The sequence below is a fragment of the Aquabacterium sp. genome (assembly GCF_016195855.1).
Taxonomy (GTDB): domain Bacteria; phylum Pseudomonadota; class Gammaproteobacteria; order Burkholderiales; family Burkholderiaceae_C; genus Aquabacterium.
The window spans coordinates 1-115,264 of the sequence record NZ_JACPYU010000027.1 but is presented as its reverse complement, the minus strand read 5'-3'; the positions used below and the strand labels follow the sequence as shown (position 1 = coordinate 115,264).

Annotated in this window: 97 protein-coding genes, 4 tRNA genes and 1 pseudogene; 70 read left to right on the top strand and 32 right to left on the bottom strand. The window is 63.1% G+C overall.

Annotation, left to right across the window (positions count from 1 at the left end; genetic code table 11):
* Positions 1–623 precede the first annotated feature (623 nt).
* The 6 genes from HY019_RS21155 to HY019_RS21130 all read right to left on the bottom strand — a co-directional run bounded on the left by HY019_RS21155 (position 624) and on the right by HY019_RS21130 (position 10,956).
* Positions 624–1,682: a two-component system response regulator gene (locus tag HY019_RS21155; protein ID WP_290695942.1), complete on the bottom strand. Its 1,059-nt coding sequence runs from the start codon at positions 1,680–1,682 to the stop codon at positions 624–626.
* On the bottom strand, positions 1,669–5,046 hold the full coding sequence (locus tag HY019_RS21150; protein ID WP_290695940.1) for an MHYT domain-containing protein: 3,378 nt from the start codon (positions 5,044–5,046) through the stop codon (positions 1,669–1,671). Before HY019_RS21150 ends, HY019_RS21155 begins: the two co-directional genes overlap by 14 nt.
* A 98-nt stretch (positions 5,047–5,144) precedes the next feature.
* Entirely contained in the window at positions 5,145–7,721 is a 2,577-nt protein-coding gene (locus tag HY019_RS21145; protein ID WP_290695938.1) for a chemotaxis protein CheW, read from the bottom strand.
* A 180-nt stretch (positions 7,722–7,901) separates the two neighbouring features.
* The gene (locus HY019_RS21140) at positions 7,902–8,795 is read right to left on the bottom strand and encodes a hypothetical protein (protein ID WP_290695937.1); all 894 of its coding nucleotides are present in this window, start codon (positions 8,793–8,795) and stop codon (positions 7,902–7,904) included.
* A gap of 73 nt (positions 8,796–8,868) precedes the next feature.
* Positions 8,869–9,726, bottom strand: coding sequence for a hypothetical protein (locus HY019_RS21135; protein ID WP_290695935.1), 858 nt, complete (start codon positions 9,724–9,726; stop codon positions 8,869–8,871).
* Positions 9,727–9,798: 72 nt separating this feature from the next.
* A complete protein-coding gene (locus tag HY019_RS21130; protein ID WP_290695934.1) occupies positions 9,799–10,956 on the bottom strand; it encodes an MltA domain-containing protein in 1,158 nt (385 codons plus the stop codon).
* Between the two features lie 25 nt (positions 10,957–10,981).
* Between HY019_RS21130 and HY019_RS21125 the strand changes: the two genes are divergently transcribed.
* A complete protein-coding gene (locus HY019_RS21125) occupies positions 10,982–11,206 on the top strand; it encodes a hypothetical protein (protein WP_290695944.1) in 225 nt (74 codons plus the stop codon).
* Here HY019_RS21125 and HY019_RS21120 read toward each other — a convergent pair.
* Both HY019_RS21120 and apaG read right to left on the bottom strand, forming a co-directional pair.
* Entirely contained in the window at positions 11,164–13,227 is a 2,064-nt protein-coding gene (locus tag HY019_RS21120) for a site-specific recombinase (RefSeq protein WP_290695933.1), read from the bottom strand. The genes HY019_RS21125 and HY019_RS21120 overlap by 43 nt on opposite strands.
* Positions 13,228–13,301: 74 nt before the next feature.
* Positions 13,302–13,676: a Co2+/Mg2+ efflux protein ApaG gene (apaG, locus tag HY019_RS21115; protein WP_290695931.1), complete on the bottom strand. Its 375-nt coding sequence runs from the start codon at positions 13,674–13,676 to the stop codon at positions 13,302–13,304.
* Positions 13,677–13,802: 126 nt separating this feature from the next.
* Between apaG and HY019_RS21110 the strand changes: the two genes are divergently transcribed.
* The 9 genes from HY019_RS21110 (at position 13,803) to HY019_RS21070 (ending at position 23,942) form a co-directional block, all read left to right on the top strand.
* The gene (locus HY019_RS21110; protein ID WP_290695930.1) at positions 13,803–15,566 is read left to right on the top strand and encodes an alkaline phosphatase D family protein; all 1,764 of its coding nucleotides are present in this window, start codon (positions 13,803–13,805) and stop codon (positions 15,564–15,566) included.
* Between the two features lie 273 nt (positions 15,567–15,839).
* Positions 15,840–16,373 carry a hypothetical protein gene (locus HY019_RS21105; RefSeq protein WP_290695928.1) on the top strand — a complete coding sequence of 178 codons (534 nt, stop codon included), beginning with the start codon at positions 15,840–15,842 and terminating at the stop codon, positions 16,371–16,373.
* Positions 16,374–16,530: 157 nt separating this feature from the next.
* Positions 16,531–18,069 (top strand): TIR domain-containing protein, encoded by a 1,539-nt coding sequence (locus HY019_RS21100; protein WP_290695927.1) that lies wholly within the window; start codon positions 16,531–16,533, stop codon positions 18,067–18,069.
* A gap of 219 nt (positions 18,070–18,288) precedes the next feature.
* Complete coding sequence (gene drt4 / locus HY019_RS21095) at positions 18,289–19,806, top strand: antiviral reverse transcriptase Drt4 (RefSeq protein ID WP_290695926.1); 1,518 nt, start codon at positions 18,289–18,291, stop codon at positions 19,804–19,806.
* Positions 19,807–19,976: 170 nt separating this feature from the next.
* Entirely contained in the window at positions 19,977–20,471 is a 495-nt protein-coding gene (locus tag HY019_RS21090; protein WP_290695925.1) for a hypothetical protein, read from the top strand.
* Between the two features lie 11 nt (positions 20,472–20,482).
* Positions 20,483–21,076 carry a hypothetical protein gene (locus HY019_RS21085; protein WP_290695923.1) on the top strand — a complete coding sequence of 198 codons (594 nt, stop codon included), beginning with the start codon at positions 20,483–20,485 and terminating at the stop codon, positions 21,074–21,076.
* A gap of 20 nt (positions 21,077–21,096) precedes the next feature.
* Positions 21,097–21,921, top strand: coding sequence for a tetratricopeptide repeat protein (locus HY019_RS21080; RefSeq protein ID WP_290695922.1), 825 nt, complete (start codon positions 21,097–21,099; stop codon positions 21,919–21,921).
* 163 nt (positions 21,922–22,084) lie between these two features.
* On the top strand, positions 22,085–22,306 hold the full coding sequence (locus HY019_RS21075) for a hypothetical protein (RefSeq protein WP_290695921.1): 222 nt from the start codon (positions 22,085–22,087) through the stop codon (positions 22,304–22,306).
* A gap of 103 nt (positions 22,307–22,409) precedes the next feature.
* The gene (locus HY019_RS21070) at positions 22,410–23,942 is read left to right on the top strand and encodes a DUF4375 domain-containing protein (RefSeq protein ID WP_290695920.1); all 1,533 of its coding nucleotides are present in this window, start codon (positions 22,410–22,412) and stop codon (positions 23,940–23,942) included.
* A gap of 95 nt (positions 23,943–24,037) precedes the next feature.
* On the opposite strand, the gene HY019_RS21065 is transcribed toward HY019_RS21070, so the two are convergent.
* Positions 24,038–25,597 carry an ATP-binding protein gene (locus tag HY019_RS21065; protein ID WP_290695918.1) on the bottom strand — a complete coding sequence of 520 codons (1,560 nt, stop codon included), beginning with the start codon at positions 25,595–25,597 and terminating at the stop codon, positions 24,038–24,040.
* Between the two features lie 161 nt (positions 25,598–25,758).
* On the opposite strand from HY019_RS21065, the gene HY019_RS21060 reads away from it, so the two are divergent.
* From HY019_RS21060 to HY019_RS21040, 5 genes are all read left to right on the top strand, one after another.
* Positions 25,759–26,106: a hypothetical protein gene (locus tag HY019_RS21060; protein ID WP_290695916.1), complete on the top strand. Its 348-nt coding sequence runs from the start codon at positions 25,759–25,761 to the stop codon at positions 26,104–26,106.
* A 130-nt stretch (positions 26,107–26,236) separates the two neighbouring features.
* A complete protein-coding gene (locus tag HY019_RS21055; RefSeq protein ID WP_290695915.1) occupies positions 26,237–27,421 on the top strand; it encodes a DUF4034 domain-containing protein in 1,185 nt (394 codons plus the stop codon).
* 65 nt (positions 27,422–27,486) lie between these two features.
* The gene (locus HY019_RS21050; RefSeq protein ID WP_290695914.1) at positions 27,487–28,080 is read left to right on the top strand and encodes a transglutaminase-like domain-containing protein; all 594 of its coding nucleotides are present in this window, start codon (positions 27,487–27,489) and stop codon (positions 28,078–28,080) included.
* 9 nt (positions 28,081–28,089) lie between these two features.
* Positions 28,090–28,767: a dihydrodipicolinate reductase C-terminal domain-containing protein gene (locus HY019_RS21045; RefSeq protein WP_290695913.1), complete on the top strand. Its 678-nt coding sequence runs from the start codon at positions 28,090–28,092 to the stop codon at positions 28,765–28,767.
* Between the two features lie 58 nt (positions 28,768–28,825).
* A complete protein-coding gene (locus HY019_RS21040) occupies positions 28,826–29,329 on the top strand; it encodes a hypothetical protein (RefSeq protein ID WP_290695912.1) in 504 nt (167 codons plus the stop codon).
* A 26-nt stretch (positions 29,330–29,355) separates the two neighbouring features.
* Here HY019_RS21040 and HY019_RS21035 read toward each other — a convergent pair whose 3' ends face one another.
* Positions 29,356–29,637, bottom strand: a complete 282-nt coding sequence (locus HY019_RS21035; protein ID WP_290695910.1) for a DUF427 domain-containing protein — start codon at positions 29,635–29,637, stop codon at positions 29,356–29,358.
* A 104-nt stretch (positions 29,638–29,741) separates the two neighbouring features.
* Here HY019_RS21035 and HY019_RS21030 point away from each other — a divergent pair, with 104 nt between their 5' ends.
* From HY019_RS21030 to HY019_RS21015, 4 genes are all read left to right on the top strand, one after another.
* Entirely contained in the window at positions 29,742–30,158 is a 417-nt protein-coding gene (locus HY019_RS21030) for a cupin domain-containing protein (protein ID WP_290695909.1), read from the top strand.
* Between the two features lie 24 nt (positions 30,159–30,182).
* Positions 30,183–31,187 (top strand): D-2-hydroxyacid dehydrogenase, encoded by a 1,005-nt coding sequence (locus HY019_RS21025; RefSeq protein ID WP_290695908.1) that lies wholly within the window; start codon positions 30,183–30,185, stop codon positions 31,185–31,187.
* The gene (locus tag HY019_RS21020; RefSeq protein ID WP_290695906.1) at positions 31,184–32,476 is read left to right on the top strand and encodes a glycerate kinase; all 1,293 of its coding nucleotides are present in this window, start codon (positions 31,184–31,186) and stop codon (positions 32,474–32,476) included. The genes HY019_RS21025 and HY019_RS21020 overlap by 4 nt, the downstream gene beginning before the upstream one ends.
* Positions 32,477–32,598: 122 nt before the next feature.
* Positions 32,599–32,997, top strand: a complete 399-nt coding sequence (locus HY019_RS21015; RefSeq protein ID WP_290695904.1) for a hypothetical protein — start codon at positions 32,599–32,601, stop codon at positions 32,995–32,997.
* Between the two features lie 26 nt (positions 32,998–33,023).
* Here the strand turns inward: HY019_RS21015 and HY019_RS21010 are convergent, their stop codons facing one another.
* Both HY019_RS21010 and HY019_RS21005 read right to left on the bottom strand, forming a co-directional pair.
* On the bottom strand, positions 33,024–33,758 hold the full coding sequence (locus HY019_RS21010; RefSeq protein ID WP_290695902.1) for an START domain-containing protein: 735 nt from the start codon (positions 33,756–33,758) through the stop codon (positions 33,024–33,026).
* A 52-nt stretch (positions 33,759–33,810) separates the two neighbouring features.
* Positions 33,811–34,413 carry a Crp/Fnr family transcriptional regulator gene (locus HY019_RS21005; RefSeq protein ID WP_290695900.1) on the bottom strand — a complete coding sequence of 201 codons (603 nt, stop codon included), beginning with the start codon at positions 34,411–34,413 and terminating at the stop codon, positions 33,811–33,813.
* Positions 34,414–34,482: 69 nt separating this feature from the next.
* On the opposite strand from HY019_RS21005, the gene HY019_RS21000 reads away from it, so the two are divergent.
* The 5 genes from HY019_RS21000 (at position 34,483) to HY019_RS20980 (ending at position 39,299) form a co-directional block, all read left to right on the top strand.
* Entirely contained in the window at positions 34,483–34,914 is a 432-nt protein-coding gene (locus HY019_RS21000) for a hypothetical protein (RefSeq protein WP_290695898.1), read from the top strand.
* Between the two features lie 81 nt (positions 34,915–34,995).
* Complete coding sequence (gene rpe / locus HY019_RS20995; protein ID WP_290695896.1) at positions 34,996–35,685, top strand: ribulose-phosphate 3-epimerase; 690 nt, start codon at positions 34,996–34,998, stop codon at positions 35,683–35,685.
* A 73-nt stretch (positions 35,686–35,758) separates the two neighbouring features.
* A complete protein-coding gene (locus HY019_RS20990; RefSeq protein ID WP_290695894.1) occupies positions 35,759–36,916 on the top strand; it encodes a pyridoxal phosphate-dependent aminotransferase in 1,158 nt (385 codons plus the stop codon).
* 160 nt (positions 36,917–37,076) lie between these two features.
* A complete protein-coding gene (locus tag HY019_RS20985) occupies positions 37,077–38,129 on the top strand; it encodes a putative solute-binding protein (RefSeq protein WP_290695892.1) in 1,053 nt (350 codons plus the stop codon).
* Between the two features lie 123 nt (positions 38,130–38,252).
* On the top strand, positions 38,253–39,299 hold the full coding sequence (locus HY019_RS20980) for a putative solute-binding protein (RefSeq protein WP_290695890.1): 1,047 nt from the start codon (positions 38,253–38,255) through the stop codon (positions 39,297–39,299).
* Between the two features lies 1 nt (position 39,300).
* On the opposite strand, the gene HY019_RS20975 is transcribed toward HY019_RS20980, so the two are convergent.
* A complete protein-coding gene (locus HY019_RS20975) occupies positions 39,301–40,971 on the bottom strand; it encodes a hypothetical protein (protein WP_290695888.1) in 1,671 nt (556 codons plus the stop codon).
* A gap of 352 nt (positions 40,972–41,323) precedes the next feature.
* Between HY019_RS20975 and HY019_RS20970 the strand changes: the two genes are divergently transcribed.
* Positions 41,324–41,545 carry a 2TM domain-containing protein gene (locus HY019_RS20970; protein WP_290695886.1) on the top strand — a complete coding sequence of 74 codons (222 nt, stop codon included), beginning with the start codon at positions 41,324–41,326 and terminating at the stop codon, positions 41,543–41,545.
* 41 nt (positions 41,546–41,586) lie between these two features.
* On the opposite strand, the gene HY019_RS20965 is transcribed toward HY019_RS20970, so the two are convergent.
* Positions 41,587–42,927 (bottom strand): Hsp70 family protein, encoded by a 1,341-nt coding sequence (locus tag HY019_RS20965; protein WP_290695884.1) that lies wholly within the window; start codon positions 42,925–42,927, stop codon positions 41,587–41,589.
* 78 nt (positions 42,928–43,005) lie between these two features.
* Positions 43,006–44,007, bottom strand: coding sequence for an AraC family transcriptional regulator (locus HY019_RS20960; RefSeq protein ID WP_290695882.1), 1,002 nt, complete (start codon positions 44,005–44,007; stop codon positions 43,006–43,008).
* A 304-nt stretch (positions 44,008–44,311) separates the two neighbouring features.
* Between HY019_RS20960 and HY019_RS20955 the strand changes: the two genes are divergently transcribed.
* The 3 genes from HY019_RS20955 to HY019_RS20945 all read left to right on the top strand — a co-directional run bounded on the left by HY019_RS20955 (position 44,312) and on the right by HY019_RS20945 (position 49,939).
* On the top strand, positions 44,312–45,898 hold the full coding sequence (locus tag HY019_RS20955; protein ID WP_290695880.1) for an NAD(P)/FAD-dependent oxidoreductase: 1,587 nt from the start codon (positions 44,312–44,314) through the stop codon (positions 45,896–45,898).
* A 188-nt stretch (positions 45,899–46,086) separates the two neighbouring features.
* A complete protein-coding gene (locus HY019_RS20950) occupies positions 46,087–48,279 on the top strand; it encodes a hypothetical protein (RefSeq protein WP_290695878.1) in 2,193 nt (730 codons plus the stop codon).
* A gap of 217 nt (positions 48,280–48,496) precedes the next feature.
* Positions 48,497–49,939 carry a carboxypeptidase-like regulatory domain-containing protein gene (locus HY019_RS20945; RefSeq protein WP_290695876.1) on the top strand — a complete coding sequence of 481 codons (1,443 nt, stop codon included), beginning with the start codon at positions 48,497–48,499 and terminating at the stop codon, positions 49,937–49,939.
* 65 nt (positions 49,940–50,004) lie between these two features.
* On the opposite strand, the gene alaC is transcribed toward HY019_RS20945, so the two are convergent.
* The 5 genes from alaC to HY019_RS20920 all read right to left on the bottom strand — a co-directional run bounded on the left by alaC (position 50,005) and on the right by HY019_RS20920 (position 55,142).
* Positions 50,005–51,216 (bottom strand): alanine transaminase, encoded by a 1,212-nt coding sequence (gene alaC, locus HY019_RS20940; RefSeq protein ID WP_290695874.1) that lies wholly within the window; start codon positions 51,214–51,216, stop codon positions 50,005–50,007.
* A gap of 94 nt (positions 51,217–51,310) precedes the next feature.
* On the bottom strand, positions 51,311–52,159 hold the full coding sequence (locus tag HY019_RS20935; protein ID WP_290695872.1) for a PA4780 family RIO1-like protein kinase: 849 nt from the start codon (positions 52,157–52,159) through the stop codon (positions 51,311–51,313).
* A 380-nt stretch (positions 52,160–52,539) separates the two neighbouring features.
* Positions 52,540–53,253 (bottom strand): TetR/AcrR family transcriptional regulator, encoded by a 714-nt coding sequence (locus HY019_RS20930; RefSeq protein WP_290695870.1) that lies wholly within the window; start codon positions 53,251–53,253, stop codon positions 52,540–52,542.
* A gap of 186 nt (positions 53,254–53,439) precedes the next feature.
* A complete protein-coding gene (locus tag HY019_RS20925) occupies positions 53,440–53,961 on the bottom strand; it encodes a GNAT family N-acetyltransferase (RefSeq protein ID WP_290695943.1) in 522 nt (173 codons plus the stop codon).
* 2 nt (positions 53,962–53,963) lie between these two features.
* Positions 53,964–55,142: a class I SAM-dependent methyltransferase gene (locus HY019_RS20920; RefSeq protein WP_290695868.1), complete on the bottom strand. Its 1,179-nt coding sequence runs from the start codon at positions 55,140–55,142 to the stop codon at positions 53,964–53,966.
* A 212-nt stretch (positions 55,143–55,354) separates the two neighbouring features.
* Between HY019_RS20920 and HY019_RS20915 the strand changes: the two genes are divergently transcribed.
* The 4 genes and pseudogenes from HY019_RS20915 to HY019_RS20900 all read left to right on the top strand — a co-directional run bounded on the left by HY019_RS20915 (position 55,355) and on the right by HY019_RS20900 (position 58,393).
* On the top strand, positions 55,355–56,251 hold the full coding sequence (locus HY019_RS20915; protein WP_290695866.1) for an alpha/beta hydrolase: 897 nt from the start codon (positions 55,355–55,357) through the stop codon (positions 56,249–56,251).
* Between the two features lie 724 nt (positions 56,252–56,975).
* A complete protein-coding gene (locus HY019_RS20910; protein ID WP_290695865.1) occupies positions 56,976–57,197 on the top strand; it encodes a hypothetical protein in 222 nt (73 codons plus the stop codon).
* Positions 57,198–57,242: 45 nt separating this feature from the next.
* Positions 57,243–57,506 (top strand): annotated as a pseudogene (locus HY019_RS20905) (PAAR domain-containing protein); the annotation flags it as partial.
* A 311-nt stretch (positions 57,507–57,817) separates the two neighbouring features.
* Positions 57,818–58,393, top strand: coding sequence for a type VI secretion system amidase effector protein Tae4 (locus HY019_RS20900; protein WP_290695863.1), 576 nt, complete (start codon positions 57,818–57,820; stop codon positions 58,391–58,393).
* Between the two features lie 585 nt (positions 58,394–58,978).
* Here the strand turns inward: HY019_RS20900 and HY019_RS20895 are convergent.
* From HY019_RS20895 to HY019_RS20880, 4 genes are read right to left on the bottom strand one after another with little or no spacing between them, the layout of a single operon-like run.
* Positions 58,979–59,308: a hypothetical protein gene (locus tag HY019_RS20895; protein ID WP_290695861.1), complete on the bottom strand. Its 330-nt coding sequence runs from the start codon at positions 59,306–59,308 to the stop codon at positions 58,979–58,981.
* A gap of 8 nt (positions 59,309–59,316) precedes the next feature.
* Complete coding sequence (locus tag HY019_RS20890; RefSeq protein WP_290695859.1) at positions 59,317–60,801, bottom strand: hypothetical protein; 1,485 nt, start codon at positions 60,799–60,801, stop codon at positions 59,317–59,319.
* Positions 60,795–62,354 carry a hypothetical protein gene (locus HY019_RS20885; protein ID WP_290695857.1) on the bottom strand — a complete coding sequence of 520 codons (1,560 nt, stop codon included), beginning with the start codon at positions 62,352–62,354 and terminating at the stop codon, positions 60,795–60,797. Before HY019_RS20885 ends, HY019_RS20890 begins: the two co-directional genes overlap by 7 nt.
* Positions 62,351–64,249: a hypothetical protein gene (locus HY019_RS20880; RefSeq protein WP_290695855.1), complete on the bottom strand. Its 1,899-nt coding sequence runs from the start codon at positions 64,247–64,249 to the stop codon at positions 62,351–62,353. The genes HY019_RS20885 and HY019_RS20880 overlap by 4 nt, the downstream gene beginning before the upstream one ends.
* A gap of 348 nt (positions 64,250–64,597) precedes the next feature.
* Between HY019_RS20880 and gph the strand changes: the two genes are divergently transcribed.
* Positions 64,598–65,302, top strand: coding sequence for a phosphoglycolate phosphatase (gene gph, locus HY019_RS20875; protein ID WP_363302802.1), 705 nt, complete (start codon positions 64,598–64,600; stop codon positions 65,300–65,302).
* 44 nt (positions 65,303–65,346) lie between these two features.
* Here the strand turns inward: gph and HY019_RS20870 are convergent, their stop codons facing one another.
* Positions 65,347–65,991, bottom strand: a complete 645-nt coding sequence (locus HY019_RS20870) for a chalcone isomerase family protein (protein ID WP_290695853.1) — start codon at positions 65,989–65,991, stop codon at positions 65,347–65,349.
* A 471-nt stretch (positions 65,992–66,462) separates the two neighbouring features.
* Here HY019_RS20870 and trpE point away from each other — a divergent pair, with 471 nt between their 5' ends.
* Positions 66,463–67,941 (top strand): anthranilate synthase component I, encoded by a 1,479-nt coding sequence (gene trpE, locus HY019_RS20865; protein WP_290695852.1) that lies wholly within the window; start codon positions 66,463–66,465, stop codon positions 67,939–67,941.
* 11 nt (positions 67,942–67,952) lie between these two features.
* Here the strand turns inward: trpE and HY019_RS20860 are convergent, their stop codons facing one another.
* Positions 67,953–69,056: an acyltransferase gene (locus HY019_RS20860; protein ID WP_290695850.1), complete on the bottom strand. Its 1,104-nt coding sequence runs from the start codon at positions 69,054–69,056 to the stop codon at positions 67,953–67,955.
* Positions 69,057–69,327: 271 nt separating this feature from the next.
* Between HY019_RS20860 and HY019_RS20855 the strand changes: the two genes are divergently transcribed.
* Positions 69,328–69,912 carry an aminodeoxychorismate/anthranilate synthase component II gene (locus HY019_RS20855; RefSeq protein ID WP_290695848.1) on the top strand — a complete coding sequence of 195 codons (585 nt, stop codon included), beginning with the start codon at positions 69,328–69,330 and terminating at the stop codon, positions 69,910–69,912.
* A 14-nt stretch (positions 69,913–69,926) separates the two neighbouring features.
* On the top strand, positions 69,927–70,970 hold the full coding sequence (gene trpD / locus HY019_RS20850) for an anthranilate phosphoribosyltransferase (RefSeq protein WP_290695847.1): 1,044 nt from the start codon (positions 69,927–69,929) through the stop codon (positions 70,968–70,970).
* On the opposite strand, the gene HY019_RS20845 is transcribed toward trpD, so the two are convergent.
* Positions 70,930–72,852 (bottom strand): diguanylate cyclase, encoded by a 1,923-nt coding sequence (locus HY019_RS20845; RefSeq protein WP_290695846.1) that lies wholly within the window; start codon positions 72,850–72,852, stop codon positions 70,930–70,932. The two genes, trpD and HY019_RS20845, sit on opposite strands and share 41 nt — an antisense overlap.
* Positions 72,853–72,995: 143 nt before the next feature.
* Here HY019_RS20845 and trpC point away from each other — a divergent pair, with 143 nt between their 5' ends.
* The 27 genes from trpC to HY019_RS20710 all read left to right on the top strand — a co-directional run bounded on the left by trpC (position 72,996) and on the right by HY019_RS20710 (position 102,680).
* Positions 72,996–73,796, top strand: a complete 801-nt coding sequence (gene trpC, locus HY019_RS20840) for an indole-3-glycerol phosphate synthase TrpC (protein WP_290695845.1) — start codon at positions 72,996–72,998, stop codon at positions 73,794–73,796.
* Positions 73,797–73,811: 15 nt separating this feature from the next.
* Positions 73,812–74,633 (top strand): uracil-DNA glycosylase, encoded by an 822-nt coding sequence (locus tag HY019_RS20835; RefSeq protein ID WP_290695844.1) that lies wholly within the window; start codon positions 73,812–73,814, stop codon positions 74,631–74,633.
* A gap of 373 nt (positions 74,634–75,006) precedes the next feature.
* The gene (locus HY019_RS20830) at positions 75,007–75,924 is read left to right on the top strand and encodes a glycosyltransferase family 2 protein (RefSeq protein WP_290695842.1); all 918 of its coding nucleotides are present in this window, start codon (positions 75,007–75,009) and stop codon (positions 75,922–75,924) included.
* An 87-nt stretch (positions 75,925–76,011) separates the two neighbouring features.
* A complete protein-coding gene (locus HY019_RS20825; protein ID WP_290695841.1) occupies positions 76,012–76,797 on the top strand; it encodes a polysaccharide biosynthesis/export family protein in 786 nt (261 codons plus the stop codon).
* A 13-nt stretch (positions 76,798–76,810) separates the two neighbouring features.
* Positions 76,811–78,787 (top strand): hypothetical protein, encoded by a 1,977-nt coding sequence (locus tag HY019_RS20820; RefSeq protein ID WP_290695839.1) that lies wholly within the window; start codon positions 76,811–76,813, stop codon positions 78,785–78,787.
* An 8-nt stretch (positions 78,788–78,795) separates the two neighbouring features.
* Entirely contained in the window at positions 78,796–80,046 is a 1,251-nt protein-coding gene (locus HY019_RS20815; protein WP_290695837.1) for a glycosyltransferase, read from the top strand.
* Positions 80,043–81,422, top strand: a complete 1,380-nt coding sequence (locus HY019_RS20810; RefSeq protein ID WP_290695835.1) for a cellulase family glycosylhydrolase — start codon at positions 80,043–80,045, stop codon at positions 81,420–81,422. The genes HY019_RS20815 and HY019_RS20810 overlap by 4 nt, the downstream gene beginning before the upstream one ends.
* A complete protein-coding gene (locus HY019_RS20805; protein WP_290695833.1) occupies positions 81,419–82,648 on the top strand; it encodes a glycosyltransferase family 4 protein in 1,230 nt (409 codons plus the stop codon). The genes HY019_RS20810 and HY019_RS20805 overlap by 4 nt, the downstream gene beginning before the upstream one ends.
* Complete coding sequence (locus tag HY019_RS20800) at positions 82,639–83,067, top strand: hypothetical protein (protein WP_290695831.1); 429 nt, start codon at positions 82,639–82,641, stop codon at positions 83,065–83,067. The genes HY019_RS20805 and HY019_RS20800 overlap by 10 nt, the downstream gene beginning before the upstream one ends.
* Positions 83,068–83,089: 22 nt before the next feature.
* Positions 83,090–83,659, top strand: a complete 570-nt coding sequence (locus tag HY019_RS20795) for a glycosyltransferase (RefSeq protein WP_290695829.1) — start codon at positions 83,090–83,092, stop codon at positions 83,657–83,659.
* Complete coding sequence (locus HY019_RS20790; protein ID WP_290695828.1) at positions 83,656–85,062, top strand: O-antigen ligase family protein; 1,407 nt, start codon at positions 83,656–83,658, stop codon at positions 85,060–85,062. The genes HY019_RS20795 and HY019_RS20790 overlap by 4 nt, the downstream gene beginning before the upstream one ends.
* Entirely contained in the window at positions 85,059–85,883 is an 825-nt protein-coding gene (locus HY019_RS20785) for an acyltransferase (RefSeq protein ID WP_290695826.1), read from the top strand. Before HY019_RS20790 ends, HY019_RS20785 begins: the two co-directional genes overlap by 4 nt.
* Positions 85,884–85,895: 12 nt before the next feature.
* Complete coding sequence (locus HY019_RS20780) at positions 85,896–87,308, top strand: lipid II flippase MurJ (protein WP_290695824.1); 1,413 nt, start codon at positions 85,896–85,898, stop codon at positions 87,306–87,308.
* A 67-nt stretch (positions 87,309–87,375) separates the two neighbouring features.
* Positions 87,376–87,461, top strand: a tRNA-Tyr gene (locus tag HY019_RS20775).
* Positions 87,462–87,546: 85 nt separating this feature from the next.
* Positions 87,547–87,620 (top strand) — tRNA-Gly (locus HY019_RS20770).
* Positions 87,621–87,751: 131 nt separating this feature from the next.
* Positions 87,752–87,826 (top strand) — tRNA-Thr (locus HY019_RS20765).
* Positions 87,827–87,900: 74 nt separating this feature from the next.
* Complete coding sequence (gene tuf, locus HY019_RS20760) at positions 87,901–89,091, top strand: elongation factor Tu (protein WP_035037879.1); 1,191 nt, start codon at positions 87,901–87,903, stop codon at positions 89,089–89,091.
* Between the two features lie 26 nt (positions 89,092–89,117).
* Positions 89,118–89,193: transfer RNA gene (locus HY019_RS20755), tRNA-Trp, on the top strand.
* A gap of 85 nt (positions 89,194–89,278) precedes the next feature.
* Entirely contained in the window at positions 89,279–89,662 is a 384-nt protein-coding gene (gene secE, locus HY019_RS20750) for a preprotein translocase subunit SecE (RefSeq protein WP_290695821.1), read from the top strand.
* A 37-nt stretch (positions 89,663–89,699) separates the two neighbouring features.
* Entirely contained in the window at positions 89,700–90,269 is a 570-nt protein-coding gene (nusG, locus tag HY019_RS20745) for a transcription termination/antitermination protein NusG (protein WP_290695819.1), read from the top strand.
* 182 nt (positions 90,270–90,451) lie between these two features.
* Complete coding sequence (gene rplK / locus HY019_RS20740; RefSeq protein ID WP_290695817.1) at positions 90,452–90,883, top strand: 50S ribosomal protein L11; 432 nt, start codon at positions 90,452–90,454, stop codon at positions 90,881–90,883.
* A 2-nt stretch (positions 90,884–90,885) separates the two neighbouring features.
* A complete protein-coding gene (gene rplA, locus HY019_RS20735) occupies positions 90,886–91,584 on the top strand; it encodes a 50S ribosomal protein L1 (RefSeq protein ID WP_290695815.1) in 699 nt (232 codons plus the stop codon).
* A 351-nt stretch (positions 91,585–91,935) separates the two neighbouring features.
* Entirely contained in the window at positions 91,936–92,469 is a 534-nt protein-coding gene (gene rplJ / locus HY019_RS20730) for a 50S ribosomal protein L10 (protein WP_290695813.1), read from the top strand.
* Positions 92,470–92,528: 59 nt separating this feature from the next.
* Positions 92,529–92,909 carry a 50S ribosomal protein L7/L12 gene (gene rplL / locus HY019_RS20725; protein ID WP_290695811.1) on the top strand — a complete coding sequence of 127 codons (381 nt, stop codon included), beginning with the start codon at positions 92,529–92,531 and terminating at the stop codon, positions 92,907–92,909.
* Positions 92,910–93,255: 346 nt separating this feature from the next.
* Positions 93,256–97,383: a DNA-directed RNA polymerase subunit beta gene (rpoB, locus tag HY019_RS20720; RefSeq protein WP_290695809.1), complete on the top strand. Its 4,128-nt coding sequence runs from the start codon at positions 93,256–93,258 to the stop codon at positions 97,381–97,383.
* A gap of 140 nt (positions 97,384–97,523) precedes the next feature.
* Positions 97,524–101,768 carry a DNA-directed RNA polymerase subunit beta' gene (gene rpoC / locus HY019_RS20715; RefSeq protein WP_290695807.1) on the top strand — a complete coding sequence of 1,415 codons (4,245 nt, stop codon included), beginning with the start codon at positions 97,524–97,526 and terminating at the stop codon, positions 101,766–101,768.
* Positions 101,769–101,999: 231 nt separating this feature from the next.
* Positions 102,000–102,680, top strand: coding sequence for a hypothetical protein (locus HY019_RS20710; protein ID WP_290695805.1), 681 nt, complete (start codon positions 102,000–102,002; stop codon positions 102,678–102,680).
* Here the strand turns inward: HY019_RS20710 and HY019_RS20705 are convergent.
* Both HY019_RS20705 and HY019_RS20700 read right to left on the bottom strand, forming a co-directional pair.
* Positions 102,631–104,454, bottom strand: a complete 1,824-nt coding sequence (locus HY019_RS20705) for an ATP-binding protein (protein ID WP_290695803.1) — start codon at positions 104,452–104,454, stop codon at positions 102,631–102,633. The genes HY019_RS20710 and HY019_RS20705 overlap by 50 nt on opposite strands.
* Positions 104,455–104,594: 140 nt before the next feature.
* Entirely contained in the window at positions 104,595–105,122 is a 528-nt protein-coding gene (locus HY019_RS20700; RefSeq protein ID WP_290695802.1) for a DinB family protein, read from the bottom strand.
* Positions 105,123–105,267: 145 nt separating this feature from the next.
* Between HY019_RS20700 and HY019_RS20695 the strand changes: the two genes are divergently transcribed.
* Positions 105,268–106,083 carry a mechanosensitive ion channel family protein gene (locus HY019_RS20695; protein ID WP_290695800.1) on the top strand — a complete coding sequence of 272 codons (816 nt, stop codon included), beginning with the start codon at positions 105,268–105,270 and terminating at the stop codon, positions 106,081–106,083.
* Between the two features lie 12 nt (positions 106,084–106,095).
* Here HY019_RS20695 and HY019_RS20690 read toward each other — a convergent pair whose 3' ends face one another.
* Both HY019_RS20690 and HY019_RS20685 read right to left on the bottom strand, forming a co-directional pair.
* Positions 106,096–106,812 carry a DUF6748 domain-containing protein gene (locus HY019_RS20690; protein WP_290695798.1) on the bottom strand — a complete coding sequence of 239 codons (717 nt, stop codon included), beginning with the start codon at positions 106,810–106,812 and terminating at the stop codon, positions 106,096–106,098.
* 118 nt (positions 106,813–106,930) lie between these two features.
* Positions 106,931–107,281: a hypothetical protein gene (locus HY019_RS20685; protein ID WP_290695796.1), complete on the bottom strand. Its 351-nt coding sequence runs from the start codon at positions 107,279–107,281 to the stop codon at positions 106,931–106,933.
* A 30-nt stretch (positions 107,282–107,311) separates the two neighbouring features.
* On the opposite strand from HY019_RS20685, the gene HY019_RS20680 reads away from it, so the two are divergent.
* Together HY019_RS20680 and HY019_RS20675 are read left to right on the top strand one after the other, a co-directional pair.
* Entirely contained in the window at positions 107,312–109,828 is a 2,517-nt protein-coding gene (locus HY019_RS20680) for a DEAD/DEAH box helicase (RefSeq protein WP_290695794.1), read from the top strand.
* Between the two features lie 117 nt (positions 109,829–109,945).
* Positions 109,946–110,218, top strand: coding sequence for a hypothetical protein (locus HY019_RS20675; protein WP_290695792.1), 273 nt, complete (start codon positions 109,946–109,948; stop codon positions 110,216–110,218).
* A 179-nt stretch (positions 110,219–110,397) separates the two neighbouring features.
* Here the strand turns inward: HY019_RS20675 and HY019_RS20670 are convergent, their stop codons facing one another.
* Complete coding sequence (locus tag HY019_RS20670; RefSeq protein ID WP_290695790.1) at positions 110,398–111,030, bottom strand: PEP-CTERM sorting domain-containing protein; 633 nt, start codon at positions 111,028–111,030, stop codon at positions 110,398–110,400.
* A 361-nt stretch (positions 111,031–111,391) separates the two neighbouring features.
* On the opposite strand from HY019_RS20670, the gene rpsL reads away from it, so the two are divergent.
* The 4 genes from rpsL to HY019_RS20650 all read left to right on the top strand — a co-directional run.
* Entirely contained in the window at positions 111,392–111,769 is a 378-nt protein-coding gene (gene rpsL / locus HY019_RS20665; RefSeq protein WP_035037914.1) for a 30S ribosomal protein S12, read from the top strand.
* Positions 111,770–111,970: 201 nt separating this feature from the next.
* Positions 111,971–112,441 (top strand): 30S ribosomal protein S7, encoded by a 471-nt coding sequence (gene rpsG / locus HY019_RS20660; RefSeq protein ID WP_035037918.1) that lies wholly within the window; start codon positions 111,971–111,973, stop codon positions 112,439–112,441.
* Between the two features lie 84 nt (positions 112,442–112,525).
* Positions 112,526–114,628, top strand: a complete 2,103-nt coding sequence (gene fusA / locus HY019_RS20655; protein ID WP_290695788.1) for an elongation factor G — start codon at positions 112,526–112,528, stop codon at positions 114,626–114,628.
* A gap of 302 nt (positions 114,629–114,930) precedes the next feature.
* On the top strand, positions 114,931–115,264 hold a 334-nt coding region (locus HY019_RS20650), incomplete at its 3' end, for a GTP-binding protein (protein WP_290695786.1).

The following is a 115,264-nucleotide window of genomic DNA, read 5'->3' as shown; positions in this document are numbered from 1 at the left end:
AGCTTCTGAGAGTCGCATGGGCAATCTGGCGCAGTGGAAAAACCTTTGATGCAAGCCAGATGGGCGTACAAAACGCTTGCGTCAAAACATAGAACCTCGCTGCGCGGCTGCGCCGCTGCGCTCAAACAAATCGGGCCAGTCAGATGGACGACGCACGCTGCGCGTGCCCACCTCGCCACTGCGCGTCTCGGCGTCACCAAGGCGCCCCGCCGCAGGCCACCTCAGCCTTTTGTCGCCCCGCTTGAGTTCCGCCGCGGTTGTGCGTGCCGCGAAGTGACCGGCTATTGCATCGAAGCTTGAACCGTTCCCATTGCCAGGACATGGGCCTGTGCATGCCACCAGCGAGGTGGAAGAGGGTTGAGCCGGCATCTGGCCGGGCGCCTTGGTGACGCCGAGCACCGCAGCAATGGGTTTGGCGCGCGTTAGCGCGCTTCGTCATCTGGCTTGCCCGATTTGTTTGAGCGCAGCGGCGCAGCCGCGTAGCGAGTTGGAGGGCACCAACCCATTGCGAGGCGCACAGGGCAGTCTCGCGTAGCGAGACCGTCAACATGAAGCCCGGACGGATGCCGGCTCAGCCCCCGCCTCGCGCTCCCACGTAAAAAAGCCAGCAGATCAACCCAAGCTCACCCACCAGCCCGCTGCGCAGACTCATCCGAGATCGGGTCTTCCACCAGCTTGGTCTTGGTGTGCTCGGCCCAGCGTTCCTTGATCTCCAGGATCTGCGGCAGCACCTGCACGAACAACTCGACCAGCTTGGGGTCGAAGTGGCTGCCCGCGTCCTTGTGCAGCACCTCCAGCGCTGCCTCCACCGTCCAGGCCTTCTTGTAGGGCCGCTCGGTGGTGAGCGCATCGAACACATCGGCCACGGCCACGATGCGCGCCTCGATGGGGATGTCCTCGCCCATCAGCCCATTGGGGTAGCCCGTACCGTTCCACTTCTCGTGGTGGCACAGCGCAATCTGGCGCGCCAGTTTGAGCAGCGATGAGCTGTGCTCACCGATGATCTCCGCCCCGATGATGGGATGGCGCTTCATCACGCCCCACTCTTCCGGTGTCAGTGGGCCGGGCTTGAGCAGGATGTGGTCGGGGATGCCGATCTTGCCGATGTCGTGCATGGGTGCTGCGGTCAGCAACTCGTTGGCAGACGCGGCCGTCCAGCCCGCAGCCAGGGCCAGGGTCTTCGAGTAGTGGCTCATGCGGATCACATGCAGGCCCGTCTCGTTGTCCTTGTACTCGGCGGCCAGGCCCAGGCGCTGGATGATCTGCAGGCGGCTTTCGCGCAGCTCGTCGATGCGCACCAGCGAGAGGTGGTTGCGCACGCGGGCCCTGACGATGGGCGGGCTCACCGGCTTGGTGATGTAGTCCACTGCGCCCAACTCGAAGCCGCGCGTCTCGTCGTCCACATCGGACAAGGCCGTCACGAAGATCACGGGGATGTGGGTGGTGGCCGGGTTCTGCTTGATCGCCAGGCAGGTGTCGTGGCCGGTCATGCCGGGCATCATCACGTCCAGCAGGATCAGCTGCGGTTTTTCAGCGGCGGCCAGCTCCAGGGCCTTGTGGCCATCGCGGGCAAACAGCAGGCGGTAGTCGTCCTGCAGGATCTGGCGCAGCACCTGGAGGTTGGTCGGCTCGTCGTCCACCACCAGGATGGTGGGGCGCACTTCGCGGTCAGAATGGGGCATGTTGGCTCTCCATGTGCAGCAGGCCTTCAGCGATGCCGTGGGCGCGTTGGGCGGCGGCGTCGAAGTCAAAGACCTCCACGGCGTCCATCAAGGCGTTCAGCTCGGTGGCATTGGCGTAAGGGGTGCAAGCCTCATGGACTTGCGCCAGCAACTCGTCCAGGCATTCGCCTCGCAGGAAGGCGGCCCTGAGTTGATCAAGCTTGCGGTACAGCGTGGCCAGGTCCATCGTGGGCCCGGGCACGCGGGGGTTGTCTTTGTTCGGTGCGTGCGCGGCCAGGCGGGTGATCTCTTGCGTGGCCGCGTCCAGGCTGCTCAACAGGGCCTGCCATGAGGCAGACAGGTCGGTGCCAGGCTCTTGTCGCACCAGGGCTTCCACCCTGAGCGCGGCCTGCTCGATCTGGACCAGGCCCAGGTTGGCCGCCACGCCCTTGATGCGGTGGGCTTCGCTGAAGGCGGCTTCACCACTGGGCACGGGGCCGGGCCTTTGCCCTGCCAGCCAGTTGGCCTGCTCGCTGGCAAAGCGCTGCAAGGCCTGCAGATAAGGCGGCCAGTCCAGCCACAGCTTGATGCCGCGCTGCAGATCCACGATGGCCGCATTGGCCTGGACGCCCGCGGCGATCGTTGAGCTGGGCTGCACGGGCGTCAAGGCCAGGCCGGTCACGCGGGCCATCTCGGCCATCAGCTCGCCCATCTCGATGGGCTTGGTGGCAAAGCCATCCATGCCCGCTTCGATGGCCGCCTGGCGGTCTTCCTGCAACACGCTGGCAGACAGGGCCAGCACCGGTGTGCGAGGTGCACCCTGCTGTGTCTCGCGCTGTCGCAAGGCGCGGCAGGCGCTCAGGCCATCCATGACGGGCATCTGCACGTCCATCAGGATCAGGTCGAACTCGCCTTGCGCCGCACGGGCCAGCGCCTCTTCGCCATTGCTGGCGGTGACGATGGCGTGGCCCTGCTTGCTCAGCAGCAAGGCGATCAGCTCCAGGTTCTGCTCGACGTCGTCCACGGCCAGCACGCGCATCGGCGGCAGCTTCATGTTGACGGCCGGGTGCGACAGCCCTTGCGCTTGGGTGGCATCACCGTGGGCCAAGGGGATCAGCACATGGAAGATGCTGCCTTGGCCTGCTTCGCTGGTGGCCCAGATGCGGCCGTGCATCAGCTCGGTCAACTGCTTGCTGATCGTGGTGCCCAGGCCCGTGCCGCCAAAGCGTCGGCTCATGGAGGCATCGGCCTGTGTGAAGGCATCGAAGATGTGGGGCAGGCGGTCAGGCGCGATGCCGATGCCCGTGTCCTGCACCATGAAGTGCACGCCTTCGGCCTCGCGTTGTGCACGCACGGTCACGCCACCGGCTTCGGTGAACTTGATGGCATTGCCCACCAGGTTGAGCAGGATCTGGCGCAGGCGATGCGGGTCGCCCTTGACGTGCTCGCCCACGTTGGCGTCCACCTCGCAATGCAGGCTCAGGTGCTTGCGGTTGGCGTGGATGGACTGCTCGGCGCACAGCTGTTGCACCAGGTCGATCAAGGAGAAGTCGATGTGCTCCAGCTCGACCGCACCGTGCTCCAGCTTGGAGGTGTCCAGGATGTCGTTGAGCAGGTGCAGCAGGCTGCGGGCCGACTTGTGCACCGTCTCCAGGCGCTTGCGCTGCTCGGCCTGCAACTCGCCTGACAGCACCACGTCCGTGAAGCCCATGATGGCGTTCATGGGGGTGCGGATCTCGTGGCTCATATTGGCCAGGAAGGTGCTGCGTGCCTGGGCGGCGGCCTCGGCCCTTTCCTTGGCCACGCGCAGGTCTTCTTCCATGTGGCGGCGCTCGGTCATGTCCAGCAGCACGCCGTCGATCCAGTCCACGCTGCCGTCCTTGCTGCGCACCACGCTGCCATTGCCCCACATCCAGCGCTGGCTGCCGTCGCGGTGGCGCAGCTGGAACTCCAGCACGAAGTGGCGGTTCTGGCTCAAGGACTGGCGCACGACGGAGGCGATGCGGGCCACATCTTCCTTGGGCACGAGGTCGGTGAAGCGCACGCTGGCCATGGGGCCCAGGAAGTCCCCGGCCGGAAAGCCGGTGATCTTCTCCACCGCGTCGCTGATGAAGACCATGGGCCAGCCCGGCTCCATGCGACAGCGGTAGGAGATGCCGGGGATGTTGGCGATCAGCGTGCGGAACTGTTCTTCGCTGTCTTGCAGCTCACGCGCCATGCGCATGCGCTCGGTGATGTCCGACACGAAGGCCACGTACAGCTCGGCGCCGGCCATGGGCATGCGGGCCATCACCAACCGGATGGGGATCTGGTGGCCATCGCGGTGCCAGCCCTCGGTGTCGCGTTCTTCGTCGATGAAGCGGCTTGCGTCACGCAGGAAGGCCGGGAAGTCGGTTTCGGCCAGCGCCTTGCGCTTGGGGGGCATCAGCCGGGACACGCTCTGGCCGATGACCTCGCTGGGGGCCCAGCCGTATATGCGTTGGGCGCCCGGGTTGAAGTCTTCGATGATGCCCTGGCTGTCGAACACGATGATGCCGTCCAGTGCGGAGTTCGAGATGGCACGCAGGCGGGCGCCGTTCTTTTCCAGGCGCTCGATGAGCTGGCGGTAGCGCGACAGGCCCGTGGCACCGGCCACCAGCACGGTGGCGATCATGGACACCAGCGTGATCGACAAGGCAATGGCGACCGGGTCTTGCAGCGAGGTGTTGACATGGGTCTGCGGCTTGCCGATGAAGCGCGCAGCGGCCATGCCCGTGAAGTGCATGCCGGAGATGGCCAGGCCCATGACGCTGCCGCTGATGAGCGACTGCACCAGGCGGGACTGCCGGCCCAGTGCGGAATCCTGCACCCCGAAGCGCACCCACAGGGCCAGCACGGCCAGGCTCACGGCCACCACGATGGACAGCGCGAACATGAGCGGGTCGTAACGCAAGGCGACGGCCATCTCCATGGCGGCCATGCCCATGTAGTGCATGGCCCCGATGCCGGCGCCCACGAGGGTGCCGCCCAACCACAACTGGAGGCGGGACACCTGGGCGCGGCTCAACAGATCCAGCGCGACCCAGGACGCCAAGGCGCTGGGCGCGATGGACAACATGGTCAGCTGGGGGTTGTAGGTGACGGTCGTGCACAGCTTGAACGACAGCATGCCGATGAAGTGCATGGCCCAGACCCCGCAACCCAGGGCCAGGGCACCGGCCAACAGTGTCAGGTGGCGCATGCCCTTGGTGGGCATGTCGCCTGCCTGGGACGCCGCCTGCAGCCCCATGGTCGATGAGAACACCGACACGACCAGCGCCAGCGCGACCAGCCAGGGGTCGTAGCTGCCATACAGCAGCAGGCTGGGGTCGGTCTGCCAGGCGAAGAATGAGGAAAAAACAGGCATGGGTGTCCTGCATACAAATTTGGACACCCCACTTTGTCTTATTTCATGGGCTGCTTATCGCCCCATGAGCCGCGGTATTCGTGGCCAATTGCCCAAGTTCAGGCCGCCTGACGTCCGTTCAGGCAGGCCTCCAGGCGGTTGGCGTCCAGCACGATCATCATCGGGCTGTGCGGGCCATGGGCCTGCCCGCGCACGATGCCTTGGGCCGTGGGGTCAAACCGGGCCATGCCATCGGGCAAGGCGTGCTGCGCGCTCTCGGGCACCTTGATGATACCGGCGAGCTCATCGACGATGAGGGCAAAGCGGAAGCCATCCCGGCTGCTGCACACCACCAGCATGCGGTGCGCGCCCTCGGTCTGATCGGCCCCGTGGCCTCGCAATACGCGCAGGTGCACCACCGGCAGCATCTTGCCCTGGTGCAGCAGCAGGCCGGCCAGGTAAGCGGGGGCGCCCGGTATGGCGGTGAGGGGGCGAGGCGCCATGGCCTCTATCACCGAGTCGGCGTCCAGGCCAAGGTGCTGGCCACCACACATGAAGCTGGCCAGGGCGCGGTCTGCGTTGCTCTGGCGTGCGGGCGGTATCACCACGCGCGCCGCGGCGGTGTCGTTGCTGGCTTCGGCCTGTGGTTGGCGAATGGGCAGGAGCAACAAGGCCAGCACGTCGTCGGACTTGCCTGTGCAGGCGCCACGGTACTCGCGGTAGCCCGCGGCCATGCTGATGCCCACGGCGTGGGGCACCCCCTCGATGTGGACCACGTGGTCCAGCGACTGGCCCGCCTGCAAGGTGGCCCACAGCGTGGCCGGCACAGGGCTGGTGTCACCGGCCTTGAAGCACGCGGCCGTGCTGGCCACCACCATCCCGGCTCGCGTCACGAACAGCGCTTGCATGCGCTTGTCTTCGGCATGCAGGGTGTCTTGCAGCATGGCCGCAAACTGGGGCACGCCATCAAAGACGATGGCAATCGTGCCCAGGGCCTTGCCGTTGTCGCCATGCACGGCGGCCGCGTACACATAGGTGTGCCGCCCCTCATACAGCGGCGAAGGCTCGAAGCCCGATTTCACCCAGGCCTGGTGGTCGCTCAGGTGCGTGGCCGAGCGCAGCCAGGGCATGTCCAGCGTGCGGCCCAGCCACGACGGGGCGTCCGCACCAGACATCGCCACCACCTCACCTTGCGTGTCCAGCAGCACCAGCCGCGTGTACACGGTGTAGAGGCTGTTGATGTGCGTCAGCACCTCGCAGGCCTTGCGCTGCGTGGCGGCATCGCGCCTGGCCAGGGCCTCGCGCAGCGAGCCGTCCAGCGACCACCAGCGGCAATCGTTGGCGCGCTCATACAGGTTGCGGTCCATGATGTCGATGGCCAGCGAGGCCCGAAACGTCGCGTCCCGCAGCACCGAGGCCGCCACCGATTCGCCCAGCTCGGCAATGGCTTGCTCGAACACATGGCGAATGCGCTCGCCGGTCAGGCCCACCTGCTGCAGCAGCGCGGCGGCAAAGCGGTTGTTGTTGGCTTCACGGTTGTCGCTCTGGTGCCGTGTGTGCAGCTCCCAGTTCCACACCGAGCGCTCCAGGCCCTTCTGGATCTGCTGGGCCTGCCGGGGAATGGCTTGCAGCGATTCATCAAAGAACGCACTGGCGTCGATGGCCTGCGTGCCCTGGGCATCGCCTGGTTGGCCGGATGCGCACCCACCCAGCTTGGCCATGCACGACAAGGTCGCATCAAAGGCGTTCTCCAGCGGGATCAGGGCGCAGCCCAACCAGCCCGGGCCCATATAGCCCTGGTAGCCGCTGGCATGCGTGATCACGGCCAGATAGAGCCGCCCGGCAAAGCAGACGCACTGGTGGCCGGGCTTGTTCGGGTCCAGCGTCAGGCGGGTGCCCAGCGGGATGCGAAAGGCATCCGAGCTGCCGATCACATCGCCACGCGCATCACACAAGAGCAGCAGCTGAAACGGGTCGCCCTCAATGAGGTGCCCGAAGATGCCCGCCATCTCGTCATCCAGGCGAAACGACAGCGCCAGCGCACCCAGTACCCGTGCACGCTCGTCGCGAATGGGCGCCGCGTACATCAGGCCGCGCCGGCCATCGAGCACGTCCATGTGGTCAAAGGACTCGACAAAGGCTTGTTGGCCGCCCAGGGTCGTGGTCAGGAAAGCATGCTGGCAAGACGTGGCCTGCGTGGTGGTGTCCAGGCGCGCGAGCACACGGCCATCCGTGCCCAGCACGATCACGTCGTCGTACACCGAGTACTTGGCCACATAGGCCTTGAAGCGTGCTGCCAGTATGGCCTGCACCTCATGGGCAGGCAGCCCGGCGCACAAGGTCTGGCGCACGGTGGTGTCGGTGGCCAGGAAGCCGACATCGGCGGTGCGCTCAAAGAGGTTGCGCACCAGGATGTCGATGGCCACCTGCGCCTTGCCCTGCAGCTGCTGCACCACGTTGTCCAGCAGGCGGTGCGCCAGGGTGTTGAGCAACTGACCCGACAAGGACTTGAAGGCCTCACCCGTGGCGGTGATGTCGGCGGCGATGCCGCTCATCTGGCCCAGCAAGGTCAGGTGGTCCCAGTTGTCCTGCAAGCGTTGCAGCGTTTCGCGGTGCCCGTTGACGCTGTCCATCCGGGGCAGAAGGGGTGCCACTTCAGCGTCAAACAACATGCCCTTCACAGAAACCTGGCTCATGCCTTTACTCCTGCGATTAGTTCGTGGGGATGGTCCTTTCGCTATCGGGTCACGTACTTTGTGACTTGAGCTGCGACAAACGTTATTGCTGCAGCGCACCAATGTGTACGCCGTGGCTGTGCAATATCACCGTCAAGGGGTGAACTTGGTGCGCGGCTTGCCAAACTGGTGCGCCTGGCTTCAGCCCAGCATGACCTCGTTGATCCGCGCAGACAGGCGGTCGGCGATCTTGCGGTAGCCATCCAGATTGGGATGGATCTCGTTGAGCCAGTCGTTGCTGTTGCCCACCTCGCCGGGGTTGGCCATGACCAGGGTGTTGCGGGTGTCGACCACATACAGCGCAGGCAGTTGCTTGCCCGGCTTGCCACGCTGGCAGTCCAGCTCCAGCAGGCTGTCGGCCAGTGCATCCATGATGCGGTTGACGATCAACTGCTGCAGTTGCACGTCCATGGTGCTGCCCTTGAACGCCTTGTACAGCCAAGGGCCCAGCAGTTTGAAGGTGCCCACAAAGCGCGCGGGCGCATCGCGCGGCGTAGGGTAATCGTAGGTGTGCACAAAGGCCGGGCGGCCCTTGCTCTGGCTGTTGTCGGCATCGCGCAAGGCAATGATGGCCGCGTAGCCATCCTGAATGGTCTGCAGCAAGTCGGCCAGCTTGGGCTGGTTGATGTAGGTGTCGGGGTTGCGCTTGCTGGGCTTGTAGGCTGACACATCGATCAGGTCCCTGGCCGCGTCGATCACATCGTTGCCGCCACCGCTGAGCAGCAAGGCATCAAACGGGTAGTTGAAGTTGCGCTTGGCCAGAAAGGCCTTGAGGTCCTTGTTGGCGGCCAGGTCCGAGATGTGGGCAATGGTGTCGCCCGGGTAGGCCAGGCTCAGCACCCGCGTCCACTTGGCGAGCCGCAACTCGAACAGCAGGTTGGACGAAGGCACGGCCCCGATGGTGAACCACGAGTCGCCCTCGGCCAGAAAGTGCCAGGCGTAATTGGGGTCCGTGGGCGAAGGCTGCGCGTCGCCCTCCTTCAGGTTGGCCGGGTAGATGATGTCGACGCGCAGGCTGGGCTGGTCGGTGGGCATGAGGGGCTCCCTGTTGCGGATGATGAAATCATCTTAGGCAAACAGGCTGGCCGTGTCGATGGCCCGTCCGGCACTAGGCGCGCCGTGCTTGCTTTGCGTGCAGACGCAACGCAGTCAAGCCAAGCAGACCCAAACCGGTCATGGTCAGGCTGGAGGATTCGGGTACCGGGGCGGGGACACCTATGCGAACCATAGAGTCGGCGGTGTGAGCAACAAGCAAGACGTCAATCACCACGCCAAAACGCTGATTGGGATCATCGAAGTTTGTGAAGGTGCGCGACAAGGTTTGCGTGTTTGTTTGATCGTCCGTACGCGAGGTGAGGCTGGCACCCAGACTGGAAAGCGTTTGACAGCAAAAGTGGCTCCAGTCATAGCCATCTACCAGGAAGTTGATGTCTGCGCCACTGATCACTTTGTAGTTGTACCAGTCCTTGTAGCCGGGAAGTTCGCTCAGGTTGGCTGGCACCGTTACAGTCAGGTGCGCTTCGTATTGAGCGCTGAAGGTGACGGCCGTGTTGGGCGTGAGTGAGAAGTAGCCTGTATGGTAGGCATGGGCATTCACGAACGAGCCGCCCGGTATTTGTCCTCGGATGTTCAAGGTTTCACTGGAGGTGCTGACATCGATGCCCGCCCCGGAAATCGCTGTAACGCCATCAAAGCTGGAGCTTTCTTGAGTCTTGAGCGATCCGCTTCCATAGCGGGGGGTACCGTCGGTGAAATAGCTACTTTGGGTTTCAACCCAGGCCGCAGATTGTGTCGACGCTTCTAGCCAGGTCAATTGCGGTGCGATGTCATCTTCTGGGGTGAGGTCTACCAACTCATATCGGATGTTGGAAACGCTGACCTGGGCCGTGGCCGTCAGTTGGGCAAAGGCCGAAGCGCTCGCTACAAGCAAGGTTCCCAGCACCAATGTGCGCAGCGTCATGTCCATCCCCAACTTCATGATGACTGCCGGATCTTATTGACTAACCGCAGCCGTGTGTGCCTAGTTTGGCCCCGAGTTTCAGGGGTTGCCCCCCCTGGGCCACAGCACCCACAACGCCAGCTGCTGCTTGGTGCGCCCGGCCTGCGCCAGGGCTTCGTCGCCCCAGCCCCAGAAGAAGTCCGCGCGCACGGCACCCAGGATGGCGCCGCCCGTGTCCTGCGCCATCACCAGGCGCTGCAAGGGCTGCGCAGGCGGTGGCAGGGGGGCCCAGGCTTGCGGCTGGGTGCTGTCCAGCCATACTGGTGTGCCCAGGGGGATGCTGTCACGGTCCACCGCCACGGAGCGGCCCGGGGTCAGGGGCACGCCCTGCGCGCCCAGCGGGCCGGCTTCGGGGTCGGCCAGGGGCTCTTCCTTGAAGAAGACGACACGGGGGTTGGCGCGCATCATCTCGGGCACGCGGGCCGGGTTGAGCGTGGCCCAGTTGCGGATGGCGGGCCACGAGGCCTGCTCTAGCGTGAAGGCGCCCTGGTCTACCAGCCAGCGCGCCACCGATTGGTAGGGCTGGTCGTTGTGGCCGGCAAAGGCCAGGCGCACCACGCGGGGTTGGCCGCGTGCATCCAGCTCGTCTTGCAGGCGGATGCGGCCCGAGCCCTGCACCTGGATCAGCAGCACGTCCAGCGGGTCGGCCAGGTAGACCAGCTCGCGCCCGGCCACGGCGGCCTTGCCATCGGGCGAGGTCTCCAGCTCGTTGCGGCTGAAGTAGGGCTTGCGCTGGCCCAGGTCCTGCGGGGCGCGGTGCAGCGGGTACTGAAAGCGCGCATCAGGTTGGCGGCGCCCCTCCAGCAGGGGCTCGAAGTAGCCGGTCATCAAACCGGTGTTGGCGCCGTCCAGCGTGGTCACGCGCCAGGGCTTGAGCTGGCTTTGCACCCATTGGCGCACAAAGCCGTCGTCCACTTCCTGGCCCCAGTTGGCGCCCAGCTTCTTCACATCGGCGCACACCGTGGCCCAGCCCGCGGCGGGCTTGACGCAGCTCTTCCACAAGGCGGGCCACCATTCGCTGACACGGTCGTCGCTCCAGCCGGGTAGTTCGCTCCATTGCGCGGGCATCCAGTGGGCCTTGGGGCGCAGCAGGCCGCCGCTGCCATCGGGTTGGGGCGTGGTGCTGCCGGGGGCGGGCAGGCGCGCCGCGCTCACAATGGGGGCGCCGCTGCGTTGGGTCTGAACCCAGGGCAACATGCCGCAGGCACTCAGGCTGCCTACAATGAAACCGGTGATCAGGACGCGCGTGGTGCGTGCCGCCAGATCGACACGCCAATTCGGAAACGGACAAAAACTCATGTGGCTGATTGTGCTGGAAGCGGTGGGCGCCTTGGCCGTCCTCCTGTTTGTGGTGTGGTGGACGATGTTTTCAGGGCGCCGTGGCGGCGAGCTGCCGCCCGACCATCAGGATGCAGATCGGGGCGGCAACAAGAAGCTCAAGGGTTGACGGCGCACACGGCGCCAGATGGCCGCGCGCAAGCGGGCGCGGTCTTTCACACGCACGCTGCGTGAACGCAAGGCCACCAACAGGGCCAGCCCGAAGCTGACACCCACGTTGAGCAGGCCGGTTACCGGCAGGGCGGCGGCGCACCACCAGAACACCGGGTCATGCAAGGCCGTGGGCCCCAGCGTGCCCAGCGCCGCCATCAACTGGCCGGTGGACAAGGTCACGTGGCGCACATCCAGCGGCAGCGCCATGAAGCCGGCGATCACCGGCACCAGGCCCAGCAAGAAGCCCAGCGACACATTGGCCGCCAGCCCCGAGATGTTGGCGCGCCACCAGGTGGCCCAGCGCGCTGCACGCGCCACACCCAGCCAGGCGCGGATGTGCGGGTTCCAGCGCAGCGCACTGTCCAGCTTGTGCAGCACGAACCAGTTCTCCACCCAGCCCGCGATCAGGCTGGACACGAACAGCAGCACCCCCGTGAAAGCGGCGTACCAGACGGTGGGCCCCAGCAGCGTCAAGGTCTCCAGCACGTGGTGCGCCGAGTGCTCGCCAATCAAGGGCTTGCCCAAGGCGAACCAGGCCAGGCCCTGCATCAACAGCACCAGCGGCGCCACCACCGCGAGGTTGCCCACGATGCCCGCCGTCTGCGATCGGATCAGGTGGGCTACTTCGTCCACGAAAGACTCGATGGCCGCGTCATCCCGCGTGTTGGCCAGCTTGGCGGCCATGGCCGGAGCCGTCATGGCGGGTTGCTTGGTGGCCACCGTCAGGTGCAGCCATTGCACGATCACGAAGCTGATCGCGTAGTTCACGCCCGCGCCCATGCCCGCCCAGAAAGGCGACAGGCCGATGGACAACACCACGAACTTCATGAAGGTGGTGCCCGCCAGCACGGCGCCCCCGCCACCCGCGCGCTTGAGCATGTCCACATACTCGGCGGTGCTGCGGGTGATGTAGTGCTCGCCGGTTTCGGCACTGCGCTCGGCCACCTTGCGAGCCAGCAAGGCGTAATGCTGCGTGAACAGCGCCCGCACGCTGCGCCGGCGTTGGCCGGTTTGCACCAGGTCCACCACCAGCTGGCGCAGGCCCGGTGCGGGCTGCTCGGCCAGCACCACGTCCAGCAACTGCGCGATGCGCTCGCAACGCTCACACAACTGGTCGATCTGGAAGACAAGGTCTACCGAGATGCCCTGCACCTCCAGGTGGCCATGCAGGCCGCGTGCGGCCTCGGCGCAATGGTCCAGCAACACGCGCAGGTACTGGGCCTCGTGCAACAAGGCCGCGGGCCAGGGCACCCCTGTGGTCCCACCATGTGCATGCGCCAGCGCCAGCTCATGCAGGCGCTCGATCACCCGCGCCAATTGGCGGAAGGCCTGGCGTGCGCTGCCATCGGTCGAGGCGGTTTCAGCGGGCGCTTCAATGGCCATGTCGCCTGCATCAAAGTCCATGTCCACCCGCGTGCCCACGCGTGAGCGGAAGGCCGGCGAGAAGCCCGCTGCGCGCACCTGGGTGGCCAGGTACAGCATGGCGTCATAAAAGGGCTCGCGCCAGCCCAGGGCCGAGTGATCGGTGTGCGCGCCATTGCCCGGTGCCTGCAAAGCCAGGGCCTCGGCCCACAAGCCTGCCAGGCCTTCCAGCGTGGCATCATCCAGCGCCAGCAACCAGGCCGCGTCATCGGCATCGTCAAACAGCAGGTTGAACAGCGCAGCCAGATCGGCCGTGTCGGGGCTCAAAGGCAAGGCCCGGCGGCGCAGGCGCTCACCGAACTCATTCAAGAAAGACGAGCGCGGCGCAAAGCCAAAGTCAGCCAGCAGCGCGGCCACGTCCATGTCACGCCAGAAGGCGGCGAGCAAGCCCACCACCTTGGCCCGCCGTGCGGCATCTTGCTGCAACAGGCGCACCACGTTTTGCGTGCCGCTCACCGGCTCGCCGCGCCGTATCCAGTCCAGCAGGCGGATCAGCCAGATGTGCCGCTCCACCAGCGGGGCGGCCGCATCGGCCTGGTCCAACAGCTCGCTCAACTCGAAACCATTACCGGGCCGGGGCCACCAGGTCTGTCGCTTGAGCGGATGAAAGCGTCTTGAAATCAATGGCATCAATGCAGGGACTGCGACCTCGCCAGTGTGAAGGCGGGGATTGGCGCCTCAAACCAATGGGCGTCTTCAGTCATGCAGAAGTAAGTGCCTTGCATGATGCCATGCGGGGTGTCCAGCCGCGTCCAGGAGGTGTATTCAAACCTTTCACCCGGTTTCAACAAGGGCTGGTTGCCCACGGCACCCAGGCCGCGCACCTCCTCGGTTTTGCCCATGGCATCGGTGATCACCCAATGCCGGCCGATCAACTGCGCGGGCACGGTGCCCGAGTTGACGATGGTGACGGTATACGCAAACACATATTCGTGCCGCGCGGGGTTGCTCTGGTCTTCCAGGTACTGCGGCGCAACGGCGCACGTGAATTGGGCTTGGCTCATCCGGCCCATTCTAGGCAAATGGCGCCAGATAGCCCGTTACATACCCCAGCAAGTCATGGGGATGTCACCACTTGGCGGCACCATGCGCTGTCCTGTTTACTTGCTGTTGTTGTTGGGAGGCTTTGCATGATGGATCGTCGTCGTTTCTTGTCGGCACTGGGTGCCATGGGTGGTGGCTTGTTGGTGACCTGGCAAGCCCAGGCCACTGACTGGGTCAACCTGGGCAGCGCCCCGCTGGACACCTCCGGCATGCGCACCGACTCGGCCCGTGTGTTTGACCTGTCCGTGTCATCGGCCGACCCCAGCCTCACCGGCGTGATCCTGTGGACGCACATCAACCCCGATGCCATCAAACCCAACGAGCCGCTTTACCTGCAAGTGGCCCTGGATGCCAACTTCCAGACCATGCTGATGCAGGCCCAGATCGCGCCGCAAGACATCAGCCCCGAGCGTGACCACACCATCAAGATCGACCTCGATGGGCAATTACCCGCCACCAAGGCAGGGGGGCCTTACTTCTACCGCTTCATTTACGACCGCACGCTCAGCCGCACCGGCCGCTGCCGCACGCTGTCATCAGCGGGCAGTGCGCTCAAGCACCTCAAGTTCGGCCTGCTGACCTGCCAGGACTACACCAACGGCTACTACGGTGCCTTGAGCCACGTGGCCAAGGACGACAGCCTGGACTTCGTGCTGCACCTGGGTGACTTCATCTACGAATCGGCCGGCGACCCACGCTTCCAAAGCCTGCCTTTTGCCGACCGCATGCTGGTGCTGCCCTCAGGCGGCATCGTGGCCATGGACCTGGCCGACTACCGCACCATCTACCGCAAGTACCGCAGCGACCCCATGCTGCAAGCCGCGATGGAGCGCCACACCTTCATCTGCGTGCCAGACGACCACGAAACCGCCAACGACAGCTATTGGGACTACGCCCGCGACACCCTGGGCGCGCCTGACCACCCCTACACCACCGACCCGCAATACGGCAACAGCCCGGCCTTGCTCAAGCAGCTCAAGCTGGACTCGCAACGCGCCTGGACCGAATACGTGCCCGCCCGCGTGAGCTACAACCCCCTGGCCACGCACCCGCACGAGGCCTTGAAGGTGTACCGCCAGTTTGCGTTTGGCAGCTTCCTCGACATGTTCATGATCGAGAACCGCACCTACCGCAGCCCCCACCCCTGCGGCGAGAAAGACGCCCTGGGCCGCTACGTGCCCATTGGCTGCACCAAGTACAACAGCCCCGAGCAGACCTTGCTGGGCGCGACACAGCACAACTGGCTGGTGGAAGGCCTGACCCAATCGAAGGCCACCTGGAAGCTCATGGGCAACCAGACCTTCTTTGGCCGCCTGGCCGTGACCTTCCTGGGCGCCGAGCTGGCCCCGCTGGACGTGGACGCCTGGGACGGCTTCAACGCCGAACGCCGCGCCCTGACCGGCGCCCTGCGCGAGGCCAAGGTGCGCAACTACCTGGTGGTGACCGGCGACCTGCATACCTTCATGGCCAGCAACACCAAGCACGACTACGGCAACCTCAACCCGCTGGACTTTGACAATTTCGTGGGCGCCGAATTCATGACCCCCTCGGTGACCTCGGCCAACCTGGGCGAAATGATCGGCAGCAAACTCACCGCCGAACAACGCACCCTGCTGATGCAAGGCCTGGCCGCCCCGGCCGTGCGCCTCAATAACCCGCATATTCAATACTTCAACAGCAACCAGCAGGGTTACTCCACCCTGGAGCTGACGGACAGTTATGCCGAATGGGTGGCCTACGCCGTGGACAAGAGCGTGAACGACCCGGCAGTGGCGCGTAAATGCGTGGCAAGGCAGCGCAAGTACATGTCGCTGCCTTGGTTGATGGCGCAGAGTACGGGTGGGTATTGATTGAGAACAAGGAATAGAGGACGCGGCGAATAAATTCGTTGCGAGGAGGCAAAGGGCCGGGTTGATCCCCGGCCTTTTTAGTTTTTATTAAGGATTTGGTGGCGTGGTGGTGCGTATGCTTGTGCGTTTATTGGTCTGCGATTGGGCGGCGCGACAGGATGCGCGAGAAACTTTTGTGCCTAAATCGGCATTCGCGAAATTTGCGTTCTCTAAATCGCAGTTGGGCAGTTGGAAACAAGCGCCATCCACTCAACTCACCTATTCTTAGAAACCATGCAAATCATCACTGCACTCAAAGATCTGGGTTTCAATTTCTGGCAGGTGGTTGTTCTGTTTGTCGTTCTTCTATTCAGAAATGAAATAAGACAAGTGCTGGATCGCCTAAAGTCACTCAAACTTGCTGGTAGCGAGCTAGCGCTTCAAGATACGGATGTTGGCCTTGTTCGGGAACTAAAGAAAATTGAGACCGAAGCGTCCGAATCAAAAGTAACAGTCGAAGAACTGCGGGATGAACTTAGTTCAGTGTTAAGGCGTCGCTGCATTGCTGCGCTTCTACAAATCCGAACGCTGACATCAGTGCTTTGGCCACATCTTAAGAATCTTGCCGACGGACAGACTGCGCTGATTGTCGATATTCGAAATAGTACCTACAAAGAGATTGAGCAAAGCGTCCGATTGCTGAGTGCGGCAGGAATGTTTGATTTCTCACTCTTGCCTGCGAGAGAGCAAGATGGACTGCAAAAGATGCGGCTATTCGACATTCATCCGCTGTTTAAATCTCTAGTTAAAGAAGCTGAGTCTTACTAATGAGGCCTGAATTGACGAACCTGCCAAGCCCCGCTTCCACTCCGCGCCACAGCCTAACTGGTCGTTCAATACGGACGCCGATGCTCCGCGTGGCCTCTGGTTAACTAGGCGTTAGGCTTCGCAAAAGACCCGCTGCCACCAATTGAACACAATTCTTATGACATCACTTACGCCCTCCTACAGCCTCTCCGATGTATTCAACGAGAGCGATCTGCCTGTACTCACCTTTGTGCGGCCGAGTGAGTTCGATGACATGGTTGGTTCGCTTGTTACAGCGGGAAAGCACGTCACACTGAGCGGGCCATCTGGCTGCGGTAAGACAACTCTCGCCAAGAAGGCGCTGGAAGAAGCGCAGTTTGGTCCTGGAAACAGCGTTTGGATTTCGGGGAGAGACCACACTGCCGCCTTGACAGTTGGTGATCTTTTCTCCAAGGCACTCTCATGCACCAACTCTGAAGACGAAGTCGTGGCGCTCTTGGCCGCGGCCGGGATCGTAATTCTTGATGACTTTCACCACTTGCAAGAGTCGCTACGAAAGGATATTGGTTACAAGCTCAAGCGCTGGAATGAGTTGGGTCTAAGGTTCTTCATCATCGGTATCGCAAGCTCGAACAAGAAGATGTTGGACATTGACCCAGAGTTAGGGATTCGCAATGACGTCTACGAAATCAAACGGCAATCCGATAAGTTCTTGACAGACATCGTTGAATTGGGGGAGAAGCACCTTAACGTGAAATTTTCTCCGGACGCCAAATCGGACTACATCAAAGCAGCCTCAGGCATACCATCAGCAATTCAAGTCATTTCTCGTGTTGCCTGCATTCGGAGCCAGATTCTAAAAACGCACCCTGAATCAACCCCAAAAGAGATCAGCCTGGGCATGGACGCAGTCCGAGATGGAGTGCTTAGAATATATCGCGGCAAATACCATAACCGTCTTATCGGGCTCTGTAAGGGAAAGCAGCAAGCGAAGTCCGTTCACAACACATACTTCGACATAATCAAGATCATTAGCCTCATCGGAAAGAGCGAAGTCCAGTTCCAAGAGATACAGCAGCGCCTGCTGATGGGACTAGATGACGCGAAGGACCGAGCAAAAAAGACCACCTCATTTCACAACTGCCTTAAGTATCTTCCGTCAGTAATCGAGGAGCGTGGACTTGATGACGCAATCTATCTAAACAAAGACTCCGACAGCATAACTATTGAGGACCCTTCGTTTGGTCTATACCTGACACTCGCCAATCTGGAAGAAATTGGTCAATCTATTCGCTTACGCCGCTCTGGTTACCCTTGGGATGTCGCTGTGTCCTTTGCCGGCGAGGATCGTGAACTTGTGGAGAAGTTGAAGAGTATCTTAAATGAATCAGGGTACACCGTCTTTTACGACTTCGATGTCCAGCATCAACTTTGGGGCATCGACCTTCGAGCGAAACTGGCCGACGTATATGCAAACGACGCCCAGTACATGCTTATCTTCTTGTCAAAACACTATCCGGAAAAAGATTGGACGAATTTCGAGTTCGAAATTGGTAAGGATGCGCGCTCAAAGAGGACTTCTACCTATCTCTTGCCGGTTCTGATCGACGATGTGGCAGTCGTCGGACTGTCAAGCAACGTGGGGCACATAGATCTTAGACGGTGCAGTGTTGAACAACTTGCCGCGAGTCTGATCGACAAAATCGAGCAAGGCTGAATCCCACGCAGCGCAGTATTCCTTCAATCGGAAACTACAACAACGTGCCTTCGTGCAGCGGCCTAATTGGGTAGGGCAAGCCGATACCCACAAGTTTCACTTGTGGGTTCCCTTCGTGCTTCGCACTCCGGTGCGACTTACCTCGGGCGTTAGGCGCTCAATGCCAATGAGAAAAGATGCCAAAACCAACCTTGACTCTAAGGCCCTTAAGGCTTATGGGTGCAGTATGACCATCTTTCTACCAACGACCTAATGGCAATACCATCTGCATTTCTCCATTCAGCATTGCTTGGGCACAACTATTTACCTGCTCAACGTAGGCTCAGAGAAGAGCTTCCACCTATCTTCGACTCAACGTCGCTGACGCCGGCAGTCGCAGCAGCGCTTCTTCCAATGAAGCCTAGGGCGCGTGGCTTTGATATCGTGGAATACAAAGCCACCAAGTTCAATTCGGTATCCCGCTCCTACAGCATTCCCCATCCAATCGCATACGCTCAGCTAGCAAAATGCATTGTGGACAACTGGAATGTGATCGAACCTTTTCAAAACTCCCACGTGAGCATGATTCACCCGAGGCACCATAAAGATGGTCGAATCATCATCATGGACTATGAAAGATTCGCCGCGCGAGCATCTCGAGTGCGTCAACTCGCGTTCAACAAGAGATATGCGGTACGAACTGATATCACGTCTTGCTTCGGAAGCATCTACACACACGCAATTCCATGGGCTGCGGTTGGAGTGGCCGCAGCTAAGGCGAGCACGAAAGGCGGTTGGTTCAACGCGCTGGATGCTCACACCCGAAGGTGCACGCGCGACGAAACCCAAGGCATCCCGATTGGGCCCGGAACATCGAACATCATCGCCGAAATTATTCTCTCAGTCGTCGACCGAAAGCTCGCGCCGGAGTTTAAATTCATGCGTGGAAGCGCGACAAATGGAATGTCTCGATTCATTGACGACTATTCATTTTACTGCGACTCCTTTGATGAAGCTGAACGCTTCATCAGGCGTCTAGACGAAGAATTGGGCGTCTTCAAGATGCGCTTGAACGCCCGAAAGACGTCCATCATTACACCAGTCACGCCCTTTGGCGATAGATGGGCATCAGAACTCGCACTCAGACTACCAGCTGGCGTGCCATTGGATCCTTACCGATGCACCAATTACCTTGAGTTTGCATCATCTCTGGCAAGCCAATTCCCAGATGGAAGCGTTCTCAAATACGCCGCAAGCGCTTTGGTAAGAAGTCCCCTAACGTCATTTGCACAGGTCGCCACCCTGGATTATTTACTTGTACTCTCGACCACAAATCCAGTCCTCCTCCCCTTGTTGGAGAGTCTCTTCGACAACACCAAATTCGCAGGAGGCGTTCGCTTTCCTTCAAGAGTTTTGGACATACTAAGAGACAGTGCTGCACGCCATCGTTCAGATGCAATGGCATGGACACTGTACTACGCACAAAAGTACAACATTGCGATTCCTGATGACGTCGCTGATGAGGTAGTCTGCACTAATGACTGCATAGCGATTCTTTGCCTTTTTTTGACCGGGCAACATCTTCCAAAAGTAGTCGATTGGACTACGACGCTAGATAAGGGTGATGCGTACGCACTGGATAGATATTGGATCGTTTTATATCAATTGCATTTAAGCGGACATATTGGAAATGATTTCTGCTCAGTCCCCCAAGCGTTTACCGAGTTGAAGGCATCTAACGTAAGTTTTGTTGTTTAAACCACGCCATCCTTCGCAACGCCCAGTACAAGGTCCATGGCGGCGCCTTTTTCATGGGCCTTGTTGGTCCCTCTACTCGCAGTGCTCCTTCCGGTGTCGCTTATCTTGGGCGTTGGCTTTTCTCGAGTACAAGCCTTCACCATCCGCCGCCCCTTATCAAACAGTTCAAAATGAAGAAGCTTCTCATCTCTCTCGCCATCACAACCCTCGCAGGATGCGCAACCTACAAACCCATCCCCGAGAACTACGCAGGCCCAATTGCCACAGTCGTCGACAGCGGTCAATCTGAAGATTCAACCAAGGCCCAAATTTTTGCCCTCACTGAAATTGATGGCCACGGCATTCGCGACAGTTTCGGCACCAGCCATCAGGCCAGCTATGGCCAAGGGGCATCGTTGCGCTTGGAAATCACCGAACGGCAAGTTCCTGCGCATGCGATGAAGGTGAAGATTCGCGGCAGCCACGCCACCGGCGCGCCCATCCATGAGCTTGCGAGCCGCGCCGCAGGCACCTTCTTCGAAGTGGAAGGCGTGGTCGATTTCAACCCGCAAGCCGACAAGCGCTACAAGGTGGTCGGCACACTGTCCAAGCGCGATTCGGCCGTCTGGATCGAGGATGAGGCCACTCATCAACCTGTGACTCAAAAGGTCTTGAATCAGCACTGACTGGCGCACCCATGCGAACCAAACTATGGATGGCCGTTGCCCTGTCGGCCAGCTTGACTGCTTGCATGACGCCACCGACGGCGTATGTCACGCACCAATTCCAGACAATCCGGCCCGATCAAATCGCAGCAGCTCAACAGCCACTGCGCCTCCAGGTGGTGACCCGTCGGTTCCGGGGTGACAAGCTCTATGACGATGTCAGCCCATGGGTGTACTCAGGGGCGGTTCAGGCACTGGACAGCTCACGCGTGATCCAGCCTTCACCCCAAGGCGAGGACGGCAAGATTCTGGTTGTGGTCAAGGAGCTTGACGCGACGGCCGGCGACACAGCCAGTGGGGTTGGCAAAGGCATCCTGATGGGGCTGACCTTGGGCGCCATCGGCAGTACAGCAACGGGTGAGTTCGACATCTCCCTTGAGATCACCACCAATGGCAAGACCATCGCTCATGCCCCCGTGCGTGTTGATGTGAGCATTCGCATGGGCAGCGCTTCGGTTCCACCGGGGCTGCAAACCTACCGCGATGCCAACGATGCGCTTAAGCAGGCACTGTCTGACGCCATCCTTTGGGCGATCTGGGATATGCAGCAAAAGGGCGTGCTCTAGGCACCATTCGCGCGAGGCACATGTCTGTGAAACTTTCTAGACCACTCATCGCTGTGCTGCTCTTTTTGGCGGTGGCGCTTGCGCTGGCCTTCAACAGCTACGGCCTTGGTCGCATGGCCAAAGCGCAGTCTCACTATGCTTTAGCAAGAAGCCTCTTTGGCATTGCCGCGTGGATGGGAGACGGCCGTGCACAGAACAACCTGGCTGGGCTTTTCGCTGAAGGTCTTGGTGGCCCTCCTGACTACCAGGCGGCGGCCAAGTGGTTCCAAGAAGCTTCAAATGCGGGCGTGGTGGAAGCCAAGTTCAACCTCTCGAACTTCTATGAATCCGGCACGGGCGTGCCGCGGGATACGGGCAAAGCCATTGCGCTGCTGGAAGAGGCTGCCGCCATGGGCGATGTCCTGGCGGCATTCAACGCGGGCAAGCTTCTTTCTGAAGATCGGAGCGATTCCCCGAAGGATATTCCACGCGCCATTCGCTGGTATCGCCAATCAGCGGACGCCGGCTACGCCTCAGCACAATACAACCTGGGTTGCATCTATGCGCAAGGTGTTGGCGTGCCAAGAGATTGGTCAGCCGCCGGCGCGTGGTTCGCCAAGGCAGCTGCACAAGGGCATACAAAGGCCCAAATGGATCTTGGGACCATGCTTGCCTCGGGCACAGGCGATACGCATGATTTCGCCCAGGGGATATCGCTGTTGAACAAAGCAGCCGGCGATCCAAAGATTTCCACGGAAGTGAAACGGCGCTATGTGGCTGTGTGCATTGCCGCTCGTGAGGCCTCAGACATTGAATGGTGCGCGAGCCATGGCTTGAGCGCCAACTCCTCGAAACTACCCAGTTAACTGGCTTGTTACGGATGCGCTCGGCTGCCAAACCACCGATTTGAAGGGCACTTTGCATGCTATCCCGGTTGTCGTGAAATAGATCCCATCCACCAAATCTGCGAAACTGTCACCTGTGAACATTGATTTCACACCCCACCTGTCAACCAGGGTCTCCAGCTTTATGAAATCGACCCCCAGGCGCTACATCGAGCTGTCGCAGCTCGGCCCTTACCCCGCCACGCCCCAGATCGCGTACGAATGCGGCACCTGTGGTGATGTGGTGCCGTCGGCGCCGCCCGAGTCTGCCGCGTGTCAATGCGGCAACATCATCGTGGACGCAGCCTCAAGCTGTGTCACGCTGGGCGAACTGGCCGCAGTCAAGGCCTTCTACACCCAGCCCTGACGATCCATCAAGAACCGTGGGTTCAGCGCCCATCGGCGCTGGCGCGTCGAGCAGTGGCGGGGCCCTTGTCACCAGCAGGCGTGTTCACGCCACGGTCATCTTGATGAAGCACATCGAATCCAGAATTGTTGAGCTGCTGCGCTCATCCTCCGCAGCGCCCCTGCCCGGTGGCGTGATCAAGTGCGAGGCCGCAGACGGCGTCGTGGGCTTCAAAGGGCCGGCGGTGAAGGGCCCCAAGGGCGATTCCCTGTCGTCCTTGCTGGCCGAGTTGCGTGAGGCCTCTGAGGCCACGCCGCAGGGCCCCTGGTACCGCTGCAACATCGTGCAGGACGGCCCGCACATCCGCTTTGATTATTTCTGGGAAAGCACGCCCTTCACGTCCATCAAGGACGTGGAGCCAGACCTGAATGGCAAGGTGCCCAGCTTCGTGTTCGAGCGCCGCTTTGACCAGCGCCTGATCGACGAGATCTCGGACTTTGATGTCGACAACGGCCTGCTGTTCTATGTGCCGGCGCGTGCCCGGCTTGGGCAAGCCATCTCGGCGCCCTTGCTGGAGGTCTACGCCACGTTTGAATGGCAGTCTGACGTGAACAACGGGGCGCTGGGCCAGTACTTTTCGCGCAGCACAGACCCGCTCACGGGCATGGACCGCCTGCCGCTTTATGGCCACGCCTACAAGGGCCTCCAGCGCATCGGGCATGAGCAGGCAGCCAAGCTGTTTGCCGAAGCGGTGGCGCTGTTTGCGCACTTCTACCCCAAGGTGGAAGAAGCGCGGGCCTTGTTGGGTATCCCTGCTGTGCCGCGGCAGGAGGAGTCCGACATCATGGACCGCTTCTTTGCATTGGAGCCCACACTGGGCCCGGCGCGCGTGGCCTATATGCGGGCCCACATGGCCGAGCTAGAGCAGCACGATGCCGAGGCTGCGCAGCCAGTACCCCAGGCGCCTTCACCCGCACCGGCCAGCGACCCGCTTGATGCGGCCTCGCAGGCCTACCAGGCCGAGTTGGCCCGGCTCACCAGCTGTGCGGCGGTGTACGAGCCTGTGCTGGGCGCCTGGCCCGTCGCCATCGAGAGCGCAGCCCAGTTGCAGGCGCTGCGCCAGCGCTGGCAAAACGACATCAACCAGTTCATCGTGCTGTACCAGGCGCACCCCGGCAAGATTGAACCCAAGCTCTTGCTGGCAGACATGCTGCGCATGGGGCACAACATCGATGTGCCGCAAACCGCGCAGCAGGCCGATACCGTGCTCAACGAGGTCTTCCGCCTGGAGGAGTTCAATGTGCCCGCCATGTTGTGCCGCGCCCGGATGTATGTGTCCCTGCACCCCAGCGTGATGCCGGAGGCCGAGCGCCTGTTCAAGATGGTGCTGGCGCGCTCAGGCCCTGCGGTGGACGCGGGCGTGCACAAGGGGCTGGGCTTTGCCTGCCTGCACCAGCAGAAGCTGGATGAAGCCATGCGGCACTTCGAGCACTACCTCAGCCTGGTGCCCGCCGACACGAAGGCCGCCGAGTTGCTGACCAAGCTGAAGGCCGGCGAGCGTGGGCAGACGGTACAGGTGGCGGCTGGCCGGCCGGCGGTGGCACCGACCGCATCGCCCCCGCCAGGCCGCAACAAGCCTTGGTGGAAGCTCTGGTGATCAGTTGACGAATGGTGAGGGCGGCCCCGTCAGTCTGAGCTACACCTTCACCTCGTCTGGCATCACCTTGTTCACCACCAGCCTGCCCGAGCCAATCAGGCAGCGCTGCGGGGTAGCCTGAGCGTGAAGGCCGAGCCCTCGCCGGGCCGGCTTTCAACCAGCAACTCACCGCCCATCAACTCGGTCAGCACTTTGCTCAGCGCCAGGCCCACGCCGGTGCCTTCCACGCTCGTGGCCTCGGCACCCAGCCGGTCGAACGGGGTGAACAGCCTGGTCTGTTGCTCAGCCGTCAAGCCGATGCCGGTGTCTTCCACCCGGATCTCGATGTGCGTCTCGCTGCGGTGGGCCGACACAGTCACGCGCCCGTTGGGGCGGTTGTATTTGATGGCGTTGGACAGCAGGTTGTTGATGACCTGCTGGGTCCGCATCGGGTCTGCCAGAACCTGCAAGACCTCGCGCGGCCCCAGGCAGTTGACCAGCTCCACGTGCATTGCGTCGGCCATGGGCCCGAAGTGCAGCACGCTGGCCTCCACCACGGGCGTGAGGTTCATGGACATGTGCGCCACGGTGATGCGCCCCAGTTCCGCACCAGACAGGTCCAGCATGTCGTCCACCAATTCCACCATGTGCTGGCCGCATTGCAGGATGACCTCGCTGCGCTGCCGCTGGGTGGCGTCGAGGTTCGGGTCCATCAGGTTGAGCTGGGTGTAGCCCATGATGCCGTTGAGCGGGGTGCGCAACTCGTGGCTCACGCGTGAGAGCAGCATGGTCTTGTTGCGGTTGGCGGCCAGGGCCACGTCGCGCTGCACGCGTGCCTCCTGCACGTGGTGCCGTTCGGTGATCTCCATCAGGGTGCCGCACAGTTTGAAGATCTGGCCTTGCGGGTCGCGCACGGCCAGGCCGCGTGCCTCTACCCACCCCGTGCTGCCATCGGGCTTGAGGTACTCCAGCTCCAGCAGGTAGGGCTCGCCCGTCTGGAGCGTGTGCTCGATCTGCCGGGTCAGCCGGGCCCAGCTTTCAGGGGTGTATAGGCGGTCGCTTTCGGCGTAGTCCGGCAGGGGCTCCGAAGGGTCGAAGCCAAAGATGCGGTACATCTCGTCAGACCAGCGTGCGATGTTGGGCCCCAGCTCCCATTCCCAACTGCCGATCTGGCCCAGCCGTTGCGCCTCGCGCAGGGCGGTCTCGCTCTGGCGAAGGCGATCGTAGGCGCGCTCTTGCTCCGCAGCCTGGGCCCGCAGGGCCGCTTCGGCCTCCTTGAGCTTGGTGACTTCGGTGACGTGGCTCATGAAACCCACCACCTCGCCGTTGACGATGTCGGGGATGTAGGTGGCCAGGCTATGGCGCTGGATGCCGTCCTTCCCCGGTACGACGCGCTCGAATAGTTGCTCTTCGCCTCGGAGCGCTCCCCGTATATAGGGCTCGTTGAGCGCGAAGAGCTCCGGGCCGAGCAGGTTTTGAATGCGGGTGCCAATCAGGCTCTCCGGGTCCACGCCAAACCACTTTTCGTAGGCCTTGTTGGCGAAGCGGCAACGCAGGTCGGCGCCCCAGTAAGCCAGCATGGCGGGCACGTGGTCCACCAGCATGCGCATGAAGTCTGGCACCTCGCGGCGCGCGGCATCGTCTGGCTTGGGTTGGGGTGGCTCCGCAACAGGCATCTCGATACTCCCGGGGGCACGGCCATCCGGCCCATTTTGCACACCCTTGGTGCGTTGCGCCACCCCAAGAATGTGTCCTAAATACCCTCATTCCGGTCTTTGATGGCCTGTGGCCTTGAGCTGACGCAGAATGGGTGCCAGCACCCCCAAGGAGACCCGTCATGGCCATCCAGCACGCCACATCCGGCCAGCCCATTGCCCTCTTTGGCGCCCCAGGGCAATCCGCCTCGGCGCAAACCATCGCGCTGTTCAAGACGGACCACCTGGAGGTCATCCGCCTGGTGCTGCCCAAGGGCAAGGCCTTCCCGCCGCACAAGGTGGCGGGCGACATCACTGTGCAATGCCTGGCCGGCCGCATCGCGTTCACGATGGAAGAAGACGACAGCGATGAGGCGCAGCGCCAGGAGCTGTCAGCCGGCGAGATGCTGTACCTGGCCGGCGGCGTGCGCCACGGGTTGGTGGGGCTGGATGACGCCACGGTGCTGGTTACCATCGTGCTCCACACCTGATCAATCAAGAAAGACGCAGCATGGGGCTGTTCAGCCCTGTCCACGCAGTTGACCGAGATGTTCGCCGAGTAAAACACCCCAATGTATTGGGTACAGTTGAACAGACGCAGGCATAAAAAAGGGAAACAGCGTGCACCTCACCAAGGGCTTCATTTTCGTTCTGGCCATGTTGTCGGCCAGCCCCTCCATGGCCCAAGCGATGCAAGGCGCGCCAGGCCAGGCCAACGGGCGGGCTGAGCCAGGCCCAGCGCTTGACCCGCACGTCAAACTGGCCGCCGAGCAATATGCCGAGCTGGAGAAGGACTACGCGCCCTTGCTGAGCGCCTACCTGGCAGGAACGGCGTCGGAAGACGACCTCGCACCGAAGTTCGCCGCGTTGGCCAGCACGCCAGGGCTGGAGGACAGGCTTGACGTGTGGGTGAATGCCTACCCGGCCTCATACCCGGCGCGTCTGGCCAGAGGGCTGTATCGGGTCGCTGCTGCATGGCGGCTGCGCGGTGACAGGTTTGTCGACAAGACAACGGACAACCAGCTCAAGGGGTTCACCGATGGGCTGAACCAGGCTACCGCCGACCTCAATGCGTCGATCAAGTTGTATGCCCGGCCCGTATGGAGCTACACGGCGCTCATCATGGTTTACAGAGGGCAGGGGGCCAACCTGGATGACGCCAGGCGGCTGCTAGACAAGGCTTTGAAGATCGACCCGCAGGCATATGGACCACGGATGGAATATCAAATCATGCTGACCCCGAAATGGGGTGGCAGTGTTGATTTGCTGGAGAGCTTTGCCAAGGAGTGCAACCAGTCCGCCATGAGCAAGAAGAACAAGGAGCGGATCGAGGCCAGGCACCATGCCTACGTGGCCGAGGCCGCGCAGCTGGAGCGAGACTACAAGCGAGCCTCTGACGAATACTTCAAGGCGTATGAGATCGAGCGCGAGCCACGCAGGCTGTTGCAATCGGGCCAGTCAGCCCAGGATGGCAGCTTGATGGACCTGGCCTTTCAGCGCTTCGACGCGCTGGTCAAAGCGCATCCGCAATACCCGTTTGGCTACAACAAGCGCGGTGGGATGTATGAGAGCCAGTTCAAGAACGATGAGAAGGCGTTCAAGGACTATATGGCTGCCGCAGAGCTGGGCAACAGTTTTGCGCAAAATCGCGTTGGCTGGTGGTACATGACCGGCAAGCATGTGGCCAAGGACTACGAACGGGCCGAACTGTTTTTCCGGCGCGCCGCCGATCAGAGGAACGAGACCGCCATCGCCAACCTGGCGAGCTTGAAGGCCTTGCGCAAGACCGCCGCTGCCACGCCCTGAGTATGGAATGGCCCTGGCTGACCTCCTGTTGCGAGCGGGCGGCCCTGGTGGCTTAGCATGGCGCCATGCAACCCTACCTCGCCCCCAGCACCTACATCGACTTTGATCACCCCGCCGTGGCCGCCCAGGCTGCGGCCCTGGCTGAAGGGCTTGAGGGCTCGCCACTGGCTTTGGTCAAACGCTGCTTCGAGTTCGTGCGCGACGAGATCCGGCACAGCGCAGACTTCCAGCTCAACCCCGTGACCTGCAAGGCCTCGGACGTGCTGCTGCACCGCACGGGCTATTGCTACGCCAAGAGCCACCTGCTGGCCGCGCTGCTGCGGGCCCATGGCATCCCCACAGGGCTGTGCTACCAGCGCCTGTCGGTGGGCGACAAGGGCGCGCCGTATTGCCTGCACGGGCTCAATGCCGTCTACCTGCCCGATATCGGTTGGTACCGCGTGGATGCGCGGGGCAATAAGCCCGGCGTCAACGCCCAGTTCACGCCCCCGCAAGAGGCGCTGGCCTTTGCCCTGCAAGACCCGATGGAGCGCGACCTGCCCGAGATCTGGGCCGAGCCCCTGCCGGTGGTGGTGCAAGCGCTGCTGGCGTATGACGATGTGGGCCAGGTCTTGCGCCACCTGCCGGATGTGCCTTTGCTGGCCGCTTCGGCCGCTTGAGGGGCGCACATGGTGATCATCATTGTGGGCGCCGGCAAGCTGGCACAGGAGTTGTTGGGCTTCTTCGCGCACCAGGGCACGCACCAGGTGCTGCCTTGGGCCGAGCTGGGCGGGGCCTTGCACACCGGGGCGGTGCTGGTGCATGCCGGCTCGGGGCGTGAGCTGGATGCGGCCATCAGCTACTGCATGCAGACGCAGTCCACCCTGGTGGAGCTGGCCACGGGCACCGGCATCGAGCAGCGCGCGCTGGGTTTCCCGGTGGTGCTGTGCCCCAACACCAATATCCTCATGCTCAAGGTCATGGCGATGCTGGCCAGCCATGGGCCGCGGTTGGCGGGCTACACGCGCCAGCTCACCGAGTCACACCAGGCGGGCAAGTCGTCCACGCCCGGCACCGCCGTGGAGCTGGCCGAGGCCGTGGGCTTGCAGCGCGATGACATCGTCTCGGTGCGGGACCCCGCCGAGCAGCAAGACCACCTGCACATCCCCGCCGAGCACCTGAGCCGGCATGCCTTCCACCGCCTGGTGATCGAAGACGGCCTCAGCAGCATGACGCTGGAGACGCGTGTGTTCGGCCCCGCGCCGTATGCCCAGGGGCTGGCCCACATCGTGGACGCCATTGGCGCGCACCGCCTGGAGAACCGGCTCTACAAGGTCACCGAGTTCATCGAGAACGATTGGTTGTAACTAGGGATAGCCGGCGCACCTGATTTCGATTGCAATGCGGCCATCGGCAGGAGGCCCCATGTGCGAAGTCTTTGGCCCGTTGGTGATTGACAAGGACAAGCTCGAGCTGGTGAAGCTGGTGATCAGCGTCATCAGCCTGATCAGCTTGATCGGGATCTTCGCAGCCTTGCTGTCCATGCGGGTCACGGTCTGCAATCAGCTGTACGCGCGTTGGCAAGCGCTGCTGTTCAAGCTGGCCGATGTGGTGCAGGAGCATGCCACCCTGAAAACGGCCTACACCCGTGACCTGCCTGCCCGGACCAAGGCCCACTACATTGCCGTGGCCTACATCAACCTGTTCGAAGAAGCCTACCGTTACCGGCATGCGCGCTTCGCCTTTGTGTGGCGCGTTCTGCCCGAGCCGTTCTGGGACTCGATCGTCCGGTCCATGACCAAGCAGTTCTCCAGCTACCTGTACTTCAGGACCTTCTGGGCCACCGAGAAGGACAGCTTCTCGGACGACTTCAATGCCTTCGTCCAGGCTGAAATCATCCCCAAGTGCCCTCGCTCCAACGAGGGCTGAGCGCGCGGCCACTGGCGCACCCTCGCTCACTCCACGATCTGCACACCCTGCCCAAAGGCCACGCGGCCCTTGATCTCTTGCGCCGCCTCGGTGGGCTCGGGGTAGTACCAGACGGCATCTGGCTTCATGTCGCCATTGGCCAGCAGGCTCATGTAGTGGGCCTGCCCCTTCCAGATGCAGCTGGTGCGGTGGTTGCTGAAGGTGGTGTAGACCTTGTTGAGCGAATGCTCGGGGAAGTAGTGGTTGCCTTCCACGGTGACGATGTCATCGCTCTCGGCCACGGTCACGCCGTTCCAGATCGCTTTCATGCGGGGTCCTCTTTGTTGCTGGGGTCGATGCCGAATCATCGCACCACAGCGCAGGCATGGCCATGGTGAAATACGCTTCAACTTCACTCACACAGGATGACGCCATGACATCGACTGCACGCCTTTCCAGGCTCCTCAAGGTGGCCGCCGTGTTCGGCCTGGGTTTTGCCACGGCCCTGGTCGCGCAGACCTTCACGGACTCGCCCCAGCGTGTCGAGCTCAAGCGTGCAGACCTGTCTGGCGCACCAGGCATGGAGGTGATTGCCTCCACCGCCGAGTACAAGGTGGGCGACAGCATCGAGCGCCACGTCCATCACGGCGTGGAGGTGGCCTATGTGCTGCAGGGCGCCTCGATCCAGGTGCCAGGCAAGGACCCCGCCACGCTCGCGGCCGGCACGACTTTGCTCAACCTGCGCGACATCCGGCACGGGGGCTTCAAGGTGGTGGGTGAGGTGCCGCTCAAGCTGTTCACGGTGCACGTGGTCGACAAGGGCCAGCCTTTGTACGACTACACGAAGTGATCACCTGCCTGGGAGCGCCCTGACGTGCACCGTCCTCACCCTTTTGCCTGCCAGGTCGTCTTCCTGGACGCCGGTACCTTGCCTTGCGGCCTGCCGTTCGCGCAACATCTCGACGCGAGCTTGCTGGCCCACCTGGCCTACCAGGCTCATGAACGCACCGCCCCAGCCGAGGTGGCCGCGCGCATCGCCCAGGCCGAGGTGGTGGTGACCAACAAGGTGCGCCTGGGTGCCGAGTTGCTGGCGCAGGCGCCGCAGCTCCAACGCATCTGCATCGCCGCGGCAGGCATGGACAACGTGGACCTGCAGGCCGCGCGCAGCCTGGGCATCACCGTGCACAACGTGCCCGACTATGGCAGCGATTCGGTGGCCGAGCACGTGATGGCCACGCTGCTGGCGCTGCGCCGGCACCTGGCCGAGTACAGCCGCGCCGCCATTGACGGGCGCTGGTCGGCCTCGCCGCATTTTTGCTGGCACGGGCCGCGCATCCAGCCCGTGGGGGGCTCGACGCTGGGCATCGTGGGGCGCGGGCGCATCGGGCAGGCCACGGCACGGCTGGCGCAAGGCCTGGGCATGCGCGTGCTGTTTGCGCAGCGCCCGGGGCGTGAGGCAGCTGATGACGAGCGCCCGTTGGACGATCTGCTGGCGCAGTGCGATGCCGTCAGCCTGCATGTGCCGCTCATCCCGGATACGCGCGGCCTGATTGACGCCCGGCGCCTGGCCTTGATGAAGCCCGATGCCGTGCTGATCAACACCGGCCGCGGCGCCCTGGTGGACCCGCATGCCCTGGTCGCGGCGTTGCGCGCACAGCGCCTGGCCGGTGCCGCCATGGACGTGCTGGAGGTGGAGCCCCCACCGCCTGATCACCCGTTGCTGGCACCGGGCATCCCCAACCTGCTGCTGACACCGCATGTGGCCTGGGCCAGCGAGCAGGCACAGCAACGCCTGGCATCGCGCCTGGCCGAGCAGGTGGCGCAGCACCTGCGTGAGCGGGTCTCGTTGGCCCCCACCAGCCCACCGGGTGCCGCATGACGCCGCCCGAGTTGCTGCGCCATCTCTACAGCGTGGCCGTGGCCCGCGCCCACCCGGCTGTGGTGCTGCCGGCGCACCTGCCTGCGCCGCCCCAAGGCCGCACGGTGGTGATCGGTGCGGGCAAGGCCAGCGGCGCCATGGCCCGCGCGCTCGATGCCGCCTGGCCTGCAGACCGGCCCTTGAGCGGCACCGTGGTCACGCGTTATGGCCATGTGCCGCCATGGGCACCGGGGCAGGCGCCCCCGCGCATCACCGTGCTGGAGGCTGCCCACCCAGTGCCCGACGAGGCGGGCCTGCATGCCACCCATGCCATCGTGGCCGCGCTGCAAGGCCTCACGGCCGATGACCTCGTCATCGCCTTGATGTCCGGTGGTGGCTCGGCCCTGCTCACGCTGCCCTTGCCGGGCTGGGCCCTGTTCGACGAGCAGGATCTGCACCGCCAGCTCTTGCGTTGTGGCGCGTCCATCACCGAGGTCAACACGGTGCGCCGCCACCTGTCTGCCATCAAGGGTGGGCGTCTGGCCGGCCTGTGCGGGCCCGCACCCATGCTGACCCTGGCCATCTCCGACGTGCCCGGCGACCGCCTGGAAGACATCGCCAGCGGCCCCACCGTGCCCGACCCAACCACCTGTGCCGATGCCCTGGCCGTGATCGACCGCTACGGGCTGGCCTTGCCCGCTGCCCTCATCCAGCAGTTGCGGCGCGGCGAGCTGGAAACGCCCAAGCCCGGCGACCCGGTGTTTGCGCAGCACAGCGCCCGCCTGATCGCCACGCCGCAGGACATGCTGGAGGCTGCCGCACAGGCCGCCCGGGAAGCCGGCTTGCAAGCCCACATCCTGAGCGACCGCATGGAAGGCGAGGCCCGCGATGTGGGCCACCTGCACGCCGCCTTGGGCCTGCAGGTGGCCCGCCATCAACAGCCCTTCAAGCCGCCTTGCGTGTTGCTCTCGGGTGGCGAGACCACGGTCACGCTGGATGCCATCGCGCAGCAAACCGGCAGCGGCGGGCGGTGTTCAGAGCTGATGCTCAGTGCCGCCCTGGCCTTGCAAGGCGAGCCTGGCGTGTGGATGCTGGCTGCGGACACCGATGGCATCGATGGCCACAGCGAGGCCGCAGGGGCCGTCATCACACCCGACACCTTGACGCGTGCACAAGCTCGGGGCCTGGATGCCCGCGCCATGCTGCATGCCCATGATTCGGGCCGTTTTTTCGAGGCCTTGGGTGACTGCCTGATGCCCGGGCCCACGTTCACCAATGTGAACGATTTCCGCGCCGTGTTGATCAGCTGAGGCGAGCAGGTAAGGCGAGCGGCCGGCCTCCCTAGGATTCATCCGATCCTAGGGATACCGGCCGCACCGGCATCGGCACACATTGCAGTCTCCATTGACTCGTGCCCGATTGGAGGCCTGCCATGACCGCTCAACCCTATGTCCACCCGACGCTGTATCAACTGGCCGGCTCCGGCTTGCAAATCACTTATGCCACCAGTGGCATTGATGGCCGTCCGCATCTGCAGTACCACGACAGCCAGCACAACCAGAACTTCATTGGCGACCAGATCCGCAGCACGGCGTGCGACCTGGGTACGCTGGTGAGCGTCACCCTGTTGCTCACGGTGGATTCAGGCTCCACCTCGTTCAGCCTCTTGATCCCCAGGGTCAATCTGCAGTCTGGCGAGATCGGGCAGGTCAGCACCGAAGGCATCCTGACGGTGCACCGCTTCTCGGTGGTGCCCGTGTTCAACCATGGTCAGCTGGACCACTACACCGTGAACCGCCTGCACGGCACGGCGCGACACGTGCTGTTCTGAAGCTGGCCCGCGTCAGGAAGGACGCGTCAGGACGGGAACACCAGGCGCCTGCCCAACTGGCGCAGCGGCGGGCTCTGGGCGTAGAGCTTTTCAGGGTCCACGTAGTTGGACTTCATCACGTACTGGCGCATCTTGTCCATGGACTGGCGCGGTATGGTCGTCACGACCATGTTGGCCAGGCCCATGGGGATCGCGCCACCCGGGTCGCCATGGCCTTCCAGCTCGACGGCCGTGCGCGTGGCCGACAAGGGCCGCAGCGTCCACGAGGACTTCAGGTTGGGCATGCGCACGTGCTCGGCCTGAGGCGGCAAGATGCCATCCTTGCTTTCAACGTCCACATAGATGGCCAGGGTGTCGGGGTCTTGCCTGACCTTCACATGGGCCACCACATCGCGTGAGCGCACCGGCCAGATGCCGTTGATGGCCATGTACACGTAGGCATCATTGGGGCCTTGCCCCTGAAGGAAGCGTGCCTCGCGCAGCAGAAAGAACCACTCGTGCATGGTGGAGACATCGGCCAGCGTGGCCACCACCTGCTTGATGGGCGCGTTGATCTCCATCACGCCCTTGAAGTCCTTGAGCGGGTTGCCCGGCAGCTGGCGGGTGTAGATGGCAATGCCATTGCTGTCGCCGTCCAGCGTCCACACGCTCTGGTCTGCCCGCGCCGAAAAGGGCGTCAACAGGGGCGCCAGCATCAGGCAAGCCAGCAGGATGTGAAAAATCGCCTCAAAAGGACGGGTGAACCGTTGTGCGCGTGTCATGCCCTCATTAACGCCGGAGTTGCCCTGCCGGGTTGAGCGTGTTTTCCCCAGTTCAGGCGCGGGTGTCGGTCGGCGCGGCCCTTCTGCGTCGAATCCTGCTCAAAGAAACCGGGGTGATCCCCAGATACCGGGCCAGGTCCTTTTGCGGCACGCGCTGGGCCAGGTTGCCATCACGCGCAACGAAGGCGGCATAACGCTCCTCCGGGCTGAGCGTGAGCAGATCGTGCTCGCGCCATTCTTTGCGGATGGCGTAGTCCTTCCAGCCGTTGAGCAAGGCTGTGCGCCACAGGGGGTCAGCCTGGGCGGTTTGCTCGATCCAGGCGTAGTCCAGGCGTTCAAGCTCGCAGGGCTCGATGGCGGCGCAGGCATAGCTGCACACGCCGCCCGGTGACATGGCTGTCACGCTGCCAAAGAAGGCGCCCTCGGCCATGAAGTCCTGCACCCACTCATCGCCTTGCGCCGTGCGGTAGAGCAGCTTCACGCAGCCGCGCCTGATCACGTACAGATAGGGATGCGGCTGCCCCATCTCGAACAGCACCTCGTCTTTGCCCAGCGACACGATGCGCACGTGCGCCAGCGTATCGGCAGGCAGCGTCACCGCCTGACCGGCCAGTGCGCACAATACATCGGCGCAATGCAAACCCTGCTTATCCATTGTTAATGACAGCTGTTCAATCGGTGCCGATCATGCCGTCTTTCACCGATAAAACATGAGGAGATGAGCATGAGCGTGGCGATGTTGGAAACCGGGCTGGGCATGTGGGGGGCGTATGCCGGGCCCTGTCTGATGTACCTGGCCTGGGGGGCCTTGCTGCTGTTCGGTTTGCCGCTGCTGCTGTGGCCGCTGCGCTGGGCTCGCCTGTTGGGCTGGGCCTCGACGCCCCAAGACCACCTGGCCATTTACTTCGGGCGCACGCTGGGCATGGTCACCTGTGCGATGTCCATCGCCGCCTTGATGGCGGTGAATCACCCCTCGCTGTGGCCTCTGCTCTACAACCTGAACATCATGATTTTTCTGGCCAACACGGGTGTGCATGCCTGGGGGGCGATCAAGCGCATCCAGCCCATGGCCGAGACCTGGGAGATCCCATACTGGTTCGCCTTGGCGGCGGTGCAATATCTGTTCTATCCGGCCACGCACTGGACCTGGGGCTGACCCGCTCTGGGCGCTGGTGGGGCAGAGTCAATAGAATCACGGCTTGGCCCCTGCCCACCAACTGACACAAGGCACCCTTCCATGTCGCGCACCTTCCGCATCGCCCCCAGCATCCTGTCCGCCGACTTTGCCCGCCTGGGCGAGGAGGTTCGCAACGTGATCGACGCGGGTGCGGACTGGATCCACTTCGACGTGATGGACAACCACTACGTGCCCAACCTGACCTTCGGGCCCATGGTGTGCCAGGCCCTGCGCAAGCACTCGGTCAAGGCCGACGGCACCAAGGTGCCCATCGACGTGCACCTGATGGTGCAGCCCGTTGACGCCCTGGCCCAGGCCTTTGCCAAGTCCGGTGCCGACGTCATCACCTTCCACCCCGACGCCAGCGCCCATGTGGACCGCACGCTGCAGCTGATCAAGGCCGAAGGCTGCCAGGCCGGCCTGGTGTTCAACCCCGCCATGCCCATCGACGTGCTGGAGTGGGTGATCGACAAGGTGGACGTGGTGCTCTTGATGAGCGTGAACCCCGGCTTTGGTGGCCAGAGCTTCATCGACAGCGCACTGCGCAAGGCCGAGAAGGTGCGCAAGCTCATTGACGCCTCCGGCCGCGACATCCGCCTGGAAATCGACGGCGGGATCAAGGTCGACAACATCCGCCGCGTGGCCGATGCCGGTGTGGACACCTTCGTGGCGGGCAGCGCCATCTTCGGTCAGCCCAGCTACAAGGCGGTGATTGACGCAATGCGCGAGGAACTGGCCAAGGCCGCTTGATCGAGTCCGCCAGTCGCCGGGGCATCACCATTCGATACAAACCCGGCGGCATCCCCGCTATGCTTGGCTCATCATGCCCAGCTTTACCCGCCCCATCTCATCCCGCCTGCCCCAGGTCGGCACCACCATCTTCACGGTGATGTCGGCCTTGGCGCAGCAGCATGGCGCCATCAACCTGTCGCAGGGCTTCCCGGACTTTGACGCGCCCGCCGACCTGCTGGCCTTGTTGAACGACGCGACCAAGGCCGGCCACAACCAGTACGCTCCCATGACGGGCGTGCCGGTGCTGCGCGAGGCGATCGCGGCCAAGGTGAACACGCTGTACGGCGCGAGCTACGACGTGGCCGACGAGATCACGGTCACCGCCGGGGCCACGCAGGCCATCTTCACGGCCGTGGCGGCCATGGTGCACCCGGGCGACGAGGTCATCGTGTTCACGCCGGTGTACGACAGTTATGGGCCGGCCATCGAGCTGCAAGGCGGCAAGGTGGTCTACGCCGACCTGACCCTGCCCGACTACCGGCCTGACTGGGCCAAGGTCCAGGCGCTGATCACGCCGCGCACGCGCATGATCATCATCAACTCGCCGCACAACCCCACCGGCACGGTGTGGACCGCCGATGACATGGCCGCGCTCGAAGCCCTGGTCAAAGGCACCGACATCGTCATCGTCAGCGACGAGGTCTACGAGCACATGGTGTTCGACAACGCCCGCCACGAAAGCGTGCTGCGCTACCCCGGCCTGGCCGAGCGCAGCTTCGTGGTGTCGAGCTTCGGCAAGACCTATCACATCACCGGCTGGAAGGTGGCCTACTGCCTGGCCCCGCGCGAGCTGATGGCCGAGTTCCGCAAGGCGCACCAGTTCATCGTGTTCACGGTGCATGCGCCCTCGCAGTACGCGCTGGCCGAGTTCATGAAGCGCCCGGGCTGGTACGAGCAACTCAAGGCCCTGTACCAGGGCAAGCGCGACATCTTCAGGCAGGCGCTGGGCGGCTCACGTTTTGAGCTGTTGCCTTGCCAGGGCACCTACTTCCAGTGCGTCAAGTACAGCGCCATCAGTGAAGAAGGCGACCGCGCCTTTGTGGAGCGCCTCACGCGCGAGCATGGCGTGGCGGCCATCCCCGTGTCGGCCTTCTACCCCAAGGGCGACGACCACGGCGTGATCCGCTTCTGTTTTGCCAAGTCAGCGGCCACACTGGAGAAGGCGCTGGAGCGGCTGATCAAGCTGTGAGGGTCTTTGTGGCCTCAAGACGACGCCGCCGGTTGATGCACGACATGAATCGCCGAAAGGGACGCAATCCGTTACATCCCTTGCGCTGATCGGGGTGGGGCGATGTCCGCATGCCCTGAAAATGCCTGATTCCGGTCATGTCAGGGACGTCATACAAGCCATGAAAGCTGTTCTTCGTTTTGCCGCCTCGGCGGCCTGCGTGCTGGCCACCTTGGCCCAGCCTGCATACGCCGCCCAGAAGTTCTGCGTGTTCGACTTCCTGGGTGCCTCGGGGGACATGTTCAACCTGGCCAAGGACTACGCCGTGGCCATGCAGCGCTATGGCGTGGACTTCGAGTTGCGCGGCTTCAACAACGAGGCGCTGGCCGCCGAAGAGTTCCGCAAGGGCAACTGCGACGCCATGGTGGCCACGGCCTTTCGCACGCGCCAGTTCAACTCGGTGTCGGCGTCCATCGATTCGCTGGGCTCTACCACCATCTTGCGCAACGGCCGGGTGGACATGGGGGCCACGTACGAAGTGCTGCGCAAGCTGATCCAGACCTACGCGGCGCCCTCGCCCCAGGTGAGCAAGCTGATGACGCAGGGGGAGTATGAAATCGGCGGCATCGCACCTGCTGGTGCGGCCTACCCCTTCGTCAACGACCGCAAGCTCAGCTCGATCGAGGCGCTGGCCGGCAAACGCATCTCGGCCTTCGATTACGACAAGGCCCAGGCCGCGATGATCCAGCGCATCCATGCCGTGCCGGTGTCCACCGACATCTCGAACTTCCACCTCAAGTTCAACGCCGGCCAGCTCGACATGATGGCCGCGCCCACCATGGCCTACAAGCCACTGGAGTTGCAAAAGGGCATGGGCAGCAAGGGCGGGGTCACGCGTTTCCCGTTGCTGATCGTGTCCTACCAGATGGTCTTCAAGCGGGACAAGTTCCCTGAAGGCTTTGGCGAAAAATCGCGAGAGTTCTGGATGAGCCAGTTCGACCGTGTGCTGCAGATCATCCGCACGGCCGACTCCACCATCCCGCCCATGGCCTGGATCGACATCGAGCCCGAGGACGCGGTCAAGTACACGCTGCTCTTGCGCGAGTCGCGGGTGCAGCTGGCCCAGCAAGGCCTGTATGACAAGCGCGGCCTCAAGGTCATCAAGCGCATTCGCTGCCATGTGAACCCGGCTGACCCGGAGTGCGCCACCAAGTCGGAAGAAGACTGGAAATAGGCCTTGGGCCGTGGGCTCGCCGCCATCAAAGGGTTTGTGGCGAGTCTTCAGTATTTAACGAGCATCAATAATTCGGGCTTCCTTTGCTGCCTTTGGCGCAGCGTGTTTGACAGGGAGCCCGATATGCACCGACCCGCGCGTTTTCTGACCGCCTCGACATTGGCCTTGGCGGCGGCGTCCTCCATGGCCGCTCAGAAATTGTGTGTTTTTGATTTTCTGGGGACTTCGGGAGATGCCTACGGCATGTCCAAGGACTACGCCGTGGCCATGCAGCGCTCGGGTGTGGACCTCGAACTCAAGGCCTACACCAGCGAGGCCGTGGCCACTGAAGATTTCCGTGCCGGCGTGTGTGATGCCGTCATGGCCACAGCCTTTCGCACGAGGCAGTTCAACGCGGTGGCCGCCTCCAGCGATTCGCTGGGCGCCACCACGATCGTGCGCAAGGGCACCATCGACATGGCGGGCACCTACGAGGTCCTGCGCAAGCTGATCCAGACCTATTCCACGCCCTCGCCCCTGGTCACCAAGCTGATGGTGCAGGGCGATTACGAGGTGGGTGGCATCCTGCCCATCGGGCCGGCCTACCCCTTCGTCAACGACCGCAGGCTGAGCTCGGTCGAGGCCCTGGCCGGCAAGCGCATTGCGGCCTTCGACTATGACAAGGCGCAGGCGGTGATGATCCAGCGCATTGGCGCGCAGCCCGTGTCGGCCGATGTGAGCAACCTGCACACCAAGTTCAACAATGGCCTGGTGGACATGATTGCCGTGCCCACGCTGGCCTACAAGCCGCTGGAGCTGCATAAGGGCCTGGGCACCAAGGGTGGCGTGGACCGCTTCCCCATCATGGTGGTGACCTACCAGTCGATCTTCCGGCGCAGCCGCTTCCCAGAAGGCTTTGGCGACGCCTCACGCGCTTACTGGCTGGCCCAGTTCGACCGCGTGCTGCAGCTGGTCAAGACGGGAGACGCGTCCATCCCGCCTGCGCAGTGGGTGGACATCGGCCCCGAAGAGGCCGTCAAGTACACGCTGATGCTGCGCGAAGCGCGCATCGACCTGGCGCAGCAGGGCTTGTACGACAAGCGCGGCCTGCGCGTCATCAAGCGCATCCGCTGCCATGTGAACCCTTCCGACCAGGAGTGCACGACCAAGTCGGAAGAGGAGTGGAAATAACTCAGTTGGCGCCAACGGCCTTGGCGGCATTGAACAGCCACAGGCTCTCGGCGTTGGGTGTGGCGCTCTTGAGGCCACGCAGCAGGCCCACGGTGAGGTTGGACACGGTGGCGCTCAAGGTGCCGCCATTCCAGCCGGTCAGCGTGCTGTTGTTGGCGATGGTCAAGGTGTTGTTGCCGCCAAGGTTGTGGCTGCGCACGGTGCCGCTCTCGCTCCACAGCAGGTAGCTGCTGGGCACTTCACCACCGATGGTCGTGCTGGTGCCGTTGATGACCGTCACCAGGCTGGCGGCGGCACTCAGCGCAGACAGATGATCACTGTTGCCCAGGTCCAGTCGGGTCAGTGCCGAGGTGTCTACGCTCGTGTCCGATTGCTGGCTGATCACCAGCACTTCACCCAAGTGGGCCTGGATGCCCACGCGTGCCATCGAGCCGCTCAAGGCCACATCACGCTTGCTGCCGTCCTTGCCGATGACGGTCAGGGTGTCGCCGCTGTCACGACGGATCACCATGGCCAGCGAACTGGGGGTCATGGCATGGGCGGCAACTTCCGGCACCTCGTCCACCGAGGTGAGGCCCAGGCTGGCCAGCTTCTCGGCGTTCTGCCCGGGCTTGAGGCGCATCAGCACCAGTTCGGCGGCTGCCTGGGGCTCAGGGGTCACGACGGCAATGGCCGCTGCGGGCACGACCCCAGGGATCACGTCCACGTAATAGGTGGCGTCCTCGTCGGTGTGCACCAAGGGGGCTTGACTCATATTGAGCGTGGCCACGGCCGTCGCAGACAGGGTGCTGGTGGACCAGTCCAGGGTGCGAACGTCCGAGCCCACGCGCAGGTAGATCTTGTCCTTGGTGCCGGCCACCTTGCCAAAGAGGGTGACGGAATGGAAGTGGGTCGTGGTCGCGCCGCTGACATCGGTGCTCGTCCAGGTCGGGATGGCGCCGTTGACCACATTGGTCGCTGTCTGCGTGCTGGCATCGATGACCACGAGCTTGTGGTTGGCGTCGATGCCCACAAGGCGGGTGACCAGGCCGGTGCTGTCGCGCAGCACGTCGATGTAGGCCGGGCCCGTGGCCGTGCTCGCATCGCTGGAGGACAGGGCTGTCCTGACGTCGTTGTCTGCCGGCGTGTTGCACAGGCCGTCGGCGCCACCGGTCGTGTAACTCAGGTAGCTCGTCTGGGCGCTGGTATCGCGCTCGACGACCTCGCGCACTTCACATGCATTGGCCTCGTTCGATACCTGGCGCGCCGTGGGCTTGCTCAGCACATTGCCGGCATGCTCCAGCGAGATCTCATAGAGCTTGTGCTGGTAGACGTAGTAGGCCTTGGTCTGGCGGCCGGCCTGGTAGCCGTCAGCGGTGACGGTGAAGGCCTGAGCCACCTTCGCGCTGGTGAGTGGGTCCAGCGCCACGGTGGTGACTTCTGCACCTGTGGTGTCGTCGACCAGGCTCAGCACCGAGGTCACGGTGTCTTCAGCGCCACCAACGCCGGGCGTGGTGGTGCTGCGTACACCGGTGATGTAGCTGCGGGTGTCAGCGCTGTCGGGGTTCAGGCTGCTGGGCGAGGCGCTGGTGGACGCGTTGTCGTCGTCAGGGTACTGGCAACCTGTCATCAACACGCTGGAGGCCAGCAAGGTCAGCAGACTGGATGCAATCGAAAGGCGTCTCAGGGCCATGAAGGGTCTCCTCGGTATCGGTATGGGTTGCAACGACAAAGTCACCGTGACGCCGGTGAGGCGTGCCATGAGGAGCGCGCCTTCTTGTCTCGAAGCGGTGCACCGAAGAAATCGTGATGGAAGTCACAAATATGGCCAGGGCCATTCTGGCCAAGCCTGTCCGAATCGCCTCTTCGGGCTTGCCCTGATACGACGCACGATCCTGTAACCAGATGCGATGGCGGGGGCATCACATGGAATCAAACCCGACAAGCCGGTGCGTGGGGTCAAGTCGTGGCGCAAGCGGGCAAGTCTTGCCGGGTGTGGCTTGTCAAGATCGCGGCTCGTTGTTCACAGCATTTGGAGACAAGACATGGCCGCAGGCAGCAAAGGTTTGCAACTGAGTTTCGCGATCCACGCGATGGTGTACGTGATGGTGATGGCGGGCCTGTGGCGCATCAATGCGACCACCAGCAGCCAGTACGACTGGGCAGGCATCGTGGCCTGGGGTTGGGGCATGGGCCTGGCTGCCCATGGCATGGTGTGGCTGGTGTTCGGGCGCGGCGGCAAAGGCCGCACACGCACTGCACGCTGACGCGCGGGCGCCCGCCCTGTCAGCCCTTGATCACAGCTGGATCAGGCCTGGCCGCCATACAGGCGCGCGGCATGCAGGCCCAGGCCGGTGGCCACCGAGGCCAGGCGGTCGCCGCGCACGGCCTTGGCTTCGGGGAAGGCCGCTTCCAGCTGGTCGGTCAGCAGCTTCAGGCCGGTTGAACCACCGGTGAAGTACAGCGCGTTGATGTCGCTGAGCTGCACGCCGGCTTGCGCCACCGTGTCGCGTGCACAGGCCACGATGCGCCCCAGATCGGGGTTGAGCGCCTTGCCTACCTGGGCGGCGCTCAAGGGGCTGTGCAGGCCTTTTTCAATCAAGGTGAGGTCGATGTCGGTGTCGCCGCCTTGCGAGACGGCGATCTTGGCCGCTTCGGCGCGGCCCACCAGGGCATGGCCCAGGCGCTCCAGCACGACCTTGATCAGGCGCTGGTGCTGCACCGGGTCGCCATAGAAGTCCGCCATGGCGCGCAGCTCGGCCACGCGCTGCGGCTGGTACACCGTGTTGATCAGGTGCCAGGTGGTCAGGTCGAAGTAGACGCGGCTGGGCACGGGGCGCGGGTCCTGGCCCTTGATGCTGGGGCCGAAGCCGCCATAACCCATGGGCGGCATGACGCTGGCCAGCGAGATGTGGCGGTCAAAATCGGTACCGGCGATGTGCACGCCGTGGTTGGCCAGGATGTCTTCGCGACGGTCCAGGCGCTTGGCGCGCTGCGGGCCCACGCGCACCACGGAAAAGTCTGACGTGCCGCCGCCGATGTCGGCCACCAGCACCAGCTCTTCTTTGGTGACGTGCTGTTCGTAGTCGAAGGCCGCGGCAATCGGTTCGAACTGGAAGGACACGTCCTTGAAGCCCACGGCGCGCGCAGCGGCTTCCAGCGAGGCCTGCGCGGCCTTGTCGCGCTCGGGCTCGTCGTCCACGAAGAACACGGGACGGCCCATGACCACGCTGTCCAGGTTCTGGCTGCCGGCCTTTTCGGCCTGGGTGCGCAGGTGGCGCAGGTAGCCGGTGATGACGTCCAGGTACTTCACGCCAAAGCCATGGCCCACCTCGGTGGTCTGGTCAACCAGCGCCGTGCCCAGGATGCTCTTCATGGAGCGCATCAGGCGGCCTTCGTAGCCGTCGATGTAGGCCTGCACGGCGGCGCGGCCAAAGGTGCGCGGCAGGTTGTCGTCAAAGCTGGTGCCACGCCAGGTGCCCGGCGGCAGGTCGTCGGCGTCCGTGCAGTAGAAGACGGCCGTGGGCATGGTCAGGTGCTCGCCTTCCAGGGGCACCAGGCGCATGCCGGGGCCCGCGCTGTCGGTGGCGGCGCGCGCAATGGCAATGGCCGAGTTGGAGGTGCCGAAGTCGATGGCGCAGTAGCTCATGGGCAGGGGGCGATCACAGGGTAATGCAAGGCAGGGGCGCGATTGTAGGGGCTTGGCTGATGGGCTGGTTGACGGGACTCATTGGTCACGGAACTCGCCCGGCGTCGTGCCGGCCCAGCGCCGAAACGCATGGATGAAGGCGGCGGACTCGGCATAACCGATCTGCGCCGCAATGTCCTCAACCGGCAGCTTGGTGTTTTTAAGCAGGTAGCGTGCCTTGGCGTAACGCGCGTCGGCCAGCAGGTCGCGGAAGCTGCGGCCATCGTCGCTGAGCTGGCGGCGCAGGCTGCGCTCGGACATGTCAAAGGACTTGGCCACGTCTTCCGCCGATGGGAAGTGGCCGTTGAACATGCCCAGGTGGTTGAGCACGCGGTCGGCCAGCGAGTCGCTGCTGGCTTCCTGCTGCTTGAGCTGCTGGTCGCACATGGTGCGGTACATGGCGTGGGCGTTGGGGTCGGCCGTGGGCAGCTTGATCTGCAGGTACTCGTTGCGCAGCCAGAAGCGCACCTCTTGCTCGCCCCAGCGCACGGGGCAGCCGAAGTGTTCCTCATAAGCCAGGGCTTCAGGTGGCTTGGGGTAGGGCATGTCCAGCCGTTCGGGGCGCAGGTTCAGGCCCATGGTGGCCTGCATGTCGCGCAGCATCTTGTAGGTGCCCGAGGCCTCGCCATCCACCCGGAAGCGGAAGGCCTTGGCGGGCATCATCATGGGGTCGAGGATGAGGGCGCTCAGGCGCTCGCCGGGCTCCAGCCTCAGGGTGCCATAGAGGTAAGTCAGGCGCTGGTAGCGGATGCCGGTCTGGATGGCCTCATAGGCCGTGGGGCAGGTCATCAGCAGCATGACCAGGGGGCCGTAGCCCGCCAGGCCAAAGAAGACGCCCATCTTCAGGCCGATCAGCGGGTCGTGCAGGGTCTCGGCCCAGTCCGCATAGATGCGCAACTCGCGCGCCCGTTCGATGCGGGTCGTCGGGTCCAGCTTGTCCCCGGACAGGCCATGGCGCTGCAGCACGGGCTCCGGGTCTTCGCCCAGCTGTTTGAGCCCCTGGACCATGTAGATCAAACCCAGGATGGAGCGGGTGGTCATGCGGTGTGTTGGCCGAAAAAATCAATTTCATGCTGAATTTAGCATGACCAGGCTGGCGGGTGTCTCCAAGGCTTCGCCAAGCCCCTCGGGTAAACCCTTTTGACCTGAATCAAGCAGCACGCAAGGGCGGGCACTCTGACACACGAGCTGGCCGAAACGATCAATTTCTCGTCGAAGTTGAACATGGCGCAACCGGACGCCGCCCCGCAACATGGCAACACGTTCGGAGACAAACCGCCGACACGCTGGCCCCAGGCCAGCTCGGCGGTTCAACCACAGACCCACACGCCAACAGAGGGCCGCCATGACAGATCAAAACGTTTCTTCTTCTCCCGTCCGCGAGGTTGAGGTCGCCATTGCTGGTGCCGGCTTCGGTGGCATCTGCATGGCCATCCAGCTGCAAAAGAACGGCATCAACGACTTCCTGATCCTGGAGAAGAAGAGCGAAGTGGGTGGCGCCTGGCGCGACAACCACTACCCCGGTGCCGCATGCGACGTGCAATCGCACATGTACTCGTACTCGTTCGAGACCAAGTCCAACTGGACCAAGCGTTACGCCCCCTGGAACGAGATCCAGCAGTACATCCTGGATACCGTCAAGAAGTACAACCTGCGCCCGCACATCCACTTCAACCAGGAAGTGGTCAGTGCCGTGTTCAATGAAGGCATCGGCAAGTGGGTCATCAAGACGGTGGGCGGCGAGACCATCATGGCGCGCCACTGGGTGCTGGCCTCCGGCCCGCTGCACGTGCCTGCCATCCCTGACATCAAGGGCTTGAAGGACTTCAAGGGCAAGGTCATGCACTCGGCTGACTGGGACCACAGCTACAACCTGACCGGCAAGAACGTGGCCTCCATCGGCACCGGCGGCTCGGCCATCCAGTACGTGCCCGAGATCGCACCGAAGGTGGGCAAGTTGCATGTGTTCCAGCGCACACCGGCCTGGGTGATCCCTCGTGACGAGCGCAGCTACTCGGCCTTCCGCAAGTGGACCTTCAAGGCCCTGCCCTTCACCCGTACCCTGCACCGCTGGCGCCTGTACTGGACCAACGAATCACGCGTGTGGCCCATCCTCAACCCCTGGATGGCCCGCATCGGCGAAGGCCTGCTCAAGAAGTTCATTTCCTACCAGGTGAAGGACCCTGCGCTGGTCAAGAAGCTCACGCCTGACTACACCCTGGGTTGCAAGCGCATCCTGATCTCCAACAAGTGGTACCCCACCTTCAACCGCCCCAATGTGGAGCTGGTCACCGATGGCATCCGCGAGATCACGCCCGACGGCATCATCACCAGCGATGGCAAGGAGCGCAAGCTGGACTGCATCATCCTGGGCACCGGCTTCATCGTGGACCCGCGCATCTACATGAAGAGCTTCGAGATGCGTGGCCTCAATGGCCACACCGTGCAGGAAGACTGGAAGGTCAGCCCCACGTCTTATCTGGGCATCACCACGGCCAACTACCCGAACATGTACCAACTGGTCGGCCCGCACACCGGCCTGGGCCACAACTCCATCATCTTCATGATCGAAGCACAGGCCGAGTACATCATCCAGTGCATGAAGAAGGTCAAGGAAAAGGGCGTGGACTACATCGACGTCAAGCCCCAGGCCATGACCCGCTTCCTGGGCGAGATGACCCAGGCGTTGCAAGGCACCGTGTGGAGTTCGGGTTGCAAGAGCTGGTACCAGACTGCGGATGGCATCAACTTCGCCATCTGGCCCAAGTCCACCTGGCGCTACTGGATGGAGACCCGCAACGTCAACGAAGGTGACTACAACTTCGTGAAGTGCGGTGGTGCCAAGGGCGTGGGCAAGACCTCGGGCTCGGGTGCCGCCGGCATCGGTGGGCTGGCAGGTGACCAGGCCATGGCTCGGGTGGCCCAGCGCTGATCCCGGTTCTGTTGGGGGCCTGTTGAGGGCCTGTTGATGGCATATGGCGCCGCGCTTGTCGCGGCGCCTTTGTTTTTCGGACTCGGTGTCTGCCGGGCCCGCCATGCCGGGCATCCAAACAAGGGGCAACGAGAGCGAGTGGTGCGACTTGCTCGGTAAAATCTCACAGTTATTACAGGGAGAAAGAAATGACAAGGATGATCCAGCGCCTGCGGCTTGCCGCGGGCGGTTTGCTCATGGCTGGCCTGGTGGCTTGCGGTGGAGGCGGCGGTGGCAGCACCCCTGAGAGCGCCGCTCAGCCCGCACAGACTGGCCAGGCCGTGGACCTGAGCACCACCAACATCTTCCCGCTCCACCAGGGTGATGCGTGGGTTTACGACGTCACCGAGTCCGAAAGCACGACCACCAATGCCATCACGCGCACGGTGATCACCGGGCCGGATGCGGTGGGTGAGGCCACGCTGCGTGAGGTGGATCAGGACACCATCAATGACACCGTGTACCGCGTATCGGCCGGCGGTGTCAGCATCCTGGACCCCTTCGGTGGTGAAGACATGTTCCCGGGCATGAAGACGGCCCTGCCCAGCTTCATGGCCTACCCGGCCAGCAGCTACACGGTTGGCGTGCCGCGCACTGCCAACGCGGCGGGCAGCCTCGGCCGGGACTGGGATAACGATGGCCTCGATGACAATTTCAAAGGCAGCGTCACCCAGACCTTCCGCGGCATGGAAACGATCGACGTGCTTGGCACGGCTCGGCAAGTGGCCCACTTCACGGAAGTCACCGTCGTCACCCTGACGTCTTCGGCGATCAAGGATCCCAATACCGGCGCGCTGCAGACCATCACGGTCACGTTCACCGAAGAAAACTACTTTGCACCGGACATCGGTCTTGTGCGCGCACGGCGTTCCGCCGAACGGACCGATGGCTACGGCGTGTGGGCCCCGTACACACTGAACCTGCGTGCGGCGACGGTCGGTGGCGTGAGCTATGCCACAGCCACAGCGGGGCTGGACAGGGACAGCATCCAGGTTGTCGCCTCGCGCTTCAGCAAGAGCGCGGGCGCCCTGGAGACCGTCAAGGTATCTACCGTGGATGCCGCCAACAAGCCCTTGTATGTGATGGAGTCCCACACGAACAACGGCATCGATTCGGTCCAACTCTCCAGGATCTCCGCATCGGAAACGGACGTGCTGGTGCAGTACGCCGCGCCGGCAAGCAAGTACGAGGGCACGCTCAACGACACGATCACCTTGAAGGTCTGCTATGACAGCGCCTGCAAGGCCGAGGTCAAGAACAGCCCGATCAAGATCCAGTCCAGTTACCTGGTCACCAGCGACCCCGTGGAAGAGGTTGGGGTGGCGGCCTTGAGTGTGCTCCGTCGCACCGGCTTGACGCACAACGTGGTGGATGCCCGTTATAGCCAGGCGCTGAATGCGATCGTCATGGTGTCGAGTTGGCCCGCGAACGCGCTGTATGTCTATGACACGGCCACCCGAACCGAGAAAACACTGGCACTCAACAAGCTGCCCGTTGCCTTGGCCCTGTCGCCCAATGGTCAGGAGGCTGCGGTTGGTCACGATGCACTGGTCACCTGGGTCGACCTCACTACCTTGTCCGCCGATGCCAGCCCCAATGTCAAGCTGCTGAACCTGTCGACCAAGGCATTTGATCTGGTGCTGGATGGCTACCGGCATGTGCATGTCACGCCGGCCGCCGATCAGTGGGTGAGCCTGCACTCCATTGACGTGGACACGAATACCGAGAGCCTGGTTGGTTGGTTGTTGTACGCGGGTGCACATGCCAAGCTCAACACGGCAGTGAGCGCAATCTACACGGCTGACAATGGTCTGTCGCCGAGTGACATCGCACGCTGGAACCTTGACAAGGGGACCGCCAGCTATGTTGGTGATTCGCGCTACCACGGTGATTACGCCATGTGCGGCAACCTGTGGATGAGCGATGACGGCGGCACGATCTACACGGCCTGCGGCAACGCCTTCAAGGCCTCCGCGACGGCGGCCCAGGACATGCTCTACACAGGCGCATTGCCCTTGAGCACCGGTACCTATGGCTGGAAGATCATGTCGCTGAGCCAGACCAGCGCGGTCAACGAGATCGCCCTGATTGAAGCAGACAACTATCAGTGTCTGATCATTCCTACGGCAGCTTGCTACAACCACCTGAACCTGTATACGAGTGACTTCATGCAACTCAAGAACAAGTTCTCGCTTGCTCCCTTGGCCGTTGCTGGACGCTCCTACGGTCAGCGCGGCACCGCTGTCTTCCATGGGGCAGACGGCAAGGGGCTGTTCCTGATCAGCCGCCTCGAGGGCGTTCCTGATCCCGCGTCGGAGTTCTACATCAGTGTGATCCGATGACAAGAAAAGGGCTCCTGCGCAGGCGGTGTCAATAGTCTGTTCAGCGTGCCCTAATCAAACAGCCCCGTCAGGGGTTGTTTGCATTTTCTGGCGCGCGCCGGATAAAAATATGGCGGCGTCACCGGCTGCGCCACTGTGCTCCCCCCATGCCGGGGAAGTGCGGTGAGCAGGAAACGCATACACTCGCGCCCATAAACATCAACAGGAAGGATCTGCCATGAAATGGCGTGCAGCTGCATTGGTATTGTTCTCATGTGTCCTGACTGCCTGTGGCGGTGGGGGCGGCTCGAATGACGCGAAGCCCCAGTCGACCCAGGTCGAGCAGCAGGCGGTGGTGCGTGGCCTGGTTCGGGATGAAGCCGGGCAACCCGTCCAGGGGGTGACGGTCACGTCGGTCGGCGTGCAGGCGAGCACCGACGCCAAAGGCAACTATCAGCTGAGCGTGCCCCTGAGTGGCAACCGCACCGTGGTGCAGTTCGAGCGGGATGGTTACGCGGTGCAAACTGGCGTGTCGGACTTCCCTGCAGGCGGCAACGGTGTGCGTGTGAACGCCACGCTGCAAAAACTGGGCATGAAGGTGGACATCGCCAACCTGGCCTCTGCGCAGGCCTTCAGCCTGCCGACTTCGGTCAAACCCATTGTCGAGTTTGGTGGTGATGCCCTGGTTCGGGCCGATGGCGCCGCCCCCAAGGGCACCGTCACGGCGCGCCTGACGGTCATCAACCCCAAGGCCGATCTGGGCCTGATGCCTGGCAACTACCTGGCGAAAACGGCATCGGGCACGCAGCCCATCGAGTCGTATGGCGCGATCCAGTTCACCCTGCGTGACGCCGATGGCAGCCTGGTCAACCTCAAGTCGGGCCAGACGGCCGTGATCCGCATTCCCGCCGTCAAGGCCAGTGCCGCCGCTGCGCTGCCGTCTTCCGTGCCGCTCTACCATTTCAACGAGCAGACGGGCTACTGGCAAGACGAGGGCGTTGCCACCTTGATGCCGGATGGGTCTGGTGCCCCGGCTTACTACGAAGCGACGGTATCGCACTTCAGCACCTGGAACGCCGACAAGCCCTATGACACCGTGACCCTGACGGGCTGCGTGCAAGACCTCAGCGGCACCTCGGTGGGCGCGGGCCTGACTGTGGTCAGTGCAGGCGGGGATTACCTGGGCAGCAGCACGGCGATGACCAATGCGGCGGGCCAGTTCAGCATCCAGGTCAAGCGCAATGCGCTGAGCCAACTGCTTGCCGTCAGCTACGCCCCCGCAGCTGTCAGCAATGCGGTGTTGGCGCAGGCCACTTCGCTGGACGGCCCTGTGCCATCGTGCCTGCGCATTGACCTGCAGGCCGCCGCATTGGCCTCTTACCAGGGCACCTATGTGGGCACCTATACGGGGCTGGACAAGGGCAACTTCACGGTGGCAATTGGCAGCAACGGGATGATTGCCGGCTCGGGTGTGTCCACACAGGGTAATGGCTCATTCGGCGTGAGCGGCCAGGTCAGCGCAGCGGGCGCGGTGTCCTTGAATGCAGCCCAGGGCCAGGCTGGCATTGCCACCTTCAGCGGCACCGTCAATGGCGAGACCGGCGCGCTCACTGGCACCTGGACCTACCTGCCGCAAACCGGCCTCACGGGCGGCGGTACCTATCAGGGCCAGCGTCAGTAAGGGCCAGCGGCTGGCAGCAGGCATGCGTCATGCCCACTGCCAGCCTGAGCCTTTCAGTGGGCCATTCAGGCAGCAGGCGTCAGCCCGTCTGCCTTGAACATCGCCTTGATGCCCCGCACCGCCTGCCGGATGCGGGGTTCGTTTTCGATGAGGGCAAAGCGCACGTGGTCATCACCATGGTCGCCAAAGCCGATGCCCGGTGACACGCACACCTTGGCTTTCTCCAGCAACTGCCGCGCAAACTCCAGCGAGCCCAGGTCCTTGTAGTGATCGGGGATCTTCGCCCAGATGTACATCGAGGCCTTGGGGCACTCCACCATCCAGCCGGCTTCACGCAGGCCTTTGACCAGCACATCGCGGCGGCTCTGGTACTTGGCGCAGATCTCCGTCACGCATTGCTGATCGCCTTCCAGGGCCGCAATCGCCGCCACCTGCAGCGGCGTGAAGGTGCCGTAGTCGTGGTAGCTCTTGATGCGGGCCAGCGCGGCCACCAGGTCGGGGTTGCCCACCATGAAGCCCACGCGCCAGCCGGCCATGTTGTAGCTCTTGCTGAGCGTGAAGAACTCGACGGCGATGTCCTTGGCGCCCGGCACCTGCATGATGGACGGGGCCTTCCAGCCATCGAACACGATGTCGGCATAAGCCAGGTCATGCACCACGAAGATGTCGTGCTTCTTGGCCAGCGCGACCACGCGCTCGAAGAAGTCCAGCTCCACGCACTGCGCGGTGGGGTTGGAGGGGAAGCCCAGCACCATCATCTTGGGCTTGGGGTAGCTGCCGCGGATGGCCTTTTCCAGCTCGGCAAAGAAGTCCACGCCGGGCACCAGGGGCACCGAGCGGATGTCCGCGCCCGCAATCACGGCGCCATAGATGTGGATGGGGTAGCTCGGGTCGGGCACCAGCACGGTGTCGCCGCGGTCCAGCGTGGCCAGCATCAGGTGGGCCAGGCCTTCTTTCGAGCCGATGGTGACGATGGCTTCCTTGTCCGGGTCGATGTCGACCTGATAGCGGTCCTTGTACCAGTGCGAGATCGCCCGGCGCAAGCGCGGGATGCCCTTGGAGGCCGAGTAGCCGTGGGTGTCGGGGCGTTGCGCGACTTCGGTGAGCTTGGCGACGATGTGCGGCGGCGTGGCCCCGTCGGGGTTGCCCATGCTCATGTCGATGATGTCTTCCCCGCGGCGGCGGGCGGCCAGCTTGAGCTCGGCCGTGATGTTGAAGACGTAGGGGGGGAGGCGATCGATGCGCGCAAAGCGGCGCTTGCCTGCTTGAGAGGACATGCTGAAGGTCTTTCACGTGAGCGCCCGGAACCGTCCGAGCGACGTGACCGCACGATGGGGTGCGGCCCGCAGCCATCCTAACTGGTTTTGGCCCTCATGAACCTTGTTGCATCCGCAGGCGGCGGGCGTGTTCCTCATCCGCCGCATCGTCGATCTCGCGCATCACGCCTTCCAGGTCGATGGGCTTGGCCTGGCGCTTGAATTGACCCGTCAACACCGTGTCTGTGCTCAGCAGGCCTTGCTCGTACAGCGCCCAGATCTCGGGGCCATAGTGGCTGCTGAGCAAGTCGGGCGCAAAACCGCCGAAGAAGTTGCGCAGGTTCTCCACATCACGCAACAGCATGCGTTGCGCATGGTTGTTGCCGGCGGCGTCCACCGCCTGGGGCAGGTCGATGATGACCGGGCCATCGGTGGCCATCAGGATGTTGAACTCCGACAAGTCCCCATGCACGACGCCTGCGCAGAGCATGCGCACCACCTCCATCAGCAGGGTGTGGTGGTGGGTGCGCGCTTCTTCAGCGGTGAACAGGACATCGTTGAGGCGTGGGGCCGCATCGCCGTGCTCATCGGACACCAGCTCCATCAACAAGACGCCATCGAGGAAGTTGTAGGGCTTGGGCACCCGCACGCCGGCTGCGGCAAGCCGGTACAGCGCATCCACCTCGGCACTTTGCCAGGCCGCTTCTTGCGCCTGTCTGCCGAACTTGGTGCCCTTGGCCATGGCCCGGGCCTGCCGTGTGTTCTTGGTCTTGCGGTTTTCGGTGTAGTCGACAGCTTGCCTGAAGCTGCGCTGCGTGGCTTCTTTGTAGACCTTGGCGCAGCGCGTTTCGTCGCCAACGCGCACGACATAGACCATCGCCTCTTTGCCACTCATGAGCTGGCGAACGACCGAGTCGATCAGGCCTTCTTCCAGCAGGGGCTGCAGTCGTGGAGGTGTTTTCAATGGAGCACTCGGCGAAGGTCGCCCTGGATGAAAGTCATGTCACGCCTTGTTGATGCAGGTGCCCATGCTAGCCCATGGCTTGCTTTTGCTTACACAGAGCCCTCTTCAGGGGGGGCGGCCTTGGCAAGCAGAGTCCGTATAGTCCCTCTTCATCAGCGGCGAATTAACAAATCACGCCGAGGGTGAAGAACAAAAACCAAAGGGTGGATAGAACAACAAAGGTTAGAGGGAAAAACGCTGTCATCACCGCAAGCACCTAGACATGGCGGGATTGCAGGGGAGGAGAGGCTGCGGGCAACGTATCCGTGGCAATCAAACCGATCGGTTCTGCCGGTCGGTTTTTTTTTGACCAGCGCTGGATGAGCGCGTGAGCGAACGGATCACGATGCCGCTTGGCTCAAGGAGGCCAGCCGGTGCGCCTTGATCTCCGCGTGGAACCACCTGTCCAGGCCTTCCCAGGCGTACAGCAGGTGCGACACGATCAAATCGGCAGGTTGCTTGAAATCGTTTTGCGCCCAGGTCAGGCAGGCCTGCAGCGAGGCGCCAACCAGCGAGGCGCCGATGACCTCCAGGTCGATGTGCTCGGGCAGGTCCGGGTAGATGCGCTTGCAGAAATAGCGCATGGCCTGGGCGTGCCGCTTGAGTTCGAGGTTGTTGCGGCTGGTGACGTTGCGCCAGTAGCTGGAGGCGTCCACCAGCAGGATCTGTGCGCGGCGCGGGTCTTCCTGCACAAAGCCCAGAAAGGCCTGCAGGCCGGATTTGGCCAGCTCCAGGGTGTCCATGGGGGCTTGCAGCATGGCACGGCCTGTGGCCAGCAAGGCTTGCTCGCTGATCAACTTGAAGGCGGCCTCATACGCGTGCGAGATGCTGGCGAAGTGCTCGGAGAAATAACGCTCGGTGATGCGCGCCTCGTTGCAGATGTCTCGGATCGTGGCGCGGTGCAAGCCCAGCGTGCCAAAGACATGCACCGCCGCGTCCAGCAGCTTGCGGCGGCGCAGGTCACGCCGCTCCTGTGCGGACAGCCCGCCATAACGGCGCGCCGGCACGACCGGGGTCGATGCGGGGCTGGCGAGCTCGTCCTGAGGGCTGTTCATGGTGGGGGTGGGTGGCCTGGTGCGAATTGATTATCGTGATGGGCACCTGGTTGACATGCGGCGGTGTCGCGTCAAGTGCCGCGGCAGGGGGCGCAAAAGCGTCAAACCCCTTGCCCGAGGGAGCGGGGGGCCAAGGGGTTTTCGCTTGTTTGTCGGGCGCTTGACGATTGCCTGGCGCCCAGCGCGTCAGCCGTCCACCGGGTCAATCGGTGTGTCGAGGATGAGCTGGTAGAAGTCGATGTCCAGCCAGCGTCCGAACTTGAAGCCGGCCTGCCGGAGCGTGCCGCCATGCACGAAGCCCAGGTCGGCATGCAGGTGCTTGCTGCCCTCGTTGGCACTGTCAATGACGCCGACCAGCATGTGCAGGCCTTGTGCGCGTGCGGCGTCGATGAGCGCGCGCATCAGCAGGCGGCCGACGCCTTGGCCACGGTGGCCCTGGTGCACATAGACCGAGTGCTCTACGCTGTATTTGTAGGCCGGGAAGTTGCGAAAGCTGCCATAGCTCGCAAAGCCCAGCAGGCTGCCGGCTTCGTCCTCCATGCCGATGACGGGCCAGCCGTGCTGCCGCTTGGTGTCGAACCACGTGGCCATCTGGGCCATGCTGCGCGGCTGGTAGTCGTACAGCGCGGTCGAGTGCACGATGGCCTCGTTGAGGATGGCCAGGATCGCCTCGGCGTGGCGCCCGGGCGTGCAGGCGATCAGCTTCATGTTCATGCGGCAGCCAATCGCCACAAGGAAGTCACCTCGGCTGCGCGCGCCTGGTGCAAGGGGTCGGAGGCGTCTTGTGTCTTGGGGTGGCGGGGCCGGGCATCGAGTTTGCCCACCACACGCAGGCCTGCGTCCTTGATCCAGCCTTGCAAGGTGTCGGGGCCACGCAGGCCCAGGTGCTCGGCCAGGTCGGACATGATCAGCCAGCCTTCTCCACCAGGTGTCAGGTGGGCTTTCAAGCCGGCCAGGAAGCCGCGCAGCATGCGGCTGTCGGGGTCATACACGGCGTACTCGATGGGCGAGCTGGGGCGCGCAGGCAGCCACGGTGGGTTGCACACGATCAAAGGCGCCTGGCCAGGGGGGAACAGGTCAGCCTCGATGACCTTGACCTGCTTGTCCAGCTTGAGTCGATGCAGGTTCTCTTTGGCGCAAGCCAGGGCGCGGGCATCCTGATCCGTGGCGGTGATCCGGGCGATGCCGCGCGAGGCCAGCACGGCGGCCAGCACACCGGAGCCGGTGCCGACATCGACTGCGTCCTGGACGCCTGCGGGCAAGGGCGCCTGCTGGACCAGGTCGACATATTCACCACGCACGGGTGAGAACACACCGTAGTGCGCATGGATGCGGCCGGATCCCTTGCCCTTGAGGGCCTCGATCGCCACGCCCTTCTTGCGCCACTCATGCGCCCCGATCAAGCCCAGCAGTTCGCGCAGGGAGGCCACATAGGGCTCGCTGGCGGCGCCATAGGCCTCCTCGCAAGCCTGTTTCACATCGGGCGCGCGCCGTAAGGGGATGGTGTGATCGGCCTCGAAGGGGATCAGCAGCATGCCCAGGATGCGGGCGCGGTGTGCCAGGTTCTGGCGGTGTTGGTTGAAGGCCTGGCCGGCGTTGACTGACTCTGGGGGCTGCTTGCCCTTGCTGCCCTTGCCTTTGCTGGCCGCGCGGCCAGCAGGAGGCGCCAGCCGCCGGGTCAAGGCCTGCAGCAGGTGGCGTGCGTTCTGGAAGTCACCTTGCCACAGCAGGGCCGTGCCCTCGCAAGCCAGCTTGTAAGCGGTGTTGGCCGGCATCGTGTCATCGGCCAGCACGACCTTCTGGTGCGCGGGCACGCCGGCTTCGGAGCGCCACAGGGCGTGGGCGGGTTGGCCGTCCGGGCCGGTCCAGTGAAGTGAGGCTGCGCACATGGCGGGGTCCAGGTGAAACGGGCAGTGTAAGTGGGCCGGCCCGCATCGCGTAAGTCCTATGCGGACATACCCAAGGTGCTGCGCCCACCAGCAAGACAACTGCATCGAGCCGCAATCTCCATCGATCGTATATCGAAAGAATTTGCATGGTGCGCGGGCCGTGTCATGCGGTGCGCCTCCACACCATTCAACCAAGAGACAGACAGGACACCATGAAACACACTTCACTTGCCTTGAGTTTGTCGGCCGCCTTGCTGGCCGTGTCTACCCTGGCGCACGCCGATGTCGCCGAGGCCTACCAGCGCGGCCCGGACCCCACGATCGCCTCGCTGGAGGCCGCAGCCGGGCCATTCCGCACGGCCAGCACGGTGCTCGCCGCACCCCTTGGCTACAAGGCGGGCACCGTTTATTACCCCAGCAATGCAAGCGGGCCATTTGGCCTGGTGGTGGTGACCCCAGGCTTCATTGAGACCCAGAGCTGGAACGCGTGGTGGGCCGCATATCTGGCCTCGCATGGCTTTGTGGTGGTCAACATCGACACCATGTCCACACTCGCGTTCCCGTCTGCCCGCGCCAGAGAAGAGCTGGCCGCGCTCAAGGACGTGGTGCGCCGCAGCGCCTTGCCGGACAGCCCCTTCCACGGCCTGGTGGACGCCACGCGCCTGGGGGCCATGGGCCACTCCATGGGCGGCGGGGCCACGCTGGAGCTGGCCCGTGACAACCCGGCCATCAAGGCCATCGTGCCCATGGCGCCCTATGTGGTGGGGGGCACCGACTACAGCAAGCTCACCGTGCCCACCTTGATCCTGGCTTGCAAGGGCGATGTGGTGGCCACGGCATCGGCCCACTCCGAGCCGATCTACAAGAGCTTGTCGCCCACACTGGACAAGGCCTATCTGGAGCTGCAAGGCGGCGGCGGCCACCCCTGCACGACCAGCCTGGGCACCAGCGCACAGGTCAAGACCATGGCCGCCAAGTACACCGTCTCGTGGTTCAAGCGCTTCCTGGACGAGGACACCCGCTACAGCCCCTTCCTGTGCGGCGTGCCGCATCAGCTGGACCTGTTCGGCAAGGTGATCAGTGGCTACAAGGGCAACTGTCCTTACTGAGCCTGAACGAGATCGCCTACCCCGTATGGGGGCTCAGAGAAACACGCGTGGCGGCTTGAGGGCAGTGCGGTCAGAATAGGCGGCGCAATTTCGCGGTCACCTGTTCATGAACCAGCACATGCTGGTCTGACTTAATAGAGTCAGTAAACTGGAACTCTCGCATTCCCTACGCATGGTGGGAATGTGCTCTACGTGCCGCACCTCGGATAGTCCGTAAATTGACGCTGCCGTGCTTAAGGTGGATAGCTCGGCGGAGTAATAGAGTCGGTAAAGCCTTGTGTCAGTGAGGTGTCACGCCGCTACACCTAAATGTTTGCCTCTGGTGACACCAGTTCACAGCGGCTTCCGGTGTTGAATGCGCATGTTTTCTGGGACCTCAACTCCAGAGAGGAATATGTCCCTCAACGTCGGGTCGAAGGCGCCTACACCGTTGCGATGATCTTCGTCAGCCAGCCGTTCGAAGTCTGGACTACCAAACTCGCGTCCTACGGGCTGGATCTCATCCCAAAGCCGATCGTCGACGGTACTGAGTATGCTGGGGCTGAGCAGAGCTCGGCAGAGGCGAGCCTTTCGTTTCCGCATGGATGTCATTCGTTCCCTCCTGGCAGCCATGAATCGATGGACTTGAGTTAGGTGCAATCTGAAGCTCCAAGACTGCGCACGAGGCTCGGGGGTGAATCCCCCCAGGCTTTGGATAGGCTCCCACTTTTGAGACGATGGCGCGATGAAGAAATCAAGCAAGTCCGCACCTGAGGTCCACGAGCGCGATGTGAGCACGGCCCAGAGCGAGATGGTGCCCGAGGCTAGGCACCTGGCCGAGTTGCGAGCGCGGATCGATCAACAACTCGCATCGCTCAATGCCCCATCGGCATACCAGGCGATGAACGAGATCATGGACGAGCCAGTTGACTTGGGTGGCAGGTTGCGCCCGGAGGACGCTTCCTGAAGCTTTGCTAGAGTGCTGGACAATTCAAAGCACAGGGATTGTTCAATGTCCAGACCCTTCATCGTGATCGGCGATCCGACCGATCACGGCGGCGTCGTGGTCGGTGCCTCCGGCACGACCGACACCCACGGCAAACGCATCGCCCGCGTTGGCGACCAAGTAACGTGCCCGAAGAAGGGGCACGGCACGACCGTGATCGTCTCAGGCGATCCGACCATGATCATTGATGGCATGCCTGCCGCACGTCATGGTGACAAGTGTGCGTGTGGTGCGACCTTGATTGCCAGCCAGGTCGTGTCAACAACCCTGGAGGGAGGCGCCTCTAACTCGGCTGCGGCAAGCCAGGCGCAGAAGGCAGCGGCCACGGCCGCAGGCCTCTCAAGCCCGGCTGTCCGAGAAGAGGTCACCTTCGAATTTGACGAACAGACCAAGCTTGTCGTGGATTGCGATACCGCTACCCTGGTCGGCGTTCCCTGGTTCATTCGAACGCAAGACGGCCGGACCTTCTCCGGGCGGCTGGATGACCAGGGGCAGTTGCCCCGCGTCATCACCGATAGCGCGCAACAGTACGAAGCCTACTGGGGTGATGCAGCCATCGTTGAAATGGAGCTTGCGAAGGCATGACCACGGCAATCAAGCAAACCGCGAAGATCAAGACTAATCCGCAAAAGGGCTCGATCTGCAAGGTCAACGTGCAGGCTGTTCGGTTTGAGGATCTGTGGCGGAACTATCCGGGCAGTGATCCATGCGATGCCAAAGACAAGGACGGCAAGAAGCTGTTCGCCAATCAATGCGCAATCAGGGTGAGCTACGCCTTGAAGAAGTCGGGCGTAACCTTCAAGTCATACCCCGCCAAGCGCAAATGCTGGGTCCATCCGGAGGCTGATCACATCTTGTCGGCAGCGGAGCTCGCGGACTGGCTGGAGTTGCAGCCCTTCGTCGGCTGCAAGATGTCGGAGCAGGTGACGGGCGCCGACTGGTTTGACAAGGTGGCAGACCGTACAGGCATCATTTGCTTTGAGGACTACTATGCCCCGTCAGGCGGATCTGGCGGGGATCACATCGACCTGTGGAATGGCAGCAAGATGACGGCTGCGGGTTCAGGGCTTCGTGCACGCTTTGGCATCGTCATTCCGTTCGGTGTCTGGTCCGACCTGCGAAAGGCGAGGAAGATCCGGTTCTTCCCGATTGACTGATGAAGCGAGTACTCTTCACTCTTCTTGGCATCTTGGCCGGCTCTGCTCTGGCGTGGGGCTGCTTGCTGTCTTGGGCTGCATTGAACCTTGACCCGCGAGATAGCCTGTTCGACAGGGATCCGCTGGCCTTGCAGCTTTTCTTGAGTGCATGGCTGGCCTCGGCAGTGCTCGGGGCCGCGCTTGGCCTGAAGGTGTCAAGAAAGAGAAAACGGTGAATTCGGGTACCAAGAATGTGGCTGTTCCCCTGGGCGACACCGACTGACACTGAATACTGCGTATTCCGGGCCAACCCGGCCAAGCATTCCAATTCAAATCCGCTATTGCGGCCGGGTTGATCAGACGGTGAAGGTTGTAACGGGTCAATGCCGCTACCGACCAGAAGATGGCATTGACCAAAGTCCATTCAGCGGCTCATGGCGTCGCTACTAATGCCCGCCCCGCGTCGCGTTTCCCTCCCCGAAAACGAGGGCCCACATGCTATTTCCCGAGGTAGTGTCCCCATTGACATGAGTCTGCGATAGTCGCCCTTCCAAGCAGGGAGAGGCGCCACCCAGCTCTGCTGGGTCAGCCGCTCCACGCCGGGCTTCACGCCACTGGCTTTTTCAGCACGATGCGGGGCCGGCCGTTCAGAGTTGGAAGTATCGAGGTACTCTGCCCCTTCCACCTTTCCAAAAGCATCCTAACGTCCTTGACGGCCTCGCTGCCCTCATCCTCACGTGCGGGCGTAAGCGCATCAGGCTTGCCGAGCACTTTCCCCGACAACATGGCTGCAGCCGTCTGGATGTGATCTTCGCGCGTCGAGACAAACCCCATCGGGATGCCGATTGGCTGATGCGCCAGATGGAAATGAAATAACGCACACACGAGGATGTCAGGCACGATCAATAGCTCTAACGTGCCCTGCAGCAGGGACACGTCGGCGCCTAGCAGGCGCGGGAAATGATCCCAGTACACGCCCAGTCTCTCCTTCGCTGAACGCCGATCGCCCGGCAAGAGCACGCGCAAGCAGGGGGGCGCGTCGGCTGCACGGGTAGGTTGGCATTGCCAAGTCGCTCGACCTTCCAATCTGCTTTGGACCCCATGAGTTCCTTGAGCCCACGATACATGGCCGAAAAATAGCTGCCAGCGTCGTAATTGAAGCGCTCGCGCCACTCCTTGCGACCTTTGGTCACTGTGAAGCGCAGGATGCGCTCGCCTTCTGCATCGCGCAGGCCCGCATGGAGGCTGTTCACTACGCGGGCAAAGCCGTCGAAAAAGTCGTTGCACTCGATGGGCTTGCCGTAGAGTGCCTTCTCCCAGCGTGCGCATAGTTTGACGTCTTGCTCAAGCAGCCGACGATGCTTGACGAAGAACTCCTCATCTTCCTCGGTGAAGTCAGAGCGACGCTCACGGGACTTCAAGTCCTCAAGGAGCTTGCGGCCTTCAGAGTCGAGCGAATTCTCTTGATCACAGTCATGGTCGAAGAAGCGAACCGTTGCATCGGCCAACCCGAGCTGCTTCTCCTTTGGCTTATCAAAGGCCAGGTAGACGCCATCAGCCTCCCACTCAAACTGAGCCAGAGCGTGCGCCGCTTCCTGATCTCCCGCCGGTGCAGCGGCGAATGCGTCGAGCGCCAGGCGCGCTGCCTCAGCAATCTCAGCAGCGTTGGCTTCAATACGCTCGCTCAACTCCTCGGGGTCGAGAGGTTGACCGTTCTGACGAAGTTTTTTCAGCAGCGGTGCGCGCTGGGTGAAGAGCTTAGCGAAGGCCTTCTGCCAAGGCTTGCGCAGAGATCCAAAGCTCTTGGCGTTGGAGAAGAACGCGCTGTCACGAGGCAACCCCGCTCGTGGCATAGCGAAGCCCACCGCATCGCGGATGGCAAGCCCGCGAGTGGACATGGCAACGACGATCTCGGAGCAGAACTCGCCGAGCTGAACAAGTGAGAGCTCAGAAGACGCAAGGAGGCCGCCTAACGCAGCCTGGAACACCAAGCGGTCGTCAGGCACCGGAGTGAGGCCACCTGCGTGCAACGTAGCCTCGACCCACAACTCAGGGTCGGTGCGCAGCTCCTTGGCGCCAATGGCCATGACATGCCCCAGCGTGTCTGCCAAGTTGTGCTCGTTGCCGTTTGCGGTCAGGATGGCTGCCTTGGCGGTCGTCGCGTTGTTGCGTACGTAGCCTGCGTTGTGTGAAATCAGGATCTCGGATGGCAGGCCTTGGCCGTCAACCAAGGTCTCTGGGATCATGAGATCCACGCGGGAGAGAAGGTCTGGATTGGCGAGGATTGCCCGTGCCACAGCCGCTATTTGACTGGACGAGAGCTTGTCGAGCCGGAACAATGCGGCAGTGTCTCCGGGCTGTCCAGGACTAGAAATGCGCTTGGCGAGGATGTCCGCGCCGACGCGCCCGATGATGCGGTCGGTCAGCATGCGGCCTCTCCCTTGAAGGCGAACGGGTTTTCAACAAAAGAGCAGGAATCGGAAAGTCTGCGCACCAGGCCCAGCCCGACGAGCCGGGCTTCAAGGTTGTCCCGGTTCTCACTGAGTTCATCTTGGTCGACGAGCTTGGCGTCGATCATGCGCGAACCTTCGGCGTCTCCCAGGATCAGTCCATAGCGCCTCTTGGCCTCTGCCAAAAACTCGTCGAACTGCATCCGGTCGTCGACGATGGCCACCACGATCGACTTCAATAGTCGGTCATTGGGCGCGTAGCGAGTGCGGCGCGACAGACGTCGGGAACTGAGGCCAATCGCGCGCGACCAAGATGCGTGGATCTTGCCGACGTGTTGCTCGTGGCGGGCTAGAGCGAGTTCGACCAGCTTGTTGATTAACGCGTCTGGGCTTTCACCCGAATAGTCCTCGTCGTCCCCTCCGTCAATCGAGGGCCACTGGAAGCGCTCGCGCATGAGTTTGACTCGCTCGGCCTCGGGAAGGTCGCAGTCGTCTGCTTTGCTCCAGGCAGCGTCCTGCCTGATCGATTCAACATGGGCCCGCACTGCCTTGGCAGGCAAGCCTTGGTTGTGCAGGTAGCTATCGCCAGAAAGCGCTCGAACTTTCGTGCGCTCCTTAGAGACGATCTCGCAGACGATTTCAACAGGGTCGTCGTCACCAGCTACGCGTTTCGCACGTTCTAGGAAGTAGAGCAGCATGTTGAGGCCAGAGATGGCAATCAAGTGCTCTAAGGCATCATAGATTGGCATGTCCTTGGACAGAACCGCAAGCCAGTCATCACAGATTTGATCGAAGCGTGGGTTGGCAGCCTCGGGCAGATAGCCTGATAGCCGCGAGTCCTCAGCACGCTGTGGCGCGCCCTGCATCACACGTGCGAGTCGATTCATCGGCGCTTCAGGGTCGAACAGTCGCTTCGCCAACATGTCGCCGAGCTCCGCGCCGCGTTTGGCCCGCGTTAGCATCATGTAGAGCAGCTCGCCGGTACGAGCAAAGAAACGCCGGTCATTGCTCATCTTGCCCTTGGCGTCGATCTCTAAATCTTCATAGAGGGCATCGGGGCCGAAGGGAAATACGAACTTGGAGCTCCAGCGTTTGTTGCTGCGGGACTCGAAGGATGATGAGCGCAGGAGCTCCACAGCTTTGGCGAAATCGTCGAAGCTCGCAAACGCGTGGCGCAGGTAGGCGATGTCATTGACGCCGTCACCGTTGCCTGTTGCACCTTGGCTAAACCGCTCGAACCACAGTCGCCATTTCTCTTCGTCGGCGAGTTTGCTCTCCGAAATGGAGTCGACGTAGGGGTTATTGAACAGCAACCCGCGCAGGCGGATCTGGCGCTGTGGCTGGAACTTAAATGCACCGCCCAAACCTTCATGAGGGCGCAGCGGCTTGTCCAAGTTCGAGCCGAGCGCGCCTAGGAATTCGAGCACCGTCAAATGAGGCAGTTGTTCGTCGTAGAGTCGATGTCCCCAAATGTTCTCATCGACACAGAAGTTGACGCTCTTGATCTCGGGGCGTTTGAAGATCTCGCTCATTGCGGGACCCTCACGATCACTGGTCGTGTGAAGCCACGGCCTCCAGGCTCAATGTCGATGAAATTCAGCGTCAACGCGGATGCCTCTCCGCTTACCTCGTCGTCGTCCCCTGCGAAACCAGCCTTTCGAACAATCTCGGCCTTGCGCAGGAGCTTGGCCTTGAATGCCAGCAGATCTTCCAGGCACTCATTGGAGAAGCTGGCTGGCAGCGCGCCTTCGGCCACGCGGGAAAGAAATTCATACCGGATGGGGGAGAGGTCGAACGCGACCGAGTTGCCAGGCACAGGCGAGAGCGACACGTCAAGCTGCGCGCGGCCGGTCTCCTCATCAAGCTTGATGGCCATGCCAATACCGCCCTGCCTGCGCGAAGGCGTCTCGTGGTCGCAAAGCACACTCACGCGACTTTGTGTAAAGCCGCCGGAGCTCGCGATGAAGATTCGATCCACATTCTCCAAGAGCAAGCCCGTCATGACTCGGTTGAGGCCGCGGGTGATACGACCGCGTGTGATCTCGCTCACTGGCTTCTTGGCTTTAAGTGATCCGATCATGTCCAAGTAGTCTCCAGCGAAGCGGAAGGCTGTCATCGACCAGCGTGGATATCCCGGCTCGGACTCAGGCAAAGAGAAATAGAGCCTGCGCCGCTGGGCTTCGAGCATTTCCAAGAACTCGGTAGAGCCGCCCTCCAAGCGAGCTCCCTCATGGCCTTCGAGGTAGGCATCTTGGGCTGCACGGAACTCCGCTGTTGCACCGTAGATTGGATCGACTGACACCAAGCGCTCAAAGTCAGCTTGCATGCGGGAGTCGTCTTTGCCATAGACAAGTAAGCCATCAGCCGCATTGGTGGTCTCCTCACCCACACCAAAGCTGGCCATGGCCCTGAATACTGGGCGGTCTGATGCCCTGCGCTTAGGCAAATTTGCGCCAAAGGCGTTGGCGTAGATACTGGCCTTGCCGACTTGCCCGCTCTCTTGAATCTTGGGCACATCGGCACAGGTCATCAGGTTCTCTTTGGCCAGCTTGGCATCGGCGTAGCCGAGAACCATGTTGGCGCAAAGCGCCAATAGATCTCGAACCGGCAGATGGAGCCCATTGAGTCGAGCTATCTCTACCAAATCGCCAAGACGACGCGCGAGCTGCCCGTCATCGGTTTTACCAAGCAGCCGGAGACGGTTCTCGTCGATCGGGCAGACTTTCCCGTCGGCTTTCAAAGTACAGCGCGAGCAGTTGGCCCACTCGGAATGCCCAGCCACCGCCATGGCAACCTCGTCGAGTGTCTTGCGGCTAGTCGATCGGCTTAGGTCAAAGACGGCAAGACGATCTGGGGCAGGCCCGGATTGTAGAAAACTCTCCTGCAAAGGCTTGCGGAGCGGGTGGGTTCGACCTTGCCGTTTGCCAAGATCACGCAAGCGATCAAGAAGCTGGCCGTGGTTGGCGGCCAGAACCACGACTTCAGAATCGTCGTTGCCAAGAACAGACCGTTCCAGCCTTTGTAGCGGCAGGTCGCTCTCTTCGCCATTGAACTCAGAGAGATCTTTAATGAACACCGCCAGGCGCCCGTCGGCCAGCAGATGCTCCTTCACGTTACCCTTGCTCGCCCAGACCTTCGGGTCACCGCCAATGCGAGTCCACAGGGAGCGGCAATGGTATGTTTTGCCGTCACCCGCTGTTCCTGCGATCAACAGCGATCCCGGCGCCCGAGCTTCAATGTGCCGCACCATGTCGTCGAGCAAGGGTGTCGACAGCTGAATTGGCTGAACCTTGGCCCTGCCCAACGCACTTGTCACATATTCGTCGAACATGGTCAAGTTGTTCGCCGTCGGGCCATAGCTTCGAAGAAACCTGACCCAGGGACTACTGGGCATTTCGGCAATCTGTGGATCTTCTTGCGTTGTCAAGTTTTCGCTCCCGTTTGGGACGGATTGTTACCTGATTCGCAAGTGGCTTCCAAATTCGATGTGTCGGCTCGCAACGGCGAGCAGCGAGTGGTTAACCCATTGGCTGTGGTCTAGGGAGGGCTTTGTAAGCTTGAATTGCTTTCTGGCGACAGGTGTGAAGCAGGGGCTCCGGGCAACCGCATCTGAGTTCGGCCATCCCAGAAGCATGGCGGGATACAGATAGAACCCCGATGCAGATTGGCGGGGCTTCGGCCATAGTTACGGACTCTATTCTTGGGCGATGTCGGTTGAGTCGCCAGTATTTACGGACTCTATTCCATGTTTACTGACTCTATTACGTCGAACCACATGCCTTTTCAAGCCGCCATCATCGATCTTGACGGCACCATGGTCGACACCATCGGTGACTTTGTCGTTGTCCTTCAGCACACGCTGGCCGATCTGGGTTGCCACCCGGTCGAGATCGCGCGCGTCGACCGCGCCTTCATCTCGCTGACGGTGGGCAAGGGCACCGAGGACCTGCTGCGGCGCAGCCTGGCGCAAGCCTGGGGCCTGTCGCCTGATGCCGCCGAGGTGGCCGAAACCCTGCCCGCGGCGCTGCACCACTATCACGAGCATTACCCGCGCCTCAATGGCGAGGCGTCGGATGTCTTCCCCGGTGTGGCCGAGGGCCTGGCGCAGTTGCGCGAGCTGGGCGTGCCGCTGGCCTGCCTGACCAACAAGCCCACGGCCTTTGCCAAGCAGTTGCTGGAGCGCAAGGGCTTGCTGGGCTTTTTCGACCAGGTGTTTGGCGGGGACGCCTTTGCGCGCAAGAAGCCCGACCCTCTGCCCTTGATCAAGACCTGCGAGGCCCTGGGCACGAGCACCGCCACCACGCTGATGGTGGGCGACTCCAGCAACGACGCGCAGGCTGCCCGTGCGGCCGGTTGCGAGATCCTGCTGGTGACCTACGGCTACAACCACGGCCACCCGATTGAAGAGGTGCCGGCCGTGGCCCACGTGCCGCGTCTGGACCAAGTGAATTGGCCTGCCGTGTTAGGGCAGGCCAATTGAATGTGATCAGGCGGTGGCGATAAGCCGCCGCAGGGCAAGGCCGCTTACTGCAGCGCGTCCAGCACCGGCGGCGCCTTGTAGTCGAGCAAGGCATCTTTCAGGTCTTGCGTGACCGGGCGGTTGCCCAGCCAGGTGCGCAGCACGGCGGGGAAGAAGCCCACGTCTTCCAGGGGCAGGCCGGCAGGCTGGCCGTTGACGAAGAACATGGTGCCGCGCTTGGGCACGAACTCGATGGCGAAGATGTCGCCGGCGTTCAGGCGTTTGATGCGCGAGAACTCCTCGCCCATCATGCGGATGGAGGGGATCAGCTTGAAGAACTCTTCACGGCTGCTGTTGTTCTCGATGCCCTTGGTGATGACCTTGCCCAACTCGTCCACGCGCATGCCTTGCAGCATCACGAAGCGCAGTTGCTTGGGGCCGCCCGTGGCGAAGATGGCGTCGGATTTGCTGGCCTTCTGGGGCACGTACAGGCCGACTGTGTAGAGCTTGGCCACCGCGCGGTAGCTGATGCCGCTGCCATTGAGCGTCAGGTTGTTGCCTTCCACCTTGATGGCGGCGGGGTAGTGCACACCCACCACGTCGGCGCTTTGGGCGCGGGCCAACTGCGGCAACCCGGTCAGCAGCGTCAGGCCTGCAGTAAGCAGGGCGTTGCGCCCGATGCGGGCCATTCCAGCGAGAGTCAACAGCATACGAATACTTTGGATGTGTCCTGCATGGCAAACCTGCGCCTCGTCAAGGGCAGATTCACGCCAGACATGAACTGTACTGGTAAGAGATTGTTACCCGTTCAACGCGAATCACAATCTGGGTTTGCCCTTGCCGCCATGGCTCACTCAAGGGGGGTGTTTTCTGGTCATCTGGCGCGAAGCTTTGTAAAGAGCGCCCTGCTACACTGTTTTGATGTTCATCTCGCGCAAACAGACCAAAGGTTCGCACGACCGGGGGGCATGGCCCTGGCGACGCTGACTCCCTATTTATCTTGTCGCTCAGTGCGCCGCGATCATAGCGGCGTGCCCTGGCGGCAAGCATCCGTTGACGTCACAACGGTAAGCGGGCGTTAACGGTCGGGTCTGATTCGCCCCTATGGGGGGTTTCACAAGATGACATATGTGGCGCAAAGCAGACTGCTGGTTGCGCTACCGGGCTCGGAGGCCCCCACCATGATCACAGAACACGAATTCAATGCCCTGGCCGCACAAGGCCACAACCGCATCCCTTTGGTCGCGCAGGCCTTGGCCGATCTGGACACCCCGCTGTCGCTCTACCTCAAGCTGACCAAAGGCCAGCCGCTGAGCTTCCTGCTGGAGTCCGTCGTGGGTGGCGAGCGCTTTGGCCGCTACTCGTTCGTGGGTTTGCCTGCACACACGCTGGTCCGCTCGAGTGGCCGCCATGTCGAGGTCGTGACCGATGGCGCCGTGGTCGAGACCTTCGAGGGCAACCCGCTGGACTTCATCGCCAGCTACCAGCAGCGCTTCAAGGTGGCCGTGCCGCAAGGCCTGCCGCGCTTCTGCGGTGGCCTGGCGGGCTACTTCGGCTACGACACGGTGCGCCACATCGAGCACCGCCTGGCCAACACACACAAGCCCGGTGGCATCGGCACGCCCGACATCCTGCTGCTGCAGTGTGAAGAGCTGGCCGTGATCGACAACCTGGCCGATCGCCTTTTCCTGATCGTGTACGCCGACCCCGCTCAGACTGGTGCCTACGCCAAGGCCGCCACGCGCATCGCGCAACTGCAGGCCCAGCTCAACGAGGTCGTGCCGGTGCCGCCCATCACGCCGAGTGAGTCCTACCCGGTCGAGCGCCATTTCGCCAAGGCCGACTTTGAAGCCGCTGTGCTCAAGTGCAAGGACTACATCGCCGCAGGGGACTGCATGCAGGTCGTCATCGGTCAGCGTCTGCAAAAGCGCTATACCGCCTCGCCCTTGAACCTGTACCGTGCGCTGCGCTCGCTCAACCCGAGCCCCTATATGTATTACTACGACATGGGCGACCACCATGTCGTGGGCTCCTCGCCAGAGATCCTCGTGCGCCAGGAGAAGAACAAGGATGGCGGCGAGACGGTCACCATCCGCCCGATCGCCGGCACGCGCCCGCGTGGTGCCACGCCCGAGCAGGACGTGGCCAACGAGCGCGAGCTGCTGGCCGACCCGAAAGAGCGTGCCGAGCACGTCATGCTGATCGACCTGGCCCGCAACGACATCGGCCGCATCGCCAAGACGGGTTCGGTCAAGGTGACCGAGCAGTTCGGCATCGAGCGCTATTCACACGTGATGCACATCGTCAGCAATGTCGAAGGCAGCTTGAAGGACGGCATGACAGGGCTGGACGTGCTGCGCGCGAGCTTCCCCGCCGGCACGCTCAGCGGTGCGCCCAAGATCCGCGCGATGGAGATCATCGACGAGCTGGAGCCCGTGCAGCGGGGCGTCTACGGCGGCGCCGTGGGCTACCTGAGCTTTGCGGGCGACATGGACGTGGCCATTGCCATCCGCACCGGCGTCATCAAGGACCAGACCTTGTATGTGCAGGCCGGTGCCGGCGTGGTGGCCGACTCCGTGCCCGAGCTGGAATGGAAAGAGACCGAGGCCAAGGCCCGTGCCGTGGTGCGCGCGGCCGAGATGGTCGAACAGGGCTTGTAAGGCCGGGCGGCTCAGCGCTTGTCCAGGCGCTGGCGCAGCCAGGTCTGGGCGGGCATCTCCACCGCCTGGTACACCAGCGAGGCCAGGCCGAACACGGTCAGCAGATAGGCCAGCAGCCACACAGGCTCATGCAAAGGCCAGTGCCAGCTCAGCGCACTGCTCAGGCAGGCCAGCAGCAGTTGCAGCGGGAAGTGCAGCAGGTAGCTGGCATAGGTCGTGTTGCCCAGCTTGTTGATCCAGTGCACTGCGGCGGGTGACGTCGGCTGCACCCAGTCCAGCAGCACCAGCAGCGCCACCGGGGTCAACAGGGCCACATAGAACATGGGGCGCAACTTGCCGCTGGCCACCAGGGCCGTGCCCGCCGCCACCGCCAGCAGGCCCAAGGCCAGCACCGCGTGCTGTTGCCCACGCGGCCGTTTGAGCAAGGCCTCGTGCGCCAGGTGCGTCAGCGCACCGAGGTAGAAGAAGAACACGCACAGCACGATGGGGTGGGGCGTGAGCTTCAAGGCGTAGACCAGGGCGGCCAAGCCGACCAGGCCCAGCGCCTGCCACCAGCGCGTCAGGCCCAGCTTGCACAGCACGAAGAACAGCGCATAAACCAGCACCTCGATGGAGATGCTCCAGATCGGGCCGTTGAACGACCACTCGCTGCGCCCCGCCCAATCACTGGCCATGGCCAGCTGCAGCGCGAAGTGCGGCCAGTCGTTGTACTGGTAGACGTAGTCGCTGCCCTGCAGCTGGCGATACCACCAGGCCAGGCCCGCCACGGCCAGCAGCGTCAGCAGATGCAGCGGGTACAGGCGTGAAAAGCGCAGCACGGCAAAGCGCCACGCGCTGACCTGCCCTTGCGACACGGGCTGGGCGTATTTCCAGAAGAAGATGAAGCCCGACAGCGCCCAGAAGGCCTGCACCCCCAGCCAGCCGGCTTCATAAAAGGGCTTGAGCAAGGCGTACAGCGGCTGCTGCGTGACCTCAAAGCCCACATGCGCCGACCCGACCACGTAAAAGTGGTTGTAGTGCCAGACCAGTACCGAGATGGCACAGGCAAAGCGCAGCAGCTCCAGCCCAAGCAGGTTGTGCGCCGGGCTGGCTGCGGGTGAAGCGGGGCGTGTCATGCCTGCATCTTGTCATGGCGGGCCGAGGCCTAAGCCGGTGGGTGCCCCCTCAATCAGGGCGGGGCCATGTAGAATCGATGCGATGCAGCAACCCTCGGACTTCTCTCGCCTGGACGTACGCTGGTGGCGGTGACGCCAGCCAGACACTGCTCGACCCTGCATGCGCACACGCCCCGGTGCGCACCCGCTGAAAAGGGTCTCCGAGGGGGAATCTTCTGAGGGATGGTGCAAGACCATCCCATGACTCACATCCCGAATCTGGATAGTGCCCATGCTGCTCATGATCGACAACTACGACAGTTTCACCTTCAACCTGGTGCAGTACTTCTGCGAGCTGGGTGAAGAGGTGAAGGTCTACCGCAACGACGAGATCACGCTCGATCAGATCGCTGCGCTCAAGCCCGACCGCCTGGTGCTGTCGCCCGGCCCCTGTTCGCCCGCTGAGGCCGGCGTGTGTGTGCCCGCCTTGCAGCGTTTCAAAGGCCAGTTGCCGATCCTGGGCGTGTGCCTGGGTCACCAGAGCATCGGTGCGGCCCTGGGTGGCAAGGTCATCCGGGCGCGCGAGCAGATGCATGGCAAGACCAGCATCCTCACCACCGACGAAAAGGGTGTGTACGCCGGCCTGCCGCGCCAGTTCACCGTGATCCGCTACCACTCGCTGGCCATCGAGCGCGCCAGCCTGCCCGATTGCCTGGAGGTCAGCTCCTGGACGGACGACGGCGAGATCATGGGCGTGCGCCACAAGGGCCCGCAGACGGACCCGCACTTCGCACCGCTGGAAGGCGTGCAGTTCCACCCCGAATCGATCCTGACCGAGCATGGTCACGCCATGCTGGCCAATTTCCTGAAGATGTAATCGAGGTTGTTGACATGTCCCAGCTGAGCGATCAACAGGCCCTGCAGCGCGTCATCGAGCACCGCGAGATCTTCCACGACGAGATGCTGGGCCTCATGCGCCGCATCATGCGTGGCGAGATGTCGCCCGTCGTCATGGCGGCCTTCATCACGGGTTTGCGCGTCAAGAAAGAGACCGTCGGCGAGATCACGGCCGCGGCCCAGGTGATGCGCGAATTCGCCACGCCGGTGCACATCTCCAACAAGCTGCACCTGGTGGACCTGTGTGGCACCGGTGGTGATGGCCAGCACACCTTCAACATCTCGACCACGGCCATGTTCGTGGCCGCCGCCGCCGGGGCACGCGTGGCCAAGCACGGTGGGCGCAGTGTGTCGTCCAGCACGGGCAGTGCCGATGCGCTCGAAGCGCTGGGTGCGGCCATCAACCTCGTGCCCGAGCAGGTGGCGCAGTGTCTGGCGGCCAGCAATGTGGGCTTCATGTTTGCGCCCAACCACCATGGCGCCATGAAGCACGCGGCGCCGGTGCGCAAGGAGCTGGGTGTGCGCACCCTGTTCAACATCCTGGGCCCGCTGACCAACCCGGCAGGGGCCCCCAATCAGCTGATGGGCGTGTTCCACCCCGATCTGGTGGGCATCATGGCGCGCGTGCTGCAGCGCCTGGGCTCTGACCACGTGCTGGTCGTGCATGGCAGTGACGGGCTCGATGAGATCACGCTGGCGGGTGACACGCTCGTGGCCGAGCTCAAAGATGGCGACGTGCGCGAGTACCGCATCAACCCGGGCCAGTTCGGCCTGGCCGAGCACGATGGCTCCATGCTCAAGGCGCCCACCCGCGAGATGTCCGTGGCCATCATGCGCCGTGTGTTCGACAACGAGCCGGGCCCGGCGCGCGACATCGTGCTGCTCAACGCCGGTGCGGCACTTTATGCGGCCAATGTGGCTGATTCGCTGAGTGAGGGCATCGAGCGTGCCCGTGACGCCATCGCCAGCGGCAAGGCCGGCGAGGCGCTGTTCAACTTCATTCAGACGACGCAGGGCTTGGCTGCCCCGCAGGCTTGATCGGCTTGCCTGCCGGGCTTGTAGCGCCTGACGCACCAGCCTTGCGTGGCAAGGTTGCCAGGGCTTCGGGGATGAGGGCGCAGCGGTTGCGCCCTTCCTGCTTGGCCTGGTAGAGCAGGCGGTCTGCGGCATTGAGCAAGGCCTGTGGCGGCAGATCGGCGTTGGGCACCACGCTGGCCAGGCCGATGCTCACCGTCAGCGGGATGCGTTGATCGCCCCAGCGGAAGTCCAGGGCTTGCACGCCCAGGCGGATGGTTTCGGCAATGTGCGCGGCCCCCACGGTGTGGGTCTGCGGCAGGATCACCAGGAACTCCTCGCCGCCATAACGCACGGCATGGTCGCCTGGCCGCTGCACGGTATGGGCGATCACCTGGGCCACTTGCTTGAGGGCCTCGTCGCCGGCCAGGTGGCCATGCTGGTCATTGACGCCCTTGAAGTGGTCCACGTCAATCATCAACACCGACACGGGCGTGTGCCAGCGCTGGGCCTGGCGCCACATCTCGGGCATGCGCTCGGACAGGAACATGCGGTTCTTCAGGCCGGTCAGCGCATCCTGCTCGGTCAGGGCGTGCAGGCGCTCATTGACCTGGGTCAGCTCGGTCATGGCCTTGTCGAGCTCCCGCGTGCGCGACAGCACCCGGGCTTCCAGCTCGGCGGCATGCGCTTGCTGCAGGCGCTCGTTTTCTTCGCGTGCCAGCTTGACGCGGTGGGCCAGCGCAAAGGACAGCAGCGTGAACTCCAGCATCGAGCCGATCTGCATGCTGTACTCGGTCAGGAAGTTGCGCTGCACGATGCCGAACATGTGCAGCGCCGTCAACAGCACGCCCAGCAGCAGCACGGTGAAAGCGGCCAGGAAATAGCTGGCCTGGCGCACACCCTGGCGCAACAGGGCAACGGTGATGATCAGCAGCAAGATGGGCGTGACGATGGTGGCCAGGGTCACGATCTTGATCGGGATGGCATAGGGCAGCACATAGGTTTCCGGCACGGCGGCCAGGAAGAGCCACTGCAGTGCCCGCATGGCGAAGTCGGCGCGGGGCCAGTGCTTGTCCAGGCTCAGGAACTGGCGGCTGAAGAGCACCAGCGACCAGCCCGTCAGGCCCATGAACACGGGGGCCGCTTCATTGCCCCAGTTGGGGTAGTTGGGCCACAGGTGCTCGAACGCCAGGCCGCTGAGCGTGAGTTGCGCCATGCCGAACACGCCGATGTAGATCACATAGTCGACATGCGCCTTGTCGCGCAGCGAAATGCACAGCAGCAGGTTGTAGAGCAGCATGGCCAGCAGCGCACCGCTGTAGACACCCAACAGCAGTTGCTCCTGGCGTGATTGCTGCGCGTAGGCGCGTGGGGTGCTGATCTCCAGCGGGGCCTGCAGCGAGCCTTGCCCGGCAATGCGCGCATACAGCTGCACGCGTTCGCCCGGCTGCAGTTTCAGCTTGAAGTAGAAGTTGCGGTCGTCCAGGTCACGGGTGTGGAAGGGGCGCCGGTCACCGCTGGCGTGGTGTTGCACGCGCCCGTCGGGCCACACCACATAGATGTCGACATAGTCCAGCAAGGGGTAGCGCATGCCCAGCAGCCAGTCCGTCTGTTGGCTTTGGTTGAGCAGCTCGCCATGCAGCCAGAAGGCCGATTTGCTGTAGCCGAAGTTCAGGTTCTCGCTGCGGCGGTCTTCCCAGCGGCTGTCCTGGTGGGTGGCCGCGACCTCCTGCACGCTCATGCGCCCGCTGCGGTCTTCCAGCACGCGCAGGTGGCGCCCGATGGCTTCGCTGCTGAAGTGCTCGTCCAGCGCGATCGTGTTGGCGCGAACGCCAAAGGCCAGCAGGCTCAACAGCGTGAGCGCCAGCAGACGGGTCAGCAAGCGGTGAAAAGTGGCCCAGGCCAAATGCAAACTCTCAAACAGGAGGTGATCTCTTATCGGCCAGAACCGGAGGGATTACAGACATCGGGCAGGCGCCAATCGGTCGCCTTTCACGGCAAGGGCGCCAAACGCGGATAATCCGGGTCTGACCGCATCCAGGCCCACCCATGTCCGACATCCTCAACAAGATCGTTGCTGTCAAGCACGAAGAAATCGCCGCCGCCCTCCAGCTCAAATCATTGAGCACTGTGCGAGCGCAAGCCGAGGCGCGCAACCGCGATCTGGCCGATGTTCGTGACTTTGTTGGCGCTTTGCGCGCCAAGATCGCGGCGGGCCGGGCCGGGGTCATCGCCGAGGTCAAGAAGGCCAGCCCCAGCAAGGGCGTGCTGCGCGAGCATTTCGTGCCGGCCGAGATCGCCGCCAGCTACGCCAGCCACGGCGCGGCCTGCCTGAGCGTGCTGACCGATGCGCAGTTCTTCCAGGGCTGCGAGCGCTACCTGCAGGAAGCCCGCGCCGCCTGCGCCTTGCCCGTGCTGCGCAAGGACTTCATGGTGGACGCCTACCAGGTCTACGAGGCCCGTGCCATGGGCGCCGATTGCATCTTGCTGATCGCCGCTTGCCTGGACGACGCCCAGATGGCCGACCTCGAAGCCTGTGCCTTCGAGCTGGGCATGGCTGTGCTGGTCGAGGTGCATGACGGCGCCGAGCTGGACCGCGCGCTCAAGCTCAAGACACCGCTGGTGGGCATCAACAACCGCAACCTGCGCACCTTCGAGGTCACGCTCGACACCACGCTGGGCCTGCTGCCGCGCGTGCCGGCTGACCGCCTGCTGGTGACCGAGTCGGGCATCCTGGGCGCCGCCGATGTGCAGCGCATGCGCGATGCCAACGTGCACGCCTTCCTGGTGGGCGAGGCCTTCATGCGCCAGCCTGATCCGGGTGTGGCGCTGGCCACCTTGTTCGCCTGAGCCGGCGGCGCGCACATGGGCAGCCAACAGGCCCTGTTTGATGGGGACGCATCGGCCTCTGCCGAGCTGACCGAGCCGCAAGGCCACAACCTGGGCCACCAATTGAACCCCCAATTGAGCCGACCGCTCAGCCAGTTGTTCGACGAGGTGCCCGCTGACTGGCACGCGCTCACGGCTTCGTTCCGGGCCAGCGCAGCAGGCACGGCCCTGGTAGACAAGGTGGAAGCCGCGCGCCAGGCGGGTGACGCCATCTTTCCCCAGGACGTGTTCGCCGCCCTGCGCCTGACGCGTCGCGCGCAGATCAAGGTGGTCATCCTGGGGCAGGACCCGTATCACGGGCCGGGCCAGGCGCATGGCCTGGCGTTCTCGGTGCAGCCAGGGGTGCCCATTCCGCCCAGCCTGCGCAACATCCGCAAGGAAATCCAGCGTGACCTGGGCTTGACGCCGCCGGTGCACGGTTGCCTGCAGGCCTGGGCCGAGCGGGGCGTGCTCCTGCTCAACACCGTGCTGACCGTCAAATCCGGCGAGGCAGCCAGTCATGCCGGCTGGGGCTGGGAGCTGCTGACCGATGCCCTCATCTCCGCCGTGGCGGCAGACGCGGGCCCGAAGGTGTTCATGCTCTGGGGCGCCCATGCACAACGCAAGGCGCCCTTGATCGCGCAGGCGGCGCATCAGCTTGGTGGTGACGCGGCCCGGCACCTGATCCTGCAAAGCAACCACCCCTCACCCTTGTCGGCCACGCGCGGGCCGGTGCCCTTTGTGGGCAATGGCCACTTCAGCCAAGCTTGCAAATTCTGGCAAGGCCAAGGCGAGCACCTGGATTGGTCGTTGGCCTGACCCGTTGCTGCCTGCGCCATTCAAATGTGTGGCGCACGGGTGTGAGGTAAGCACAACACAAATGAAACGGAATCCGTTGATCGGATGGCAATAAGGGGTCATTTCGCGAGGAATGAAACCGATGCGCACAAGTACCACCCATTCGCGGGGCCTAGGGTTCACCCTCATTTGACCGAAAAAGTCGGAAAATCCACCTCAGCGCCCTGACGGCGGTGGCCACGACCCCAAACGGTCTTGTCGGCCCGACGCATTCGATGGTGGGGCTCGATTTTGCTCATCGCCCAAGAGGCGGCGCGCATCCATGTCCGCATGGGCTGCGTACGTCGTCCTTGGCGCTGTGCGCGCCGGCATTGCTTACAGAGGTACCCACACCATGACCGAAAACTCGTTTTCTGGCCTTCAGCCGCCCTCAAGCAGCCTGGGCGTGGTCATCGTCAACTACCAGACCTACGACCTGACCATGCAGTGTGTGGCGTCGCTGCTCGCGCACCGCATTGCCCTGCCGCAACACATCGTTGTCGTCGACAACGACTCACCGGATGGCTCGGGCCAGCGTCTGAACCAAAGTTTGCCCGATGGCGTGGTGCGCGTCTTGTCCAAAGTCAATGGGGGCTTTGGTGCAGGCGTGAACCTGGGGGCCGCGGCCCTGAAAACCGATCTGGTGCTGGTGCTCAACCCGGACACGCACTTCCTGCGCAACAACATGGACGTGGTGCGCCGCCTGTTCGACCAGCGCCCCCGGCTGGGTGTGGTGGGCCTCAAGCTCATCAACCCCGATGGCAGCCTGCAGTACTCGGCCCGTCGTTTCTATTCCCTGCCCGACATCCTGGCGCGGCGCACCCCGCTGGGCCGCCTGGCGCCCATGCGCAAGCTGGAAAGCTCGCACTTGCTGACCCGCAAATGGCGCGACGAGCCCTTCGAGGCAGACTGGGTCATGGGCACGGGCTTCATCGTGCGCCGCAGCGCCTTCGAGATGGTGGGCCGCATGGATGAGGGCTACTTCCTGTACTTCGAGGAAGTGGACCTGTGTGCCCGCATGTGGGCTTACGGCTGGCGTGTGCTGGCCGTGCCCGAGGTCGAGTTGGTGCACGACCACCAGCGCGCCAGTGGCGCCGGCCTCCTGTCGCGCTCGGGCAAGACCCATCTGCGCAGCATGGCGCGCTTTTTCGCCAAGTTCGGCGTGCCCTGGGTGCGGCGCCCCTCGCGCAACCGCATGGCCGCGGCGCTGGTGCGCTGGCAACACTCGATCGGCGCCGCCGCGCACATCACGAAGCCACAACATGGGGGGTGAGCCCCTCCATGCGGGTAGCCCGCCGGGTTTCGACCTCTTATCATCCGCGCACGGGCGTTCGCTCGTGCCCAGCCCCGTCTGTGTCTCATGAAGCTGTACCTTGTACGCCTGCTGACCTTTGTGCTTGCTGTATGCAGCCTGTGTGCCTGCACGCCCATGAGCGTGCTCGAAACACCGGACGACGCCACGCTGAACGTGGTGATGCTGTCGACAGCCCAGCTGGCCGCCATGCCCAAGGCCCCCACACGCATCCGCGCGGGCGACACCCTGCGCATCGTGCGCGACGCCCAGGACTCGGCTTCGCTGGACCTGCGCAACCTGGTGGAAGACAGCCAGACGCAGATCTATGTGGTGCGCCCTGATGGCACTTTCTCTTTCCGCTATGCGGGCACGGTCGAGGCCGCAGGCAAGACCCCCGAGGAGCTGGCAGCCCTGTTGCGAAGCAAACTCGACGCCTACTACCGTGAGCCGGGCGTGACGGTCAACATCGTGTCATCGCCGACCAGCAAGGTGGTGATCGGTGGGGCGGTGCGCAACCCCTTGACCATCGACCTCAACGCCGTGGCCAATCTGGAGCAGGCCATGTTTGCCGCAGGCGGCCTGGCCGTGTCGGCCGACCCCAGCCGCGTGGCCCTGCTGCGCCTGGACGACAAGGACCGCTACCAGGTCTACTACGTGAACTTCAGCAACGCGCTGCAACAAGTTGGGGACGGGCGCACCTCGATCGCGCTGCAGCGCGGCGACATCGTGTTCGTGCCCAAGTCCACGGCCGGAGGCAAGGCCGATGGGGTGGACCTGTACTTCAATCAGTTGCTGCCCTTCTCGCGCTCCGTGGGCGTGGGCCTCAACGGCAATGTCAATCTGAACCACTGATCGCGCTCTTTACATGATCGATATTCGTTCTTTGCGCGATCTGATTCGCCTGTTCTACATCTTCAACCGCCAGTTCCGCCTGGCCCTCGTGAGCACCGCGGTGCTGGCGGTGCTTGGCGCCTTCCTGCTGCCGCACAAATACGTGTCGGACGCGCGCCTGCTGGTCAAGCCCGGGCGCGAGAACATGACCGTGCCCATCGATGCGGGCGACCGTCAGACCATCTACCCGCAAAGCACCACGCGTGACCCGATCATCGACGAAGAGAAGATGATCACCGGCCGCCCCGTGTTGCTGGAGGTGGCGCGCCTGTACCTGAGCGAGATGAGCGCCGAGAAGCCCAAGGAAGGCGTGTTCGCCTCGATCAAGGCTGGGCTGAAGGCCGCCAAGCGGGCCGTGGGCAAGGCCGTGGCCGAAGGGCTGTCGCTCATCGGTCTGGCCGAGGTGCAAAGCGAGGAAGAGGCCCTGGCCGAGTTGCTGGCCGCGCGCTTTCAGGTCAGCCACGGGCCGGGCTCCAATGTGATGGAGCTGAGCTTCACCTGGAGCGACCCGCAGCAGGCGCAACGCGTGCTGCAGACCTGGGTGCGCGTCTACCTGGACCAGCGCACGGCTGCGTTGGGGCGCAAGGGCCTGGTCTTGTTCTACGAGGGCAAGGTGCGTGATGTCGATCAGCAGATCGAGTCGGCCAAGTCCCTGTTGCGCACGCGCCTGGAAGAGATCAACGGCACCAGCGCCCAGGAGCGCCTGGACAACCTGGGCAAGCGCCTCAATGACCTGCGTACCCGCCTGGCCGAGATCGTGGCCGAGCGCAATGCCTTGCAGAACGGCATCAGCTTTGCCGCGGGCCGCGCACGCGCCCTGCCCAAGGAGTCCGTGTCCGAGCGTGACCTGAGCCAGAGCGCCAGCTGGCAGGCCCTGAGTGCGCAACTGGCCGAACTCAAGCGCCAACGCGCCGATGCCCTGCGGGTGTTCAAGGACACGGCCCCCACCATCCTGGCGCTCAACGAGAGCATCGCCACGCTGGAGTCGCAGCTCAAGGCCGAAGACCGCGTGGTGCAGCGCTCCGAGAAGCGCACGCCCAATGAGCTCAATGTGAGCATGGAGCGCAACCAGCTGGAGAAGTCGGTGCGCCTGCAGGAGCTCAACACCCTGTACGCGGCCTTCGACAAGGAGATCGCCGACCTGCAAGCCACCCGCCGCAAGGTGCTGGAGCACGAGCCCGAGCTGGCCCGTTTGGAGCAGGTGCTGTCGGTGGCCGAGAAGAGCCGCGGCCTGTACCTGGACAGCCTGGAGAAGGCTCGCATCGACCAGGCCCTGGACGACCAGCGCATCAACAACATCGCCGAGATCCAGGAAGCCACGCTGAACCCCACGCGCAGCTCGCCCAAGAGCCTGCTGCTGATCCTGATGGCTTTGCCGGCCGGTGGCATGGTGGGCTTGCTGGTGGTGTACCTGTGCTCGCTGTTTGACCAGCGCATCCACGATGGTGGCCGTTTCGAGGAGCGCTTTGGCGTGCCGCTGTGGTCCACCGTCAAGGACATCACCGAAGGCGGGCCGGACAACGACTTCCATGCCAGCCTCTACCGCATCTACGGCACGCTGCCGCTGGAGCGCATCAAGCGGGAGGGCCTCGTGCTGGGCCTGGCCTCGGCGCGCGCCGGCGAGGGGGTGAGCTTCATCGCCGCTCGCCTGAAGACCTTGCTGGAGGCGCAGGAACTGCGGGTGCGTGTCAACCCTGAGGTGGTCCAGGCCAGCCCGGGCGAGGTCGTTTTGCTCGAAGCTTCGGGTTTGCACAGCAACCGTGAGGCATTTGTGCGACTGAGTCAGGCCAATCTCATCGTCTTGGTGGTGGAAGCACGTGCCAGCACCATCCCCGTGGTGGACAATGCGCTGGGTGTCTTGCGCACCGCCTTCCGCAAAGTGGACGGCGTCATTGTCAACCGCCGGCGATTCGAGCTTCCCCCGAAAGTGCTTCGCTGGCTGCAACGTTGAGGGGCGTTATGCGTCTGGCCTTGTTGTCGCCTTTGCCACCTGAACAGAACGGGATCGCCGATTACGCGGCCCATTTCCGGACCTCGCTCAACCAGGCGGGGGTCGATGTGCTCACGCCTTTGGCGGGGCAGCGTCCGATCGACTCCCTGGCCGCTGCACGCGCCTGGGTGGCCGAGCGCGACTGGCGCCGTGTGGACGTCGTCCATGCCGAGCTGGGCGGCGGTCGTCAAAGCGAATTTCTCACCTTGTGTGCCCTGGCCAGCCTGCCCAATCGGCCGGCCCTGTCGGCCACCGTGCACGACCCCGAGCGCCTGATCTGGAAGCCCATCAACCGCGTGTGGACCATGGTCAACGGCATGTCCGCCATGCCGCGTCCGGCCAAGCAGGCCGTGGCCTTGCTGTCGGACCCGGCCACGCTGATGGCCGAGCGCAAGCTGGCGCGCCAGCTCGATGGCCTGGTCACGCTGACCCAAACCGGCGCTGGCCGCCTGGTCAAGCGCATGAAGCTGCCCGTGGACCGCGTCAGTGTCATCTCGCATGGTGCCCTGACCCTGCCGCACAAGCCGCTGCCACCGCTGGACCCGATCCGGCTGCTGTACTTTGGTTTCATCTACAGCGGCAAGGGCATCGAGGACCTGATTGACGCCGTGGGCAAGGTCAAGGCGCAGCAACCTGAGCTGGCTTCGCGCCTGCGTCTGACCATTGCGGGTGGCACCTCGCCGGACATCGCGTTCGGTGCGCAAGGCAGCTACCTCGACCAATTGCGTGCCCGCGTCGAGCGCCGCGGCCTGACGCCCCAGGTCGACTGGGAGCTCGATGTTGACGAGCGCGACATCCCCTACCTCATCCAGCGCCACCACCTGATGGTGCTGCCCTACCGCGAGTCGCGCAAGCTGGCGCTGCTGGGGCAGATGCGCGGCACCAGCGGCTCGCTGGCCTGGGCCATTGCCTGTGGACGCGGCGCCATCACCTCGGACGCCCGCGCCTTTGCCGAAGAGATCAGCCATGGCAATGGCTCGTCCTACCGCCAGGGCGACGTCGCCGCTTTGGCCGCGCAGATCGAAGGCGTGCTCAACAAGCCCGAGATCCTGTCGCAGTGGGCCGATCGCGCCAGCGCCCTGGCTCAGGAGCGCGCCTGGCCCATGACGGGTCAACGTTTTGTCGGCCACTTCCAGCGTGCCATGGCCCGTGCGCCGCGCGCACGCGGTGTGTCCAGCAGCGGCCCCGCTTCGGTGTGGTCACAAAAGGAATCCCTATGACCTTGCCGGCCGCCACCCGGCGCCAGCAGTTGCGCCTCGGTGGCGCGCTGGCGCTCGGTGCCGTCGGTATGGGCCTGGGTGGCCAGGCACGGGCCGGGTGGTCGATGTGGCCCCGCAAGACGCCGCCTGCGCTCGCCTTGCAGCCCATGCGCCCTGTGGTGTGGCAGGACTTCCTGGGCGTCAATGCCCAACTGCAGTGGTTCCCGCCCGATGTGGCGCGCCTGCAGGTCGAGCGGCTCAAGGCCTTGGGGCTGAACTGGGTGCGCCTGGCGCTGCACTGGATGCTGATCGAGCCCGAAGCCGGCCAGTGGCAGCTCGATGCCACCGACCGCATGATGAGCCTGGTCAAGCAGGCCGGCCTGCACAGCCTGACCTATGTGGTGGGCACACCGCGCTTTGCCAGCTCGGCGCCCGCTGGTGCGCCTTACAGCGACAAGTACCCACCCAAAGACCCGGGCGTGTATGCGCAGCGCCTGCAAGGCCTGGTCAAGCGCTACCCCAATGTGGACGTGTGGCAGGTCTGGAACGAGCCCAACATCCCCGCCTTCTGGCAGCCGCGCATCGACCCCGAAGGCTATGGCCGCTTGCTGCAGCCCGCTGTGGCCGCCTTGCGCCAGGCCGCGCCTGACAAGCCTGTGGCCATGGCCGGCATGGCCTATTACAGCCAGATGGCGGGCCGCGAAGGCCTGATGCTCGATGCCATGGGCAAGCTGGGCGCCTACCAGCTCAAGCTGATCGCCTGTTATCACCCCTACACCGCCGAGCCCGAAGGCGCTGACGATGGCTCGCGTGATCTGCTCACGCATGTGCCCTTCCTCAACAAGGGCCTGCGCGCCTACGGCGTCAAACAGATCTGGGCCACGGAATGGGGTTGGTCCAGCTACGACGGCCCGGTGGAAGAGCAGCCCCTGGTGGGCGAAGACGGCCAGGCCAGCCACACGCTCAAGCGCCTGGCCCTCATGGCCACGCAGGACTTCGACCGCGTCTTCCTGTTCACCCTGGCCGATCTCGATGACCCTCGCGTTGGCCCGCGCGACAAACGCTATGGCCTGCTGCGCGCCAATGGCCAGCCCAAGCCTGTCTACACGGCCTTGCAGCGCTTTCTGTCGATCTGTGGCGCGCGCCTGGAGCCGGCCCCACCCATGCGCCTGGCCGAAGGCCTGCCCGCCGGCCTGGTCAGCGTCCAGTGGCAACGTGCCGATGGCAAGCGGCTGTGGATGGCCTGGGCGCACGAGCCCATGCGCGTGACCCTGCCCGACGTCAAGGCCGGTGTCTGGCATGACCCACAGCGCGGCACGCAGCGTGCACTCAAGGCGGGCGACCAGGGCCTGGTGCTGGACATCGGCACCGACTTGCAAATGCTGGTGTGTGCATGAAGCCTTTGCGCATCTTGTTGACCATGCCTTATCTGCCCTGGCCCATCACCAGTGGCGGCAAGGCACGCGAGTACCACCTGCTGCGTGCGCTGGCGCAGCGCGGCCATGAGATCACCCTGCTCGTGCAGGCCAAGACGCAAGCCGATGCCGATGTGCAGGCGGCGCTGGCCCCTTGGGTGAAAGAGCTCGTCGTCCTGCCGCGCCGTTCGCTGAAAGACCCGCGCACCTTGTGGCGAGCCGCTTTCTCATCCTTGCCCTTGCTGACCACGGTCAATGGCCACGCACCCGCCTTGACGCGGCAGTTCGAGCAGCTGCTGGCGCGTCAGCACTGGGACATCGTCCAGATCGAGCACAGCTACGGCTTCCAGCCCTTCGAGGCCGCATTGCAGCGCCACCGCCAGCCCTTTGTCCTGGTCGAGCACAACGTGGAGTCCGAGCTCGGTGCGGCGACCTATGGTAAATGGCCGGTATGGGCCAGGCCCTTCGCACGTTATGACCAATGGCGTGGTCGGCGCTGGGAGCAGCATGTGCTGGGCCAGGCCAGCCTGGTCGTGGCCGTCACCGAGTCCGATGCGCACAAGCTGGGCGCCTGGACGCAGCGCCCGCCTCACGTCGTCACCAATGGGGCCGACATCCAGGGCTTTGCCGGCGTTCAGCCCGATCTCGCCAGCAAGCGCGTGCTGTTCGTGGGCAACTACGAATACGCGCCCAATGTAGATGCCGTCGAGTGGGCCATGGAGGCCATCTGGCCGCGCCTGTGGGCCTTGCAGCCCGAGGCGCGCTTCGTGGTGTGCGGCCATGCCTTGCCACCAGCCTGGCGCCAGCGCTGGACGGATCCGCGCATCGAATGGCGCGGTTATGTTGATCACCTGCCCACGGTGCAGTCCCAGTCGGCCGTGTTCCTGGCGGCCCTGCGTTTTGGTGGCGGCTCCAAGCTCAAAGTGCTGGAGGCCCTGGCCGCCAGCCTGCCTGTGGTCAGCACCACCGAAGGCCTGTCCGGCCTGGGTGTGACCGCGGGTGAGCAGGCCATGGTGGCCGACAACGCCGAGGCCATGGCCCAGGCCGTGTCCCACTTGCTCGATCACCCCGAGCAAGCGGTGCAGATGGGTTTGCGCGCACGCGCACACGTCACTGCGCGCTTTGACTGGCAGGCCTGTGCCACGCAACTCGAAGCGGCCTACGCCGCCGTGCTGGCCGATGACAGAAGGGAGCAAGCGTGCGCGTAGGACTGGACATCCGCCCCTTGACCGCGGCACCGTACTCCGGTGTGGGCCGTCAGGCCCTGGCGCTCTACAACACCGTGCGCCTGCGTGCGGACACCGAGGTCGTGCCCTTCACCAACGCACCCTTGACGCACCAGCACCGCACCTGGGCCTGTGCGCCGCAGCGCCCGGCGGCCATCGAGGGCCTGCGCAGTCCCCGCGAGCGCCTGCGCTTCGAGCGTGACTTCCTGCCCGATGCACTCAGCGCCCTGGCCATCGACGTGTACGTGGCCACCGGCAACATGGGACTGCCCATTGGTCTCAGCGACGTGCGCCGCCAGCGCACACGCTGGGTGCTGCAGCTGCACGATGTCTTTCAGATCACCCAGCGTGACCAGCCGCAATCGGGTGTGAAGGAGTTGTTCCACCGCTGGTTTCCCTGACACGCGGCAACGCATCCGCCTCTTGCCTGGCGCCGTGCCCTTTGAGGCCTGGCAATGCCTGCAGCAGGACGTGTTCGCGCCGCCTCGTTACTGGTTGATGGTGGGCACACACGCGCCGCGCAAGAACATCGCCTGGTTCCTGCAGGCCTGGCAGCAAGCCCGCGAGACCTGGCCAGACCTGATCCCGCAGCTGGTGGTCATCGGCCATCCACGCGATGTGCCCGAGGTGCCGTCTCAGGTGCGTTTCGTGCACGGCATCAACGATGCCCAACTGGGCAACTGGTACCGCCAGGCCGAGCGCCTGTGGCATCCCTCGCTGGCCGAAGGCTTTGGTCTGCCCGTGCTTGAAGCGGCGGCCTGCGGCACCCCCGTGGCCACGGCCAGGGGCTCCTCGCTCGATGAGGTCACACCGCATGGCGCCCCACGCTTCGACCCCGAGGACAGCGTGGGCCTGGTCCAGCTGATGCACCGTGTGGCGCGGCAGGCGCGCAGCGAAGATGAGCTGCCAGACGCCCTGCACCAATGGGCCCGTCGTTATGACCTGCCCACTTACGCCAGCCGTGTCGACGAACTCCTGCGGGAGCTGGCATGAGCCTGCTGTCGCGCCTGCCCCTGAGCGCGTCCACCGTGCTGCCCGTGCTCGCCGGGCTGCTGTTTGGCAGCTTGATGCTGCTGGGTGGCCCGCCTGCGCTGGTGGGCGCCCTGCTGGCCGTGCTCGCGGCCGTGGCGGTCCTGGCCAAGCCGGTGCGTGGCCTGCTGCTGTTCTGCCTGATCGCGCCCTTCGTGCCCTGGACCACGGTCACCATCGGCATCCGCATGACGGTCTCCGAAGCCTTGCTGGCGCTGACCTGGGCAGGGGTCTTCATGCAATGGCTCATGGGCCGCTTGCCGTCTTGGCAGGCCGGCCCCACCGAGCGGCGGATGCTGTGGCTCATGGCCTGGAGCGTCGTGCCCCTGGTGGCCGGGCAGTTCATGGTCCACGAAGAAGGCAATGGCCCGGTCAACTGGGTGCGCTGGCTGCTCAACGTGTCCACGCTGTTTCTGGTCCCCATCCTGACCCCGACGCCGGCCTTGCGCCAACGCATGATGGACTGCCTGGTGATCGGCTTCACGGCCATGCTGGCCTTGTCCCTGGGTGTGTTCATCAAGAGCCCTGACGCCCGCACCATGATCCCCGTGCTGGCCAGCCTGCACTACGCCCACCCCGAGGCCCTGATGGACATCTTCTCGTCCATGTACAACCGCATGGCCTCACCCTGGGTGCACCCCAACTCCACCGGCGGTGTGCTCTTGCTGGGCGTGCCGCTGGCCATGTTCTACGGTGTGTCGCAAAAGGGCTGGCGACGCGCGCTGAGCCTGTTCGTGGCCTTGGGCGGCTCGGCCGGCATCGTGTTCAGCGGTTCGCGTGGGGCCCTGTTGTGCCTGACCGCGCTCGTGGTCTGGCTGGCCTGGCGCCGTGTGCCCATGGCCGGGCGCGCCCTGTTGATCGGAGCCTTGCTGGCTGCCACGATGCTGGTGGCCTACCCCCCAGCCCGCGAACGCCTGGCCTCGCTCACCCAGGGCTCGCAGGACGCCAGCACCGGCGTGCGCTTTGACGAGTACCGCAACTTCCACCGTGCCGTCGAGCGCTACCCGCTGGGCCTGGGTTTCAAGGTCGAAACGCCGGCCACCGGTGGTGGCGTGTATGGCATCTCCAACCTTTGGCTCAACTACTGGTACAAGCTGGGCCTGCCGGGCATGTTGTTCTTCATCGCCGTGACCGTGGCCTGGTGGCGAGAAGTCCGCCAGATGGGGGATCTCTCGAAGATGAAGGTCGACCAGGCCCTGCACGTGGGCAGCGTTGGCGCGATGCTTGCTGCGCTGTTGACCGGCTTCATCGATCACTACTTCAGCTTCACCCAGGTCCTGATCGCCTTGTTCTGGCTGACCATGGCCATCAGCCTGCAGGCCTCGCGCCCCTTGCCGCAGCCTGTCCGCGAAACGACAACGTCATGAAACACCGCATCCTTCACAGCAATGACCTGCACGCACGCCTGGCCGATTACGCACCACGCCTGAGCGTGGACCTGCCCACCCTGGCTGAAGCCTATGACTGGATGTGTGCCAACAACGTGGTCTTCGAGCAGCCTGGTCGTGGCGGCGTGACACAGACCTACATCGCTTACGTCAACATCGAAAAGCGCATCGAGCATCCGCTTGGCCGGCGCTTTTACGCGATGTTGCGCGACGAGATTCCCGCCGGTTTCGTGCCCCTGTACGGCATCAACTGGCCGACCCTGGTGGACCGTTGGCGTCGGGCCTGGGAGCAGGTCTACAACATGCTGATCAACAAGATCCCCAGCCATACCATCCGCCTGGCCTGGTTGCGCATCGGCGGTGCCAAGATCGGCAAGGGCTCCACCGTGTGGCGCAACACAGAAGTGCTGGGGCTGGAGGGGTTGCAGATCGGTGAAGACACCTGCATCGGTTGGCACTGCCAGATCGACGCCCGGGGCGGTCTGCGCATTGGCAACCACGTGACCGTCGCTTCTCACACACTCATGATTGCGGGCGGCCACGACATGAACGCGCCGGAGTTCTGGGCGGTGGGGGGCCCCATCGTCATTGAAGACTACGCATGGATCACCACCCGCGTCACGCTGTTGACGGGCGCGCACATCGGTGAAGGGGCTGTGGTGGCAGCCAATACCGTGGTGGCCAGGCCTGTGGCACCCTACACCATCGTTGGTGGTGTAGGCCCGAAAGTGCTGGGCGAGCGCGTGCGTGGCCTCAACTACAAGGTGGGGGGCAAAGGCCTGTTCACCTTGTTCCACTGAGCGGCCGACGACGTGTTGGGCGCGGCCTCGCTGCTGACCCTGGTCACGCTGGCCGGCCTGGTGGCGGGCTTTGCCCGTGAGTGGCTGCTGGTCGCCAACTGGGGCGCGGGCGCACGCACCGATGCCTTTGTGATCGCCATGTTCCTGCCCGAGGCCATCCGCAGCATGCTGGCGGCCGGTTTGTTGACCTCGTCCGCACTGGCCTTGTGGCAAGGGCGAACGCCCGTTCAGCGGGCGCACTGGTTCAGCCAGCTCAGCATGGTGCTGGGCCTGGGCAGCGTCGCCCTGGCCGGCCTGATCTGCCTGGCCTCGCCGGGGCTCGTGCACCTCATGGGCCCCGGGCTGTCCGTGGCGCAGCAAGCCGATACCGTGGGCGCCTTGCGCATCCTGGCCTGGAGCCTGCCCGGGCTGGTGCTGCAGGCCTGGTGGGCTGTGCCCAGACAGGCTGCGGGTCACTTCCTGCTCGCCGGCATGGGCTCGCTGCTCTACAACCTGCCCGCGATGCTCTACCTCCTGTGGCAGCGCCAGCAATCGCAAGAGGCCATGCTGTCCTGGGCCTTCGTCGGGGGCAGCCTGGCCATGGGCCTGATCATGCTGCCATCCGCCGTGCAAGGTGGTTTGCGCCTGGTGTCCCTGCAGGGCAGCCGTGCTGCCATGGCCGAGCTGGGGCACAAGCTGGCGCCCTTGCTGGGCAGCGCCTTGGCGGGTCAAGGCCTGACCTTGCTGGAGCGCATCGTGGCGTCCTACCTGGGGGAGGGGGGGGTGACCGCCGTCAACCTGGCGCGTAAGCTCATAAACCTGCCGCTGATCGCGCTGCAAAGCCTCAACCAGGTGCTCCTGAGCCTGATGAGTCGCAGCGAAAGCGAGCGTGTCGTCCTGCTGAAAAAAGGCCTGGCTGCCGTTACGGTGGTGTCCTTGCCGGCCGCAGTGGGCCTGATGCTGGGGGCGCCAGCCTTGGTCGGCATGCTGTTCCCCAAGGTGCAAGGCACGGCGATGGTGGTGCCGCTGCTGGCCGGCTATGCCGCCGTCCTGGTGCTGGCCAGCTGGAACACCTTGCTGGCGCGCTATCACTACGCAGAAGGTGACACGCGTGGCCCGGTGGTGGCCGAGCTGCGAGGCAGCCTCCTGCAGGCCCTGACGCTGGCGCCGCTGGCCTGGGCGTTTGGCTCGCTGGGCATCGTGTGGGCGCTCCTGCTGGGTACCTTGCTGACAGGGCGCTACCTGCTGCGTGCGCCCGGCCTCCAGCAGGGCCTGGGGCTGCTGCCTCAGGCCTTGGGGTCGGCCGTCTGGCTGGTGCTGGCCTGGTGGGGCCTCAAGCCCTGGCTGAGCGCCAACGTGTGGTGGCAACTGGCCGAGGCCAGCGTGGCCGGGCTCGCCTGCCTGCTGAGCATGGCGCTCTGGTTGCGCCCATGGCAACGGCGCTGAAATCACGCAAAAAACCACAAAAGCTTGGCATGGCCTGAAAAGCTGTGCTAAAGTCTTGGGCTTGCCTGGAGGGGTGGCCGAGTGGTTAAAGGCAGCAGACTGTAAATCTGCCCGCTTACGCGTACGCTGGTTCGAATCCAGCCTCCTCCACCAGGCAAACTAATTCGTACATGCTGAACGTCAGACCAGGTTGGTCGGTTTGCGCAAAGCAAGCCGATGGCCATGTGAAGGCTCCCGAGCGGGAGTAGTTCAATGGTAGAACCTTAGCCTTCCAAGCTAATGACGCGGGTTCGATTCCCGTCTCCCGCTCCAAGGTCATGGTTCTGTCACGGCAGGCATGCTACAGTCGCGGTCTTCGCAGAAAAATGCGAAGGGTGCAAAAGTGTCAGGTCGGCACTGGTTTGCGTTCAGGCCCTGGTGGCTGAATTCAAACCTGTGTCGATGCCCATGTGGCTCAGTGGTAGAGCACCCCCTTGGTAAGGGGGAGGTCGGCAGTTCGATCCTGCCCATGGGCACCACACACCCCATCCCTTTTTTCTTCTTTTCATTCGGCTTTTCATTCGGGCCAATCAGGGCGCCAGGAGCGAGAAACATGGCAAAAGGTAAGTTTGAACGGACCAAGCCGCACGTGAACGTGGGCACCATCGGTCACGTTGACCACGGCAAGACCACGCTGACGGCTGCGATCGCTACCGTTCTGTCCAAGAAGTTTGGTGGCGAAGCCAAGGCTTACGACCAGATCGACGCAGCACCCGAAGAAAAGGCCCGCGGCATCACCATCAACACCGCTCACGTCGAGTACGAAACGGCTAACCGCCACTACGCTCACGTGGACTGCCCTGGCCATGCCGACTATGTGAAGAACATGATCACCGGCGCTGCCCAGATGGACGGCGCGATCCTGGTGTGCTCGGCCGCTGACGGCCCGATGCCCCAGACCCGTGAACACATCCTGCTGTCCCGCCAGGTGGGCGTGCCTTACATCATCGTCTTCCTGAACAAGGCTGACATGGTGGACGACGCCGAGCTGCTGGAACTGGTCGAAATGGAAGTGCGCGAGCTCCTGTCCAAGTACGACTTCCCCGGCGACGACACCCCCATCATCAAGGGTTCGGCCAAGCTGGCGCTGGAAGGCGACACCGGCGAGCTGGGCGAGCAGGCCATCATGAAGCTGGCCGAAGCCCTGGACACCTACATCCCCACGCCTGAGCGCGCCATCGACGGCACGTTCCTGATGCCTGTGGAGGACGTGTTCTCGATCTCCGGTCGCGGCACCGTGGTGACCGGCCGTATCGAACGCGGCATCATCAAGGTCGGCGAAGAAATCGAAATCGTCGGTATCAAGGCCACCCAGAAGACCACCTGCACGGGCGTGGAAATGTTCCGCAAGCTGCTGGACCAAGGTCAAGCTGGCGACAACGTCGGTATCCTGCTGCGCGGCACCAAGCGTGAAGACGTGGAACGCGGCCAAGTGCTGTGCAAGCCCGGCTCCATCAAGCCCCACACGCACTTCACCGGCGAAATCTACGTTCTGTCCAAGGACGAAGGCGGTCGTCACACCCCGTTCTTCAACAACTACCGCCCTCAGTTCTACTTCCGTACAACTGACGTGACCGGTTCCATCGAGCTGCCCGCCGACAAGGAAATGGTCATGCCTGGTGACAACGTGTCGATCACCGTCAAGCTGATCGCCCCGATCGCCATGGAAGAAGGTCTGCGCTTCGCTATCCGCGAAGGTGGCCGTACTGTTGGCGCCGGTGTGGTTGCCAAGATTCTCGACTAAAATACGCAGTTCAGTTTTTGGCCAGTAGGGGTATAGCTCAATTGGCAGAGCGTCGGTCTCCAAAACCGAAGGTTGTAGGTTCGATTCCTACTGCCCCTGCCAGACACTGAACAACGACACTGCCGCTGTTTACAGCAGCCCGCAGGCCGAGAGGTCCGCGGGCTTTGGCGCCTCAAATACGACATTCATGGCTACTACGCAAATCGAAACCGTCACGACAAGTGCCGACAAAGCCAAGCTGGCCGTCACGGGCCTGCTGGTGGTGGGCGCCGTGGCCGTGTTCTACCTGCTGGGCAAGCAGGACCTGTGGTTGCGCGTTCTGGCCTTGCTGGTCCTGATTGCGGCAGCCGTGGGTGTGTTTTTCACCTCCGCGCAAGGCAAGGAGCTGATCGCTTTTGGTCAGGACTCCACCAAGGAATTGCGCAAGGTCGTGTGGCCCAGCCGTCCGGAAGCCACCCAGATGACCGCCTATGTGTTCGCCTTCGTGGTGATCATGGCGCTGTTCCTGTGGTTGACCGACAAGACGCTGGAGTGGGTGATCTACGGCCTGATCCTGGGCTGGAAGCACTGATTTCTGCAAGCAGACACATCGAAGCGAGGTTGATCCCATGACTGACGTTCAAACCACCCCCGCCACCGCCGCCGTACCGCTGCGCTGGTACGTGGTGCACGCCTATTCCGGCATGGAAAAGGCCGTCGAACGCAACCTGCGCGAGCGCATTGACCGCGCCGGCATGCAAGACCAGTTCGGTCGCATCCTGGTGCCCACCGAAGAAGTCGTCGAAGTCAAGAACGGCAAGAAGTCCGTGACCGAGCGCCGTTTCTTCCCTGGCTACGTGCTGGTCGAAATGGTGATGAGCGACGACACCTGGCACCTGGTCAAGAACACCTCCAAGGTGACCGGTTTCGTGGGCGGCGCCAAGAACCGTCCGGTGCCCATCTCGGAAGACGAAGTCATGAAGATCGTCAACCAGATGCAAGAGGGCATCGAGAAGCCCCGTCCCAAGGTCGAGTGGGAAAACGGCGAAGTCGTTCGTGTCAAGGAAGGCCCGTTCACGGACTTCAATGGCTCGATCGAAGACGTCAACTACGAAAAGTCCAAGCTGCGCGTGTCGGTCACGATCTTCGGTCGTGCCACCCCGGTCGAGCTGGACTTCGGTCAGGTCGAGAAGATCTGATCCGCGGTTCGTATCGAATTCAGGCCTTGTAGGTGAGGCCGCCATCGCAAGATGGTTTTCACCTGCCGTACCAGACGCGAACGAGACCGCGTCAAGAGGAGCCAGGAAGTTCTTTGTTGAACAAGCCTGGCGTTTGACTCAACCGTACTGACGTGGCCGTCAGGCGGTTCTAGGAGAAAGTTATGGCCAAGAAGATTATCGGCTTCATCAAGCTGCAAATCCCGGCTGGCAAGGCAAACCCTTCGCCTCCAGTCGGTCCCGCGCTGGGTCAGCGCGGTCTGAACATCATGGAGTTCTGCAAGGCGTTCAACGCCCAGACCCAAGGTGTCGAACCCGGTCTGAAGCTGCCCGTGGTGATCACGGCGTTTGCTGACAAGTCCTTCACCTTCATCATCAAGACGCCTCCCGCGACGGTGCTGCTGAAGAAGGCTGCCAAGATTGACAAGGGCTCGCCCCGTCCTCAGTCTGACAAGGTCGGCAAGCTGACCCGTGAGCAACTGGAAGAAATCGCCAAGACCAAGCAGAAGGACCTGACCGCTGCTGATCTGGACGCTGCTGTTCGCACGATCGCCGGTTCGGCTCGTTCGATGGGCATCATCGTGGAAGGTGTTTAATCATGGCAAAGCTGACCAAACGCCAAAAGGCTTTCGCTGGCAAGGTGGACACCACCAAGCTGTACGCCTTCGAAGAAGCCCTGACCCTGATCAAGGAAGCTGCCGTTGCCAAGTTCGATGAATCCATCGACGTGGCCGTGCAACTGGGTGTGGACGCCAAGAAGTCGGACCAAGTGGTTCGTGGCGCTGTCGTGATGCCCAACGGCACCGGCAAGACCAAGCGCGTCGCCGTGTTCGCCCAAGGCGCCAAGGCTGAAGAAGCCAAGGCCGCCGGTGCTGACATCGTCGGCATGGAAGACCTGGCCGAGCAGATCAAGGGCGGCAACATCAACTTCGACGTGGTCATTGCCTCGCCGGACACGATGCGCATCGTCGGTACCCTGGGTACGGTTCTGGGCCCACGCGGCCTGATGCCTAACCCCAAGGTCGGCACCGTGACCCCTGACGTCGCGACCGCTGTCAAGAACGCCAAGGCTGGTCAAGTCCAGTTCCGCGTTGACAAGGGCGGCATCATCCACGGCACCATCGGTCGCCGTTCGTTCGACGCTGACAAGCTCAAGGGTAACCTGGCTGCCCTGCTGGACGCGCTGAACAAGCTCAAGCCTGCTTCGAGCAAGGGCGTGTACCTGAAGAAGGTCGCCGTGTCGTCCACCATGGGTGTGGGCGTGCGCGTGGACGTCAACAGCATCACGGGCGCCTGATCGTCACAAGACACTGTCGGCCGACGGCGCAAGCCGGACGCTGACCAGATCCCGCGCGAGTCTGGTGCGGGGTATCTGAAATGAATTGGTGGGCTGAGGCCCGACGCGAGTCGAGTCTCAGGCTATCAAAGACCGTAGGCGCCAAGCCGCTCAAGCAGTACCTGAGTGGCCAGGCTTAATCCCCCAGCCTACGCAGATGGCGTACCCGCTGTTGAAGTGTTCGTGTTGTGCAACCTCATCTGGGTTGGATGGCATGGGTTCCGAGGCAGAAGGTCGCTGAAACTGGGTGTGCCTCAAGGCCTTCGCTCCCCAAGGGGCGGGTGTCGACAGGCATGTTTTAAGGAGTAGACCTTGAGTCTCAATCGCAACGAGAAAGAAGCCGTCATTGCTGAAGTGGCTGCCCAGGCGGGCAAGTCGCAGACGCTTGCACTGGCTGAGTACCGCGGTCTCACGGTGGCTCAACTGGATCAGCTGCGCAAAACCGCACGCGCCCAAGGTGTGTATCTTCACGTGCTGAAGAACACCCTGGCACGTCGCGCTGTTGCCGGCACCCCATTTGAAGTCGCCGCCGAGAGCATGAGCGGCCCGCTGATCTACGGCTTCTCTGAAGACGCCGTGGCTGCAGCAAAGGTGATCGCTGACTTTGCCAAGGGCAATGACAAGCTGGTCATCAAGGCTGGTGCATACGCTGGCAAGGCCCTGGACGCCAATGGCGTCAAGTCCTTGGCATCGATTCCCAGCAAGGAAGTTCTGCTGGCCCAAATTTGCGGTCTGCTGCAATCGCCGATCTCGGGCTTCGCCCGCGTCCTGGCTGCAGTGTCCGAGCAAAAGGGTGGCGGCGCGCCTGCTGCTGAAGAAGCACCTGCTGAAGCTCCTGCTGCTTGATCTGCTCCCTGAGCGATCAACGACCGTATTCAACATTTAACCGATTTTAGGAACCCAAAATGGCATTCGATAAAGACGCATTCCTGACCGCCCTGGACAGCATGTCCGTGATGGAACTCAACGAGCTGGTCAAGGCCATCGAAGAGAAGTTCGGCGTGTCCGCCGCTGCAATGGCTGCTCCCGCTGCTGGCGGCGCCGCTGGTGGTGGTGCTGCTGCCGCTGAAGAGAAGACCGAATTCAACGTCGTGCTGACCGGCGCTGGCGCCAACAAGGTTGGCGTGATCAAGGCCGTGCGCGAAATCACCGGTCTGGGTCTGAAGGAAGCCAAGGACCTGGTCGACGGCGCTCCCAAGAACGTGAAGGAAGCCGTTGCCAAGGCTGACGCTGAAGCCGCTGTGAAGAAGCTGGTCGAAGCTGGCGCCACTGCCGAAATGAAGTAATTCCATGGCTCGCCCTCGGGCGAGTTTGGAAGACGCTGAGCTGCCCTCCTCAAGAGGGCGGCTTTCGGCTTTTCAGGGAAGAAATTCCCTGAGAACAGCCGAAAAGCCATCCAGTAGTACACTGGAGGGCTTTTCGAGTGTTCTCTGAACCGACTGCGGAGAACCGGTTTGGTCGAGCCCCCGTGCAACGCGGGGGTTGTCTGCCAGCGGTTGGTAGTGGCCAACCACCAAGCCTCGGACGCAAGGTCCGAATGGCCAGTCGCCGAACAACAGCGTGCCCCCACGGCCAGGGGGCGGGCTGAATTCGAAACGGCGCATCACTTTTGGTGCCCGAAACGGAGAGTTTATGGCGCAAGCAACCCCCTATAGCTACACCGAGCGCAAGCGGATCCGCAAGAGCTTTGGCAAGCGCGGCAGCGTATTGAACGTGCCTTATCTGCTGACGATGCAGAAGGATTCATACGTCGCCTTCCTGCAAAAGGAAGTGCCGCCGCAACAACGCAAACCCGAAGGCCTGCAAGCCGCGTTCCTCTCGGCGTTCCCCATTGTTTCGCACAATGGCTTCGTCGAGATGAAGTTCATCGAATTCAACATCGCCAAACCGGCGTTCGATGAGCGCGAGTGCCAGCTGCGGGGGCTGACTTTCGCTTCTGCCGTGCGTGCGCGCCTGCAGATGATCATCTATGACCGTGAGACGTCCACGTCCCAGTCCAAGGTGGTCAAGGAAGTGAAGGAACAAGAGGTCTACATGGGCGAAGTGCCCCTGATGACCGACTACGGCTCCTTCATCATCAACGGTACCGAGCGCGTCATCGTGTCGCAGCTGCACCGTTCGCCTGGCGTGTTCTTCGAACACGACAAGGGCAAGACCCACTCGTCGGGCAAGCTGCTGTTCAGCGCCCGCATCATCCCTTACCGTGGCTCCTGGCTGGACTTCGAATTCGATCCGAAGGACCTGCTGTACTTCCGCGTGGACCGTCGCCGCAAGATGCCCGTGACGACCCTGCTGAAGGCCATCGGCATGAACAACGAGCAGATCCTGGCCACGTTCTTCCAGAACGACCACTTCAAGCTCATGGATTCCGGCGCGCAAATGGCCTATGTGCCTGATCGCGTCAAGGGTGAAATCGCCCGCTTCGACATCACCGACAAATCCGGCTCGGTCATCGTCGAAAAGGACAAGCGCATCACCGCGCGCCACACCCGCCAACTGGAACAATCCGGCACCACGCACATCAGCGTGCCCGAAGACTTCCTGCTGGGCCGCGTGCTGGCCAAGAACCAGATCGACCCGGACACCGGCGAGATCATCGCCAAGGCCAACGAAGAGCTGACCGAAGCGCTGCTCAAGAAGCTGCGCGTCGCCAAGATCCTCGACATCGAAGTCCTGTTCACCAATGAACTGGACCAAGGCGCCTACATCTCGCAAACGCTGGCCACCGACGAAACCGCCGATGAGCTGGCAGCGCGCGTGGCCATCTACCGCATGATGCGCCCTGGCGAGCCGCCTACCGAAGACGCTGTGCAAGCGCTGTTTGGTCGCCTGTTCTACAACGAAGACACGTACGACCTGTCGCGCGTGGGCCGCATGAAGTTCAACGCCCGCGTGGGCCGCGACGAAGGCACTGGCCCGATGGTGCTGTCCAACGACGACATCCTGTCCGTCGTGAAGATCCTGGTCGAGTTGCGCAATGGTCGCGGCGAAGTCGATGACATCGACCACTTGGGTAACCGCCGCGTGCGTTGCGTGGGCGAGTTGGCCGAGAACCAGTACCGCTCGGGTCTGGCCCGTATCGAAAAGGCCGTGAAGGAGCGTCTGGGCCAGGCTGAAACCGAAGCCCTGATGCCGCACGACCTGATCAACTCCAAGCCGATCTCTGCGGCCCTGAAGGAGTTCTTCGGTGCCTCGCAGCTGTCGCAGTTCATGGACCAGACCAACCCCCTGTCGGAAATCACGCACAAGCGTCGCGTTTCCGCTCTGGGCCCGGGTGGTCTGACCCGCGAACGTGCCGGCTTCGAAGTGCGTGACGTGCACCCGACCCACTACGGCCGTGTGTGCCCGATCGAAACGCCTGAAGGCCCGAACATCGGTCTGATCAACTCGCTGGCGCTGTATGCCCGCCTGAACGAATACGGCTTCCTGGAGACGCCTTATCGTCGCGTGACCGACGGCCAGACCACGATGATCATCGACTACCTGTCGGCCATCGAAGAAGGCAAGTACGTGATCGCGCAGGCCAACGCCTCGCTGGACGCCAATGGCCGTCTGACCGACGAGCTGGTGTCTGCCCGTGAAAATGGCGAATCCGTGCTGACTTCGCCTGAGCGCATCCAGTACATGGACGTGGCACCTACACAGATCGTGTCGGTGGCTGCTTCGCTCGTGCCCTTCCTCGAGCACGACGACGCGAACCGCGCGCTGATGGGCGCCAACATGCAACGTCAGGCTGTGCCTGTGCTGCGTCCTGAAAAGGCCGTGGTCGGTACGGGCGTCGAGCGTGTGGCGGCTGTTGACTCGGGTACCGTCGTGACCGCCAAGCGCGGTGGCGTGGTGGACTATGTCGACACCAACCGCATCGTGATCCGCGTGAATGACGCGGAAACGGTGGCCGGTGAAGTCGGCGTCGACATCTACAACCTGATCAAGTACCAGCGTTCCAACCAGAACACCAACATCCACCAGCGCGCCATCGTCAAGCGTGGCGACAAGGTGGGCAAGGGTGATGTGGTGGCCGACGGCGCATCGACCGACCTGGGCGAACTCGCTCTGGGTCAGAACATGCTCGTGGCCTTCATGCCCTGGAACGGCTACAACTTCGAAGACTCGATCATGATCTCCGAGCGCGTGGTGGCCGAAGACCGCTACACCTCGATCCACATCGAAGAACTCGTCGTGATGGCCCGCGACACCAAGCTGGGCTCTGAAGAAATCACACGCGACATCCCGAACCTGTCCGAGAACCAACTGGCTCGTCTGGACGAATCGGGCATCGTGTTCATCGGCGCCGAAGTCGGCCCCGGCGACGTGCTGGTCGGCAAGGTCACGCCCAAGGGCGAAACCACGCTGACACCGGAAGAGAAGCTGCTGCGCGCCATCTTCGGCGAGAAGGCTTCCGACGTGAAGGACACCTCGCTGCGTGTGGACCAGGGCACCTCCGGTACCGTGATCGACGTGCAGGTCTTCACCCGTGAAGGCATCCAGCGTGACAAGCGCGCCCAGCAGATCATCGACGATGAACTCAAGCGCTTCCGCCTGGACCTGAACGACCAGCTGCGTATCGTGGAGGCTGACGCCTTCGACCGTATCAAGAAGCTGCTGATCGGCAAGGTCGCCAACGGTGGCCCCAACAAGCTGGCCAAGGGCACGACCCTGGACGACGCTTACCTGTCGTCGGTCGACAAGTTCCATTGGTTCGACATCCGTCCTGCCGAAGACGAACTGGCCAACCAGCTGGAAAGCATCAAGAACTCGCTGGAGCAGACCCGCCACAGCTTCGACCTGGCTTTTGAAGAAAAGCGCAAGAAGCTGACCCAAGGCGACGAGTTGCCCGCTGGCGTGCTGAAGATGGTCAAGGTTCACCTGGCTGTCAAGCGTCGCTTGCAGCCTGGTGACAAGATGGCCGGCCGTCACGGTAACAAGGGTGTGGTCTCCAAGATCGTGCCCATCGAAGACATGCCTTACATGGCTGACGGCACCCCTGCCGACATCGTTCTGAACCCGCTGGGCGTGCCTTCGCGGATGAACGTCGGTCAGGTGCTGGAAGTGCACTTGGGCTGGGCCGCCAAGGGTATCGGCCATCGCATCGGCAACATGCTGCAGCAAGAAGCTGCCGCCGCCGAGCTGCGCAAGTTCTTCGACGAGCTGTACAACAAGTCCGGCGGCAAGAAGGAAGACATCGACTCCTTCAACGACACCGAGATCCTGGAAATGGCCGGTCACCTGTCCAAGGGTGTGCCGTTCGCCACGCCAGTGTTCGACGGTGCGAAGGAAGAAGAAATCCGCGCCATGCTGCAACTGGCTTATCCGGCTGACATCGCCAAGGCCAAGGGCCTCACCCCGACCCGCACGCAGGCCATCCTGCACGACGGTCGCACCGGTGAAGCCTTCGAGCGTCCTGTCACCGTCGGCTACATGCACGTGCTGAAGCTGCACCACTTGGTGGACGACAAGATGCACGCCCGCTCGACCGGTCCTTACTCGCTCGTCACGCAGCAGCCGCTGGGTGGTAAGGCGCAGTTCGGTGGTCAGCGCTTCGGTGAAATGGAAGTGTGGGCCCTGGAAGCGTATGGCGCTTCCTACGTGCTGCAGGAAATGCTCACGGTCAAGTCCGACGACGTCAATGGTCGTACCAAGGTCTACGAGAACATCGTCAAGGGCGAGCACTCGATCGACGCAGGTATGCCGGAGTCGTTCAACGTGCTGGTCAAGGAAATCCGGTCTCTCGGTATCGACATCGAGTTGGAGAAAAACTGACTTGTTAAAGCCCCGCCATGCGGCGTTGGGCGGGTGCTTGCATAGCGATGCTATGCGGCTCACCCACCCGCCTTGCCTGGCGCGCCTTTACCGGCGTCATTTTTCCTCCACCGTTGAGCACTGAAATTTAGGAGAAAGCCATGAAAGGCTTGTTGGATCTCTTTAAGCAATTCACCCCTGATGAGCATTTCGATGCCATCAAGATCGGCCTGGCCTCGCCCGAGAAGATTCGGTCGTGGTCCTTCGGCGAAGTGAAGAAGCCCGAAACCATCAACTACCGTACGTTCAAGCCTGAGCGTGATGGCCTGTTCTGCGCCAAGATCTTTGGCCCGATCAAGGATTACGAGTGCCTGTGCGGCAAGTACAAGCGCCTGAAGCACCGTGGCGTGATCTGCGAGAAGTGCGGCGTCGAAGTGACCCAGACCAAGGTCCGTCGTGACCGCATGGGCCACATCGAGCTGGCTGCGCCTTGCGCCCACATCTGGTTCCTGAAGTCGCTGCCTTCGCGTCTGGGCCTGGTCCTGGACATGACGCTGCGCGACATCGAGCGCGTGCTGTACTTTGAAGCCTATGTGGTGGTGGACTCCGGCATGACGCCGCTGAAGAAATTCAGCATCATGTCCGAGGACGATTACGACGCCAAGCGCATCGAGTACGGCGATGAATTCGAGGCCCTGATGGGCGCCGAAGGCATCAAGAAGCTGCTCGAAGAGATGGACCTGGACGTCGAGATCGACAAGCTGCGCAACGACATGACGGGCAGCGAGCTGAAGATCAAGAAGAACGCCAAGCGCCTGAAGGTGATGGAAGCGTTCAAGAAGTCCGGCATCAAGCCCAACTGGATGGTGATGGACGTGCTGCCTGTGCTGCCGCCCGATCTGCGTCCTCTGGTGCCGCTGGACGGCGGTCGTTTCGCGACCTCCGACCTGAACGACCTGTACCGCCGCGTCATCAACCGCAACAACCGTCTGGCCCGTCTGCTCGAGCTGAAGGCGCCTGAAATCATCGTGCGCAACGAAAAGCGCATGCTGCAGGAATCGGTTGACTCGCTGCTGGACAACGGCCGTCGTGGCAAGGCCATGACCGGCGCGAACAAGCGTGCCCTCAAGTCGCTGGCCGACATGATCAAGGGTAAGAGCGGTCGCTTCCGTCAGAACTTGCTGGGTAAGCGCGTCGACTACTCCGGTCGTTCCGTCATTACCGTGGGCCCAACCCTGAAGCTGCACCAGTGCGGTCTGCCCAAGCTGATGGCGCTTGAACTGTTCAAGCCCTTCATCTTTGCGCGCCTGGAAGCCATGGGCATCGCCACCACGATCAAGGCTGCCAAGAAGGAAGTCGAATCGGGTACGCCCGTCGTGTGGGACATCCTTGAAGAAGTGATCAAGGAACACCCCGTGATGCTGAACCGTGCGCCTACGCTGCACCGTTTGGGCATCCAGGCGTTCGAGCCCGTGCTGATCGAAGGCAAGGCCATTCAGCTGCACCCGCTGGTTTGTGCGGCCTTCAACGCCGACTTCGACGGTGACCAGATGGCCGTTCACGTGCCGCTGTCCATCGAAGCACAGATGGAAGCCCGCACGCTGATGCTGGCCTCCAACAACGTGCTGTTCCCTGCCAACGGCGAGCCCTCCATCGTCCCGTCGCAAGACGTGGTGCTGGGCCTGTACTACGCCACCCGCGAGCGCATCAACGGCAAAGGTGAAGGCATGGTCTTTGCCGACATTCCCGAGCTGCAACGCGCGCTGGACAACGGTGTCGTCGAAATCACCGCCAAGATCAACATCCGCCTGACCGAGTACGTCAAGGACAAGGTCACTGGTGAGTTCACACCCGAGACCAAGCTGGTCGAGACCACTGTTGGTCGTGCTTTGTTGAGCGAGATCCTGCCCAAGGGCCTGCCTTTCGCGAACATCAACAAGGCGCTCAAGAAGAAGGAAATCTCCCGCCTCATCAATACTTCGTTCCGCAAGTGCGGTCTGAAGGAAACGGTGGTGCTGGCTGACAAGCTGCTGCAGAACGGCTTCCGCCTGGCGACGCGCGCTGGTATCTCCATTGGCATCGACGACATGCTCGTGCCGAAGGAAAAGCACGGCCTGATCGAGCGCGCCGAAAAGGAAGTCAAGGAAATTGAACAGCAGTACGTCTCCGGTCTGGTGACCGCTGGCGAGCGCTACAACAAGGTGGTGGACATCTGGGGCAAGACCGGCGACGAAGTCGGCAAGGTCATGATGTCGCAGCTGTCCAAGCAAAAGACCATTGACCGCAACGGCGTGGAAGTCGATCAGGAATCGTTCAATTCGATTTACATGATGGCTGACTCCGGTGCCCGTGGTTCTGCTGCTCAGATCCGCCAGCTGGCCGGTATGCGCGGCCTGATGGCCAAGCCTGACGGCTCCATCATCGAGACCCCCATCACGGCGAACTTCCGTGAAGGTCTGAACGTGTTGCAGTACTTCATCTCCACCCACGGTGCCCGTAAGGGTCTGGCGGATACGGCGTTGAAGACCGCGAACTCGGGCTACCTGACCCGTCGTCTGGTGGACGTGACGCAAGACTTGGTCGTGACCGAAGTCGATTGCGGCACCGATCAAGGTATCGCTACCCGCGCCCTGGTTGAAGGTGGTGAAGTCATCGAGTCGCTGCGCGACCGCATCCTGGGCCGCGTGCCCGCGATCGACGTGCTGCACCCCGAGACCCAACAGATCGTCATCACGGCCGGCACCATGCTGGACGAAGACGCCCTGGACGTGCTGGAAGCCGCTGGCGTCGACGAAGTCAAGGTCCGCACACCGCTGACTTGCGCCACACGCTTCGGCCTGTGCGCCAAGTGCTACGGCCGCGACCTGGGCCGCGGTGGCCTGGTGAACTCCGGTGAAGCTGTGGGCGTGATCGCTGCGCAGTCCATCGGTGAACCCGGCACGCAGCTGACCATGCGTACCTTCCACATCGGTGGCGCCGCTTCGCGTGCCGCCATCGCGTCGAGCGTGGAAGCCAAGTCGGACGGCATCATCGGCTTCAATGCCACGATGCGTTACGTCACGAACGGCAAGGGCGATCTGGTGGTGATCTCGCGTTCCGGCGAAATCATCATCTCCGACCAGCACGGCCGTGAGCGTGAGCGTCACAAGGTGCCGTACGGCGCGATCCTGAACGTCAAGGCTGACCAGACCATCAAGGCTGGCCTGATCCTGGCGACCTGGGATCCGCTGACCCGTCCGATCATCACCGAATTCGCCGGTAAGGCCCGCTTCGAGAACGTCGAAGAAGGCGTGACCGTGGCCAAGCAGGTGGACGAAGTGACCGGTCTGTCGACCCTGGTTGTGATCGACCCCAAGCGCCGTGGCGCTGCCAAGGTCATCCGCCCTCAGGTCAAGCTGCTGGACGCCTCTGGCGCCGAAGTGAAGATCCCCGGTACCGACCACGCCGTGACCATCGGCTTCCAGGTTGGCGCGCTGATTCAAGTGCGCGACGGCCAGGATCTGTCGCCTGGTGAAGTGCTGGCCCGTATCCCAATCGAAGGCCAGAAGACCCGCGACATCACCGGCGGTCTGCCGCGTGTGGCCGAGTTGTTCGAAGCCCGCTCGCCCAAGGACAAGGGTTCGCTGGCCGAGATCACGGGTACCGTGTCCTTCGGCAAGGAAACCAAGGGCAAGGTTCGCCTGCAGATCACCGATCCCGAAGGCAAGGTCTGGGAAGACCTCGTTCCGAAGGAAAAGAACATCCTGGTGCACGAAGGCCAGGTGGTCAACAAGGGCGAATCCATCGTCGACGGCCCGGCCGATCCGCAGGACATCCTGCGTCTGCTGGGTATCGAAGAGCTGGCGCGCTACATCGTCGACGAAGTGCAGGACGTCTACCGTCTGCAGGGCGTGAAGATCAACGACAAGCACATCCAGGTGATCGTTCGCCAGATGCTGCGTCGTGTGCAAATCACCAACCCGGGCGACTCCAGCTACATCGCTGGTGAGCAAGTCGAACGTTCGGAACTGCTGGACACCAACGACCGCCTGCGCGGCGAAGGCAAGATGATCGCCACGCACAGCGATGTGCTGCTGGGTATCACCAAGGCTTCGCTGTCGACCGACTCCTTCATCTCGGCCGCTTCCTTCCAGGAAACGACCCGCGTGCTGACCGAGGCTGCCATCATGGGCAAGCGCGACGAGCTGCGCGGCTTGAAGGAAAACGTCATCGTGGGTCGCCTGATCCCTGCCGGTACCGGCATGGCCTTCCACCAGGCTCGCAAGGCCAAGGAAGAGATGGACGACAGCGAACGCCGCGCCATCGCCATGCAGGAAGCCCAGGAGCGCGCTGCGCTCGAACTGGCTGCCCTGGATGGTGACGACGTGGACGCCGCACCTGCTGAAGGCGGTGCCGCTGCCGAGTAATCGCCAGCTGCCCTGATCGCTTTTCAAGCGAGCGCCAAGCGCCAGGCCCGAAAGGGTGCTGGCGCTTTTTCTTTGGGCGCGCACGATCTGTGCATTTCGTCACGGCAGTCAGGGCCTGCTCTGCCGACTGTTCACAAGCGGCCGGAAAGAGCCGGTTTTTCTGCCCATGGCGCAGGTGTGGCCTCTCATATCGTTCGACGCATTCCAACCAATTCACAGGAATGCAACTTTATGAGCACACTCACCCACAACTTCGAGGTTTGCATTGCCAGCACGGAGGCCGAACTGCAGCAGGCCTGCATCGTGCGCAAGGTGGCTTACGGCCACCACCTCGGGGACGAAGCCGTTGCGGGCTTCTCGTCGGTTGAGGCGCTGGACCGCACACCCGGCACGGTGGTGCTGCTGTGTCGGGACAAGGTGACGGGTGAGGCGGTCGGCACGGCGCGCATCAACGTGGGCCATGACGCCCATGCCCTGCTCATCGAGCGCCATGTGATCCTGCCTCGTCAGATCGCCTCTCGGCTGCGCGCCGAGGTGACACGCCTGGCCGTGCTGCCCGGTGCGAATGGCCTGGTCAAGCTGTGCCTGATGAAGGCGGTGTACCACTACTGCCTGGCCAACGGCATCGACTGGCTGGTCATCGCCGCTCGCAACGATGCGCTGGGCCGCGCCTACCGTGGCCTGGGCTTCAAGGATTTTCTGGCACCCGGGCAGATGTTGCCTCTGCCCTATGCCGGCAACTTGCCGCACTACGTCTTCACCTTTGACGTACAGGATGCAGAACCATCGTGGCGCCAGTCAGGCCACCGTCTGCTGGGTTTCATGATGGACAGGTCGCTGCGGGACCTGCCGGACTTCCAGGCTAGGCCTCTGCCTGCTGTGGCTTCGCACTCGCAGTCTCTGGTGGCCTGAGCGAGCCGCTGGTCCAGCGGGCAATCGCACTGGAGAGCTCTTCCAGTGTGCAGGGCTTGGACAGGAAGTCGTCCATGCCGGCATCCAGGCAGTCCTGGCGTTCGGAGTCGCTGGCTGTGGCGGTCAAGGCCAGGATGGGTACCCGCGGCAGACCCAGGGCGCGCTCTCTTTCGCGGATCATGCGTGAGGCCTGGTAACCGTTCATCACCGGCATCTGGCAGTCCATGAGGATGAGGTCGGGTCGCAGGCCGTCAGGCAAGGCCTGGCGCACGGCTTCCCCGCCGTCTTTCACCCGCACGGTGTACACCTCCATGATCTCCAGGAAGTTCATGGCCACCAGCGCACTGACGTCGTTGTCTTCGGCCAGCAGCACGCGGCAGGAGCCTGGCATGCTGACCGGGGAGCTCGTTGAGCTGGGGGGCGGGCCGCTGGCCTGCGAACTGGCCGAGGGCAGGCGGGCCGTGAAGGTCAGCGTGCTGCCCTGGCCTTGCACACTGCGTGCGCTCACGTCGCCCCCCATGGCCCTGGCAATGTCGCGGGCGATGGTGAGCCCCAGTCCGGCCCCCTCGGTCGAGCCTTCTGCCGAATCGGATTGTTGGAAGGCCTCGAAAATCCGGCCCAGGTCGGCTGGTGGGATGCCGGGGCCGGTATCGTGCACATCGGCTCGCACCATGCCACTGGCCTCGTCGCGGCTGATGCTCAAGGTCACGCCACCTTCCCGGGTGAACTTGACGGCATTGCCCAGCAGGTTGTGCAGCACCTGCCTGAAGCGGCCGGGGTCGACCATCACCCAGCAGGGGTTGGGCAAGTCATCCTGCAACTGAAAGGTGAGCCCTTTTTCCTCGCACCGCACCGCGTAGATCCCGGCGATCTGTTCGATCTGTGCGGCCAGATCATTGCGTTCGCTGCGGATCAGGAACTGCCCCGATTCGATGCGGGAGATGTCCAGCAGGTCGTTGATGAGGGACAGCAGGTGGGAGCCCGAGGTTTCGATCAACTCGACACGGCGGCTCAACGCTGGTTCGGGCACGGCATCGCGCAATAACCGGGCCACGCCCAGAATGCCATGCAGGGGCGTGCGCAACTCGTGGCTGATGTTGGCCAGGAATTGCGTGCGCACGGCGCTCTGGCGCATGGCCACTTTCAGGGCCTCTGCCTTGTCCTGGGCCAGGGCCTCGGCTTGCAGCCGCAGCTGGATGCCCTCCTGAATCCGCTTTTCGGTGCGTGCAGCCGTGGCAACCTGCAGGCCCAGCAGCAGCAGCAGGCCGATGCCCCCCAGCTCGCCATAGACTTCGCCGCGCAGGAACAGCCCCAGCGCGGCGGGCGCCATGATCGGGATGGCGTACCCCATGGTGAAACGCGCGCTGACCTGGAGCCCGAAGGTGGCCACACAGGAGATGCAGGCCAGCACCGCCCCGAAAAATGAGGCCACGGGCCAGGGCGCGGTGCTGATCACATACAGCCCGGCGACGCCCCAGACCGCACCATCGGCAACGAGCGCCACCAGGGTGCAATTGGCCCAGGATGGCCGGTGTGTGGCGCGTGAGGCGTACAGCCAACCCTGGGTGAGCCGAAAGGCCGAAACGGCCAGTTTGGTGACCAGCCAGGCATCGACCAGCATGCTGGAGGCAACGATGCCGCGCAAGGCGATGCCCAGCACCATGGCAAAAGCGGTGGCAACGACCATCCCGAGCCGTGCATGGGTCCAGACCATGTCCAGCTGTTCGTCGCTGATCTTGTGTCGATACCAGTCCGGGCGTGGTGGTGGGCGCATTGCCGATCCCGCAAGGAGCGCAACTTCCGCCTTGTCGTCCCTAGTTAGTCACCACAGCACTTTGCGCTAAAAATGACCAGCGGTCCAGTGTCGCCGGTGTCGCACTTTGGCCTCAGGCGGGCGCGGCTGGAGCGGCCGTTTCATTGCCAGCCTGGCATCACGGGCAGGTCGGTCGGCCCGACCTCTGCACCGAGCTGGGTGAGCAGGGTCGTGACCTGGCCGCGGTGGTGTGTCTGGTGGTTGAAGACCTGCATCACGGCGACCACGTAGGGCATGGTGATTTCCTTTTGATAGCTCACGCTGAAGAAGCTGAGCAGGCGCGAGGGTGTTGCCACCTCCAGGCCCTCGGCCCAGTCCATCAGGCGCTGGTCCATGGCCTGGCGGGCGGCGCGCAAGGCGGCAAAGTCGCTGTGCACCTCCTGGTCAGGCGAGGTCATCGTGACCGGCTGGCCATGCAGGCGCTGCATCCAGGCTTCATCGGCCAGCAGCAGGTGGTTGAGCGTGCCGTGGATGGAGCGAAAGAAGGCGCCGCGATCGGCCTTGCGCTGCTCGTCCGCCAAGGCGTCTGCCGCGGCGTAGACCTTCTCGTTCATCCAGCGGTTGTAGCGGGCCATGGTGGTGGCGTAGTCGCGCAGATCCCATGGTGCTTGCGGTGGGCGATCACTCATGCGGTCCTCCTGTGTTGACGCAGGGCTCAAGCCTAAACCTTATGGAATGCTCGGGCTTTGTCATGGGCTATGGCCTTGCTCTGACTAGAGTGTGGCGTCCGGGCGCCATAGGCGGAGCCCGATCAAGACCAAAAGGGGTGAGCAGATGGACATGCACGCGTTACAACAGTTTCTCAGCACCACGGTGACGGAGCTGGCCATCAAGGTCGTGGCCGCCATTCTGTTCTGGGTCATCGGGCGATGGCTGATCAGCAAGGTGATCGGCCTCATGTCGATGACCATGAGCCGCAACCATGTGGACCCGACGCTGACCAAGTACCTGGGCTCCATCGTGGCCGTGGCCCTCAACATCGCTCTGGTGCTGGGCATCCTGGGCTACTTCGGCATCCAGACCACCTCGTTTGCCGCCATGCTGGCTGGCGCAGGTGTCGCCATCGGTGCGGCCTGGAGCGGTTTGCTGGGCAACTTTGCGGCGGGCGCCTTCATGCTGGTGCTGCGCCCCTTCAAGGTGGGGGACTTCGTGTCCATCGGGGGCGTGGTCGGCACCGTGCATGAACTGGGCCTGTTCGGCACCACCATCGTCACGCCCGACAACGTGCTCACCGTGGTGGGCAATGGCAGGATTTTTGGCGAGACCATCCAGAACTTCGACGCGCTGCCCGTGCGCCGGGTGGAGCGCGTGGCCCAACTGGCCAATGGGGTGGACCCGCTCGACGCCATCGCGCGCTTGAAGGCCGCGGTGGCCCAGATTCCCAATGTGGCGCAGTCCCCCGCGCCTGAGGTCAACCTGCTGGACATGAAGCTGGAAGGCCCGCAGATCGCCGTGCGCCCTTATACGGCCAATGCCAACTACTGGCAGGTCTACTTCGCCACCAACGAGGCCATCGTCAAGGTCTGCGCGGAGGCCGGCTGGCCCGCTCCGGCACTCACGCAGATCCACAAGGTCCAGCAGGTAGCGTGATACCTCAATGCCTCAGGGCTTGGCCGGCAGGTAGAACTCGCTGGCCAGGAGCTTGCTGCCCTTGCGCGTGCTGCCGTCGAGCGCAGGCAGGCGAACCGGCACGATGGCGCCCACCGCCAGGATGCCCGTGCTGCCCAATGCCTCATAGCCGGCCTGGATCTGCTTGTCGCTGGCGCCGGTCAGGCTCAGGTCCAGATCGGGGTGGAGCACCGGGGCGATCACATTGAGCTTGGTGGCCGCCAGCGAGGGGCAGGGCGTGGTGATGCACACGATGCCCGTGCTCTTGACGCCATAGAAGCTGCCCAGCGGCTTGTTGCGCAGCCCCTGTCCTTGCCAGGCTTCGGTGATGGTCAACTGCTCGGCGGTGTAGAAGCCGGCTGGCGCGGGCTCCAGCAGGCCGCGCACCAGGGCATGGCCTTGCGCGAACTCGGCGTCAAAGGCGGTACGCTGTTCACTGGTCCAGCCCAGGGCATTGGCATTCAGTTGCACGGCGTGACACTCTTTCTGCAGGCTGCCATCGGCGCAGCGCGTCAGGGCCTGGTTGACGGCCTTCACGAAGTAGCCGCCGCACATCGGGTAGGCGCACTTGCGCGTGTCCAAGCGCGTGACGATCAGGTAGCCGTCGCGTGTCTGCAGGGTGGGCGTGGTGGCATCTTGTGCGCTGGCGAACATCGGGCTGCCAAGCAAAGTCAGTGCGCTCCATGCGCTCAGGGTCAGTCGTTTGATCATGATGAGGGCCTCCATGGCGTGGGTTGTGCCGCGCAATATAGGCGCCGATCCGGTCAACGACATCAGGGTATGACCGCCAGCAATGGCAAGAGGTATTGCAGCTTGTAAGCGGTGCGCTTCAGCGGCGCTCGACATCCTCGGGGCTGGGCAGGCCCGGATGCGGCCAGCCCAGCAACTCGGCCAGGCGCGTCACCACCCACACGGCCTCGGCCTCCTGCACCGCGCCATCGGGCGACAACAGGCCCTTGAGGCAGCGGTCCAGTACCTCCTGCTCGTCCACACCGATCTCGACATGGATGCTGCGGCAGTGCTCGGTCAGTTGCTGGGCCAGGTCCTCGCACACCTCGTAGCGGTCGCGCAATTCACGCAAGGGGATCGTCAGCCGCTTGCGCGCATCGCTGTGCAGCGCGATGAACGAAGGCGGGATCTCGATTTGGTATTCATCCGACATGCAGGCTTTGTACCTCATGCTGCCCCTGCAACGTTGGACAATCTCGCCATGCCTGCCCTGTCTCCTCCCACTTCCCTGCCGGCGTCGCAGCAGACCAGTGGCTGGCGCTTTCGCCCCCGTCTGACCTTGCAGACCCTGACCCGGGGGGATGGCCTGCTGGGCATGCAGGCGCACGGGCGCTTCGGGCCACGTGGCCCGCAGGTGACGCTGGCGCGCGTGGACTGGACGTACACCGGCCCGCAAGGCCGTTACTGGGCCATGCCTGCGCCCATCAGCGTGCTCTACGTCCGCCAGGGCCTGACCGTGGACGTGCCCGACGCCCAGGGCCGCCTGCACACCCTGCAGCGCGACGTGCAGGCCGAGGCCGATGCACTGGGTGAGCTGCTGGACAGCGGCCTGCGCCCCTTGCCTGACGATACCCTGCAATGGCGTGCTCCCCAGCTCGCCCAGGCTGCGGGACAGCCGCATGAACCCTTGTGGTCCCTGCACCAGGAGGACCAGTTCTCGGACTACTGGGTCGAGCAACTGCCCCGCTTGCAGGCCCGTGGCTGGTCCGTCATCGTGCGGCCCGGCTTTGCGCACCAGAGCACCCCCGTGTCCGCCTGGCGGCTGCTCATCAGCCCGGAACCCGGCGAGGCGACCGGGCGGGAGCTGGTCGAGCCCATCGTCGCCCCGCCAAGGGCCGTGCAGGCGCTGGGCGCGCCCCGCCGCGAGGGCTCCTGGCTGGTCACCCTGGGTGTGGAGGTCGATGGCCAGCAGCTCGATCTCGCCCCCTTGATCGCCGACCTCATCAAGCGCGACAAGCGCTGGCTCAACGCCAGCGACATCGCCGACATCGACGACCAGGCCATCATCATCCTCAAGGCCCCCGGGGGCAAACGCATCGAGGCACCGGCAGCGCCGCTCAAGGCCATCGTGGGCGCCATGGTGGACCTGCTGACCGACCCGCGTCGCCGCGAAGGCCCGCTCAAGCTGCACGACTGGGACGCCATGCGGCTGGAGAAACTGCGCGAGCAACTGGCCGACAGCCAGGCCGCACGCGCCGGCCAGCATGGCCACTGGCAACTGCAGGGCGATGCCGGCTTGCGCGCCTTGACAGAGCGCCTGCGCGCGGCCGGCAGCCCGCAGCCCGTGCCGGACCCTCAGGGGCTGGGCATCCAGCTGCGCCCCTATCAGCAGCAGGGCGTGGCCTGGCTGCAATACCTGCGCGAACAGCAACTGGCCGGCATTCTGGCCGACGACATGGGCCTGGGCAAGACCGCACAGGCCTTGAGCCACCTGTTGATCGAGCAGCAAGCCGGCCGGCTGGACCGCCCCGCGCTGATCGTCATGCCGACCTCGCTGGTCTTCAACTGGCTGGCCGAGGCCCAACGCATGGCGCCTGCCTTGCGCGTGCTGGTGCTGCAAGGGCCTGATCGCGCCGAGCACTTCAAGCGCATCGACGAGCACGACGTGGTGCTCACCACCTACCCCTTGCTGTGGCGCGACATCGATCAACTCGCCGGCCAGCCCTTCCACACCGTCATCCTTGACGAGGCCCAGACCGTCAAGAACGCCACCAGCAAGAGCGCCGCGGCCGTGCGCCGCCTGCAGTCCCGCCACCGCTTGTGCCTCACCGGCACGCCGCTGGAAAACCACCTGGGCGAGCTGTGGGCCCAGTTCGACTTCCTGATGCCCGGTTTCCTGGGGGACATGCGCAGCTTCCAGCGCCAGTGGCGCGACCCCATCGAGCAGAACGGCGAGACCCTGCGTGCCCAGTTGCTGGCCCAGCGCGTGCGGCCCTTCATCCTGCGCCGCCGCAAGGCCGATGTGCTGGCCGAGCTGCCGCCCAAGACCGAGGTCGTGCAGCGCCTCCAGCTCGAAGGCCACCAGAAGGCGCTGTATGAAAGCGTGCGCGTGGCCGCCGACGACATGGTGCGCCGCGCCCTCACCAGGCAGGGTTTTGAAGGGGCCCAGATCGCCGTGCTGGACGCCCTGCTCAAACTCCGCCAGGTCTGCTGCGACCCCTGGTTGGTCAAGGGCCGCAAGATGCCCCGCGCCATGGAGCGCGCCAAGCTGGCCTGGTTGGTGGACACCTTGCCCGCCCTGGTCGAAGACGGGCGGCGGGTGCTGGTGTTTTCCCAGTTCGCCGAGATGCTGGGCCTGATCGCCGACGAGCTGGTCGAGTTGCGCCTGCCCTTTGCGATGCTCACCGGCGAGACCCCGCCTGCGCAGCGCGCCGAGGTGGTGCGGACCTTCCAGGCGCGCGAGCTGCCGCTGATGCTGGTCAGCCTCAAGGCTGGTGGTGTGGGCCTGAACCTCACGGCGGCCGACACCGTGATCCATGTGGACCCGTGGTGGAACCCCGCCGTGGAGCAGCAGGCCACCGACCGTGCCCACCGTATCGGGCAGGATCAGGCCGTCACGGTTTACAAACTGGTGGTGGCCGGCAGCATCGAGGAGCGCATCCAGGCGCTGCAGGCGCGCAAGGCCGCGCTGGCCGATGGCGTGCTCGGGCAGGACGCGCAGGGGGCCGTGAAGTTCAGTGAGGCCGACCTCGTGGCGCTCCTGGCCCCATTGGATTGACGTTTAACAACACTCGGCACGGAAGTCCGGAAAATTGCAATCTGTTACCTAGGGTTTTTACCCACTACCGAGTGTTTTCCCCTAGACTGGGCCCCATCGAACTCAAGGAGTCCCATCATGGCTCAGACTGGTTTCAAGCTGCATCAAGTCTCGCACCAGAGCCCGGCTGATCTGGCGCACAAGCAATTGGAAGTGGAAAAGGTTGGCGTGATCGTCGGCTTCCTCGCTGGCTTGCCGCTGGCTGTGGGCACCGTCCACGAGGCGCTTCTCGCGCATGGCGCACCGGATTGGCTGACGGGTCTGGCCATGATCATGACCGTCGCGGCCACCACCTCGGTCGGTTTGCGTGTGGGCGCGGCCATCGCCGGCCTGCTTGGCAAGCGCAACTGACGCACCGAGCTTGCATCTCGCGCGTTTTGCTTGCAACGCGCGGTTCTCCAGAGCGAACGGCTCGGTCCTGATCAGACCGGGCCGTTTTGCTTTCCAGGCGGGTGATGCGGACAGGGCTGCGTCCGTTTCCCCACAAAAAAGCCGCCCGAAGGCGGCTTTCTGATGTGCGCGGGACGCGATCAGCCTTGGCGGCGACGCTTGACCAGCGCCAGACCCACCAGGCCAAGCCCCATCAGCACGTAGCTGGCAGGCTCCGGCACGGCTGCCACAGCATTGATGCCGGCCAGACGGAAGGCGCTCAGGTTGCCTGTTGCCTGGATGGTGAAGGTGTTGCTCACCACATTGCCCAGGTCAAAGGTCTTGAGGAGCAGGCCATTGTCGTTGTTGGTGCTCAGTTGCTTGGAGCCGCCGGCCCAGCTCACCGTGGCGTGGTCGAAGGTGTTGAACAGGTAGTCGTTTTCCCACATCGAGAAACGCAGGCTGCCCAGCTTGACGGCCTTGTTGAAGGTCAGCACCAGCTTTTCACCAGGGTTGGCAAACAGGCTGCTGTTGAGTTCACCCGGCTCCAGGAAGCCGCCGCTGGCACCGATGCCATCCCAGCGCTTGTCCACGTCAATCTGCTGGCCCGAGCCGTTGTAGGCGCGGATGGTCACACCCAGGTCGCCGGACACGAAGGTGGGGGCGGTGCTGACCTCGTCGAAAAACGGGCCTTCAAAATAGAACTGGAAGGTGCTGTTGGGCACGGTGGCGTGGGCAGACAAGGGCGCCACAACGGCCAGGGCCAACAACAGATTCTTCTTGATCAGAGACATGCTCTCTCCTGTAGATGAAATGGTGCGACACCTGACACGATTCAGGCTCGCCCTTCAAGGGTTTCCACTTTAACCAGATCTGGTTATGTTCCGCATCCCCATTGTCACGGGGGTAGGTGGGGGAGAAGGGGGTAAAGCGCGAACAATGTCACGCCTGATCACGGGTGCTTGCGCCCCAAAGGCTGCTGGCGTTACAATGGAAAGCTTTTCGGCTTTCGCCTGGGCGTCCCGTTTTTGCGGGAAGCGAGGGTGAGGGCCGTTTTGTGCTTGTTTCAAGTGGTCTTCATGGGCCGCGGCGCGTTCGTTCAAACACGCCGCAAGTGCTTGATTTTCAAGTGTTTTTTCAACGGGAACCAACTAAATGCCAACGATCAATCAGCTCGTGCGCCAAGGCCGTCAGGTCGAGGTCACGAAATCCAAGTCGCCTGCGATGCAGAACTGCCCGCAGCGCCGTGGCGTGTGCACCCGCGTGTACACCACGACTCCTAAAAAGCCTAACTCCGCTCTGCGTAAGGTCGCCAAGGTGCGCCTGACCAACGGTTTCGAGGTGATCTCCTACATCGGCGGTGAAGGCCACAACCTGCAAGAACACAGCGTCGTGCTGGTTCGCGGCGGTCGTGTGAAGGACTTGCCCGGTGTGCGTTACCACATCGTGCGCGGCTCCCTTGACCTGCAAGGCGTCAAGGACCGTAAGCAGTCCCGCTCCAAGTACGGCGCCAAGCGCCCGAAGAAGGCCTAATCAGCCTGTTGAGAATTTGTCGGTCCTCTTCATCGGCGCGTCACCAAGTTGGCGCAAGCTGTTGTCGAGAAGGCCGAGGTGGCGGTTGTGTCCGGGTTGTCCGGCATGAACCGAGTAAGTGGAGTGTTCAGCCTCAATTTTTGATGGCGCTCCAGATGCAGACGAAAGTCAGCATCAACTGAAGCATTGAAAGGAAACGAAATGCCTCGTCGTCGCGAAGTACCCAAGCGTGAAATCCTCCCAGATCCCAAGTTCGGATCTGTGGACCTCTCCAAGTTCATGAACGTGATCATGGAATCCGGCAAGAAGGCTGTGGCCGAGCGCATCATTTACGGTGCCCTCGAACAAGTCGAAAAGAAGGCCGGCAAGGATCCGCTGGAAATCTTTAACGTCGCTCTGAACAACATCAAGCCCGTGGTGGAAGTGAAATCCCGCCGCGTGGGTGGTGCGAACTACCAGGTTCCCGTTGAAGTTCGCCCTGCTCGTCGTATGGCCCTGGCCATGCGTTGGTTGAAAGAATCGTCGCGCAAGCGCTCCGAGAAGTCGATGGCCCAACGTCTGGCCAACGAACTGCTGGAAGCCGCTGAAGGCCGCGGCGGCGCGATGAAGAAGCGTGACGAAGTCCACCGTATGGCTGAAGCCAACAAGGCCTTCTCGCACTTCCGCTTCTAATCCACCACCTGCGGCTTCGGCCGCAAAAAAAGCGTCCGGCCCGTGCTGTCACGGCCGGCGCTTTGTCAAATCTGGAGTGACACCATGTCCCGCAAGACCCCGATTGAGCGTTACCGCAACATTGGTATCTCGGCTCACATCGACGCCGGCAAGACCACCACGACCGAACGCATCCTGTTCTACACCGGTGTGAACCACAAGATTGGTGAAGTGCACGAAGGCGCTGCCACCATGGACTGGATGGAGCAGGAACAAGAGCGCGGCATCACGATCACGTCGGCTGCCACGACCTGCTTCTGGAAGGGCATGGACATGTCCTACCCCGAGCACCGCTTCAACATCATCGACACCCCGGGCCACGTGGACTTCACCATTGAAGTCGAACGCTCGATGCGCGTGCTTGACGGTGCCTGCATGGTCTATTGCGCCGTGGGCGGCGTGCAGCCTCAGTCTGAAACCGTGTGGCGCCAGGCTAACAAGTACGGCGTGCCCCGCCTGTCCTTCGTGAACAAGATGGACCGTACCGGCGCCAACTTCTTCAAGGTCTACGACCAGCTCAAGCTGCGCCTGAAGGCCAACCCTGTGCCCGTGGTGATCCCCATCGGTGCTGAAGAAAACTTCCAGGGCGTGGTCGATCTGTTGAAGATGAAGGCCATCTACTGGGACGAAGCTTCCCAGGGCATGAAGTTCGACTACCGCGACATCCCTGAAGAGCTCAAGGCCGACGCCCAGAAGTGGCGCGAAGGCATGGTCGAAGCTGCTGCTGAAGCCAACGAAGAGCTGATGAACAAGTACCTGGAAGAAGGTGACTTGTCTGAAGAAGAGATCAAGCTGGCTCTGCGTACCCGTACCATCGCCTGCGAAATCCAGCCGATGCTGTGCGGCACCGCCTTCAAGAACAAGGGCGTGCAGCGCATGCTCGACGCCGTCATCGACTACCTGCCCTCGCCCGTGGACATTCCCCCGGTTGAAGGCACGGACGACGACGACCAGCCCACCAGCCGCAAGGCTGATGACAGCGAGAAGTTCTCTGCGCTGGCTTTCAAGCTGATGACCGACCCGTACGTCGGCCAGCTGACCTTCGTTCGCGTGTACTCGGGCGTGCTGAACTCCGGCGACTCCGTCTACAACCCGATCAAGGGCAAGAAAGAGCGTATCGGCCGTATCCTGCAGATGCACGCCAACGAGCGTGAAGAAATCAAGGAAATTCTGGCCGGCGACATCGCTGCTTGCGTGGGCCTGAAGGACGTGACCACCGGCGAAACGCTGTGTGATCCGGACGCCATCATCACCCTGGAAAAGATGGTCTTCCCTGAGCCGGTGATTGCACAGGCCGTGGAACCCAAGACCAAGGCTGACCAGGAAAAGATGGGCATCGCCCTGCAGCGTCTGGCTGCTGAAGATCCTTCCTTCCGCGTCAAGACCGACGAAGAATCGGGTCAGACCATCATCGCCGGTATGGGCGAGCTGCACCTGGAAATCATCGTCGACCGCATGAAGCGTGAATTCGGTGTGGAAGCCAACGTGGGCAAGCCTCAAGTGGCTTACCGCGAAACCATCCGCAAGAAGGTCACCGACGTCGAAGGCAAGTTCGTGCGTCAGTCCGGTGGTAAGGGCCAATACGGTCACGTGGTGCTGACCGTCGAACCTCAAGAACCCGGCAAGGGCTTCGAGTTCGTCGACGCCATCAAGGGCGGTGTGGTTCCTCGCGAATACATCCCTGCCGTGGAAAAGGGCGTCATCGACACCCTGACCGCTGGCGTGCTGGCTGGCTACCCCGTTGTGGACGTCAAGGTCACCCTGACCTTCGGTTCGTACCACGATGTGGACTCGAACGAAAACGCCTTCAAGATGGCCGCTTCGATGGGCTTCAAGGACGGTTGCCGCAAGGCTTCGCCCGTGATCCTCGAGCCCATGATGGCCGTGGAAGTCGAAACGCCTGAAGACTACGCCGGTACCGTGATGGGCGACCTGTCCTCGCGTCGCGGCATGGTTCAAGGTATGGACGACATGGTTGGCGGCGGCAAGATCATCAAGGCAGAAGTTCCTCTGTCTGAAATGTTCGGCTACTCCACCAGCCTGCGTTCGGCAACACAAGGTCGTGCAACGTACTCCATGGAGTTCAAGCACTACTCTGAAGCGCCCAAGAACGTGGCTGACGCGATCATCACTGCTCGCGCCAAGTAAGGCCCACCCCCTACGCGCTTCGCGCGCCCCCTCAAGGGGGCACAGCCTACAGACCGGCAAAGCCGGATCTGTGGCTGTCGCTGGATCTAGGTGGTGTGGCGCGGTGGGGTGTGCTTCAGGTCATCGTTGATGGCCTCGGGTTCGGGTGGTAACATCCGGCCCCTTCCCTTTGTTGGGAACCAAATTAACGCCGGTCTTTGGCGTCACCTCTGTCAAAGGGTGTGATTGGCTTGCTGCCCATGGCGAGCCAGTGCTGGAGACCTAAAACACGCATGGGCAACTGTTCTTTGTTGGAGAAACAAATGGCAAAAGGTAAATTCGAACGGACCAAGCCGCACGTGAACGTGGGCACCATCGGTCACGTTGACCACGGCAAGACCACGCTGACGGCTGCGATCGCTACCGTTCTGTCCAAGAAGTTTGGCGGCGAAGCCAAGGCTTACGACCAGATCGACGCAGCACCCGAAGAAAAGGCCCGCGGCATCACCATCAACACCGCTCACGTCGAGTACGAAACGGCTAACCGCCACTACGCTCACGTGGACTGCCCTGGTCACGCCGACTATGTGAAGAACATGATCACCGGCGCTGCCCAGATGGACGGCGCGATCCTGGTGTGCTCGGCCGCTGACGGCC

What these genes read in the sequence shown, in the direction of transcription:
- HY019_RS21155 (WP_290695942.1), bottom strand. Translation starts at nt 1,682, where the DNA reads ATGCCCCATTCTGACCGCGAAGTGCGCCCCACCATCCTGGTGGTGGAC.
- HY019_RS21150 (WP_290695940.1), bottom strand. Translation starts at nt 5,046, where the DNA reads ATGCCTGTTTTTTCCTCATTCTTCGCCTGGCAGACCGACCCCAGCCTG.
- HY019_RS21145 (WP_290695938.1), bottom strand. Translation starts at nt 7,721, where the DNA reads ATGAGCCAGGTTTCTGTGAAGGGCATGTTGTTTGACGCTGAAGTGGCA.
- HY019_RS21140 (WP_290695937.1), bottom strand. Translation starts at nt 8,795, where the DNA reads ATGCCCACCGACCAGCCCAGCCTGCGCGTCGACATCATCTACCCGGCC.
- HY019_RS21135 (WP_290695935.1), bottom strand. Translation starts at nt 9,726, where the DNA reads ATGGACATGACGCTGCGCACATTGGTGCTGGGAACCTTGCTTGTAGCG.
- HY019_RS21130 (WP_290695934.1), bottom strand. Translation starts at nt 10,956, where the DNA reads ATGTTGCCCTGGGTTCAGACCCAACGCAGCGGCGCCCCCATTGTGAGC.
- HY019_RS21125 (WP_290695944.1), top strand. Translation starts at nt 10,982, where the DNA reads ATGAAACCGGTGATCAGGACGCGCGTGGTGCGTGCCGCCAGATCGACA.
- apaG (WP_290695931.1), bottom strand. Translation starts at nt 13,676, where the DNA reads ATGAGCCAAGCCCAATTCACGTGCGCCGTTGCGCCGCAGTACCTGGAA.
- HY019_RS21110 (WP_290695930.1), top strand. Translation starts at nt 13,803, where the DNA reads ATGATGGATCGTCGTCGTTTCTTGTCGGCACTGGGTGCCATGGGTGGT.
- HY019_RS21105 (WP_290695928.1), top strand. Translation starts at nt 15,840, where the DNA reads ATGCAAATCATCACTGCACTCAAAGATCTGGGTTTCAATTTCTGGCAG.
- HY019_RS21100 (WP_290695927.1), top strand. Translation starts at nt 16,531, where the DNA reads ATGACATCACTTACGCCCTCCTACAGCCTCTCCGATGTATTCAACGAG.
- HY019_RS21090 (WP_290695925.1), top strand. Translation starts at nt 19,977, where the DNA reads ATGAAGAAGCTTCTCATCTCTCTCGCCATCACAACCCTCGCAGGATGC.
- HY019_RS21085 (WP_290695923.1), top strand. Translation starts at nt 20,483, where the DNA reads ATGCGAACCAAACTATGGATGGCCGTTGCCCTGTCGGCCAGCTTGACT.
- HY019_RS21080 (WP_290695922.1), top strand. Translation starts at nt 21,097, where the DNA reads ATGTCTGTGAAACTTTCTAGACCACTCATCGCTGTGCTGCTCTTTTTG.
- HY019_RS21075 (WP_290695921.1), top strand. Translation starts at nt 22,085, where the DNA reads ATGAAATCGACCCCCAGGCGCTACATCGAGCTGTCGCAGCTCGGCCCT.
- HY019_RS21070 (WP_290695920.1), top strand. Translation starts at nt 22,410, where the DNA reads ATGAAGCACATCGAATCCAGAATTGTTGAGCTGCTGCGCTCATCCTCC.
- HY019_RS21065 (WP_290695918.1), bottom strand. Translation starts at nt 25,597, where the DNA reads ATGCCTGTTGCGGAGCCACCCCAACCCAAGCCAGACGATGCCGCGCGC.
- HY019_RS21060 (WP_290695916.1), top strand. Translation starts at nt 25,759, where the DNA reads ATGGCCATCCAGCACGCCACATCCGGCCAGCCCATTGCCCTCTTTGGC.
- HY019_RS21050 (WP_290695914.1), top strand. Translation starts at nt 27,487, where the DNA reads ATGCAACCCTACCTCGCCCCCAGCACCTACATCGACTTTGATCACCCC.
- HY019_RS21045 (WP_290695913.1), top strand. Translation starts at nt 28,090, where the DNA reads ATGGTGATCATCATTGTGGGCGCCGGCAAGCTGGCACAGGAGTTGTTG.
- HY019_RS21040 (WP_290695912.1), top strand. Translation starts at nt 28,826, where the DNA reads ATGTGCGAAGTCTTTGGCCCGTTGGTGATTGACAAGGACAAGCTCGAG.
- HY019_RS21035 (WP_290695910.1), bottom strand. Translation starts at nt 29,637, where the DNA reads ATGAAAGCGATCTGGAACGGCGTGACCGTGGCCGAGAGCGATGACATC.
- HY019_RS21030 (WP_290695909.1), top strand. Translation starts at nt 29,742, where the DNA reads ATGACATCGACTGCACGCCTTTCCAGGCTCCTCAAGGTGGCCGCCGTG.
- HY019_RS21020 (WP_290695906.1), top strand. Translation starts at nt 31,184, where the DNA reads ATGACGCCGCCCGAGTTGCTGCGCCATCTCTACAGCGTGGCCGTGGCC.
- HY019_RS21015 (WP_290695904.1), top strand. Translation starts at nt 32,599, where the DNA reads ATGACCGCTCAACCCTATGTCCACCCGACGCTGTATCAACTGGCCGGC.
- HY019_RS21010 (WP_290695902.1), bottom strand. Translation starts at nt 33,758, where the DNA reads ATGACACGCGCACAACGGTTCACCCGTCCTTTTGAGGCGATTTTTCAC.
- HY019_RS21005 (WP_290695900.1), bottom strand. Translation starts at nt 34,413, where the DNA reads ATGGATAAGCAGGGTTTGCATTGCGCCGATGTATTGTGCGCACTGGCC.
- HY019_RS21000 (WP_290695898.1), top strand. Translation starts at nt 34,483, where the DNA reads ATGAGCGTGGCGATGTTGGAAACCGGGCTGGGCATGTGGGGGGCGTAT.
- rpe (WP_290695896.1), top strand. Translation starts at nt 34,996, where the DNA reads ATGTCGCGCACCTTCCGCATCGCCCCCAGCATCCTGTCCGCCGACTTT.
- HY019_RS20990 (WP_290695894.1), top strand. Translation starts at nt 35,759, where the DNA reads ATGCCCAGCTTTACCCGCCCCATCTCATCCCGCCTGCCCCAGGTCGGC.
- HY019_RS20985 (WP_290695892.1), top strand. Translation starts at nt 37,077, where the DNA reads ATGAAAGCTGTTCTTCGTTTTGCCGCCTCGGCGGCCTGCGTGCTGGCC.
- HY019_RS20980 (WP_290695890.1), top strand. Translation starts at nt 38,253, where the DNA reads ATGCACCGACCCGCGCGTTTTCTGACCGCCTCGACATTGGCCTTGGCG.
- HY019_RS20975 (WP_290695888.1), bottom strand. Translation starts at nt 40,971, where the DNA reads ATGGCCCTGAGACGCCTTTCGATTGCATCCAGTCTGCTGACCTTGCTG.
- HY019_RS20970 (WP_290695886.1), top strand. Translation starts at nt 41,324, where the DNA reads ATGGCCGCAGGCAGCAAAGGTTTGCAACTGAGTTTCGCGATCCACGCG.
- HY019_RS20965 (WP_290695884.1), bottom strand. Translation starts at nt 42,927, where the DNA reads ATGAGCTACTGCGCCATCGACTTCGGCACCTCCAACTCGGCCATTGCC.
- HY019_RS20960 (WP_290695882.1), bottom strand. Translation starts at nt 44,007, where the DNA reads ATGACCACCCGCTCCATCCTGGGTTTGATCTACATGGTCCAGGGGCTC.
- HY019_RS20955 (WP_290695880.1), top strand. Translation starts at nt 44,312, where the DNA reads ATGACAGATCAAAACGTTTCTTCTTCTCCCGTCCGCGAGGTTGAGGTC.
- HY019_RS20950 (WP_290695878.1), top strand. Translation starts at nt 46,087, where the DNA reads ATGACAAGGATGATCCAGCGCCTGCGGCTTGCCGCGGGCGGTTTGCTC.
- HY019_RS20945 (WP_290695876.1), top strand. Translation starts at nt 48,497, where the DNA reads ATGAAATGGCGTGCAGCTGCATTGGTATTGTTCTCATGTGTCCTGACT.
- alaC (WP_290695874.1), bottom strand. Translation starts at nt 51,216, where the DNA reads ATGTCCTCTCAAGCAGGCAAGCGCCGCTTTGCGCGCATCGATCGCCTC.
- HY019_RS20930 (WP_290695870.1), bottom strand. Translation starts at nt 53,253, where the DNA reads ATGAACAGCCCTCAGGACGAGCTCGCCAGCCCCGCATCGACCCCGGTC.
- HY019_RS20925 (WP_290695943.1), bottom strand. Translation starts at nt 53,961, where the DNA reads ATGAAGCTGATCGCCTGCACGCCCGGGCGCCACGCCGAGGCGATCCTG.
- HY019_RS20920 (WP_290695868.1), bottom strand. Translation starts at nt 55,142, where the DNA reads ATGTGCGCAGCCTCACTTCACTGGACCGGCCCGGACGGCCAACCCGCC.
- HY019_RS20915 (WP_290695866.1), top strand. Translation starts at nt 55,355, where the DNA reads ATGAAACACACTTCACTTGCCTTGAGTTTGTCGGCCGCCTTGCTGGCC.
- HY019_RS20910 (WP_290695865.1), top strand. Translation starts at nt 56,976, where the DNA reads ATGAAGAAATCAAGCAAGTCCGCACCTGAGGTCCACGAGCGCGATGTG.
- HY019_RS20900 (WP_290695863.1), top strand. Translation starts at nt 57,818, where the DNA reads ATGACCACGGCAATCAAGCAAACCGCGAAGATCAAGACTAATCCGCAA.
- HY019_RS20890 (WP_290695859.1), bottom strand. Translation starts at nt 60,801, where the DNA reads ATGCTGACCGACCGCATCATCGGGCGCGTCGGCGCGGACATCCTCGCC.
- HY019_RS20885 (WP_290695857.1), bottom strand. Translation starts at nt 62,354, where the DNA reads ATGAGCGAGATCTTCAAACGCCCCGAGATCAAGAGCGTCAACTTCTGT.
- gph (WP_363302802.1), top strand. Translation starts at nt 64,598, where the DNA reads ATGCCTTTTCAAGCCGCCATCATCGATCTTGACGGCACCATGGTCGAC.
- HY019_RS20870 (WP_290695853.1), bottom strand. Translation starts at nt 65,991, where the DNA reads ATGCTGTTGACTCTCGCTGGAATGGCCCGCATCGGGCGCAACGCCCTG.
- trpE (WP_290695852.1), top strand. Translation starts at nt 66,463, where the DNA reads ATGATCACAGAACACGAATTCAATGCCCTGGCCGCACAAGGCCACAAC.
- HY019_RS20860 (WP_290695850.1), bottom strand. Translation starts at nt 69,056, where the DNA reads ATGACACGCCCCGCTTCACCCGCAGCCAGCCCGGCGCACAACCTGCTT.
- HY019_RS20855 (WP_290695848.1), top strand. Translation starts at nt 69,328, where the DNA reads ATGCTGCTCATGATCGACAACTACGACAGTTTCACCTTCAACCTGGTG.
- trpD (WP_290695847.1), top strand. Translation starts at nt 69,927, where the DNA reads ATGTCCCAGCTGAGCGATCAACAGGCCCTGCAGCGCGTCATCGAGCAC.
- trpC (WP_290695845.1), top strand. Translation starts at nt 72,996, where the DNA reads ATGTCCGACATCCTCAACAAGATCGTTGCTGTCAAGCACGAAGAAATC.
- HY019_RS20835 (WP_290695844.1), top strand. Translation starts at nt 73,812, where the DNA reads ATGGGCAGCCAACAGGCCCTGTTTGATGGGGACGCATCGGCCTCTGCC.
- HY019_RS20830 (WP_290695842.1), top strand. Translation starts at nt 75,007, where the DNA reads ATGACCGAAAACTCGTTTTCTGGCCTTCAGCCGCCCTCAAGCAGCCTG.
- HY019_RS20825 (WP_290695841.1), top strand. Translation starts at nt 76,012, where the DNA reads ATGAAGCTGTACCTTGTACGCCTGCTGACCTTTGTGCTTGCTGTATGC.
- HY019_RS20820 (WP_290695839.1), top strand. Translation starts at nt 76,811, where the DNA reads ATGATCGATATTCGTTCTTTGCGCGATCTGATTCGCCTGTTCTACATC.
- HY019_RS20815 (WP_290695837.1), top strand. Translation starts at nt 78,796, where the DNA reads ATGCGTCTGGCCTTGTTGTCGCCTTTGCCACCTGAACAGAACGGGATC.
- HY019_RS20810 (WP_290695835.1), top strand. Translation starts at nt 80,043, where the DNA reads ATGACCTTGCCGGCCGCCACCCGGCGCCAGCAGTTGCGCCTCGGTGGC.
- HY019_RS20805 (WP_290695833.1), top strand. Translation starts at nt 81,419, where the DNA reads ATGAAGCCTTTGCGCATCTTGTTGACCATGCCTTATCTGCCCTGGCCC.
- HY019_RS20790 (WP_290695828.1), top strand. Translation starts at nt 83,656, where the DNA reads ATGAGCCTGCTGTCGCGCCTGCCCCTGAGCGCGTCCACCGTGCTGCCC.
- HY019_RS20785 (WP_290695826.1), top strand. Translation starts at nt 85,059, where the DNA reads ATGAAACACCGCATCCTTCACAGCAATGACCTGCACGCACGCCTGGCC.
- tuf (WP_035037879.1), top strand. Translation starts at nt 87,901, where the DNA reads ATGGCAAAAGGTAAGTTTGAACGGACCAAGCCGCACGTGAACGTGGGC.
- secE (WP_290695821.1), top strand. Translation starts at nt 89,279, where the DNA reads ATGGCTACTACGCAAATCGAAACCGTCACGACAAGTGCCGACAAAGCC.
- nusG (WP_290695819.1), top strand. Translation starts at nt 89,700, where the DNA reads ATGACTGACGTTCAAACCACCCCCGCCACCGCCGCCGTACCGCTGCGC.
- rplK (WP_290695817.1), top strand. Translation starts at nt 90,452, where the DNA reads ATGGCCAAGAAGATTATCGGCTTCATCAAGCTGCAAATCCCGGCTGGC.
- rplA (WP_290695815.1), top strand. Translation starts at nt 90,886, where the DNA reads ATGGCAAAGCTGACCAAACGCCAAAAGGCTTTCGCTGGCAAGGTGGAC.
- rplL (WP_290695811.1), top strand. Translation starts at nt 92,529, where the DNA reads ATGGCATTCGATAAAGACGCATTCCTGACCGCCCTGGACAGCATGTCC.
- rpoB (WP_290695809.1), top strand. Translation starts at nt 93,256, where the DNA reads ATGGCGCAAGCAACCCCCTATAGCTACACCGAGCGCAAGCGGATCCGC.
- rpoC (WP_290695807.1), top strand. Translation starts at nt 97,524, where the DNA reads ATGAAAGGCTTGTTGGATCTCTTTAAGCAATTCACCCCTGATGAGCAT.
- HY019_RS20710 (WP_290695805.1), top strand. Translation starts at nt 102,000, where the DNA reads ATGAGCACACTCACCCACAACTTCGAGGTTTGCATTGCCAGCACGGAG.
- HY019_RS20705 (WP_290695803.1), bottom strand. Translation starts at nt 104,454, where the DNA reads ATGCGCCCACCACCACGCCCGGACTGGTATCGACACAAGATCAGCGAC.
- HY019_RS20700 (WP_290695802.1), bottom strand. Translation starts at nt 105,122, where the DNA reads ATGAGTGATCGCCCACCGCAAGCACCATGGGATCTGCGCGACTACGCC.
- HY019_RS20695 (WP_290695800.1), top strand. Translation starts at nt 105,268, where the DNA reads ATGGACATGCACGCGTTACAACAGTTTCTCAGCACCACGGTGACGGAG.
- HY019_RS20690 (WP_290695798.1), bottom strand. Translation starts at nt 106,812, where the DNA reads ATGATCAAACGACTGACCCTGAGCGCATGGAGCGCACTGACTTTGCTT.
- HY019_RS20685 (WP_290695796.1), bottom strand. Translation starts at nt 107,281, where the DNA reads ATGAGGTACAAAGCCTGCATGTCGGATGAATACCAAATCGAGATCCCG.
- HY019_RS20680 (WP_290695794.1), top strand. Translation starts at nt 107,312, where the DNA reads ATGCCTGCCCTGTCTCCTCCCACTTCCCTGCCGGCGTCGCAGCAGACC.
- HY019_RS20675 (WP_290695792.1), top strand. Translation starts at nt 109,946, where the DNA reads ATGGCTCAGACTGGTTTCAAGCTGCATCAAGTCTCGCACCAGAGCCCG.
- HY019_RS20670 (WP_290695790.1), bottom strand. Translation starts at nt 111,030, where the DNA reads ATGTCTCTGATCAAGAAGAATCTGTTGTTGGCCCTGGCCGTTGTGGCG.
- rpsL (WP_035037914.1), top strand. Translation starts at nt 111,392, where the DNA reads ATGCCAACGATCAATCAGCTCGTGCGCCAAGGCCGTCAGGTCGAGGTC.
- rpsG (WP_035037918.1), top strand. Translation starts at nt 111,971, where the DNA reads ATGCCTCGTCGTCGCGAAGTACCCAAGCGTGAAATCCTCCCAGATCCC.
- fusA (WP_290695788.1), top strand. Translation starts at nt 112,526, where the DNA reads ATGTCCCGCAAGACCCCGATTGAGCGTTACCGCAACATTGGTATCTCG.